General features: G+C 70.8%; 79 protein-coding genes and 2 pseudogenes (1 of these 81 running past the window's edge). 39 read left to right on the forward strand and 42 right to left on the reverse strand.

The genetic code is table 11. From position 1 onward, the window contains the following. Positions 1-109: 109 nt before the first annotated feature. From ABD331_RS17300 to ABD331_RS17325, 6 genes are all read left to right on the forward strand, one after another. Positions 110-1234, forward strand: a complete 1125-nt coding sequence (locus ABD331_RS17300; RefSeq protein ID WP_344475772.1) for a tyrosine-type recombinase/integrase — start codon at positions 110-112, stop codon at positions 1232-1234. Further along, positions 1231-3486: a tyrosine-type recombinase/integrase gene (locus ABD331_RS17305; RefSeq protein WP_344475774.1), complete on the forward strand. Its 2256-nt coding sequence runs from the start codon at positions 1231-1233 to the stop codon at positions 3484-3486. Before ABD331_RS17300 ends, ABD331_RS17305 begins: the two co-directional genes overlap by 4 nt. Further along, positions 3476-3916 (forward strand): DUF6262 family protein, encoded by a 441-nt coding sequence (locus ABD331_RS17310; RefSeq protein WP_344475777.1) that lies wholly within the window; start codon positions 3476-3478, stop codon positions 3914-3916. Before ABD331_RS17305 ends, ABD331_RS17310 begins: the two co-directional genes overlap by 11 nt. An 81-nt stretch (positions 3917-3997) precedes the next feature. Next, a complete protein-coding gene (locus ABD331_RS17315; protein WP_344475778.1) occupies positions 3998-4144 on the forward strand; it encodes a hypothetical protein in 147 nt (48 codons plus the stop codon). After that, on the forward strand, positions 4141-4494 hold the full coding sequence (locus ABD331_RS17320; protein WP_344475779.1) for a helix-turn-helix domain-containing protein: 354 nt from the start codon (positions 4141-4143) through the stop codon (positions 4492-4494). Before ABD331_RS17315 ends, ABD331_RS17320 begins: the two co-directional genes overlap by 4 nt. Positions 4495-4550: 56 nt before the next feature. Then, positions 4551-6575: a hypothetical protein gene (locus ABD331_RS17325; RefSeq protein ID WP_344475780.1), complete on the forward strand. Its 2025-nt coding sequence runs from the start codon at positions 4551-4553 to the stop codon at positions 6573-6575. A 564-nt stretch (positions 6576-7139) separates the two neighbouring features. On the opposite strand, the gene ABD331_RS17330 is transcribed toward ABD331_RS17325, so the two are convergent. Next, entirely contained in the window at positions 7140-8819 is a 1680-nt protein-coding gene (locus tag ABD331_RS17330) for a DUF4440 domain-containing protein (protein WP_344475782.1), read from the reverse strand. 111 nt (positions 8820-8930) lie between these two features. Here ABD331_RS17330 and ABD331_RS17335 point away from each other — a divergent pair, with 111 nt between their 5' ends. Then, positions 8931-16469, forward strand: a complete 7539-nt coding sequence (locus ABD331_RS17335; RefSeq protein WP_344475784.1) for a SpvB/TcaC N-terminal domain-containing protein — start codon at positions 8931-8933, stop codon at positions 16467-16469. Positions 16470-16472: 3 nt separating this feature from the next. After that, complete coding sequence (locus tag ABD331_RS17340; RefSeq protein ID WP_344475786.1) at positions 16473-26411, forward strand: Tc toxin subunit A-related protein; 9939 nt, start codon at positions 16473-16475, stop codon at positions 26409-26411. 629 nt (positions 26412-27040) lie between these two features. On the opposite strand, the gene ABD331_RS17345 is transcribed toward ABD331_RS17340, so the two are convergent. The 3 genes and pseudogenes from ABD331_RS17345 to ABD331_RS17355 form a co-directional block, all read right to left on the reverse strand. Further along, positions 27041-27772 (reverse strand): SLOG cluster 4 domain-containing protein, encoded by a 732-nt coding sequence (locus ABD331_RS17345; RefSeq protein WP_344475788.1) that lies wholly within the window; start codon positions 27770-27772, stop codon positions 27041-27043. Between the two features lie 192 nt (positions 27773-27964). Beyond that, positions 27965-28300, reverse strand: a pseudogene (locus ABD331_RS60930) (hypothetical protein); the annotation flags it as partial. A gap of 209 nt (positions 28301-28509) precedes the next feature. Next, a complete protein-coding gene (locus ABD331_RS17355) occupies positions 28510-28836 on the reverse strand; it encodes a hypothetical protein (protein ID WP_344476517.1) in 327 nt (108 codons plus the stop codon). Between ABD331_RS17355 and ABD331_RS17360 the strand changes: the two genes are divergently transcribed. The 6 genes and pseudogenes from ABD331_RS17360 (at position 28771) to hypE (ending at position 33712) form a co-directional block, all read left to right on the forward strand. Beyond that, positions 28771-29640, forward strand: coding sequence for a universal stress protein (locus ABD331_RS17360; RefSeq protein WP_344476491.1), 870 nt, complete (start codon positions 28771-28773; stop codon positions 29638-29640). The genes ABD331_RS17355 and ABD331_RS17360 overlap by 66 nt on opposite strands. Before the next feature lie 240 nt (positions 29641-29880). Continuing rightward, positions 29881-30039, forward strand: a pseudogene (locus ABD331_RS17365) (MmyB family transcriptional regulator); the annotation flags it as partial. Between the two features lie 374 nt (positions 30040-30413). After that, positions 30414-31259 carry a universal stress protein gene (locus ABD331_RS17370; protein ID WP_344475792.1) on the forward strand — a complete coding sequence of 282 codons (846 nt, stop codon included), beginning with the start codon at positions 30414-30416 and terminating at the stop codon, positions 31257-31259. A 101-nt stretch (positions 31260-31360) separates the two neighbouring features. Further along, the gene (locus ABD331_RS17375; RefSeq protein WP_344475794.1) at positions 31361-31594 is read left to right on the forward strand and encodes a HypC/HybG/HupF family hydrogenase formation chaperone; all 234 of its coding nucleotides are present in this window, start codon (positions 31361-31363) and stop codon (positions 31592-31594) included. Further along, on the forward strand, positions 31578-32666 hold the full coding sequence (gene hypD, locus ABD331_RS17380; RefSeq protein ID WP_344475795.1) for a hydrogenase formation protein HypD: 1089 nt from the start codon (positions 31578-31580) through the stop codon (positions 32664-32666). Before ABD331_RS17375 ends, hypD begins: the two co-directional genes overlap by 17 nt. Then, positions 32663-33712, forward strand: a complete 1050-nt coding sequence (gene hypE / locus ABD331_RS17385) for a hydrogenase expression/formation protein HypE (RefSeq protein WP_344475796.1) — start codon at positions 32663-32665, stop codon at positions 33710-33712. Before hypD ends, hypE begins: the two co-directional genes overlap by 4 nt. Here hypE and ABD331_RS17390 read toward each other — a convergent pair. From ABD331_RS17390 to ABD331_RS17420, 7 genes are all read right to left on the reverse strand, one after another. After that, positions 33669-34136, reverse strand: coding sequence for a hydrogenase maturation protease (locus ABD331_RS17390; protein WP_344475797.1), 468 nt, complete (start codon positions 34134-34136; stop codon positions 33669-33671). The genes hypE and ABD331_RS17390 overlap by 44 nt on opposite strands. Continuing rightward, positions 34129-35412, reverse strand: a complete 1284-nt coding sequence (locus ABD331_RS17395; protein WP_344475798.1) for a Ni/Fe hydrogenase subunit alpha — start codon at positions 35410-35412, stop codon at positions 34129-34131. Before ABD331_RS17395 ends, ABD331_RS17390 begins: the two co-directional genes overlap by 8 nt. Beyond that, positions 35402-36151, reverse strand: coding sequence for an NADH-quinone oxidoreductase subunit B family protein (locus ABD331_RS17400; protein WP_344475800.1), 750 nt, complete (start codon positions 36149-36151; stop codon positions 35402-35404). Before ABD331_RS17400 ends, ABD331_RS17395 begins: the two co-directional genes overlap by 11 nt. After that, positions 36148-36951: an FAD/NAD(P)-binding protein gene (locus ABD331_RS17405; protein WP_344475802.1), complete on the reverse strand. Its 804-nt coding sequence runs from the start codon at positions 36949-36951 to the stop codon at positions 36148-36150. Before ABD331_RS17405 ends, ABD331_RS17400 begins: the two co-directional genes overlap by 4 nt. Further along, the gene (locus ABD331_RS17410) at positions 36948-38018 is read right to left on the reverse strand and encodes a 4Fe-4S dicluster domain-containing protein (protein WP_344475804.1); all 1071 of its coding nucleotides are present in this window, start codon (positions 38016-38018) and stop codon (positions 36948-36950) included. Before ABD331_RS17410 ends, ABD331_RS17405 begins: the two co-directional genes overlap by 4 nt. Position 38019: 1 nt before the next feature. Further along, on the reverse strand, positions 38020-38706 hold the full coding sequence (locus ABD331_RS17415; protein ID WP_344475806.1) for a CBS domain-containing protein: 687 nt from the start codon (positions 38704-38706) through the stop codon (positions 38020-38022). 116 nt (positions 38707-38822) lie between these two features. Further along, positions 38823-39596 carry a TetR/AcrR family transcriptional regulator gene (locus ABD331_RS17420; protein ID WP_344475808.1) on the reverse strand — a complete coding sequence of 258 codons (774 nt, stop codon included), beginning with the start codon at positions 39594-39596 and terminating at the stop codon, positions 38823-38825. A gap of 32 nt (positions 39597-39628) precedes the next feature. Here ABD331_RS17420 and ABD331_RS17425 point away from each other — a divergent pair, with 32 nt between their 5' ends. The 7 genes from ABD331_RS17425 to ABD331_RS17455 all read left to right on the forward strand — a co-directional run bounded on the left by ABD331_RS17425 (position 39629) and on the right by ABD331_RS17455 (position 57447). After that, positions 39629-40357 carry a CPBP family glutamic-type intramembrane protease gene (locus ABD331_RS17425; protein ID WP_344475810.1) on the forward strand — a complete coding sequence of 243 codons (729 nt, stop codon included), beginning with the start codon at positions 39629-39631 and terminating at the stop codon, positions 40355-40357. Positions 40358-40391: 34 nt separating this feature from the next. Further along, on the forward strand, positions 40392-40871 hold the full coding sequence (locus tag ABD331_RS17430) for a hypothetical protein (RefSeq protein ID WP_344475812.1): 480 nt from the start codon (positions 40392-40394) through the stop codon (positions 40869-40871). A gap of 137 nt (positions 40872-41008) precedes the next feature. Then, entirely contained in the window at positions 41009-42652 is a 1644-nt protein-coding gene (locus ABD331_RS17435; RefSeq protein ID WP_344475814.1) for an acyl-CoA dehydrogenase family protein, read from the forward strand. Continuing rightward, positions 42649-50583 (forward strand): SDR family NAD(P)-dependent oxidoreductase, encoded by a 7935-nt coding sequence (locus tag ABD331_RS17440; RefSeq protein WP_344475816.1) that lies wholly within the window; start codon positions 42649-42651, stop codon positions 50581-50583. Before ABD331_RS17435 ends, ABD331_RS17440 begins: the two co-directional genes overlap by 4 nt. A gap of 1 nt (position 50584) precedes the next feature. After that, a complete protein-coding gene (locus ABD331_RS17445) occupies positions 50585-56029 on the forward strand; it encodes an ATP-binding protein (protein WP_344475818.1) in 5445 nt (1814 codons plus the stop codon). Beyond that, positions 56026-56736 (forward strand): 4'-phosphopantetheinyl transferase family protein, encoded by a 711-nt coding sequence (locus ABD331_RS17450; protein ID WP_344475820.1) that lies wholly within the window; start codon positions 56026-56028, stop codon positions 56734-56736. The genes ABD331_RS17445 and ABD331_RS17450 overlap by 4 nt, the downstream gene beginning before the upstream one ends. A gap of 60 nt (positions 56737-56796) precedes the next feature. After that, a complete protein-coding gene (locus ABD331_RS17455; protein WP_344475823.1) occupies positions 56797-57447 on the forward strand; it encodes a hypothetical protein in 651 nt (216 codons plus the stop codon). Positions 57448-57504: 57 nt separating this feature from the next. Here the strand turns inward: ABD331_RS17455 and ABD331_RS17460 are convergent, their stop codons facing one another. From ABD331_RS17460 to ABD331_RS17475, 4 genes are read right to left on the reverse strand one after another with little or no spacing between them, the layout of a single operon-like run. Further along, positions 57505-59124: an NAD(P)-binding protein gene (locus tag ABD331_RS17460; RefSeq protein WP_344475825.1), complete on the reverse strand. Its 1620-nt coding sequence runs from the start codon at positions 59122-59124 to the stop codon at positions 57505-57507. A 2-nt stretch (positions 59125-59126) separates the two neighbouring features. Then, positions 59127-60104 carry a thiamine pyrophosphate-dependent enzyme gene (locus tag ABD331_RS17465; protein WP_344475826.1) on the reverse strand — a complete coding sequence of 326 codons (978 nt, stop codon included), beginning with the start codon at positions 60102-60104 and terminating at the stop codon, positions 59127-59129. A gap of 2 nt (positions 60105-60106) precedes the next feature. Beyond that, the gene (locus ABD331_RS17470; protein ID WP_344475828.1) at positions 60107-61333 is read right to left on the reverse strand and encodes a transketolase C-terminal domain-containing protein; all 1227 of its coding nucleotides are present in this window, start codon (positions 61331-61333) and stop codon (positions 60107-60109) included. Continuing rightward, positions 61326-61868, reverse strand: coding sequence for a 2-oxoacid:acceptor oxidoreductase family protein (locus ABD331_RS17475; RefSeq protein ID WP_344475831.1), 543 nt, complete (start codon positions 61866-61868; stop codon positions 61326-61328). The genes ABD331_RS17470 and ABD331_RS17475 overlap by 8 nt, the downstream gene beginning before the upstream one ends. Positions 61869-62003: 135 nt before the next feature. Between ABD331_RS17475 and ABD331_RS17480 the strand changes: the two genes are divergently transcribed. From ABD331_RS17480 to ABD331_RS17490, 3 genes are read left to right on the forward strand one after another with little or no spacing between them, the layout of a single operon-like run. Further along, on the forward strand, positions 62004-63116 hold the full coding sequence (locus ABD331_RS17480; protein WP_344475834.1) for an NAD(P) transhydrogenase subunit alpha: 1113 nt from the start codon (positions 62004-62006) through the stop codon (positions 63114-63116). After that, entirely contained in the window at positions 63113-63409 is a 297-nt protein-coding gene (locus ABD331_RS17485; RefSeq protein ID WP_344475838.1) for an NAD(P) transhydrogenase subunit alpha part 2, read from the forward strand. The genes ABD331_RS17480 and ABD331_RS17485 overlap by 4 nt, the downstream gene beginning before the upstream one ends. Then, on the forward strand, positions 63406-64791 hold the full coding sequence (locus ABD331_RS17490; protein WP_344475841.1) for an NAD(P)(+) transhydrogenase (Re/Si-specific) subunit beta: 1386 nt from the start codon (positions 63406-63408) through the stop codon (positions 64789-64791). The genes ABD331_RS17485 and ABD331_RS17490 overlap by 4 nt, the downstream gene beginning before the upstream one ends. A 59-nt stretch (positions 64792-64850) precedes the next feature. Here the strand turns inward: ABD331_RS17490 and ABD331_RS17495 are convergent, their stop codons facing one another. From ABD331_RS17495 to ABD331_RS17525, 7 genes are all read right to left on the reverse strand, one after another. Beyond that, positions 64851-65201, reverse strand: coding sequence for a hypothetical protein (locus tag ABD331_RS17495; RefSeq protein WP_344475844.1), 351 nt, complete (start codon positions 65199-65201; stop codon positions 64851-64853). Between the two features lie 70 nt (positions 65202-65271). Beyond that, complete coding sequence (locus ABD331_RS17500) at positions 65272-66657, reverse strand: DUF4389 domain-containing protein (protein WP_344475847.1); 1386 nt, start codon at positions 66655-66657, stop codon at positions 65272-65274. Between the two features lie 106 nt (positions 66658-66763). Then, on the reverse strand, positions 66764-67759 hold the full coding sequence (locus ABD331_RS17505) for an NAD(P)H-dependent glycerol-3-phosphate dehydrogenase (RefSeq protein ID WP_344475850.1): 996 nt from the start codon (positions 67757-67759) through the stop codon (positions 66764-66766). Between the two features lie 180 nt (positions 67760-67939). Further along, entirely contained in the window at positions 67940-68623 is a 684-nt protein-coding gene (locus ABD331_RS17510; protein WP_344475853.1) for a CBS domain-containing protein, read from the reverse strand. Beyond that, positions 68620-69225 carry a CBS domain-containing protein gene (locus tag ABD331_RS17515; RefSeq protein ID WP_344475856.1) on the reverse strand — a complete coding sequence of 202 codons (606 nt, stop codon included), beginning with the start codon at positions 69223-69225 and terminating at the stop codon, positions 68620-68622. The genes ABD331_RS17510 and ABD331_RS17515 overlap by 4 nt, the downstream gene beginning before the upstream one ends. A 2-nt stretch (positions 69226-69227) precedes the next feature. Further along, complete coding sequence (locus ABD331_RS17520) at positions 69228-69935, reverse strand: CBS domain-containing protein (RefSeq protein ID WP_344475859.1); 708 nt, start codon at positions 69933-69935, stop codon at positions 69228-69230. Between the two features lie 60 nt (positions 69936-69995). Beyond that, positions 69996-72587, reverse strand: coding sequence for a bifunctional acetate--CoA ligase family protein/GNAT family N-acetyltransferase (locus ABD331_RS17525; protein ID WP_344475862.1), 2592 nt, complete (start codon positions 72585-72587; stop codon positions 69996-69998). A 140-nt stretch (positions 72588-72727) separates the two neighbouring features. Here ABD331_RS17525 and ABD331_RS17530 point away from each other — a divergent pair, with 140 nt between their 5' ends. From ABD331_RS17530 to ABD331_RS17540, 3 genes are all read left to right on the forward strand, one after another. After that, positions 72728-73477, forward strand: coding sequence for a universal stress protein (locus tag ABD331_RS17530; RefSeq protein WP_344475865.1), 750 nt, complete (start codon positions 72728-72730; stop codon positions 73475-73477). Positions 73478-73599: 122 nt separating this feature from the next. After that, the gene (locus ABD331_RS17535) at positions 73600-76074 is read left to right on the forward strand and encodes a cation-translocating P-type ATPase (protein WP_344475867.1); all 2475 of its coding nucleotides are present in this window, start codon (positions 73600-73602) and stop codon (positions 76072-76074) included. A gap of 25 nt (positions 76075-76099) precedes the next feature. Further along, positions 76100-77077, forward strand: coding sequence for an Acg family FMN-binding oxidoreductase (locus ABD331_RS17540; RefSeq protein WP_344475869.1), 978 nt, complete (start codon positions 76100-76102; stop codon positions 77075-77077). Positions 77078-77105: 28 nt separating this feature from the next. Here the strand turns inward: ABD331_RS17540 and ABD331_RS17545 are convergent, their stop codons facing one another. From ABD331_RS17545 to ABD331_RS17570, 6 genes are all read right to left on the reverse strand, one after another. Continuing rightward, positions 77106-77309 (reverse strand): hypothetical protein, encoded by a 204-nt coding sequence (locus ABD331_RS17545; RefSeq protein ID WP_344475872.1) that lies wholly within the window; start codon positions 77307-77309, stop codon positions 77106-77108. An 817-nt stretch (positions 77310-78126) separates the two neighbouring features. Next, a complete protein-coding gene (locus tag ABD331_RS17550; protein WP_344475875.1) occupies positions 78127-78555 on the reverse strand; it encodes a hypothetical protein in 429 nt (142 codons plus the stop codon). 194 nt (positions 78556-78749) lie between these two features. Continuing rightward, positions 78750-80165, reverse strand: coding sequence for an RICIN domain-containing protein (locus tag ABD331_RS17555; protein WP_344475878.1), 1416 nt, complete (start codon positions 80163-80165; stop codon positions 78750-78752). Positions 80166-80198: 33 nt separating this feature from the next. Beyond that, entirely contained in the window at positions 80199-81020 is an 822-nt protein-coding gene (locus ABD331_RS17560; protein ID WP_344475881.1) for a carbohydrate ABC transporter permease, read from the reverse strand. Then, complete coding sequence (locus ABD331_RS17565) at positions 81020-81994, reverse strand: carbohydrate ABC transporter permease (protein WP_344475884.1); 975 nt, start codon at positions 81992-81994, stop codon at positions 81020-81022. The genes ABD331_RS17560 and ABD331_RS17565 overlap by 1 nt, the downstream gene beginning before the upstream one ends. Continuing rightward, positions 81991-83277: an ABC transporter substrate-binding protein gene (locus ABD331_RS17570; RefSeq protein ID WP_344475887.1), complete on the reverse strand. Its 1287-nt coding sequence runs from the start codon at positions 83275-83277 to the stop codon at positions 81991-81993. The genes ABD331_RS17565 and ABD331_RS17570 overlap by 4 nt, the downstream gene beginning before the upstream one ends. 231 nt (positions 83278-83508) lie before the next feature. On the opposite strand from ABD331_RS17570, the gene ABD331_RS17575 reads away from it, so the two are divergent. Next, complete coding sequence (locus ABD331_RS17575; RefSeq protein ID WP_344475890.1) at positions 83509-84543, forward strand: LacI family DNA-binding transcriptional regulator; 1035 nt, start codon at positions 83509-83511, stop codon at positions 84541-84543. Then, positions 84540-85559 (forward strand): hydroxyacid dehydrogenase, encoded by a 1020-nt coding sequence (locus ABD331_RS17580; protein WP_344475893.1) that lies wholly within the window; start codon positions 84540-84542, stop codon positions 85557-85559. Before ABD331_RS17575 ends, ABD331_RS17580 begins: the two co-directional genes overlap by 4 nt. A gap of 52 nt (positions 85560-85611) precedes the next feature. Here the strand turns inward: ABD331_RS17580 and ABD331_RS17585 are convergent, their stop codons facing one another. Further along, positions 85612-87036 (reverse strand): MFS transporter, encoded by a 1425-nt coding sequence (locus ABD331_RS17585; protein WP_344475895.1) that lies wholly within the window; start codon positions 87034-87036, stop codon positions 85612-85614. Positions 87037-87163: 127 nt separating this feature from the next. Between ABD331_RS17585 and ABD331_RS17590 the strand changes: the two genes are divergently transcribed. From ABD331_RS17590 to bla, 3 genes are all read left to right on the forward strand, one after another. After that, a complete protein-coding gene (locus tag ABD331_RS17590) occupies positions 87164-87619 on the forward strand; it encodes a MarR family winged helix-turn-helix transcriptional regulator (RefSeq protein WP_344475898.1) in 456 nt (151 codons plus the stop codon). A 29-nt stretch (positions 87620-87648) separates the two neighbouring features. Next, positions 87649-88050 (forward strand): hypothetical protein, encoded by a 402-nt coding sequence (locus tag ABD331_RS17595; protein WP_344475900.1) that lies wholly within the window; start codon positions 87649-87651, stop codon positions 88048-88050. Between the two features lie 150 nt (positions 88051-88200). Then, positions 88201-89121 carry a class A beta-lactamase gene (bla, locus tag ABD331_RS17600; RefSeq protein WP_344475902.1) on the forward strand — a complete coding sequence of 307 codons (921 nt, stop codon included), beginning with the start codon at positions 88201-88203 and terminating at the stop codon, positions 89119-89121. Here the strand turns inward: bla and ABD331_RS17605 are convergent. From ABD331_RS17605 to ABD331_RS17640, 8 genes are all read right to left on the reverse strand, one after another. Continuing rightward, entirely contained in the window at positions 89118-90071 is a 954-nt protein-coding gene (locus tag ABD331_RS17605) for a squalene cyclase (RefSeq protein ID WP_344475905.1), read from the reverse strand. The genes bla and ABD331_RS17605 overlap by 4 nt on opposite strands. 43 nt (positions 90072-90114) lie before the next feature. Beyond that, on the reverse strand, positions 90115-91842 hold the full coding sequence (locus ABD331_RS17610) for a bifunctional metallophosphatase/5'-nucleotidase (protein ID WP_344475908.1): 1728 nt from the start codon (positions 91840-91842) through the stop codon (positions 90115-90117). A gap of 52 nt (positions 91843-91894) precedes the next feature. After that, entirely contained in the window at positions 91895-92317 is a 423-nt protein-coding gene (locus tag ABD331_RS17615) for a MarR family winged helix-turn-helix transcriptional regulator (protein WP_344475910.1), read from the reverse strand. Then, complete coding sequence (locus tag ABD331_RS17620) at positions 92314-93795, reverse strand: MFS transporter (RefSeq protein ID WP_344475913.1); 1482 nt, start codon at positions 93793-93795, stop codon at positions 92314-92316. The genes ABD331_RS17615 and ABD331_RS17620 overlap by 4 nt, the downstream gene beginning before the upstream one ends. Before the next feature lie 80 nt (positions 93796-93875). After that, positions 93876-94949, reverse strand: coding sequence for a hypothetical protein (locus ABD331_RS17625; RefSeq protein WP_344475915.1), 1074 nt, complete (start codon positions 94947-94949; stop codon positions 93876-93878). A gap of 73 nt (positions 94950-95022) precedes the next feature. Beyond that, complete coding sequence (locus ABD331_RS17630) at positions 95023-95535, reverse strand: GerMN domain-containing protein (protein WP_344475918.1); 513 nt, start codon at positions 95533-95535, stop codon at positions 95023-95025. Beyond that, positions 95532-96977, reverse strand: coding sequence for an ATP-binding protein (locus ABD331_RS17635; RefSeq protein WP_344475921.1), 1446 nt, complete (start codon positions 96975-96977; stop codon positions 95532-95534). Before ABD331_RS17635 ends, ABD331_RS17630 begins: the two co-directional genes overlap by 4 nt. Beyond that, positions 96974-97648 carry a response regulator gene (locus tag ABD331_RS17640; RefSeq protein WP_344475924.1) on the reverse strand — a complete coding sequence of 225 codons (675 nt, stop codon included), beginning with the start codon at positions 97646-97648 and terminating at the stop codon, positions 96974-96976. Before ABD331_RS17640 ends, ABD331_RS17635 begins: the two co-directional genes overlap by 4 nt. 204 nt (positions 97649-97852) lie before the next feature. Here ABD331_RS17640 and vanY-N point away from each other — a divergent pair, with 204 nt between their 5' ends. From vanY-N to ABD331_RS17655, 3 genes are all read left to right on the forward strand, one after another. Further along, entirely contained in the window at positions 97853-98407 is a 555-nt protein-coding gene (gene vanY-N / locus ABD331_RS17645) for a D,D-peptidase/D,D-carboxypeptidase VanY-N (protein WP_344475927.1), read from the forward strand. Positions 98408-98491: 84 nt separating this feature from the next. Next, positions 98492-99364: an AraC family transcriptional regulator gene (locus ABD331_RS17650; protein WP_344475930.1), complete on the forward strand. Its 873-nt coding sequence runs from the start codon at positions 98492-98494 to the stop codon at positions 99362-99364. A gap of 16 nt (positions 99365-99380) precedes the next feature. Then, positions 99381-99716, forward strand: a complete 336-nt coding sequence (locus ABD331_RS17655; protein ID WP_344475933.1) for a hypothetical protein — start codon at positions 99381-99383, stop codon at positions 99714-99716. A 2-nt stretch (positions 99717-99718) separates the two neighbouring features. Here ABD331_RS17655 and ABD331_RS17660 read toward each other — a convergent pair whose 3' ends face one another. Together ABD331_RS17660 and ABD331_RS17665 are read right to left on the reverse strand one after the other, a co-directional pair. Beyond that, complete coding sequence (locus ABD331_RS17660) at positions 99719-100429, reverse strand: pentapeptide repeat-containing protein (protein ID WP_344475937.1); 711 nt, start codon at positions 100427-100429, stop codon at positions 99719-99721. Positions 100430-100500: 71 nt separating this feature from the next. Then, positions 100501-109248, reverse strand: a complete 8748-nt coding sequence (locus tag ABD331_RS17665; RefSeq protein ID WP_344475940.1) for a DNRLRE domain-containing protein — start codon at positions 109246-109248, stop codon at positions 100501-100503. Between the two features lie 1064 nt (positions 109249-110312). Between ABD331_RS17665 and ABD331_RS17670 the strand changes: the two genes are divergently transcribed. Next, positions 110313-110600 carry a hypothetical protein gene (locus ABD331_RS17670; RefSeq protein WP_344475943.1) on the forward strand — a complete coding sequence of 96 codons (288 nt, stop codon included), beginning with the start codon at positions 110313-110315 and terminating at the stop codon, positions 110598-110600. A gap of 122 nt (positions 110601-110722) precedes the next feature. Beyond that, the gene (locus tag ABD331_RS17675) at positions 110723-111520 is read left to right on the forward strand and encodes a hypothetical protein (protein WP_344475946.1); all 798 of its coding nucleotides are present in this window, start codon (positions 110723-110725) and stop codon (positions 111518-111520) included. A gap of 51 nt (positions 111521-111571) precedes the next feature. On the opposite strand, the gene ABD331_RS61275 is transcribed toward ABD331_RS17675, so the two are convergent. Further along, positions 111572-111709 (reverse strand): hypothetical protein, encoded by a 138-nt coding sequence (locus ABD331_RS61275; protein ID WP_486348507.1) that lies wholly within the window; start codon positions 111707-111709, stop codon positions 111572-111574. Positions 111710-111739: 30 nt separating this feature from the next. Further along, entirely contained in the window at positions 111740-112330 is a 591-nt protein-coding gene (locus ABD331_RS17680; RefSeq protein ID WP_344475948.1) for a TetR/AcrR family transcriptional regulator, read from the reverse strand. A 78-nt stretch (positions 112331-112408) separates the two neighbouring features. Here ABD331_RS17680 and ABD331_RS17685 point away from each other — a divergent pair, with 78 nt between their 5' ends. Next, a complete protein-coding gene (locus ABD331_RS17685) occupies positions 112409-113416 on the forward strand; it encodes a hypothetical protein (RefSeq protein ID WP_344475950.1) in 1008 nt (335 codons plus the stop codon). Positions 113417-113701: 285 nt separating this feature from the next. On the opposite strand, the gene ABD331_RS17690 is transcribed toward ABD331_RS17685, so the two are convergent. After that, entirely contained in the window at positions 113702-114331 is a 630-nt protein-coding gene (locus tag ABD331_RS17690) for a TetR/AcrR family transcriptional regulator (RefSeq protein WP_344475951.1), read from the reverse strand. Positions 114332-114418: 87 nt separating this feature from the next. Here ABD331_RS17690 and ABD331_RS17695 point away from each other — a divergent pair, with 87 nt between their 5' ends. Next, positions 114419-115343 carry the 5' portion of an aldo/keto reductase gene (locus ABD331_RS17695; RefSeq protein ID WP_344475952.1) on the forward strand. The gene runs 50 nt beyond the window's last position, so only the first 925 of its 975 coding nucleotides appear in the window; its start codon is at positions 114419-114421; its stop codon lies off the right edge, out of view.

Consider the following 115343-nt stretch of genomic DNA (forward strand, 5'->3'; position numbering starts at 1 on the left):
ACGATGATCACCGTCCGGGTCTGGACGGGGCGAACCGGGGAGATATCTGGCCGTACGCGGGGAACCTCGTGGCCGTCAGTGGGGCGCTAAATGGCCGCCTATGGGGAGTATGTCGCGGCCGCTGTCACTTGTTCAGCGCGTGCTGATGCCGGGCTCGTCGCTTGAGTCGTGGACGGTGCTGGGAGACGATGACGCCGTCCTGGAGCCGATGGAGCGCTACCTGGCCTATCTGACCGACATCGAGCGGTCGCCGAACACGATCAAGGCTTACGCTCACGATCTGAAGGACTGGTTCGTCTTCCTGGACCAACGGGGCCTGGACTGGCGGGAAGTCCGGCTAGAAGACTTGGGCGAGTTCGTGGCCTGGTTGCGGTTACCGCCGGCGGGCCGCGATGGCCGGCTGGCGTTGCTGCCCTCGGCCGATCATCACTGCGGGACGACTACGGTCAACCGCAAGCTGTCGGCGGTCAGTGGCTTCTGTGTCTTCCACGCCCGGCATGGCGTCGACCTGGGCGACCTCGTCACAGAGCTCCAGCCAGTACGCCATCGCCGCTCGGGATGGAAGCCGTTCCTCTACCACCTCAGCGGGAACGAACCGGAACGGCGCCGCACGATCAAGCTCAAGGCACCTCGGCACCGCCCCAAGCTCGTCACGGCTGTCCAGGTTCAGGCGATCCTGGACGCCTGTGATCGGCTCCGCGACCGCTTCTTGCTGTCGGTGTTGTGGGAGAGCGGCGTCAGGATCGGCGAGGCGTTGGGCCTGCGGCATGAGGATCTGGCGGTCGCTGAACGGGAACTGACTGTCGTTCGCCGGGTCAACGACAACCGGGCCCGGGCCAAGTCGCCGTCCTCACGAACGATCCCGGTCGGCGCGTCGTTGATGAGACTCTATGCCGACTACCTCCATGACGAGTACGGCGATCTCGACTCGGACTACGTGTTCGTCAGCCTCTGGGCCGGACAACACGGCCGACCGCTGACCTACGCCGCCGTTTACGACCTGGTGGTGCGGCTGCGCCGCCGGACCGGCATCGACTTCGACCCGCACTGGTATCGGCATGCTTACGCGACCAGATTGCTGCGCGGTGGCGCACCGATCGAGGTTGTCTCGACGTTGCTCGGGCACTCCTCGATCGCCACCACATCGGACGTGTATGGCCACCTCACTGCCGAAGACGCCCGCCGTGCTCTGGAAGCCGCTGGGTTCTTGACCGGCCAGGAGGTGCGCTGGTGAACAGCCGCCCCACTTCGGATCCGGCACCTGATCGCGGCGGATTGCTGGGCAAGCTCATGGCCGCAGTCCGGCCGGAGTTCCGGGTCGACGTCCTGGTTCCCGAACTCGGAACGCTGATCTTCAACACCACACCTTGCCTGGTCCGGGGGTGCGTCCACCAGCCCCGCACGCGGCAACTCTGTCGAGGCCACTACCGTCGCTGGCAGCAGGACGGCCGCCCGGACTTGGACACCTTCGTTGCAACGACGCCCCCAAGCCTGGTCGGCCGCAAAGATCTGACGGCCTGCGCCGTGGAGGGATGCCGCTACGGGGCCGCCCGGCAGGGCCTGTGCGTCCGGCACCATGGGTTCTGGGATCGGGCGGGGAAGCCGGACCTGGCCACCTGGCTAGCGAACCAGTCCGCAGTCAGACACGAGGAGCAGCCGGTCTGCCACCTCGCGTTCTGCACTCTATGGGCTCAGGGCAGCTCACCGTTCTGCCTCAACCACAAATCGCGCTGGTATGCAGCGGGTCAGCCCGACATCGAGGAGTTCACTGCCCAGTGTGAGTCCCGAGGCGACGACCGCTTCGACTTCCGGCCGCTCAACGACGCCCGCCAGGTGAAGCTGGAACTCCAGTACGCCGTGCAGTGCCGTCACGACGAACGCCAGATCAACACCGCGAGCTCGGTGGTGAACGTCGCTGTCCGGCTCGCCGCCCTCAGCGAGGCCACCTCGCTCCTGGATTGGCCGATCGAGCGATGGGCGGAGTTCTACGGTCACCGGGTCGCCAAGCACGATCAAAACGGGCAGCTCGCATTCCTGCGCTACGCCCACGAGCACGTTGAAGACCTCCAGGTCGGTGGTGGCTGGGAGACAGAGTTTCCGCGCGATGTCTGGCGGCTGCATCGACTCGGGATCGATGGCCGTGCCCGACTCCGTTTCGACCGCATCCCCCAACCCTGGCTTCGAAACCTAACCAAGCGGTTCGTGCGCTGGCGGTTGAGCATCGGCCGCAGCGTCAACCAGGCCGTCATCGACGTGCTCGCGCTGACCAGATTCGCCGGCTTTCTGGCCAGGCCCGAGGTCACCGCCACCCAACCCGCCGACCTCGGCCGACCCTTACTGGAGCGCTATCTCGCCGATCTCACGCTCGACACCCGGGCCGTTCATTCCCGCAACCGCGACATCGCCTCGCTCAACGCCTTCTTCTACGCCGTCCGGCGCCACGAGTGGGACCCTGCCCTCCCGGCCAACGCGATGTTTTATCCCGACGACTTCGCCAAGACCGAAAAGCGACTCCCTCGCGGGCTGGCCGAGCAGGTCATGGCCCAGGTCGAGCAACCCGCCAACCTTGATCGGTGGCGCGCCCCTGAAGGGCGGCTGCTCACCTTGATCCTGATGCGCTGCGGTCTGCGTGTCGGCGACGCAACCAAGATCGCGTTGGAGTGCGTCATCCGCGATGCCGACGGCGCCCCCTACCTGCGCTACTTCAACAACAAGATGAAACGAGAAGCGCTCGTCCCCATCGACGAGGAACTCGACCAGCAGATCGCCGAGCAACAGCGGCGAGTCCTGCAACGCTGGCCCGACGGCACCCGCTGGCTCTTCCCAGCACCCCGAAAGAACCCCGACGGAGCCCGCCAGCTGACCACCCACTCCTACCGAGGCCAGCTCAACGACTGGCTGCAACGCTGTGACGTCCGCGACGAGCACGGCCGGCCCGTGCATCTGACGCCACACCAATGGCGCCACACCTTCGCGACCCGCCTCATCAACCGCGATGTCCCCCAAGAGGTCGTCCAAGTCCTGCTCGACCATTCCTCCGGCGAGATGACCGCCCACTACGCCCGGCTGCACGACAGCACCGTCCGCCGTCACTGGGAAAAGGCCCGCAAGGTCAACGCCCGGGGCGAGAGCGTCACCCTCTCTCCAGATGGACCACTCGCCGAGGCCAGCTGGGCCAAACAACGCCTCGGTCGCGTCACCCAGGCGCTGCCCAACGGCTTCTGCGGGCTGCCTGTGCAGAAAACCTGCCCGCACGCCAACGCCTGCCTAACCTGCCCGATGTTCGTGACAACTCCCGAGTTCCTGCCCCAGCACCACCAACAACGACAGCAGGTACTGCAGATCATGTCGACCGCCGAGGCCCGCGGCCAACTCCGCCTCGTCGAGATGAACCAGCAGGTCCTGGGCAACCTCGACCGGATCATCACCGCCCTTGAAGAAGGCGACTCCAGCCAGAAACCGGAGGCAGCGGCCGATGCGAGCTGACAACACCCGCCACATCGTGGCCGCCGCTCAGCACCGCCACGAATACACCCGCGCCAAAGCCGTCCAGGCACTACGCGAGATTGAGAAGGCCGGCACCCCGGTGACCTTCGACGCCGTGGCCACCGCAGCAGGAGTCTCCCGCTCCTGGCTCTACACCCAACCAGACCTGCGAGCCGAGATCGAACAGCTCAGAGAGACCTCCCGGCGGACACCCGACACACCCCAGCCCAGCCGGCAACGAGCCTCCGATGCCTCTCTGCTCCGGCGTCTCGAGGCAGCCAACGAACGCAACCGGCAACTCACCGAAGAGAACCGCCGACTGCGCGACCAGCTCGCTCTGGCCCTCGGTGAACAACGCTCGGCCCGAGCTCGCGAACCCGACAAAACCACCAGCCGTCGTCTCGGCTCGACAACAATCGGCCCGTGCTGACCAGTCTCCGAAGCGCTGGCAGAGGCCGTGTTGAGAACAACGTCCACACCGCAGACGCCCAGGTCAGAGAGCGAGAACTTGATGAAGCTAAAGATAATCCAGCAGCAAGTGGGTCACCGTTTCGCCAGCACGACGGCGATCTACACCGGCGTCGGCGGTGACTTCATGAATACCGCACTGCGCCGGCACCTGGATGCAGGACTGGTCTCCAATGAGGAGGAACGATGACACCCAAGCTGGACTACGAGTGGAAGCTGCGGGAAATCATGGCGGCCCACGGCATGTTCAACACCACCGACCTGCGGCCGCTGCTGATCGAGCGGGGCATCACCTTGTCCGCCACCCAGATCTGGCGGCTGGTGACGGAGAAGCCCGAGCGGCTGAGCTTGAAGGTGCTGGTGGCGCTCATCGACATCCTCGGCTGCCCCATGGAGGACCTGATCACGCCTGTCGCCTCGCCATCGGCCAGCCGCCGCCGGGCTGCAGGCCAGACCTCCGCCGTCGGAGGGGAGCCCGGTGCCGGCCCGGAGAGCGGTGTGGGTGAGTTTCGTCCTAAGCGAGCCAGGATCACCGAGTGATGTCCGCCGCACGAGGTGCGCCGTCCCCCGATCCTGTTGATCCAGCTCATGCTGTGGTGGCGGTGGTGCAGAGGCTCGATCCCAGTACCGACCGCGCGCTACTGGTGGATCTGATCATTGGCCTCGTACCCGAGACGAAGTCGCGCCGTGCTTTGGCCAACAAACTCCAGAAGCGTCCCGGCCTGCTGACCGGGGCTGGCGCGCGCGGCACACCCATGGTCATCAGGCTCATCGACGCGCTGCTTTCGCACGGGGTGACCGGCGTCGTGGCTCCGCCCTGCCCGTTCTGCCATCGTGACGTCTCATTGTCCCGCGGCCACGAAGGGCTGCGATGCTGCAAGAGCTGCTGGGACCGGATACACGCCAAGCCCTGCGCCCGCTGCGGAACGATCACTCAGATGGCGCGTCGCACCCTCGAGGGCCAATCGCTCTGTGACGCCTGCGCCCGCACCGAGCCCGCTCTACTGGAGCCATGCGACACGTGCGGCCGGATGCGCCTTCCCTCCCGCCGCCGCGACGGACTGGTGATCTGCCACGCCTGCTGCGCACCGCCGCTGGCCACGTGTTCGGAGTGCGGAAAGGGCAAACCCTGCCACTTCGTCGACACCGCGGCGCCCCTCTGCAAGAACTGCTCCGCCAATCGGCGAGCGCAGCCCTGTTCGCGCTGCGGACAGCAACGCGTAGTCCACACCCGTACCTCCTCTGGCGAGGCTCTCTGCAAGACCTGCGGCAGCGTAGGACTCTGCGCCGGATGCGGCCGCGAACGGCCCATTCGAGCCCGCACCGAAGCAGGGGATATGTGTCAGACCTGCTACAAGAACGACCCTTTATCCCACCGGCAGTGCAACCGCTGCGGCGTGCTCGGGCCTCTACACCGTTTCGGGTTGTGTGCGATCTGCGCATGGCCCGATGTGATCACAAGACTTCTCGCCGGCCCCGGCGGACAGGTGCGAGCAGACCTCGAACCGGTCCGAGCCGCGCTGACCACGATCGATGCCAGGGCTGGCCTGAACTGGGTAGCTCGGGCCCGGACTCAGCAGATGCTTTCGGCACTGGCCTCCGGCAGCGGCCCGATCAGCCACGCTGTCCTGGACCAGTTGACCCCGTCAGCGGCCACTGCTCATTTGCGAACGATCCTGGTCGAACAGGCCGTCCTGCCTCCGCGCGATGAAGGTCTGGCCGGGCTGGAGCAGGCGGTCAAGCGTCGGATCTCTCGCGTCCACGACCCCGTCGACCGCAAGATCCTCCAAAGCTATGCCACCTGGCATCACCTACGGCGCCTTCGCGCCATCGCCAGCAGACGCCGGGTCACACAAGATCAGGTCGTTTACGCCTGCAACGCCCTCACCGCCGCAGCGGCGCTGCTGAACTGGCTCCACGAACGCAACCAGCACCTGGCCACCTGCACCCAAGACGACATCGACGAATGGCTGGGCATCGACGCCTTCTCCCGTTCACGCGGCTTCGTCGCTTGGGCCGTCAGCCGCGGCCACGCGAAAGACATTAAGATCCCACCGTTCAACAACACACCCGTGCGGCGGGTATTCAACGACCACGATCAACGCTGGGCGCTGGCCCGGCAGCTCCTCCACGACGACTCCATGGTCCTCGACGACCGGGTCGCGGGACTCCTTGTCCTGCTCTACGCGCAACGAGCCGCACGCATCACCCAACTCACCATCGATCACATCACCATCAACGACAACGCTGTCGAACTGACGCTCGGCCAGACACCGATCGTCGTTCCCGATGCCTTCGCCGACCTCTTGGAGGCCCTCGTCAACGACCGTCAAGTCAGCAACGCTTCCCGACCTGAGGAGAACACTTGGCTCTACCCAGCCGCCCGTCTGGGACAACCTCTCGCCTCGAGAACCTTGCTCCAACGACTACGCGCGATCGGCATCCAGCCCACCCTCGGCCGCAACACCGCACTCATGCAGATGGCCGCCGAGATGCCACCCGCCGTACTAAACAAGCTCCTGGGCATCAGCCTCGACCGCGCCACACGTTGGACTCAAGAGGCAGGCAGTAGCCGCTCCGGCTACGCAGCAGAAGTAGCCCGCCGCAGTCGGCAGGACTGACGAACCGTACGGGAACGGGCGTCAGCAGGGGGACGAGTTCTCTGGTCGGCCAGCTGTCGTTGGCCGCCGCCATGGGTATCTGGGGTGCCGAGAGGGCGTCAGGGATGCCGACCTGGCCCCTCCGGCGCGGTCCAGCGAAAAGGTATGAGCCGAGCTGTTCCGCGAGATGGGCAGGCGTTTCTGGTGGGTTTGGCTCGAACCAATCCTGACCTCGGCGACAAGTGTCTTCGCCCCGATCTGCCGACTCCACCGGGGACGCCCGCACGGCGCGCCCCGGGCCTGTGCTCGTGACTTGATAGCGCCTTTGTGTGTCAAGTAGCTGCCGCTGTGACGCGTTGTTGATCTTTTCGGATGCGTCGGTAGCCCTTCCGCTACAGCAGCCGAAGCCGAGCTCAAGGACAGCGCCTCATCACCACGCCGCGCTGTCTGGCCAGTCTCCTGCTCACCTACCCCATTGGCTGCGTGTGTCGCGCCTGACGAACGTGCCTGGTCTGACAACCCTCACGACCATGCCTCCGCCTTCTGGCTGGGCGTGGTGGCGCGTAGCCGTGCCCCGAGCACCGATCAGTCATCGCTACCGAGGACAGGCCGAAACCAGACGCACAGCACCGCGACCACAGCGGCACCGAGCCCGCCCAGGCTGGCGAGCGCGACGTACGTGGCCGAGGCCTGGTTGCCCGGGGTGAGGATAACCGCCATCAGCGCGAGTGCCAGGCCGAATCCCACGGTGGCGGGCGTGAACAACCCCCACCAGACCCGCTGCATGTTCTGGTAGAGGACCCAGACCGCGGAACTGGGCGGCCGGCTGACCAGTCGCCTTCCCCGTCGTAACCGCGGGCCCTGCCGGGGGCTCAACTCCGTCCAGAATCGTGGCGGCATGGTGAGGCGGTCATAGGCGTACAGGGTCGCCAGGTAGAGCACGAAGGAAGCTAGCAGGAGCCCGGCTGCGACCTGGGCGAGGAGCTGCTCGGCCGATTCCAGCGCCCCCCACCGGTTGGTGTCGGTCAGCAGGGCCAGCATCGCGCCGAGTATGAACGTGATGGCGGTGCCCAGCAATTTGGCAGTGTCCAGTTTCGATTTGATCTTCTCTTTGAGATCGGTCATCACCGCGTTGTCGGCGGGCGCTACGCTCCACAGCACCCTGGGTGGCCGGTAGAAGGGCCAGGCGCCGTACCGATCCGCGAAAACGAGGCAAATGACCTCGCCATGCGCGATCGGGACTCGCAACCGCCGCCATCGGCGGTGTCCGGGGCAGCCCGGGTCGCGCGCCATTGCGTCGGCCAGGCGGCTGAGTTGCGGTTGATGGCCGACGATCAGGACGGCGTTGCGTTCGGGGAAGGCTGGATTCATGGCCGCTTCCCGCACTCTTGCGGCCAGAGCGTGCTGGGAGTGCCCGGCCAGCCCCCGACTGGCGTGCAGGGATGGATCTTCCCAGGCCAGAAAGGAGTCCAGCTCATCGCCTGCGATCCGGTGGACTTTGCCCGGTGAGGAGGGGTGGGTGATCGCGGCGGTGACACTGCCCAGGGCGTTGCCGAGGATGGCCATCGTCGTGCGCGCTTCGGGCGAGGGGGCATACAGGGCTTCGGCGATGGTGATGCGGTCGTCCGGCTGCTCCGCCAGCGGCGGCTGCCAGAGCAGTTGCTCGCGGAGGACTTCGCCGACGATCTCACTCGGATGGGGAGAGTCGTCCCGGGCGGGATCGCTGCGCGTGAGGATGTGCTGGGAGTGCTGGCCGTGCCGGGCAAGCAGCACGAAGAAGGGGCGGCTGATCGTCCGTAGCTCCGTCACCTGCCAGAACAGGCAGCGCCACACGTCTTCTTCCTGAACCAGGAGGTGCGTGTTGCGGAATCGCCCGGCCGCCGCGCCGTCGGTGATCACGATGCTGTGGACGACACACCAGCCGGGAGCCTCCTGCACTTCGATCGCGTTGTCGTCCAAACGTCGTCGGACGGCCGGATCGGTGGGTGCGGAGATCCTGTCGAGCAGCTCTTCCCGGCTCTGGCTCAGACCGTTTGCCCGGACAATCCCGGCGAAATGCGGCGAAAGTAGTTCGGCGGCTGCTTCGCGATCACATAGGTTCTCGGCGGCGATCAGCGATCGCACCACTTTAACGAGCGCTTCCCGCTGACCTGGCTGGTTCTGCATAGGCCGATGCTCACTGACGGCCCTGGCGGCTGACAACATGATGTCCTTGGCCGACATCGGACGGATGCGGCCGTTGACGAAGGCGTGCCCGATCGTCATCTTCAGAAGCAGGACCCGAGGTTTCAAGATGAGCCATGGCTGCGAAGGAATTCGCGGACATGGAGAATTCCTCACGCCATGATGCGCGCGTCGGCGCTCGGAGGGCCGCTTATGGATAACAGCGACTTCCGGCCCACGCCGGACAGCATGGCGCAGACGCCGCCCGGCTCCGGCTTTCGCGCTCCGGCCATTAATTTACCTAAAGGCGGCGGAGCCATACGTGGCATCGGCGAGAAGTTCGCCGCCAACCCTGCTACTGGCACCGGCTCATTGTCCATCCCGGTCCCGGTCAGCCCGGGCCGTTCCGGGTTCACCCCCGCCCTAGCGCTGAGTTACGACTCCGGCCACGGCAACAGCGTGTTCGGATTGGGCTGGCGGCTCGAAGTGCCGGCCGTCACCCGTAAGACCGACCGGGGTGTCCCGCGTTACCGGAATGAGCCGGGCGACATCTTCCTCGCGCCGGGCGGCGAGGACCTCGTGCCCGTTCACGAACGCCGGGACGGACGCTGGCAGCCGCACGTCACGCACCGCACGGCTGGCGGCCACGAGTACGAGATCGTCCGGTACCGCCCGCGCGTGGAGGAGGCTTGCACGCGCACCGAGCGGTGGACTGATGTCGCGACCGGCGAGACACACTGGCGCACGATCACCCGGGACGGCATCACCGCCCTGTACGGCCGGACCGCAGACAGCCGCATCGCCGATCCTCGTGACCCGGGCCGCGTCTTCAGCTGGCTGGTTTGCGAGACATATGACGGCCGCGGGAACGCCACCAGCTACACGTACAAAGCCGAGGACGCCGTCGGGATCGACCGCCACGCACCGCACGAGCGGCATCGCACGGACCGCGACCGCTCAGCCAACCGCTACCTGAAACGCGTCCGCTACGCCAACCGTTCTCCGCTGCATCCTGGGCCCGCGCCGCTGGACGCCGACGCGGTCGACTGGCTCCTTGAGATCCTGCTGGACTACGGCGAGCACGACGAGCAACGGCCGACCGGGGCCGAGGAGCGCCCCTGGCGTTGTCGCGCCGACCCGTTCTCTAGCTATCGCTCCGGCTTCGAGATCCGCACCTACCGGCTCTGCCGGCGGGTGGTCATGCTGCACCACTTTGCTGACGAGAACGGACCCGACGGCCCAGTCCTGTCCCTCGACCTCGACCACCGGGCGGGGAACCCGGCTGCCGGCCTGACGATGCTCACCGCTGTCACGCATCGTGGCTACCGCGATGACCCCAAGGATGGCCTGGTCACCCGGTCACTCCCGCCGCTTGAGCTGGAGTACAGCACATCCCGGATCGACGACCGCGTCCGCACACTCGACGCAGCGAGCACGCAGAACCTGCCGGCCGGATTGGCCACCCCGGGGTCCCGTTGGGTGGATCTTGTCGGTGAGGGTCTGTCCGGCGTACTCAGCGAGCAGGCTGACGCCTGGTTCTACAAGGAGAACCTCGGCGGCGCACGGCTCGGCCCGCAGCGGCTCGTGCGGCGCCGCCCGCAAACGGCTGCGCTCACTAGCGGGCGGCAGGATCTGTTCGATCTCGACGGTAATGGCCTCCTCGATCTCGTCGAGCTCGGCGGAACCAACTCGGGGTTCAGCGAACGCACCGCCGATGGCGATTGGACGCCCTGGCGGCCCTTCGTCGGCCGGCCCGCCGTCGACTTCCGAGATCCCCGGGTTCGGCTCGTCGACCTCAGCGGCGACGGCCGGGCCGACGTGCTGATTCTCGGCGATGAGGCGTTCACCTGGTATCCGTCGCTCGGGAAACAGGGCTTTGGGGCACCGGGCCGGGCCACCCCGGTGCGATTTGCCGACAGCGCCGAGAGCCTGCATCTGGCCGACCTTAGCGGCGACGGGCTTGCCGACCTGGTCCGGGTGCGCAACGGTGAGGTCTGCTACTGGCCCTCGCTGGGCCACGGCAGGTTCGGCGCCCGGGTCGTCATGGACGCTGCGCCCTGGTTTGACGAGCCTGGCCAGTTCGATCCGCAGCGGGTGCGCCTCGCCGACGTCGATGGTTCCGGCCCGAGCGACCTCATCTACCTGCACCGCGACGGCATCCGGCTGTACACCAATCGGTCCGGGAACGGGTGGGCGCCGGCTCACGAGCTGCCCGTGCGTTTCCCCCGGATCGACTCGGCCGTCCAGGTCGCCGTGCTCGACCTGCTCGGTACCGGCACCGCCTGTCTAGTTTGGTCCTCCCCGCTGCCTGGCGACGCCGGGATCCCGCTGCGTTATGTGGACCTGATGCGCGACGGCAAGCCGCACCTGCTGACCGTGGTCCGCAACAACATCGGCGTGCGCACTACGGTGAGCTATGCCCCGTCGACGAAGTTCGCGCTCGCCGACAAGGCGGCAGGCCGGCCCTGGAGGACCCGGGCGCCGTTCCCGGTACACGTCGTCGAACACGTCGAGACCTGCGACCTGATCGCGCACAGCCGGTACACCACCCGGTATGCGTACCATGAGATCTTCTTCGACGGCGTAGAGCGGGAATCCGGCGGGTTCGCCCTGGTGGACCGGTGGGACACCGACGAGATCGGCGCCCTCGCCGCCGACGATGCCGACCAGCTCTGCCTGCCACCGGTACTCACCCGCAGCTGGTTCCACACTGGCGCACTCACTGACCCCGGTTGGCTCACCCACCAGTACGCGGATCGGTACCACGCGACCGAACCGCTGCCAGCCGACCCGCCTGTTACGGCCCGCATCGGCGACCGGCTCGAACCCGTCACGCTCACCGCAGACGAACAGCGGCAGGCCGCGCGGGCGTTGCGGGGGCGGCTGCTGCGCCAGGAGGTCTATGCCCAGGACGGCGGCCCGCTGCAGGGCCTTCCGTACAGCGTCACTACCCAACTGCACGCGGTGGAGCTGCGCCAGCCGGCCCGGGGCACCGATCCCGGCGACGAGGCGTGGCAGCCCGCCGTCTTCGCCGTCTATCGCGCGCACACCCGCGAGGAGCACCACGAACGCCTGCGTGTGCCGGATCCCCGGGTGCACGACGAAGTGGTACTTGAGGTCGATGAATACCTCAACGTGCGCCGTACAGTGGCGGTTGCGCACCCCCGCCGCCACCCGGATGACGATCCCGTACTCGCCGATGAGGACCGGGCCGCGCAGGCGCGTACCCGCGTCGTCCTCACCGAGTACCGATTCACGAACGCCGTCGACCGGCCCGACCACTACCGCACTCCGCTTGCGGCCGAAACCGTCACGTACGAGATCACAGGGCTGGCCTTAACCGCGGCGGGCACCAGCACCCAGGCCCTGCGCGCGGCGTTGGCCGGACCGCTCGCCGACGTCCCCCCGGGCGATCGAGAGGCCGTCCCGCCGGTGCCGGCGCGGCGGCTGGTGGAGCAGGAACGGTCCACTTTCCGCCGGGACGATCTAGGCGGGCCGCTGCCGTTCGGGAAGGTCGAGGCGCTCGCGCTGCCGTGGGAGAGCTACCGCCTCGCGTTCACCGCCGACCTACTCGATGACGTCTACGGCGGCCGGGTCGACGGATCGATACTCGCCGCCGCCGGGTACGTGTGTCACGACGACGCGTGGTGGGCACTGTCGGGCCGGGTGGAGTACGCCCCGGCAGAGGAAGACGACCCGGCGGCGTACGCAGCCGCCCACTTCTACCTGCCTCAACGGTTCCGCGACCCGTTCGGCGCGGTCACTACGCTGCAACATGACCGCTACGACCTGCTGGTCCTGGCCACCCGGGACGCGGTGGGCAACCTGGTCAGCGCCGGGGACCGCGACGGCGACGAGGTGGTCACAAACGGCAACGACTACAGGGTGCTCCAGCCGCGCCTGGTCTGCGACGCTAACGGCAACGTCACCGAGGTCGGGTACGACGCGCTCGGGCGGGTCACCGCCACCGTCGTAGGCGGCAAGGCCGGCGCGTTCACCGGCGACAACCTCGACAGGATCGCCCTCGACCCAGCTCCTGAGATCCTGGCGGCCTTCCTCGCCGAGCCCGCCGACGCGGCAGGGAACCCGTCGGCTGCCGCCCGCGAGCTCCTCGGCGACGCCACCTCACGGATCCTCTACGACCCGGACGCGTTTCACCGCTCGCCCCCGGACGCCCCGGTCACCGTAACCCTCAGCCGGGACCGGCACGTCGGGGACATACCACCCGGCGAGGTACCCACCGTCCAACAGGTCTTCACCTACTCCGACGGGTTCGCCCGCGACGTCCAGCACAAGGCGCTGGCCGAACCGGACGACGACGGGAACGCCCGCTGGGTGGGCTCCGGCTGGAGCGTTTTCAACAACAAAGGTCTGCCGGTCCGCCGCTTCGAGGCCTACTTCGCCGCCCGCCACCGGTTCGAGTGCTCCCGGACGGCTGGCGTCAGCACTGTGCTCTTCTACGACCCCCTCGGCCGCCCGGTGGCCACCCTGCACCCCGATGGCAGCTACGACAAACGCGTCTTCGACCCCTGGCGGCTCGTCGTCTGGGACCGCAACGACACCGTCACACTGGACCCCGAGACCGATCCGGACGTCGCCCCTTACACCGGGCGCTACCTCGCCGGGCTGCGAAAAGCCGGAACACCATGGCGTACGTGGCATGCCCGGCGCGCCGATGGCGAACTGGGCCCCGACGAAAGCCGTGCCGCCGAGCAGACCGCACTGCACGTCGAGACCCCGGTCCGCAGCTGGTCGGACCCCCTCGGCAGGACGTTCCTGACCGTGCTGCACAACCGCACACCGCGCCCAGACGGCCCAGTCGACGAATTGCAGTACACACGGCTCCTGCTCGACGTGCAGGGCCACACCCTCGAGGTGCGGGACCCGTTGCGGCGCCAGATCACCGTCCTTCAGTACGACCTGAGAGGGATGCTGATCGGCCGGGCCGGCATCGACTCCGGCGCCGGGGCCAGCCTGCCCGACGCGCTCGGCGCGCCCAGTCTGTCCTGGAACGCCCGCGGCTACCGGTTCCGCACCGAGTACGACCCGCTGCACCGGCCGCTCCGGTCATGGCTCACCGAGCCCGGCATCGGCGGCGAGCGGCTGCACCACCAAACTGAGTACGGCGAAGGCGCGCCGGACGCGGTCGCCCGCAACCTCCGCACCCAGATCTACCGCCAGTTCGACGCGGCAGGTGTGGTGATTCACGCCGAGTACGACACGCAGGGCAACCTCGCCCGGGCCGAGCGGCGCCTGACGGCCGGCGTGGACGAGATCCCCGACTGGTCGCGGGACGTGCCGCTGGACGACGAGAACCTGACCGGCACCACCTGGTACGACGCGCTCAACCGACCACGTGAGGTCACCACGCCGGACGGGAGCCGGGTCACGCCCGCCTACTCGGTCGCGGGCCTGCTGCACAGCCTCGGGACCCACCTACCGGACGCTCCGCAGGCTGCAGCCGGTTCGGTGGCGATCGTCACAGCGATGGCCTACAACGCGCGCGGGCAGCGCATCCGAGTCGAGCACGGTAACGGCACGACCACCAGCTACGAATACGACCCGGAAACGTTCCGGCTACGTCGCACGCTCACCATGCGCGGCCGCGACCGAATACAGGACCTGCGCCAGGTATACGACCCCGAGGGCAACGTGACCGCGTGCCGCGACGAGACACAGCAGCGGCTCTTCTTCCGCAACCGGGTCGTGGATCCCGGCGGGGAGTACGTCTACGACGCGCTCTACCGGCTCGTGCAGGCGACAGGCCGAGAACACCTCGGGCAGGTCGCAGCCGGGGCGCACCCGCACGACCGGCTGGCGATGGCCCGCTACACAGAGCACTACAGCTACGACGCGGTGGGCAATCTGACCAGGATGCGGCACGTCGGGGCCGATCCGGCGGCGCCGGGCTGGACCCGCGACTACCGCTACGACGAACCGAGCCTGCTCGAACCCGGCTGGCCCGGCAACCGGCTCGCGGCGACCGTCACTGGACCGCGCACCGAAACGTTCGAGCACGACGCGCAGGGCAACATCACCTCGATGCCGGGGATCCGGTTCCTGAGCTGGGATCCCGAGGACCGGCTGCGGCTCGCGTCCCGTGGACCCGATCCCAGTCCGGAGGCGGCCGTGATGGCGTACGACCCGGCCGGGACTCGGATCCGCAAGGCCGTCACCCACGGCGGACACGTGGTCCGGGAACGGGTCTACCTAGGACCGTTCGAGCGGTATCGGGAGTACAACACCGCGGGCGGCGTCACGCTGGAACGGACCACCCTGCACGTGCTGGACGACCAGCGCCGCGTGGCCATGGTGGATACCCGAACCTTGGGCCACGACCAGGGAAGCGCCCGGCGCGTGCGTCACCAGCTCACCGACCACCTCGGGTCGGCCACGGTCGAGCTCGACGAGCAGGCCCGTCTGATCAGCCACGAGGAGTACCACCCGTACGGGACGTCTGCCTACTACGCCGCAACGCCAGCGACTGAGGTACCCAAGCGGTACCGCTACACCGGGCGCGAACGCGACCTTGAGACCGGTCTGGAGTACCACGGCGCCCGCTACTACGCGCCCTGGCTCGGCCGATGGACGAGCACCGACCCGTCCGGCCCCGGTGACGCCCTCTCCCCGTACGTGTACGTGCGGGCGAACCCGCTACGCCTGGTGGACCCGGACGGCCGCCAAGGAAGTCCGCCACCGCAGCTGTTCGGCAACTGGCGCTACGGAAGCAAGGTGACCGGCCGAGCCTTGCTAGGCCACAACGTCCAGATCGACCATCCCATCCAGGTCGCGGCACGAATCGCCCAGCGAACACCACCCGGCGGTCCTAGCCTCTACTCTCGGGCGGTGTCGACGGGCGCCGGGGAACTCGGAGTACTTCTAGAGACTGGCAAGGGCCGATTCCACACGGTCCTCGGCGGGTTTCAAAAGCAGATTACCGCAGCGGTCAGGTCTGGTGCCCTCGCCAGCGAGTCCGACTTGGTCGCCGCCACGATGAATGCTTACGAACAGACCGCCCAGATCACCGGCACGACGTTCAACAAGCTGGCCAGGGACACGGCGATCCTGAGCAACCAGGCGGCTGTCCACCGGAAGCTGGCCGACACGGTGGCCGAGCTGCAGGCGCTCGGGCCGAGCACCGCGTCTCAAGCTTCCGCCGCAGTCGCCGGAGCGGAACAGACTGTCGCGGCTGCCGCGCCGGCCGCCACGACCGCTGTCAAGGCAGGGGCAGAAGTCGGGAGCAAGGCGGGTTTGCTCGCCAAGGCCGTGGGCGGTGCTGGCCGGTTGTTGACGGCGACCGCACCGGCACTCCGTGTCCTGGGCAAGGTCGCCGGGCCCTTGGCTCTCGCCGCCGGAATCCACGAGGCCGCGACCGCCACCAACACTGCCGAGAGGGCCAATGCGGCCGTCAACGTCACCTCCGGTGTGCTGGGGCTGTCGACCAATCCGGTTACCGGGATCGCGGCCGGGAGCATCGTGGCGGGCGGGTTCGTTGGGGGGAAGGTCGAGCAGGCTGTCACCGGATACACCGGGAGCCGCGCCGCCGGGGTGGGTGCGGGCACGTTGGCCGGTGCCGCTACTGGTGCCGCGATTGGGGCGGTCGTGGGTTCTATCGTGCCGGGTGTCGGCACGGCTATCGGAGCCGGTGTGGGAGCCGCCGCGGGCGCGATCGGCGGTTTCGTCAAGTCGTACTGGTCGTCGAATCAGGTGCCGTTGTTCGCGGGCATCCCGCGGATAGTGGGGGGTGGGTAGGCCATGGCGCTGATAGTGATGCGGCTGCATCCGGTCGAGCCGGTCCGGGGTGAAGACTTCACGTCCTTTCTAGACGGTCTGGTCATCGAGGCGTTCGACCTGAGCGTGCAGAACGGCCAGCTCGGCGTGTCGCTCGGCACGACGACGTACGTCGCGCCCGTGCCGCCCCCGCCGCCGCAGGAGCCCACGCCGTGGGTGCCGGCGCCGACGACTGGGATCGTCCAGCACTACAACCCGCCGACGGTCGTCTCGCCACCGACCCCGCAGGCGGTCGCCAGTGCGGTGATCGAGGTCATCCCGCCAGCGGGACATCCGGAGCACCGCACCAGCGACGTACGCCTGAAGATCACACGGGACGGCAAGGAGATCCTGCACGGCCAGCTGTATTTCAATGTCGACGTCGCGGCGGGCGGCATTCCGGCAAACCGCGCCGACCTGACCACGATCGCGACCACCAGCCTGTACCTTGGGCTGCCCGACCCGGGCCGCGAGATCGACCCGGCGGACGGCTACATCACCGTCGCCGCCGACGGTACACCGCCCCGCTACGATCAGCTGCGCGCCGCCGTCGGCCTCGTGCTCAGCAACGACCCGGGCGCAGGCAATCCCCCTCAACTGGCTGACCTCACCCCGCGGCAGGCGCGGCACATCGCGTACGAGATCGTCTGGAACCACAAATACCGGCCGCTGCCCGGACCGCAGAAACGCACGCTCGGCCAGATGTACACACTGCCCGAGCAGGACGACGACGGCGGCGATGCAGCCGCCCGCGGTCAGTTCGAGGGAAACCTCCAAGCCTACTACGCGACCGGCGACGCCGACGCGGAACGATTGGCAGGGTTCGTACTGGCCCTGTCGGCTGGCGAGTACGCGGCGCAGCTGAGCGCGGCGGCCGACCGGGCCGGCTTCCTCATCCCCGTCATGCCGCACGAGACCGACACCGAGTCCCGGTTTAAGTCAGTACGGGTCATCTTGACCGGATCGGAGCAACCGACCGTACCTCCCACCACCATCGCAACCCCGTTCACCGTGCCGGCCGCCTACTTCTACGCGCTGGGCGCGACGATCCCACCACAGATCGACAAGAACGAGCGGTACCAGCGGGCGGTGCTGGCCGAGGAGGACCACACCCGCCGAGCCCTAGCCACCGCGATCACCGCCGGGGTGCTGCTCGCCGACGCGGCCAGCAACGTCGTGATCGACGGGGTAAACCCAGCCCAGGCAGCCCGCCGGTTGCGCTCCCTCGGCGCCGTGCAGGGCGTCGCGCCGGTGTTCGCCCTGAACGGCCCGGAGGCCGACCGGGTGGCCGTCCGGGCCCTGGTGACGGCCTGGCTTGCGTACCCCGGGGACGACATCCTGACCTTCTGGCGGGACGCCCTTCCGCCGCCGCCGGCCCCGGTGACCGACCGGATTACCGGGCACCTGGAGCTCATCCTCCGCGCGCTGACCGACGGCCACCAGCCGCTGATCACCGCGATCGAGAACCTGCCGGCCCACCGGGTGCAGGACATCCACCAACTGACCACGCAGCAATGGCGGCAGTTGTTCGGGGATCCGATCGACACCTCGCTGCTGCCCCGGTTCACCCAGCCCGGCAGCCCGGCGGACCGAGTGGCGGCGTTCATCCGGCACGTGCAGAAGTTCTTCGCCGTCGGCGGCACCGGCGGCGACGCGGCCATCGCGCCCGCAGGCGCCCCGCCCCGCCTGCGCACCTCGTCGGCCGACCCGGTCGCTGAGTTCGCCCGGCAGTACCGCGTCGCCGCCGGCACCGAGTTCGTCTTCGGCGGCGCCTGGGACGCTGGCCGCGCCGACCAGGCGGTCGCGGCCGTGTTCCCTCCCGCCGACCGGCCGGCCGAACATGACTGGCTCGCCGAGGCCGTCCGGGTCATCGACGAACTGGTCCGATTGAGCGCCAGCGCCGGCATCCCAGCCGAGATGCGGCCGTCCGTCATGGAGGCGCTCTACACGCGCGGCATCACCGACCGCGACCAGGTCGGCCGACTCACCACCGACCAACTGAGGGAAGCGCTGGCCGGCACGGTGGCCTTCGAGTACGCAGACCCCATCCACGCCAACGGCACCGGCGCCCCGTCGGAGGGCGGCGAGCCGGCCGGCGGCTTCGTCCCGGTCAACCCGGACGGTTGCCTGGTCAACTGCATGCCGCCGGAGCACCTGTCGCCGCTCGGCCCGGTGGCGTACCTGCACGATCTGCTCCGGCTGACCAGTAGCTGGACCTGTGCGGGCCCGCCGGTCGGCGACGAATTGCCCACACTGGGTGAACTAGTCGCCAGGCGACGCGGGCCGGTCGGCGAGCTGCGGGCGACAGCCGCCAACCTGGATATCGCGCTGCCGGTGGCCGACCTGGTCGGCGAGTGCCTGGAAGCAGTCGCCGCCGACCCGGGGCACCCGGTCGGCGCTGTGTACGACACCGGCGAGATCGCCGGGCACCCCGGCCACGACCCGGAGACGCTGTTTGCCGCGGTCCCGGAGCACTCCACCCCGGCCACCCCGGTCGCGCAGCCCGCCGGCTACCTGGCGCTGGCCACCGACTTCTCCGCGCCTGGGCTGCCGTACACCCAGCCGCTGGACGTCAACCGGAGTTACCTGGCCCAACTGGGCAGCTGCCGGTACGACGTGATGCGCCGGTTCCGCCGCGACATCACTGAATTCGTGGTGGCGCCGGACGCCGAGCCGGCCGATTTCCAGCGGCACCTGTGGCGTTTCCCGGTACGCGTCGACATCGCCCGCGAGTACCTCGGGATCAGCGCTGACGAGCACCGGCTGTTGTTCGGCTCCGAGATCGGCGAGGAACCGGCCGAGGGCCGGCTGACGCTACGCGAGCTGTACGGCTTCCCGGCCGCCGGGGTGGGCCGTGAAGCCTGGACCGACGTGGTGGCGCGGTTGCCCGAGTTCCTGCGCCGCACCGGGCTTACCTACTGCGAGTTCGTCGAGCTGTGGCGCTCGGGCTTCGTGTCGTTCGGCCGAGTCGGCGACGACGCCGGGTTCCCCGACTGCGAACCGTGCCACCTCGACGACTTCCGTATCGACTTCGGTGACCGCGACGCGGCTGAGTCGCTGCTGCGGCTGACCGTGTTCATCCGGCTGTGGCGGCGGCAGCGGTCCGTACCTCGGGCCGGATACAGCTTCGCCCAATTGCGCGATATCTGTGAGGTGCTGGGGCTGTTCATTCAGGACGGGGGGGTCGCCCCCGGCTTCGTCCGGCAGCTCGCCGCGTTTCAGATGCTGCGGGATTCGTTCGGCATCGCTCTTACCGATCCAGCCGATCCGCCGATCGAGGGCGCTACCGGCGCGGACCGAACCCACCTGCTCGCCCTCTGGGCCGGACCGGGCGCCGCGAAGTGGCCGTGGGCGCTGGACGAACTACTCGACCAGGTTCAGGCGTACGCCCGGGTCACCCACCGCTGCCGGCCGCGGGAGGCGGAGTTCCGTAAGCTGCTCGCCGACAACCTGGACGCGCTGTCGGCAATGGCCGGCTTCGAGCCTGGCGGCTGGCACGAGCGGCCCACTCACACGCTGCGGTTCGCTGAACTCCTTGCAAAGATTTCCGCGGCCGACTTCGGCGTGGGTGAGCTGCTTTTCGTCTGCACCGCGGCGGAGCACCTGCGCGGCGACGACCCGTTCCCGCTCCAGCCCGTCAATGAGGCGCTCGGCTCACCGCTCGGTCTGCCCGATGACGACGCCGGGCACTCCCTGGCGGTACTACGTCGCACGCTGCTTGATGCGCGAGTCGCCGATGAGGACGTCGAGCACTGGACCTGGCGTCGGATCGCCCGGGCGATGCGCGATCGATTCGGGTACGCCCCGGCGGCTGGCACCGATCCGCTGCTCGACCTGGCCGTGCACTTCTTCCCGTCGGACGTACATGGGCACCACCACGTACCGGAGGAACGGCGGCAGTACCGGGTCGACCTGCCGGGCGCCGCCGAGGCGATGTGGAACACTCCGGACGGCCCGTTCCGCTACGACGAGGCCGCCGGGCAGCTCTATATCGAACTTCCGCTGACCGACGAGGCGGTGATCGCAAAACTCGGCCGTGTCCGGCAGCTCGACCCGGCGGAGAGGACGGCCGTCCGCGAGCTGTACTTCGCGCCGAGGGCCGCGCTGACCCCGTTCGCGTTCCTCTTCGCCGACCTCGCCGAAGCCGAGCGGCGGCTGATCCAGGAGCCCGACGAGCGCAAACGCTGGCGGTACTTCCGGCACCAGTTCGCGCTCTGTCACCGGCGTTCGGAACTGATCGCCGGACATCTCGCTGGGCACATCGCTGCGGTGACCGGCCGGGAGAGCGACGAGGGAGCCGATGTGGCCGCAGTGATCCTGCGCGCGCTGCACGGCGACGAGAACCACGCCGTGGGCGGGTGGGAGGACGACTTGGGGGCGGCACCCGCCGTCACCTGGCCGGTGCCGGGCGGTGGCGCGTTCGCAGCACTGCTGGCGCTCACCGGCACCGGCCTGCTCGGCGAGTTCGACGCCGGAAGCGGCCCGGTGTGGCGGGAACTGCGCGGCCCGACCGCGGCCTTTGGCGGCGTCGGCGACGCGGCGAACGTGGCCGTGCCCACCGTGTTGCCCGCCCTCGATCTGGCGGCCGAACAGCCAGGCGTCGTGCGCACCGTCAACGGGATGTTCTTCGCGCTGCCGGACGGCGAGGCTCTCGGTGGCGGACAGGGCTTCACGGTCACCTGGTCGGGCGTGCTGCTGGTCGACGAGGGCGGCGACTATGAGTTCCATGCTGGCGAGCCGCTGCCCGACGACGACCGTCCCCGATGGCGGGTGGTGCTGCGCCGCGGCCAGCGATACTGGGTGCTGCTGAGTCGGCACTGGCCGGATGAGAGCGCGCCGCCGCAGCACAGCGGCCCGGTGACGATGCGGCCGGGCGCCTACGACCTGACCATCGAGTTCGTCCAGCCCGCGCCCGCCGACCCGAACGCCGAGGACGTCCGTCCGGTGCGGGGCGGCTTCCGGCTGGAGTACGCGGGCGCAGACACCGGCGGCGAACGGGTCGTCATCCCTGGGAACCGGCTGTTCCGGCCGTACGCCGACGGGACTTTGGCGGACGGGATCGAAGGGCTCGACGGGACCGCGCTGGCGGCGCTCGCTGGCCGGTACACCGGGAGCCTGCGCGACATCCGCCGCACCTACCAGCGGGCCTTCCAGGCGGTTCTGATCGCGCACCGGTTCGGGCTGTCCGCCCGGCCGGTCGCCGACGACCGCCGTTCCGAGATCGAGTACCTTCTCGCGCATCCGGCGAATTTCACCGGCCGATCCTACCCACGGGACGGCGACGCCTACACCACCCACCGAGCGGACCTCGATTTCGACCTGCAGCCGGTGAACGACAACTATCACGCGCCGTCACCGGCCGCCGACCGGCGTGCCGCCCCAACGCCGCGTCGGCAGCAGGCTCTTTTCGACCGGTGGGAACGGATCTTCGACTACACGGCCGTACGCGCCGAGACCGCGGATGCACCGGAGCCGCCGCTGTGGCTGCTGTTCCACGAGAACGCCGAGCGTCATCCGGACGTGGCTGGGCCGCTGCGCCGGCACGTGGGCATGGACGCCCGGCACATGCCGCTCGTGCTGGCCTACGACCCGGGGATCGTCCTGACCGGAGATGACCTGCTGGACGAGCGTTGGGCGACCCGGGTGTGGCGGGCAGAACGCTGGCTTCGGGCCCTGGAACGTGTCTTCCCCGTAGCCGACATCGCCGCCGCCCGGCCCGACCTGTGGGCCGCGGACGACCCCGAGCCGGGCAACGTCAACCTGACCGAGCTGGTCCGCGACGGTTACTTCGAGCAAGGCGAGCCGCGCCGCTACGGCGAGGTCACCCGGCTCAACGACGGGCTTCGGAAACGGGCCCGGGCGGCGTTGCTGGCGTACCTATGCGGGATGGACCGAGTCGCGCTGCCCGGTGGCGGCAAGATCCGCAGCCCGAAGCAGCTCGGCGACCTACTGCTGATCGATGTTACGGACGGGGGCTGCCGCCGGACCGGCCGGATCGAGGACGCGATCAACGCGGTCCAGCTGTACGTCCGGCGCGCCCGGCTCGGGCTGGAACCAGACTTCCCGGTGTCGAACGGATTCGCTCTGCTCTGGGACCGCAACTACGCCGACTACGAGGTGTGGCGGGGCAGCCAGCAGCGCCGGCTGTACCGGGAGAACTGGGTTGACTGGTCGGAGCTGGCCAGGGCCCGGCGCAGCGAGGCGTTCGCCCTGCTCGAGGCTGAGCTGCGGCGCAGCACGCTGTCCGTACCGGTGGCCGGCGGGCTGGAGTACTGGCCCGCGCCGGCCCCACCGGAACACCCCGGGCAGCTGGTCCTGCAAGCCCGCGACCTGTCCCGGATCCAGGGCATCGATCCTGCCCACCACGGGTTCGGCCTGCTCGGGACGCCCGAGGCGGCTGGGCGGCCAGCCTGGCTGTCCAGCCTGACACAGCCAGCCGGCAAACCCGAACCCGAACCCGAACCCGACGGCGACGGCGACGGGCCGGTCATCGGGCTGCGGCGGCTCCGGATGGCGGCCAAGGGCGAGCGGCTGCCACTGTGGATCCAGGCAGCGGCCGGCCTGGGCACCACGTTCCTGCGGGTGGCGGCGGCCGGCGAACCACCCGCCGCCGCCCCCTTCGCACCGCACGGTGCCAGCTGCAAGGCACCGCACGCCGCGCCAGTCGACGAGTACTACTTCTGGTTAATCGGGTCCCGGGAGTACACCTCGCCAGCGACCGATGCCGGCACGCACGGCTCGGACCAGGACCCCGGCTGGCTGTGGCACGACCCGGCCGAGTTGCCGAGGTTGCTCGCCTGGGAGCCCCGCGCTGGGGTACGGCTGGCCTGGACGCGGGTGCACAACGGCGAGTTCGGCGAGCTGCGCACCAGCGCCGAAAGCGTGCCCCTCGAGGGTACGAATCCACAGCTCACCCTCGCCGGCCGCACCGATGACTCGCTGCGGTTCGAGGTCAGCGGCGCAGCGGTGCCGCCCGGCCACCGCGATCCCACGGCACCCGGCTTCCGGTACGACCTCGCCACCGATACGGCCGTGTCGCTGCCTACGGTGACCCCGGTCCCGGGCTTGACCGTGCTCGCAGAACCTGTCACCGACGCCGAGGCCACCATCACCGTCGAGAGCGCCGCTGGGTTCCCCCACACGCTGCCGTTCCCGCTGGTGATCGGCTTCGGCGAGGCGCAGCAGGAGACGGTGGTGGTGACCGCGATCGCCGAAGCGACGACGCTCACCGTGACCCGCGGCACGAACGGCAGTGCGGCGGCCGCGCACACCGCCGGGACGACCGTGCGATACACGTCGCCGTACCCGGGCGGGCTGCGTGCGTACCCGTACTTCGTCTACTTCGCACCAGGCGCTCCGGTGACCCCGCCTTCGCCGTACGCCGCGGCCATCACGGCTGCGGCGGCACTGCGGGCGCACTGCCAGCCCGAGGCGGCGCTGCGATGGTACGAGCTTGCCTTTGCGCCACTGGGCTCCGACTCGTCCTGGCTGCGCTGTGAGCTGGACGGGGAAGACCCGGAGGAGGAGGCGGAAGACGGCCGGTGCTGCCACGACAGCACCATGGCCAGCGACGACGACGTGCGGAACCGGGCGATCGTCCTACACTACGCCGAGACGCTGATCGAACTCGGCGACGACCGCGTGTCCCAGAACACCTCAGAGGCTCGGCTCGTCTACGACACCGTGGCCACCCTGCTGGGCCCGGCGCCGCGCACGGTCCTCGGCACCGGCGACGCGGAGGACCGCACTGTCGCCTCGTTCGAACCCCACCACGCCCCGCTGAACCCTCGACTGCTCGCGCTGTACGAGCACGTCGCCGACCGGCTCGCCCGGATCCACGACTGCCAGCCCAGCGACCTGCGCCCGGCCAATATGGACACCTGTCTGCCGCAGAGCCCCTACCGGTTCATTTTCCTGAACCAGAAGGCTACCGAGTTGGCCGGCGAGGTGCGGGCGATGGGCGCCGCCCTGCTCGCGGCGTTCGAGAAGGGCGATGCCGAGGTCCTTCAGGCGCTGCGCGGCGAGCACGAGTTGCACCTGCTCCAGCTCACCACCGAAGTGCGCCGACACCAGTGGCGGGAGGCGGACTGGCAGCTCCAGGCGCTGCGCAAGGCCAAAGAGATCACTCAGACCCGGTTCCGCCACCTCACCCTGCTGATCCAGAATGGGCTGAACAACCGGGAGGACGAGCACGTCGGGCTGATCAACACGGCCTTGGGCGAGCGGACTGCGGGCAATGTCTCCGAGGGCATCGCCCAGGTGATGAACGCAATCCCCGACATCTTCGCAGGGTTCCCGGTCACCCAGACGTGGATTCCGCTCGGCACCAAGCTCAGCGGCGTATTCATGGCCGTGGCCCGTATCGCCAACGTCCTCGCCGAGATCTCCACCACGACCGGCGGGCTGCGAGCGACCCAAGCAGGCTGGGAGCGCCGCGAGGAGGAGTGGCGCCATCAGGTGGAAACCCTCGGTCTCGAACTGGACCAGATCGAGTTGCAGATCCTCGCCGCGGAACGACGCCGGGATATCGCAGGCCACGAGCTGAACAACCACGAGCGCCAGGTGGCGAACTCACGAGAGGTGCAGCGCTTCCTACGTGACAAGTTCACCAGCCAGGAGCTGTACTTCTTCCTGCAGCAGGAGACCACCGCCATATACCGCCAGCTCCACGAGTTGGCGTTGCGGGTGGCCGGGCAGGCACAGCGGGCATTCAACTACGAATGCGGCCACACCAGAGCGACCTTCGTCCCGACGCAGGCGTGGGATAACCTCCGCGAGGGCCTGCTCGCCGGGGAGCGCCTGGTCCTCGGGATACGCCAGATGGAGCATGCCTACCTCGACGCCAACTACCGGGAGTACGAGCTGAGCAAGCACTTCTCGCTGCGGCTCGACTTCCCGATGGAGTTCCTACGCCTGCAAGCCACCGGGGTTTGCGAGATCGACATACCTGAGTGGATGTTCGATGCCGACCACCCCGGCCACTACCTGCGCCGGATTCGCAGTGTCAGCCTGACCATCCCATGCGTCGTCGGCCCCTACGCCGGAGTTAACTGCCGACTGACGCTGATCAGCAGCATGACCCGGGTCGCGCCGCACCTGACGGACCCGCCGCATGCCTGCTGCGCGGATGGCAGCCCTGGCAATGGCTACCCGCCTGGTCCTGGCGACCAGCGCTTCGTCATCCAGTACGGAGCGAGCGAGGCTATCGCCACCTCCACCGGCCAGAACGACAGCGGCCTGTTCGAGCTGAACTTCCGGGACGAACGGAAGCTACCGTTCGAGTTCGCAGGCGCGGTCAGCCGCTGGCGGCTCGAGCTGCCGCCGGAGAACAACCGCTTCGACCTCGGCACCGTCTCCGACGTGGTCATGCACCTCAACTACACAGCCCGCGAGGGCGGTGCCAGGCTGCGCCGGGCGGCCACCGAGATCGCCCAGCGCCATCTGCCCGGGGACGGGATCCGCTACTTCGACGTCCGTCAGGACCTGCCGGACGCGTGGTATCAGCTACAGTCCAACGAATGCCGGGCCGAACTCGCGATTCCACTCGGCCGGACGATGTTCCCGTATCTGGCCGGCTCAGACCCGGTGACTGTGTCCGGGATAGCGGTCTTTGTCGAAGTTGAGCAGGCTCCGCGCGCCCACTTCCTGGGCGAATTCGCGGCGCACCGGCGACACCCTAGCCGCCCCCAGCCGTTCAGCTGCGTCACCAGCACCGACTTCCCCGGCCTTTACTGGGGTGTACTCGTCTTCGACGAGCCGGTCGAGGTCGCCGGCGAATCGCAGGAGGCGGGTGTGCTGCGGTTCCCGGCCGGGCTAGGGAACATCAGCCGCGTGCTGATGTTCTGCCGCTACCATACTGGCCGTGCGTGGCCTGCCCACCGCGAGCATGTGCCGTCGTCACCCGGCATGCGTCCCGAGTGGTGACAGTACGGCGACCAGCGCACCCAACGCGGAAGCTTGGGGGCGCTGGTAGGTCGCGAGGCAACGCCGCAGCTCAGAATGTGTGTTGGTCGCCAGACCGCCACGGTAACGCCCGAGTGCGTGATCGGCGGGCTCGGGCTGGACGCCGCCGGGCGGCTCGGCCTGCAACTCGCCGAACCGGGATGCGTCGGCCGCGTACTGATGGGCTCCACAGACCGTGGGTCCACGCTGACCTGCCAGCCAAGCAGCCCCGCACCATCGGCGAGGGCCTGCAACTGAGTGAGGATCTGCTGCCACCCCAGCCCGCTGCCAGCGGGCTGCGGCGGGTGGCGAGCGCCTGGTAGACGGCTCGTTGTGCGGGCCGTGGCGGGGTTGTATGGACGACGGTTCCAGCCGGTCCGGCGAGGGTGACGACAGACGGGACAAATTCGCGGTTGATCCGGGCCCGCGCTGCTGCTCTGGTTGAACTATCGGCCACCGCCTCCAGTTGACCGATGGACAACGTGGGTCCAAGAGCCGCTAAAAGCCGCATTTGATCAGGAGCCCCGCGCCACGCCTCAGGAACTATGACTGGGCGCCCACACTAGCCGAAGCCGAGGAATCAACCTCAGTCGACCATAACGAGATCAAGGCTAGAGACGTTTGAGCCATTCATCGTATTTTTCTTTCACCTGTTCGTACCCCTTCAGCTCCGGAAATTCGCCCGTTCGTGGCAGTGTTTCCAACTCCACTAGCCACCGCGCTATGGCTTCACACGCCTCCAGACCAGCGGCGGGGACCAAACGGCTGTGCTCCGATAATAGAACATTATCTGGCCGCACGGTCGCTGCAATTAGGTGTCGCATCGGGCCACTCTCATTCCCCGTCCCAAGCCGATCAAGCACTGTCTTGACGAGATCAGATTTCCGGTTCTCCGTGAGAACATGCGCCTTGAACAGCTGATACAGAGGGAAGCATTCCTTCGTCCAATTGGTTCCGGCGAGAAGTACCGGCTTGCCGAGACACAGCGTACTCACTCCTTCTGAGATCGTCCCTTTTGCGCCTTTGAGTACGATGGCGGCATCGCAAAGGCTTGCCTCCAGGAAGTTCCGCTGGTGGTTCATGTGCGAGTAGACAACGCCGCCCTCGTCATGGCGCTTGAAGTCAGGATCGTTACCGTCCTTGAGCACACCGATCCAATGGCCGTCAATTGCCACACCCGTCAAGGCTGCGTCCTTCACCGTCTTCGGACACAGTTGCGTCTCCTTCATACCACCTGTGAGAATGACGAAGCCTCGAGCAGAAATCCTCTTGCCAGCGCACTGAGCCAAGTCGAGAACGTCTCGAGGGACATCTTTGCTGCCTCCGAACACGGCAACGATCATGGGTCGACGGCTTGCCTTAGTCACGGCGCACCTACTTCCGCGGACGCGTTAACTCGATTTTCTCTCTGCGGCGTTCGAACGCAAGGGCTGCAATCATCCTGTCCCGCTCGAAACACGGTTTCGCGCTCTGAGTTGGGGTTTTGCTGCGCGATCAGAGCGGCGACTGCGACCATCGCGAGATAGTGTTGTCGCTTATCTACCGCGTCTACCGGTTGGTGCGAGGTTTGTCCGGCCTGTTGACGGTGTTGATCCTGCGTTCCGCAGATGCGTAGCGAGAAATGGGATGTCGAGTTTGGCCAGGATGTCGCGCTGGGGCTTGGTCAGCTCGGCACGCTGGCGGAAGGTGCCGGTCGGGCCGGTGAAGGTGGCCACCGTGAGGAGGTCGAACTCGTCGCGGATGCGGCTCCAGGTGGCGCCGGTGGTGGTCTCGATGATGTGGATCAGCAGCAGCGCCAGCCAGCACAAGATGGCGTGCGCGCGGATGCGTTCCTCGAGCCGGTGATGTACCGGGCGCAGGTCGATGACCTTGTGGGTGCCGAATATCGTGTCCCCTCATGCTACCTGGGCGTATACATGTAGGAGGCCGCCGACTCGGTCTCGTCGGGAGACATGAATGTCCGCGTCGACCGGATCGGGTAGCGCCCGCAGCGGGCTGGCCTGCTTCAGAGCTCGATGCGGACGATGCGCATTGAAGTAGGTCTCGTACTCGGCAAGGATCTTACGCAGGTGGCGTTCGTTCATGATGAGGATCCGGTCGAGTCATCGAGCACGCCAGCAGGCGCGTCCGCGTGTTGGGCACCACCGCTTACCCGACCGCCGACTGGGTCATCCAGGCGATCAGGAATCTGGTGATGGATCTGGACGATGCGGGCTGCCGGGCGCGCTTTCTGGTGCGAGATCGAGATGGGAAGTTTCCCGCGCTCATGGACGAGATCCTCGCCGAAGCCGGCATCCAGACCGTGCTCACCGGCATCCGGATGCCACGGATGAACTTGATTATGGAGAGGTGGGTACAGTCGTGCCGTTCTGCTGGCCACCAGCCCGCAGAAACGCTGGCCGCTCACCTAGACATCGGCGTGTCCGTTGACACCAGTGACGCATGTCAGGAGCGGGGACGGGCGTTGAGCACTCACCCGGAGCTAACCATCGACCATAATCGACCCTCCATATCGGTTACCTCACTCACACAATGCGACATCACGTCGCACCTACAACCAACACCGCGCCCACCAGGCCCTGACCCAAGCAGCCCCGCTGCGGCCGACCACCGTGAAGGAGAGCTCCCGATCCTGCCTGTACGGCAGACCCGGAACGACGAGCGAGCCCGCTGCGTCGAGGTAGTCGATCTCCTCCCAGCCGGGGTTGAGGGTGCTCCTTGCCGTAGCTGCACATCTCAAGCCTTGACGCATCACGGACGCAGATTCAGCCATTGCGCGACTTCCATTACCTGGGGTTACCAGTACTCCGAGCACTCCGAAGCCGCCATGCAGTACGCCGTCGAACACGCCAGGGCCCACGGTGCGCGCCTGCACGTGCTCCACGCCTGGCAGACGCCGGTCTTCTCGCCGTACCTGGCCGCCTGGAACAGCGTCCTGGTGGACGTCTACCAGGACGAATCCCGGGCGGTCGCGGAGAGCGTGACACGATGGCACGAGAAGAACCCGGACGTCGACATCACCCACGAGACGCTGTCCGGACATCCGGTGGGCATCCTGGCCAGGGCCGGTGAGACGGCCGACCTCGTGGTCGTGGGCTCGCGCGGGCGAGGCGGCTTCGCCTCGGAGATCCTGGGCTCGGTCGGCCACGGCGTCCTGCATCACGTGACCTGCCCGGTCGCGGTGGTACGGCCCCGCAAGGAGAACGCCTGAGCGGCAAGGCGACGTCCGCACCGCGGGGTTGCCGTTCAGATCGCGGTGAACCCGCCCGCTACCATGGCGCCCGCGACGACTCGACGCGGCCGCATAATCCCGCGAAGGATTCACGCAGACGATCACTAAGGCTGCCGTCGCCAACCGCCAGGCGGCCGGCTACGACCCGGACAGTCCGCGGCTGGCTGAGCTCGTCCGCTCGCTCACCGATCAGAGCGCGGACTCTGCGCCCTCTGGAACGCTCACATCGTGCGCGGCAAGACCCAGGAGGCCAAGCGCTTCCTGCACCCCGACGTCGGCTCCCTCGCACTCACCTACCAGGCCTTCGACGTACGTGACGCCCCGGCCAAGCAGCTTGTCATCTACCACGCGGAGCCGGGCAGCGACCGGAGGCGCTGACGTCCCTCCGACCCGGCGTCTGATCCGGCGCGCGTGGCGCGCCCGTCAATACGGCAGCGCCCTTCCCGAAGGGGTGCGCAGGTCGATGCCCGGCCGAGGGCGAGCCGGCTTCGGACGCGACGTCACACGGATGGTGCGCATCTCCACTCGACTCCTCGGCTAGGTCGTCCTTGTCTTGTACGCCACCGTGCCGCACGACGGACGAGGCGGGCAGGGGAGGAGGACCTTCGCCGCACGCCCGAAAGCCCCGGATCGGGAGAGCCCTCAGTCTCCCGGTGCCGTCTCGCGGTCCTTGGACCTGCGGCTACCGGGACTTCCGGCCCTGCACGCCGCCTCGCGACTCCGGTCAGATGGTGGTGACGAAGGAGGACATCATGATCGTTGTTGGGGTCGACGGCTCCGTGCCGGCGCGTGCCGCCGTTGCGTGGGCCGCCAATGACGCCGTTCGCATGCATCAGCCTCTGCGGCTTGTGTACGCGGTGGACCGGCAGCCGTACCAGGTCGCGAAGTTCCCGGACGCCGATCGGCCCGACCGGCTGCGCCGTACCGGGCAGAAGGCGCTGAACGAGGCGGTGGCCCTGGTGCACGAGCGCCAGCCCAGCGTCGAGGTCACGACGCTGCTGGAGGAGGGGCCGCCCGTCCGGGTCCTGCGCGAGCAGGGCAAGGTGGCCGTCGAGGTGGTGGTCGGCAGCAGGGGGCTCGGCGGGATCGCCAGCGCCCTGCTGGGCTCGGTCAGTGACCATGTGGCCGGTCAGGCCGAGGTCCCCGTCGTGGTGGTCCAGGGCCGGCAGCGGCCCACCTACGGGCAGATCGTGGTGGGGGTGGACGACACGGCCGAGTGCCGGTCGGCGCTGGCCTACGCCTTCGAGCAGGCGGCGCTGCGGGGCAGCAGGCTGCGGGCGGTGCACGCCTGGCGGCGGCCCGTCCAGGCGTTCGGGACCGAGCTCCCGCACGAGATGGAGGAGGACCGGACCGCTCGTGAGCAGATGCTGCGGGCGCGTCTGGAGCCGTTCACGCGGCAGTACCCGGGCGTGAGCGTGATCGCCGACGTGCGGTACGCCGACGCGGTCGAAGCGCTCGCCCAGGCGTCGCAGGAAGCGGATCTGCTGGTCGTGGGCTCGCACGGGCGCGGGAGCGTGAGCTCGGCGCTGCTGGGCTCGGTCAGCAGGGGCGTTCTGCACCACGCGCACTGCGCGGTTGCCGTGGCCCGCGGGAGCTGAGACCGAGGACCTTCGGCCCCCGGCATGCGGGACGTTCGCCGCTGCCCGCACCGATGAGCGCGGCGCACGCTGAGCGGAGAGGCGAAGGAGGCGAGATCGTGATGTGTCTGGGCATACCGGGAAGAATCGTGGCTCGCGACGGCGAGACGGGGACCGTGGACTTCGACGGGCTGCGCCGCGAGGTGTGCCTGGCGTACACGCCGGAGGCCGGCGCGGGCGACTACGTGATCGTGCACGTCGGCTTCGCCATCTCCGTGCTGGACGAGGACGAGGCGCTGCGCACGCTCGCCGTGCTGCGCGCCATCCCGGGAGGACTGGATGAGATACCTCGATGAGTACCGCGACCCCGTCCTGGCCCGCCGCCTCGTACGGGAGATCCAGGCCGCCGCCACCCGGCCGTGGTCGATCATGGAGGTGTGCGGCGGGCAGACGCACACCATCGTCCGGCAGGGCATCGACGAGCTGATTCCGGTGCGCATGGTGCACGGGCCCGGCTGCCCGGTGTGCGTGACGCCGCTGGCCACCATCGACCGGGCGCTGGTCATCGCCGCCCGCCCCGAGGTCATCTTCACCTCCTTCGGCGACATGCTGCGCGTGCCGGGCTCCGGCGCGGACCTGCTGTCGGCCAAGGCGCGCGGCGCGGACGTGCGCGTGGTGTACTCGCCCCTGGACGCCGTGAAGCTGGCGGCGGCGAACCCGGACCGGCAGGTGGTGTTCTTCGCGGTCGGCTTCGAGACCACGGCACCGGCCAACGCGATGGCCGTGCTCCGCGCGGACGCGGAACGCCTCGGCAACTTCAGTGTCCTGGTCAGCCACGTCCTGGTGCCTCCCGCGATGGCCGCGATCATGGAGTCCGCCTCGGTGGACGCCTTCCTGGCGGCTGGGCACGTGTGCGCGGTGATGGGCTGGACCGAGTACGAGCCGCTGGCCGCCAAGTACCGGGTGCCGATCGTGGTCACCGGGTTCGAGCCGCTCGACCTGCTGGAAGGCATCCTCATGGCGGTCCGCCAGTTGGAGGAAAGCCGCTTCGAGGTGGAGAACCAGTACGCGCGGGCCGTGCGCCGCACCGGCAACACCTTCGCCCAGGACGCGGTGCGGCGGGTCTTCCGGGTGAGCGACCAGACGTGGCGGGGGATCGGGCAGATCCCGGCCAGCGGGCTGGTGCTGGCGCCGCAGTTCGCCTGCCATGACGCGACGCTGCGGTTCGGCGTCGGCGACGTCAGCGCGCGCGAACACCCCGCGTGCATCGCGGGCGAGATCCTGCGCGGCACGCGCACCCCGCTCGACTGCGCCGCCTACGGCACGCTCTGCACACCGCGCAGACCGCTGGGCGCGCCGATGGTGTCCGCCGAGGGCACCTGCGCCGCCTTCCACAACGCCGGCCGCATCCGACAGGAGACGCCATGACCACGCGCTTCGACCCCATCGCCGCCACCTGCCCCGCCCCGCTGGCCGAGAACGAACGGGTGCTGCTCGGCCACGGCTCCGGCGGGCAGCTCATGGCCGAACTGCTCGCCGACCTCACCCCCCGCCTCGGCGCCGGCACGCTGGAGGACGCCGCGATCGTCGCCACCGGCGCGCCGGAGATCGTGATGTCCACCGACGGGTTCGTCGTCACCCCCCGCTTCTTCCCCGGCGGCGACATCGGGTCGCTGGCCGTGCACGGCACGGTCAACGACCTGGCCATGATGGGCGCCGTACCGGTGGCCCTGACCTTGGCCTACATCGTGGAGGAGGGGCTGCCGCTGGACGAGCTGCGCCGGGTGACCACCTCCGTCGCCGAGGCCGCCCGCGCCTGCGACGTCCGCGTCGTGACCGGAGACACCAAGGTCGTCGGCAAGGGCGCGGCGGACGGCCTGTTCGTCACCACCACCGGGATCGGCGTGCGGCTGCCCGGCGCGCACGTCGCCGCCGCGAACGGCCGCCCCGGTGACGCCGTGCTGCTGTCCGGCCCGATCGGACTGCACGGGATCACCATCCTGAGCACCAGGGAGGGGCTCGGGTTCGAGACCTCGCTGGCCTCCGACAGCAGGCCGCTGCACCGCCTGACCGCCGCGATGATCACGGCGGGCACCTGCGGGGTGCACACGTTGCGCGATCCGACCAGGGGCGGGCTGGCCGGCGCGCTGAACGAGCTGGCCGCCGCCTCCGGCGTGGGCGTGGAACTGGACGAACCGGCCATCCCCGTCCCGGCCCAGGTCGCCGCCGCCTGCGACCTGCTGGGGCTGGACCCGCTGCACGTGGCCAACGAGGGCTGCCTGGTGGCGTTCGTCGACCCGGCCAGGGCCGGAACGGTGCTCGCCGCCATGCGGGCACGGCCGGAGGGCGCGGCGGCCACCCGCATCGGCACCCTGACCGCCCGCCATCCCGGACGGGTCACCATGCGCACCCTGGTGGGCTCGCACAGGGTCATCGACCTGCTGGTGGGGGAGCAGCTCCCGCGGATCTGCTGAGGCCGCGCGCGATGGTGCGGGCCAGGGCCGCCACCGCGGCCGACACCGGCTCCGACAGCCCCGCACCGAGGGCGAACGTAGCGCCTTCGACGGTGTAGACGACCAGCTCCCCGGGCATCCGGCCGAGAACACGCGCCAGCTCCACGGCATCGGCCAGAGACAGCGCATGGCTGCTCGCCCCGCCGTGCGGCAGGGAGGCAACACCGCGGAAACGGCGCACGACACCCGGAGGTTCGCCCGAGCACGCGGCGTCGATCACGACGGCCACCTCCGCTCCCGTCCACGCCTCCATGAGCTCGGCCGGATCACCGCCGTTCTCTACCACTGGCACGCCCAGCTCGCGCAGCAGACGGGCGGTCGCGAGCCCGGCGCCGTCGTCGCCGCGATAGTCGTTGCCGAGCCCGATGACGACGGTCCTACTCATGGCTGAGCGACAGGTCGAGGAAGTGCGCCGAGCAGGAGATGCACGGGTCGTGGTTGCGGATGGCCCGCTCGCACAGCTCGGTCAGCTCGGCGACGGGCAGGCCGAGCCGGGGTTCGACGAGGGCGCGCAGGTCGTCCTCGATGCGGGCCTGGTTCTGCGCCGTCGGAGGGACGATGTCGGCCTCGGCGATCAGGCCCTGCTCGTCGATGCGGTAGCGATGGTAGAGGGTGCCGCGCGGCGCCTCCGATGCGCCGTGTCCGACGCCCGGCCACGGGGCGACGGGCACCGCGGGCTCGTCCGGGGGCACGTACCGGTCGATGAGGCGCAGCGCCTCCTCGCACGCGTGCACGATCTCCACCGCGCGCACCACGATGCTGCGGAACGGGTTGCGGCACACCCGCCCGAGCCCGGCCTCGGCGGCGGCCCGCAGCGCCAGCGGCGACAGCTGCGGCGCGTTGAGGGCGTAACGGGCCAGCGGGCCGGTGAGGTAGCCGGGGCGGCCGTCCAGGCGGGCGTGCAACGCGGTGGAGTGCCGCACCTGCTCCTCCACCACGTGGCGCGGCCAGTCGCGGACGGGGAAGGCGGTGCCGTCGCTGACGGCGACGTCGCCGGACAGGATCGCGTACTCGGCGCGATGGCGCAGCGCCAGGAACCGGTAGTCGTGCTCCACGTCGGGGAAGTCGAAGCCGCTGACCCACTCGACGGTGTCCAGCGCCGCGCGAAGGGCCTGCCGGAGGCGTCCGGCGAGTGGCGTGAGGTCGGCGGGCGCCCGGTAGAAGCCGCCCAGCCGCACGTTGATCGGGTGGATGGCGCGCCCGCCGACGGCGGCGACCAGCTCGTTGCCCGCCTTCTTCAACGCCAGCCCGCGTTCGACCGCCGGGCGGTGGTCGGCGGCCATGGCCACGCCGCTGGGATAGCCGAGGAAGTCGGGGGCGTGCAGCAGGTAGATGTGCAGGGCGTGCGACTCGATCCACTCGCCGTAGTAGAGCAGCAGGCGCAGGTCGCGCAGCGGGCCCTCGACGGTGACGCCGCAGGCCGACTCCAGCGCCTGGCAGGCGCTCATCTGGTAGGCGACGGGGCAGATGCCGCAGATGCGGGCGGTGATGTCGGGCGGCTCGGTGCAGGCGCGGCCTCTCAGCAGCGCCTCGAAGAAGCGGGGCGGCTCGTAGATCTTGAGCTGCAGGTCGGTGATGCGGCCGTCGCGGGCCCGCACCAGCAGCGCGCCCTCGCCCTCCACTCGGGTCAGGCCGCCCACGCGGATCGTCTTATGCGTCACTGCTGCCTCCGAAGGAGGTGACGTTGAAGGTGCGGTAGACGCGCGCCAGCTCGTCGTCGTCCATGCCGGCGGCGCGCAGGCGAGCGTTGAGCGCTGCCGCGTTCGGGCTCTCCATCGGCCCGAAACAGCCGAAGCAACCGCGGTTGAACGCCGGGCAGAGCGCGCCGCAGCCGGCCTGCGTGACCGGGCCGAGGCACGGGGTGCCGTGCGCGACGAGCACACACGGGTTGCCGCGGGCCTTGCACTCGACGCAGACGCTGTGCGCGGGCACGACCGGGCGCCGCCCGGCCAGGAAGGCGCCGATGACCTCCAGGAGCTGGCGTTTGTCGATGGGGCAGCCGCGCAGCTCGAAGTCGACCGGCACGTGCGCGGAGATCGGGGTCGAGCGGTCGAGGGTCTGGATGTAGTCAGGGCGTGCGTAGACGACGGAGGCGAACTCGCGAACGCCGGCCAGGTTCCGCAGCGCCTGCACCCCGCCGGAGGTCGCGCAGGCCCCGATCGTCACCAGGTGCCTGGAGACGCGACGGACGTGCTTGATCCGCTCCAGGTCGTCCGGTGTGGTGATCGACCCCTCCACCAGGGACAGGTCGTAGGGGCCTGCGCCGCGGGCGCTGGAGGCCTCGAGGAAGTAGGCGAGGTCGACGTTCGCGGCGACGGACAGCAGCTCGTCCTCGCAGTCGAGCAGGGTGAGCTGGCACCCGTCGCAGGAGGCGAACTTCCACACGGCGAGCTTGTTCACAGCTGTTTCACCTCCAGCAGATCGCTCACCTTGTCGTAGGTGAGCACGGGGCCGTCGAGGCAGGTGAACAGGGGGCCGAGCTGGCAGTGGCCGCACCGGCCGAGACCGCACTTCATGTTGCGCTCCAGCGACAGCGCGATCCGCCCGGCGGGCACGCCGCGCCGCAGCAGCTCTTCGGCGGTGGCGCGCATCATGATCTCGGGGCCGCACACGAAGGCGTAGGTGCGGGCCGGCTCGAACACGATCCGGCCGACGAGCTTGGTGATCAGCCCGGTCGGGCCCTTCCACGTCCGGTCCGGATGGTCCACGGTCACCTGGACGTCGAAGTCGCGCCCCCAGCGGGCCAGCTCGCGTGGGTAGATGAGGGTCGAAGGGGTCCGGGTGCCGGCGATGAGGCTGATCCGGCCGTAGCGGGCGCCGTGCGCGGCCAGCTCGCGGATCACCGGCCGCAACGGGGCCAGCCCGAGCCCGCCCGCCGCGACCACCACGTCCAGCCCGTGCGCGTCCGGCAGTTCCCAGTGGGTGCCGAACGGGCCGCGCACGCCGACGACGCCGCCGCGCCGCACGCGGCACAGCGCCCGGCTCACCGCACCCACGGCGCGAATCGTCTGCACGTAGCCGCCCGAGCGGGCGTGCCCGCTGATCGAGACGGGGATCTCGCCGACGCCGGGGGCGTACAGCATGGTGAACTGGCCGGGAAGGAACGGCGGGCACGCCCCGTCCACCGGCTCCAAGGTGAGCGTGACGGTGTCGGCCCGGTCGGGCCGTCGCGAACGCACGCGGTACGGGGACGGGATCATCGCAGCCGCTCCAGCTCCTCGGTGATGTCGATGCCGGCCGGGCACCACGTGACGCACCGGCCGCAACCGACGCATCCGTAAGAGCCGAACTGGTCGACCCAGGTGGAGAACTTGTGGGTGAGCCACTGCCGATAGCGCGCCGTCCCTGACGAACGGACCGGCGCGCCGCCCAGCTCCGTGAAGTCCAGCGTGAAGCAGGAGTCCCACCGTTCGGCGCGTTCGGCCGTGCCGTCCGTCAGGTCGGTGCCGTCCTCGACGGTGACGCAGAAGCACGTCGGGCACACCATCGTGCAGTTGGCGCACGCCAGGCAGCGGGAGGCGATCTCGTTCCAGACAGGAGACTCACGCCGCTCGGCCAGCCGCTCCTTCACTCCGTCGAGGTCGACGCGGCGGCCCATCCGGGCGGCGGCGCTCTCACTGACCTCGCGGGCGGCCTCCCGGTCGGCGTCGCGGGCGGGCCTGGACGGCAGCGCGGCCAGCAACTCCGCACCGCGTTCGCTGCCCGGCTCAGCCAGGAACCGGTGCGGCCCGGTCAGCTCGGTCAGCGCCAGATCGAAGCCGGAGGTGGCGCGCGGGCCGGTGCCCATGGAGGCGCAGAAGCACGTCCCGCCCGGCACCGCGCAGTTGACGGCGATCAGGAACAGCGCCTCGCGGCGCTCGCGATAGGCCTCGTCCGGATACCGGCCGCCCAGGAACACCCGGTCCTGCACGGCCAGCGCCGCCAGATCGCAGGCCCGCACGCCCAGCAGCGCCACCTTCGGGGCCTCGATCGGAGCCTTCTCCGGCACACCGTCCCGCATCCGGAACAACGGGGAGCGAGGCGGATGCGTGTAGCGCTTGACCGCATCGGGGCTCGCGGCGAAACCGAAGACGAGCTCGCCATGCTCGTACAGGCGGTAGACACCCGGCCCCTGCTCATCGGCCCGGCCGGCGGGCAGGTCGGCGGCGGAGCCGAGCTCGGCGAAACGGATCACGCCGTCGCGGGCGACGGGCCCGACGACGGTGTACCCGCGTTCGCGCAGCGCGCGGATCAGCGGGTCCAGCGTATCCAGGAGGGCAGGCTCCATGTCATGCTCCGCCCCGCGCGGGCACGTGGTCATCCTGCCTCCACCTGAGCCGGTCCACGACGTCCACCACACCGTTGACGCGATGCGTCATGCGCACGGCGACGGCCGCCTCGGAACGGCGCTCGATCCACCCGGACAGCGTCACGACGCCCTGCCGCACGTCCACCCGCACGCCGTCGGTGTTCACCCACAGGGCGCGGCCGAGGATGTCGTCGCGTACGTCCGTGGCGATGGCCTCGTCGGAGCGGACGAACAGCTTGACCAGGTCGCGGCGGCTGACGACGCCCACCAGGCGGCCGTTGTAGTCGACGACCGCGAGCCGCCTGACGTCGTGGGCGTCCATGAGGCGGGCGGCCTCGACCGCGGACGCCTTGGCGGAGACGCTGACGGCGGGGCGGGTCATCAGCTCGGCGGCGATGTCGCCACCGGCCTTCCGCCTGCCGTCGGGGTGGCGCATGCGGGCGCGCAGCGGCGGCCGGTAGCCCTCGTGGTAGAACTGCTCGCGGTACTCCTCCTTGCGCAGCAGGTCGGCCTCCGACACCATGCCGAGCACGTGATTGTCGTCGTCGGTGACCGGCACGGCGCTGATGCCGCCGTTGATGAGCGTCTCGGCGATCTCCTTGAACGGGGTGGCGGCGGACACGGCGACGACCTTGTCGGTCATCACGTCCGCGACGGTCATGCGCATGACAGGCCTCCTTGTCGGCTACCTTCAGCACATCTCGCGGAGGTGGCGGCACTCAGAGGCGAAGGTCCCGAGCGGGACGGTCGTTCGTCAGACGGCGGTGACTCAGGGCGCCACGCTCAACCTCCGGCGCGGTGCCGGTCTGGCACCCGGGTGACGAGGGCGCGCAGGGATGCCACCCGATCGCCGTCCCACACGACGTCCGGGTCAGGCTCGAGGTAGGCGACGGCGATGCCCGCGGCGGCCAGCCCGATCAGCGACCAGTCGGCGGGCGCGCTCGCGCCGGTCGGGTTGGCGGGCACCCGGCGGGCCAGCAGATCCGGGTCGGACAGCGCCATCAGGACCAGACCTCGCATCGCCGCGGTGGCCAGGGTCGCGATCAGGGGGAACCCCGCGCCGGTGTCCGGTCGGGGCCGGTAGCCGAGCGCTGTCGCCACCCGCTCCCAGCCGGTCGCCACGCGGCCGACGAAGCGCTGCTCGGAGCGGGCCAGCGCGGCCTGGACGTCCTCGCGCAGGTCGCCGTCAGGCAGGCTGGAGAACGTGGCCTGCAGCGCCAGGTAGGTGCGCCATTCGGGGGAACCGTGCACGGCCTCGAAGTCGCTGACCGCGCTCACTCGCAACAGCTCGCTCACCACGTCGTGCCGTCCCTGCGGCGTGGTCAGGTCGCCTGTGCTTGCGGCCAGCACCGAGCCGAGCAGCCGGCGGGTGGCCGCCTCGTCCACGGCGGCCGCCGGGGCGGCGCCGTCGGCCAGCTCACGGAGCAGGTCGCTGAAGAACAGGTCCTTGTACGGCCAGCGGCGGTAGACGGCGGTGCGGGACACGCCGGCCTGCTGGATGACGTCCTCGAAGCTGATGTGGTCGAGGCCGACAGTCAGCCCTTCGTGGTTGACCATGGCGATGGCACGTCCTGGTCTTCCTCCTCACCGTGCCCTTCCTGGCGCTCGACGCCCTGGCAGAGGGGCAACTGGTCCCCGGCGTCCCCTTGGCCGGGCTGGCCGTCGTCTGCCCGGCCGCCGCCGCGGCGATCCTGGAGCACCGGCGGGGCGGTGGAGCGGCCGTGCGGGCGCTGCTGCGGCGCTCGTTCGACTTCCGCCGGGTTCCGGCCACGGCCTGGTACGTGCCCGTGCTCCTGCTGTATCCGGCCGTGGTGGTCGCGTCCTACTTCGTCCTGCGCCTGACGGGGAGCCACGTGCCCGAGCCGAGCTTCTCCTTGACGACGACGCTGCTGCTGGCCGCCGGCTTCTTCGCCGCGGCCCTGTGCGAGGAGCTCGGCTGGTCGGGCTACGCCACCCAGCCGCTGCTGCAACGATGGGGCGTCCTGCGGGCGGGGCTGGTCGTCGGAGCCGCGTGGGCAGTCTGGCACTGGGGGGCGCTGCTGCAGGTGGGCCGGTCGGTGCCGTGGATCGCGTGGTGGTCGCTCGGCACCGTCGCGATGCGGCTGATCATGGTCTGGCTCTTCGCCCACCTGGGCGGGAGCGTGTTCGCCATGGTGCTGTTCCACATGACGTCCAACCTCGCCTGGCAACTGTTCCCCGTCTCAGGATCGCACTTCAACGTTCCGCTGGTGGCGGTCATGACGGTCGTGGTGGCGGCCGCTCTGGTCGCGCCCTCTGCCGCTGCGATGAGGACGAACGACTCTGAACCCGGCGCCTGAGGGATCCCATGCTGGGGGCGAGGCGGTGAGGGCGATGGCGGATCGAACGGTCAGACGGTTACGCAGGCTCATCACGGAGTTGTCGAGGAGCGACGCCGACAAGCTGCTGGACGAGATCGTGCAGGTGGCGGCCGAGATCTGCGCCGTCGAGTACGCCGGGGTGATGGAGATCGACGCGGTCCAGGGCGTGGCGCGGCCGGTGCATGCGCGCACTCCAGAGGGCGATTCGCCGCAGGTGCTCGCCCGGCTGGCGACCGGCGGGATCCTTCCCGCCTCGGCGGCCCAGGAGCCCGTACGCACGTGGATCGGTGAATGGTGCGTGCTCAGCGCGCCGATGCCCGTGACGACGCGGAGCCAGGCCGTCATCTGGGTGGCGGGCAGGGCCTTCGACGAGCACGAGGAGGAGCTGCTGGTCAGGTTCGCCACCGCGGCCGCCCGGGCGCTGGAGGCGCATCGCGATGTGGAGACGGCGGTGCGGATGCTTCGCGGGGTGCACGCGTTCTCCAAGACCTGACCTGAAACCTTGGTTCGGGACGAAAGTCCCGCGCATGAGGGTCCTCCGCGTCTGCCCAGCCCGCGTCCGCCCGGCCTACGGTCCTGGAAAACCCCGATGACGGCCGCCCGGTGGCGGACTTCAGAAGGAGGCGAGCCATGACGGATGGACTCGACCTCGGAACCCTGGACCTCATGCTGGAGGCGCTCGGCGACTTCGTGGCCGCGGCGCTGCCCGAGGAACGGCTGCTCGAGCTGGACCGCGACGACGTCTGCCCGGAGGAGACCGTCAGGCAGATGTGCGGCGACGAGCTGGGCGTGCAGCTCGCCTTCGTGCCGGAGGAGTACGGCGGCATGGGCGGTGGCGCGTTCGACTCCTACCGCATCTGCGAGCGGCTGGCCCGGCTCGACCTGGGACTGGCCACCTCGGTGTTCGCCACGTTCCTCGGCAGCGACCCCATCTTGTTCGGCGGGACGGCGGAGCAGAAAGAGCGCTGGCTCGGCAGGATCGCCAAGGAGGGCATCCTGTTCGCCTACGGCGCCACCGAGCCGGAGGCGGGCAGCGACCTCGGCGCGCTGCGCACCACCGCCACCCCGGTCGAGGGCGGCTACCGGCTGAACGGCCGCAAACAGTGGATCAGCAACGGCTCCATCGCCGACGCCTGGAGCGTGCTGGCGCTCGCCCCGGGGGGTCCGTCCTGGTTCGTCGTGGAGCGCGGCGCCGAAGGTTTCTCCTCGGCCCCGCCGGAGGACAAGCACGGCATCCGCCTGTCGAACACGGCGGCGCTCTACCTCGACGACGTGTTCGTCCCGGCGGAGAACCTGGTCGGCCTGGCCGAGGGGCAGGGGTTGACGCAGGCGCAGAACGTGTTCGGCCACACCCGGCTCATGGTGGCGGCCTTCGGGCTCGGCGGCGGCTGGGAGGCGGCCGAGCGGGCGATCCGCTACTCGGTGGACCGCGTCCAGGCGGGCGCGTCCCTGTCCACCAAGCAGGGCTACACGCACAAGCTGATCGTGCCGCACGTCGTACGGCTGGAGGCCGCGCGCGCGTTCATCGAGGAGACCGCCACCCGCATCGACGCGGGCGAAGGGTCGCTCAACACCGAAGGCGCGATCGCCAAGTACCTGGCCAGCGAGGCGGGCAACGCCGCCGCCGAGGCCGCCATCCAGGCGCACGGCGGCTACGGCTACACCAAGCCGTACCTGGTGGAGAAGATCAAACGGGACGTGCGGATCACCACGATCTACGAGGGCACCTCGGAGATCCTGGAGATGACCATCGCCAGGGACCGCTGGCAGCAGCACCTCAAGACGCGCGGCGCGTACTACCGCGACGCCGCCGTGGCGCTGGCCGCGCTGTCCGCCCAGACCGGAGGCCACATCGCCGCGCTCGCGCTCGAAGGTCTCGCCACGATCATGGAGGCGTGCCGGGCTGCCAGGCTCACCCGCAGCCAGCACGTCCTGCTGCGGCTCGGAGAGCTCATCGCCTACGGCGAGGCCGCGGGCAGTCTGGCCCGGCGCGCCGCCGCCGCGCTCGACGGCACCCTCCAGGAGAAGGCCGAGCGCCGCTTCGAGCCCACCGCGCTCGCGGCCGTCAGCCGCGTCTTCGCCCGCGACGCCGCGATGAAAATCGCCGAAGAGGGCGCGCGGTGGGTGCTCGGCGCGCTCCCGGACGGCGAGGCGGCCGGGCTGGACGGGCTGCGCGCGGAGGAGACGCGGGCGGCCCAGCGCGGCCTGCTCGCCGACATGGACCTGCTCGCGGACGTCATCTACGGCCGCGCCGACCTTCAGGAACCGTCATGAACCCCATCACGCTCGAACCCGTCGCCATCGTCGGCCTGGGGGCGATCATGCCCGACGCTCCTGACGCCGCGGCCTTCTGGGAGAACCTCAAGGCAGGCCGGTACTCCATCTCCGACGTGCCTCCCGGCCGATGGGACCCCGCGCTCTACTACGACCCCGACCCCAAGGCGCCGGACAAGACGTACTCGCGCATCGGCGGCTGGGTGCGGGACTTCCCGTGGGACCCGATGGGCTGGCGGCTGGCCGTGCCCCCGGCCGTGGCCGCGCAGCTCGACGACGGCCAGAAGTGGGCGGTGAGCGCGGCCAGGGCCGCGCTCACCGATGCCGGCTGGCCGGGCTGGGCGGTCGATCCCGAGCGGGTCGCCGTGATCATCGGCAACGCCCTCGGCGGGGAGAAGCACTACCGCTCCAACACCCGCATCGAGCTGCCGGAGTTCGTGTGCCGGCTGGAGCACTCGCCCGCCTTCGCCGCGCTGCCCGCCGCCGTCCGCGAGAGCGTGCTGCGCGAAAGCGCCGGCTCCTTCCTGGACGGCTACCCGCCGATCACCGAGGACACCATGCCGGGCGAGCTGGCCAACATCATCGCCGGGCGGGTGGCCAACCTGTTCAACCTGCGCGGGCCCAACTTCACCACCGACGCCGCCTGCGCCTCGGGCCTGGCCGCCATGTCCGCGGCGGTACGGGGACTGCAGACCCGCGACTTCGACGCCGTGATCACCGGCGGCGTGGACGCCAACATGGGGGTGGCCGCGTTCGTCAAGTTCTGCAAGATCGGGGCGCTGTCGGCCACCGGCACCCGGCCCTTCGACGCGGGCGCCGACGGGTTCGTGATGGGGGAGGGCGCCGCGCTGTTCGTGCTCAAACGGCTCGCCGACGCCGAACGCGACGGCGACCGCGTCCACGCCGTCATCCGCGGCATCGCCGGGTCCAGCGACGGCAAGGGCAAGGGCATCACCGCGCCCAACCCGATCGGACAGCGCCTGGCCATCGAACGCGCCTGGGCGGGAGCCGGCCTGAGCCCCGCCGACGCGACGCTCGTCGAGGCCCACGGCACCTCCACCCGCGTCGGCGACGCCACCGAACTGGCCGCGCTGAGCGAGGTGTTCGAGAAGGCGGGCGCGCAGCCGGGGGCGATCGCGCTCGGGTCCGTGAAGTCCAACATCGGCCACCTCAAGGCCGCCGCGGGCGCGGCAGGCCTGTTCAAGACCGTGATGAGCCTGCACGAGCGGGTGCTGCCGCCCAGCCTGCACTTCGACGAGCCGAACCCGAACGTCGACTGGAACTCCGTCCCCTTCCAGGTCAACACCGGGCTGCGGGAGTGGGAGCGGCCCAGTGGCGGTGGCGTGCGCTGCGCAGGCGTGAGCGCGTTCGGCTTCGGCGGCACGAACTTCCACGTCGTCCTGGAAGAGCACATCCCGGGTCGGCACCGTTTCGCCGATGCCCCCAGAAGCTACGCCGTCTCCCGCACCACGGCGGCGACGTTCACCTCGCCCACGGTCACCTCGCCCACGTTCACCTCGCCCACGGTCACCTCGCCCACGGTCACCTCGCCCACGGTCACGGGACCGGCGGCCACCACCGGGACGACCGGCGCGAGACCGCCGCTGCGCGGTGCGGCCGTCGTCGGCGGCGCGAACGAGGCCGAGGTCATCGCCCGCCTGGAGCAGGTGCGCCCCGCCACCACCCCGTGCCCCCCGGACCCGGCGCTGGCCGGGGCCGCCATCCGCGTCGCCATCGACTACGCCGACCCCGCCGACCTGACCGCCAAGGCCGACAAGGCGATCACCGCCCTGCGCACCGGCAACCAGGCCATGTGGCGCATGCTGCGCGCCCAGGGCGTCTTCCTCGGCCGCGGCCCTGCCCCCAAGGTCGCCTTCCTCTACACCGGCCAGGGCTCCCAGTACGTCAACATGCTGCGCGACCTGCGCGAACGCGAACCCATCGTGGCCGCCACGTTCGACGAGGCCGACCGCGTGATGACGCCGCTGCTCGGCCGGCCGCTGAGCTCGTACGTCTTCACCGAGGACACCGAAGCCGCGCGACAGGCGCTGCTCCAGACCGAGATCACCCAGCCCGCCGTCCTGACCGTCGACGCCGCGCTCACCCGCCTGCTGGAAGCCTACGGCGTGCGCGCCGACCTGGTCATGGGACACAGCCTCGGCGAGTACGGCGCGCTCGTCGCCGCCGGCTCCCTGTCCTTCGCGGCCGCGCTGGAGGCGGTCAGCGCCAGAGGACATGAGATGTCTACGCTCCAGGTGCCCGACAGCGGCGCGATGGCCGCGGTCTTCGGCCCGCTGCCGGAGATCGAGCGGATCGTCGCCGAGTGCGACGGCTACGTCGTCGTCGCCAACATCAACAGCACCGCCCAGGCCGTGGTCGGCGGCGCCACCCAGGCCGTCGAGGCGGCCGTCGAGCGCTTCCGCGCGGCGGGCATGACCGCGGCGCGCATCCCCGTCAGCCACGCCTTCCACACCTCGATCGTCGCCCCGGCCGGCGAGCCGCTGAAGGCGGTCCTGCGCCGCCTGGACATCCGGCCGCCCGCCAAGCCGATCGTCGCGAACGTGACCGGCGCGTTCTATCCGGACGGCGCCGACGCCGAGACCATGCTGGACATCCTCGGCCGCCAGGTGGCCTCGCCGGTGCGGTTCGTGACCGGGCTGCGCACGCTGTACGAGGCGGGCGCCCGCGTCTTCGTCGAGGTCGGCCCGAAGAAGGCGCTGCACGGCTTCGCCGAGGACGTGCTCGGCTCCGTCCACGACGACGTGCTCGCGCTGTTCACCAACCACCCCAAGAACGGCGGCGTACCCGCCTTCAACCAGGCGCTGTGCGGCCTGTACGCCGCCGGCCTGGGCTTCCCCGCCGCCGCGCCCGCGCGGACGCCAAGCCTGCCGATCCCGCCGCACGCCCGCCCCGAGCACGCGTCCAGCGGGACGGCCACCGCCTTCACGAGCCCCACCGCGTCCGCGAGGCCTACCACTCCCACGAGGCCCACCATGACCCCAGAGACCACCTACACCCAGCTCGGCCGCCTCTTCGCGCAGACCCTCGAACAGGGCCTGGCCATCTACGGCGGCGCCCCGCCACAGAGCGCCCCCACCACTGATCCGGTCGTGGTGACGGGAGCCGCGCTCGGGCTGCCCGGCGTGGAGCGCGTCTTCGACGACGACAACCTGGCCCGCATCCTGTCCGGCCAGCAGTTCATCGACACCATCCCGCACCGCTTCCGCCGCGCCATGGTGGACCGCCACATCACCCGCCTGGTCAAGCGCGAGGCGGGCGACCCGACGTTCGAGACCATCGGCAGCGAGAGCGACGTCCTCAAGCTCGCCGGCCGCCACGCGCCCATCGACGTCGTCGCCGAGTTCGGCGTGGACGCCGACCGGGACGCCGCCCTCGACATCGCCACCAAACTCGCCATCGGAGCGGGTTTCGACGCGCTGCGCGATGCCGGGATCCCGCTGGTCATGCACTACAAGAGCACCACGCTGGGCACGAGGCTGCCCGACCGCTGGGGCCTGCCAGACGCGCTGCGCGACGACACCGGGGTCGTGTTCGCCTCCGCGTTCCCCGCCTACGACGCCTTCGCCGGCGAGCTCGAACGCTACTTCACCGACCGCGGGCGCAGGGAACAACTGCTCGCGCTGGAAGCCGTAAGGTCCAGGACGCGCGATGACGAGAGCGCGGCCCCCGAGATCGACCGCCGCATCGCCGACCTGCGCAGGCTTCTCGAGACCGAGCCGTACGTGTTCGACCGCCGCTTCCTGTTCCGCTGCCTGTCCATGGGGCACTCCCAGTTCGCCGAGATCATCGGCGCCCGCGGCCCCAACACCCAGGTGAACGCCGCCTGCGCCAGCACCACCCAGGCCATGTGCGTGGCCGAGGACTGGATCCGCACCGGACGCTGCCGCCGCGTCGTCATCATCTCGGCCGACGACGCCACCAGCGACACCATGCTGCCCTGGATCGGCTCCGGGTTCCTCGCCTCCGGCGCCGCCGCCACCGACGACGTCGTCGAGGACGCCGCCACGCCGTTCGACCGCCGTCGCCACGGCATGATCGTCGGCATGGGCGCCGCCGCCATCGTGGTCGAGTCCGCCGAGGCCGCCCGCGAGCGCGGCCTCCAGCCGATCTGCGAGGTGCTGGGCGCCGTCACGGCCAACAGCGCCTACCACGGCACCCGCCTGGACGTCGGACACATCTCCCAAGTCATGGAACAGGTCATCCGGCAGGCGGAGAGCCGCGGCGCCGACCGCCGCACGATCGCGCCCGAGACGGTGTTCGTCTCCCACGAGACCTACACCCCCGCCCGCGGCGGCAGCGCCGCGGCCGAGATCCACGCGCTCAGGCAGGCCTTCGGCCCTGCCGCCGACGCGGTCGTGATCGCCAACACCAAGGGCTTCACCGGCCACGCCATGGGCGCCGGCATCGAGGACGTCGTCGCGATCAAGGCCTTGGAGACCGGCATCGTCCCGCCCGTCCCCAACTACAAGGAACCCGACCCTGAACTCGGCCCGCTCAACCTCTCCACCGGCGGCGCCTACCCGGTGCGGTACGCGCTGCGCCTGGCCGCCGGCTTCGGCTCCCAGATCGCCATGACCCTGATGCGCTGGACCCCGATGCCGGACGGCAGGCACCGCGCCCCGAGTGAGCTCGGCCACGCCTACCGGGTCGTGGATCCCTCAGCCTGGCAGACCTGGCTGACCGCCGTCGCGGGCCGCGCCGACGCCGGCCTCGAGGTGGTCCAGCGACGCCTGCGGGTCACCGACGCGCCCGCGCCGGTGACCGCGCCCCTGCCCACGCCCGCCCCGATGGCACCGGCGCCCCTCACGGAGCCGGCCGCCCCCGTGCCTACCGCCTCCGTGCCTACCGCCTCCGAGCCGATCGTCCCCGAGCCGATCGTCCCCGAGCCGATCGCGGCCGCGCAGACGGACCCGGTCGCAGACAGCGTCGTCGCGATCGTGTCGGAGATGACCGGTTACCCGCCGGAGTTGCTGGAGCCGGATCTGGATCTGGAGGCGGATCTCGGCGTGGACACGGTGAAGCAGGCGGAGATCTTCGCGGCGGTGCGGGAGCGGTACGGGCTGGAGCGTGATCCGAACCTGCGGTTGCGCGACTTCCCGACCCTGAACCACGTCGTCGGCTGGATCCGCGACCGCCTTCCGCAAGAGGAGCCGACTCCATCAGCAGAAGCACCTGCGGATGAGGTACAGGCCGTCGTCGTCGCGATCGTGTCGGAGATGACCGGCTATCCGCCGGAGTTGCTGGAGCCGGATCTGGATCTGGAGGCGGATCTCGGCGTGGACACGGTGAAGCAGGCGGAGATCTTCGCGGCGGTGCGGGAGCGGTACGGGCTGGAGCGTGATCCGAACCTGCGGTTGCGCGACTTCCCGACCCTGAACCACGTCGTCGGCTGGATCGGCGACCGCCTCCCCGCCCCGGAGCAGAACCCCGCCGAACCCACGCCCCTGAGCACGCCCCAGCACCCCAGTGACTTCCCGCGCCGCGTCCCCGTGCCCGTGCTGCGCCCCGCGCTCGCCCGCTGCAAGCCGACCGGCGTCAGCCTGGGAGAGGGCACCAGGATCCTCATCGGCATGGACACCGGAGGCGTCGGCAAGGCGCTGGCCGGCCGGCTCGGCAAGCTGGGCTGCCAGGTCGTGACCATCGACCCCGCCGCTCCGGCCGACGAGCTGACGGCCCAGGCCCAAGCGCAGGGCAAGGTGGACGGCGTCTACTGGCTGCCCGCCCTCGACGCCGAGCAGCCTCTGGAGGAGATGGACCCGCCGGCCTGGCGCGAGGCGCTGCGCCGCCGGGTCAAGAGCCTCTACACCCTCATCCACCACCTCTACGAGCAGGCGCCGTTCCTCGTCACCGCCACCAGGCTCGGCGGCTACCACGGCTACGACGTCGCGGGCGCCCTGGCCCCGCTCGGCGGCGCGGTGACCGGCTTCGCCAAGGCCTACCACCGCGAACGGCCGGACACCCTCGTCAAGGCGGTCGACTTCGGCACCGGCAGGAAACCAGCCTCGTACGCCGACGCTCTCATCGAGGAGACCCTGAGCGACCCGGGCTGCGTCGAAGCCGGCCACGCCGGCGGCGAACGCTGGACGGTCGGCCTGACCGAACGTCCCTTCACCGACGGCGAAGGCGTGGAGCCGGGCCCGGACAGCGTCTTCCTCATCACCGGAGCGGCCGGTGGCATCGTCTCGGCCATCACCGCCGACCTGGCCACCGCCTCCGGCGGCGTGTTCCACCTGCTCGACCTGATCCCCGAGCCGGACCCGTCGGACGCGGACCTGATCCGCTACGCGAGCGACCGCGACGGGCTCAGATCGGATCTGGCCGACAGGCTCAAGCAGCGCGGCGAGCGCCCCACCCCGGTGCTCATCGAACGCGAGCTGGTCCGCCTCGAACGCCTGCACGCCGCCCTCGACGCCATCGAGGCCGTCAGGAAGGCGGGCGGTACGCCGTACTACCACCAGGTCGATCTCACCGACCCCGACGCGGTGCGGCGCGTCATGGACGACGTGCGCGGCGTCAGCGACCACGTGGACGTGCTGCTCCACGCCGCCGGGCTGGAGGTCAGCCGTTCCCTGGATGACAAACAACCTGTGGAGTTCGACCTGGTCTTCGACGTCAAGAGCGACGGCTGGTTCAACCTCATGCACGCCGCAGCGGACCTGCCGATCGCCACCACCGTGGTGTTCAGCTCCGTGGCCGGCCGCTTCGGCAACGCCGGCCAGGCCGACTACAGCGCGGCCAACGACCTGCTGTGCAAGCTCACCAGCGGCATGCGCCGCACCCGGCCGGGCACCCGCGCGATCGCGCTGGACTGGACGGCCTGGAGCGGCATCGGCATGGCGACCCGCGGCTCCATCCCCAAGATCATGGAGATGGCGGGCATCGAGATGTTGCCGCCGGAGGTGGGCGTGCCGTGGATCCGCCGCGAGCTGACCGCCTCGGCCGAGCGCGGCGAGGTGCTCGTCGCCGGAGCGCTCGGCGTGCTGGGCGCCGAGACCGACGAGAACGGCGGGCTCGCCGCCACCACCGCCGATCAGCCCGTGGCGGAGGCGATCGACGCCTACGGCGTGCACTCCGGCCTGGTCGTCCGTGCGACGCTCGACCCGAAGCGGGAACCGTTCCTCGACCACCACCGCATCGACGGCGTCGCCGTCCTGCCCGGCGTCATGGGCATCGAGGCGTTCGCCGAGGCCGCCCGGCTGGCCGCGCCCGCCTGGCAGGTCACCGCGGTCGAGGACGTCGACTTCCTCGCCCCCGTGAAGTTCTACCGCGACGAGCCGCGCACGCTCACCGTGACGGCCACCGTCACCCCGGACGGCGACGACCTGCTCGCCCGCTGCGCCCTGACGGCCGAGCGGCTCCTGCCGGGACAGGACACGCCGCAGCGCACCGTCCACTTCACCGGCAGCGTGCGCCTGTCGCACACGCCGCGAAAGAGCGCACAACGCGAGAGAGCCGGGGAGGCTGCGGCCACGATGGCGCCGCCCGAGGTGTACAAGCTGTTCTTCCACGGCCCCGCCTACCGCGTGGTGGCCGCCGCTTGGCAGCACGGCACGGGCGCGGCGGCCAGGATGGCGGACGACCTGCCGCAGGCGACGGACCGGCCCACGATCACGCCGCCGCGCCTGGTCGAGCTCTGCTTCCAGACGGCGGGCCTGGCGCAGGCAGCCCGCGACGGCGTGCTGGCACTGCCCGCGCACGTGGACCGCGTCCTGCTGTACGAGGGCGGACGTGGGGCCGCCAAGGACGCGCAGGCGCTCGCCGAACCGAGCGAGGGCCGCTACGACTGCGCGGTCCTCGACGGCGGCGGCGCCCTGCTCGTGGCCGTCGAAGGGTACCGGGGCACCCCGCTGCCCGGCGAGCTTCCCGAAGAGGTCAGGGAAACGCTGACCCCGCTGGGAGGAGAGGCCTGACATGCCCGGCATCGAGCGGCTCGCGATCGTCAACCGGGGCGAGCCGGCGACGCGGGTGCTGGACGCCGTCGCGGAGCTCAACCGCGACGGCGCCACCTCCCGCATGACCACGATCATCCTGCACCCGGACCAGGACCGCGACGCCTGGTACGCCCGCAGGGCCGACGAGACCGTCCCGATCGGCCCCGCCACGTATCTCGACCCGCGAGACGGCCACCGCAGGTCCGCCTACCTCGACGAGGAACGTGTCATCCGCGCCCTGAAGGACGCCCGCGCCGACGCCGTCTGGGTCGGCTGGGGCTTCCTGGCCGAGCACGCCTCGTTCGCCGAGCGCTGCGAGCGGGCGGGCATCACGTTCGTCGGCCCGAGCAGTACGACGATCCGCCTGCTGGGCGACAAGGTCGCCGCCAAGCAACTGGCGGAGAAGGCGGGCGTGCCGGTCGTGCCGTGGAGCGGCGGCCCCGTGACCAGCCCGGCGGACGCGCTGGAGCACGCCCACCGAATCGGGTTCCCGGTGGTCGTCAAGGCCGCGGCGGGCGGCGGCGGGCGCGGCATCAGGATGGCCCGCACGCCGGAGGAGATGGCCTCGGCGCTGGCCGCCGCCCGCGCCGAGGCGCAGGCCGCGTTCGGCGATCCCGCCGTGTTCGTCGAACGGTTCGTCCCGCGCGCCCGCCACATCGAGGTGCAGATCATCGCGGACGCGTACGGCACCGTCTGGGCCGTCGGCGTGCGCGACTGCAGCATCCAGCGGCGCAACCAGAAGGTCATCGAGGAGTCCGGCTCCACGGCGCTCACCCCGTCCGCCGCACGAGCCGTCCGCCACGCGGCGGTGCGGCTGGCCCGCGAGGCCGGGTACCGCAACGCCGGGACGGTCGAGTTCCTGCTCGGCCCGGACACCGGCGACCTTCTGTTCATGGAGGTCAACACCCGGCTTCAGGTCGAGCACCCGGTGACCGAGGAGACCACGGGAGCCGACCTGGTCAAGCTCCAGCTGCACCTGGCCAGGGGAGGCCGCCTCGAAGGCGACCCGCCGCCCGCCCGCGGGTACGCGGTCGAGGCCCGGCTGTGCGCCGAGGACCCCGCGCAGGGGTTCACGCCCGCGCCCGGCCGGATCACCGTGTGGCGGCCGCCGTCAGGTCCCGGGATCCGGGTGGACGCGGGCGTCGCCGAGGGGGACGTGATCGCGCCCGAGTTCGACTCGATGATCGCCAAGGTGGTGGCCAGGGGTGGCGACCGCAACGAGGCCATGGCCAGACTGCGGCGCGCGCTGGAGGCGACCCGCGTGGTCATCGAGGGCGGCACCACGAACCGGGCCTTCCTGCTGTCGCTGCTGTCCCGCGACGAGGTACGGCGGGGCACCGCCGACAACCGGTGGCTGGACCGGCTGACCGCAGCGGGCGGGCACCTGCCCGAGGCGGATCCGATCGCCGTGCTGCAGGCCGCCGTCGAGGCGTACGACGCCGACCATGAGGCAGAGCTGGCCGCCTTCCACGAGGCCGCCGGCCGGGGCCGTCCGCAAGCGCCGGAGCAGCCGGGGCAACGGGCCAGGCTGCGCTACCGCGGCCACCCGTACGACCTGCGCGTCCTGCGCACCGGCCCCGACCGGTACCGGGTCGAGACCGCAGACGGGCCGGCGGACGTGGACGTACGGCGGCTGAGCCGGCACGAGCGGCGGCTGTCGTGCGGCGGCGCCGGCTACCGCACACAGATCTCCACCCGAGGTCCCGCCTACCTGGTGGAGGTGGAGCGAGGCGGGGAGTGGGCCGCGCACGGCGTGCACCGCGACGACGGCGGCATCGTGCGAGCTCCGCACCCGGCCTTCGTGGTGTCCGTCCCCGTCACCCGCGGGGATCGGGTGGCCGAGGGCGACCCGCTGGTGGTGCTGGAGAGCATGAAGCTCGAATCCACGCTGGCCGCCCCGTACGCGGGCGAGGTCGCCTCGGTCGAGGTGACCGCCAACACGCAGGTCGTGGCCGGTCAGCCGCTGCTGCGCATCCGCGAGGCGGCGGACGCCGCGGAGCCGACGGGGACAGCCGTGTCCTTCACCGCGCTCACCAGCGCCCGCACCGCGGCGGCGGGGTGCGGGCCGAGGTACGCGGCCCTGTGCGGCTGCCTGCTCGGCTTCGACGTGGACCCGCCTCAGAGCGGCGGGCACGAGCCGGACGAAGCGCCCGACGACCCGGAGCTCCTGGCGTGCGAGGAGGCGTTCCTGGACCTGTTCGCCGACGTCTGCGGCCTGTACCGGCCCCTGCCCGAGCCGGAGGAGCCGGACAGCGCCAGCGCCCAGGAATACCTCCTGTCCTACCTGCAGTGGCTCGACCCCGGCAGAGCAGGGCTCCCGCCCGGCTTCCGCACCCGGCTGGAACGAGTCCTGGCCAGGTACGGCGTCCACGGGCTCGACCGCACACCACAGCTCGAAGAGGCCGTCGTCTGGCTGTTCCGCTCCTTCCGCCGGGCCCACGAGCTCGTGCCCGCCGTGGTGGCCGTGCTGGAACGGCGGCTGCGCCACCGCGACCTGCCCCCGCCCGGCAGGGAGCTGATGGACAGGCTCGCCATCGCCGCGCAGGTCCGGCACCCCGTGGTGGCCGAGCTGGCCAGAGACGTGCGCTTCCACTACTTCGACGAGCCGCAGCACGAGCGGGCACTGGCCGCCGTGTACGACGAGATGGACGCGCACCTCGACGCCCTGGCCGCCGGCCCCCGCAGGCCCGGCCGCGACGAGCTCATCGACCGGCTCGTGTGGTGCCCCCAGCCGATGCGCGGCCCGCTGCTGGCCCGCTGGCAGGCGTCCGGCACGGAGATGAGGAGCGCGGTCGTCGAGATCTACATCCGGCGCTTCTACCGCACCCGATCGCTGGAACATCTCACCTGCGACGGCAGGCTCGGCACGGCCGATTTCGAGCACGAGGGCGTCCCGTTCCACCTGGTCGTGGCCTACACCCCGCTGGCCGGCTGCTCCGAGGCGTGCGCGGACATCGCCGCGCACCTGAAGGGCGTGGACCCGGAGCGGCGGGTGATCGCCGAGCTGATGACCTGGCGGCCAGGGGAGCGCCCCGACGCCGACACCACCCAGGCCGAGGTCGCGAGCCTGCTCACAGGCCTTGATTTCGGTCGTACCCTGGAGCGGCTGTCCGTGACCGTCACCAGCGCACGCGGCGACGGCCCCGAGCACCACCGCACCCAGCACTTCGCCTACCGGCACACCCCTGGCGGCTTCGAAGAGGAGCCCCTCTACCGCAACCTGCACCCGATGATCGCCGAGCGCGCCGAGCTGTGGCGGCTGTCCAACTTCACCCTCGAACGCCTGCGCTCGGCCGAGGACGTCTACCTCTTCCGCGGCGTCGCCAAGGACAATCCGGCCGACGTGCGCCTGTTCGCCATCGGCGAGGTCCGCGACCTGACGCCCGTCCGCGACCGCGGCGGCCACGTCGTGTCACTGCCACGGCTGGAACGCATGGGCCTGCAGGCGCTGGCGGCCATGCGGGAGCACCTCGCCACCACACCACCGGAACGAAGGCCCCGCTCCAACCGCATCATCTTGTGCGTGCGCCCGCCGTTCGACGTGCCGAAAGCCGACTGGCCCGGCCTGGCCAGGCCGTTCGCGCCGCTGGCCGCCGGCGTCGGCCTGGACAAGCTGATCCTCCAGGTACGCCTGCCCGGCGGGCCCGCCGCCCTGCACGTCGAAGGGCTCGGCGAGGAACGCGTCGCGGTCCGCCAGGAGCCCTACGGCCACGAGCCGATCAGGCCGCTCACCGAATACCGGCGCAAGGTGCTGCGCGCCCGCCGCTTCGGCGCACCCTACCCGTACGAGATCGTCAGGATGCTGGCCCCGCCCGACGGCGCCCCCGGAGACTTCCCACCCGGCACGTTCACCGAGCACGACCTGGACGGCGACAGGCTCGTCCCGGTGGACCGGCCCGAAGGGCACAACACCGCCAACCTGGTCGTCGGCCTCATCACCAGCCGCACCGCCAAAGTGCCAGAAGGCATGACCAGGGTCGCCATCCTCGGCGACCCCACCCGCAGCCTCGGCGCGCTGGCCGAGCCCGAATGCCGGCGCGTCATCGCCGCACTCGACCTGGCCGAACGCATGCGGGTGCCGGTCGAGTGGTTCGCGCTGTCGTCCGGGGCCAGGATCGCGATGGACAGCGGCACCGAGAACATGGACTGGATCGCCGCCGTGCTGCGCCGCCTCATCGAGTTCACGCAAGGAGGCGGCGAGGTCAACGTCGTGGTCACCGGCGTGAACGTGGGCGCGCAGCCGTACTGGAACGCCGAGTCCACCATGCTCATGCACACCCGCGGCATCCTCGTCATGGTCGCCGGCAGCGCCATGGTGCTGACCGGCAAGCAGGCACTCGACTTCTCCGGCGGCGTCTCCGCCGACGACAACACCGGCATCGGCGGCTTCGAACGCATCATGGGGCCCAACGGCCAGGCCCAGTACGGGACGGCGAGCCTCGCCGAGGCCGGCCGCATCCTGCTGCGCCACTACGAGCACGCCTACGTCGTGCCCGGCGAGCGCTACCCGCGCAGGCGCGCCACCTGCGACCCGCCCGGCCGCGACGTGCGCGACTCGCCCCACGCGGGTCCCGGCTTCCGGACCGTCGGGGAGATCTTCTCCGGCGCGCACAACGCCGAGCGCAAGAAGCCGTTCGACATCCGCTCGGTCATGCGCGCCGTGTGCGACACCGACGCCGACGCCGGACCGCTGGAGCGGTGGGCCCGCTGGCGCGACGCCGAAACGGCCGTCGTCTGGGACGCGCACGTCGGCGGCATCCCCGCCTGCCTGATCGGGCTGGAGTCCGCACCGCAGCCCAGGCACGGCTTCGTGCCCGCCGACGGGCCGCCCGCCTGGACGGCCGGCACGCTGTTCCCGCAGTCGTCACGTAAGGTGGCCCGCGCGATCAACGCGGCCAGCGGGAACCGGCCCGTCGTGGTGCTGGCCAACCTGTCCGGCTTCGACGGCTCGCCGGAGTCGATGCGGCGCTGGCAGCTCGAGTACGGCGCCGAGATCGGGCGGGCGGTGACCAACTTCGCCGGGCCGATCGTGTTCGTGGTGATCTCCCGGTATCACGGCGGCGCGTTCGTCGTGTTCTCCAAACGGCTCAACCCGAACCTGGAGATCGCGGCCGTCGAAGGCTCCTACGCCTCTGTCATCGGCGGCGCCCCCGCCGCGGCCGTGGTGTTCGTCCGCGAGGTCCGCGCCCGCACCGAGCGCGACCCCCGCGTGACGGCCGCCAGGCAGTCCGGGCCGCGCTCGCGGCTCGTCGAGATCACCGAGGAGGTGCGGGCGGACAAGCTGCGCGCAGTGGCCGACGAGTTCGACCAGGTGCACAGCATCCAGCGGGCCCTGCAGGTCGGCTCGGTCGACCACGTCATCCCGGCCGCCCGGCTACGCCCCTACGTGATCGACGCGCTGGAAAGGGGGATGGCGGCGACATGAGATGGCTGGCACGCGGCGAGCAGCACCTGCCCGCCGGAGACGGCTGGCTGGCGCCCGAGGAAGCGCGGCGGGCGGCCGGCATGCGCTTCGCCAAACGGCGCACCGAGTTCCTGGTCGCCCGGTGGACGGCCAAGGAGGCCATGGGGCGGCTCTACCCGGCGCCCGCGTACGAGCTGGAGGTGCGCCACCATCCGAGTGGCGCACCCGAGGCCTATCGCGCAGGGAAACCGCTGCCGGTCGGCCTGTCACTGACCGACCGGGCCGGCTGGGCGGTCTGCCTGCTCGGCCTGGAACCCGGCGCCGTCGGCTGCGACCTGGAGCTGGTGGAGCCGCGCAGCGCCGCCTTCGTCGCCGACTACTTCACCCCCGCCGAGCGGGAGGTCATCGGCGCGGATCCACTGCGGGCCAACCTGCTGTGGTCGGCCAAGGAGAGCGCACTGAAGGTGCTGCGCACCGGATTGCGCAGGGACACCCGCTCGGTGGAGGTGACGCTCGGCTGCGGCGCGCCGTCGGACGGCTGGAACGGGCTGACCGTACGGGCTCAGGAGGGCAGGACGTTTCACGGCTGGTGGCGCAGGTACGGCGGCTTCCTGCTCACAGTGGCGGCCGACCGGCCGGTGCCGCCTCCGCGCGGGCTGGAGAACCCGTCCGCGCTGGCTCGCGCCGCCCCGTCGCACAGCTGGCTGGCCAGCCCTCTCGCCCGATAGACGTCGGCGAGAGCGAGCCGTAGGCTGCATATATAGACAGCCTACGCATAGGAGGCGGCGATGGCCCGCTCCGGTACCGCCCCGTGGCGTCATCTCCTCATCGGCCTGCACGTCATCACCTCCGTGGGATGGATGGCGTTCGCGCTCGCGCTGGTCGTGCTGCTGACCCACGCCACACGTACGGGAGACGCTCACGCGTACCGCATGGCCGACCTGCTCGACGACGACATCCTCCTGCACTTCGCCAACGCTTCGGCCTTCTCCGGCCTCATGCTCGCGGGCATGACCCGCTGGGGATACACGCGTCACTGGTGGGTCCTGCTGAAATTCGTCATGACGCTGTGCCAGCTCTACGCCGGGATCTTCATCCTCGGCACTCAACTGGACGGGCTCGCCGCGGGGAGCCAGAGATCCGCGACCGGCCTCACCGTCGCCACCGGCTTGATGGCGTCCGCACTGGCGTTCCAGGCCTGGCTGTCGGTCGCCAAACCGTGGAGACGAACCCCCTGGTCCAGGACCACGAGCGCCCCGCTGGAGGCGCCACGCTGGATGTTCGCCGCAGCGGTCGCGGTGCCCGTCATCGACTACCTGACGGCCACGTTCGTGTTCGGCCACCCCGCACCCCTCTTCACCGTGGTGACCGTGCTCGGCCATCCCCTCTGGCGGGCCATGCGCGCGACCGCCCGGCGTGGCACCCTGGCGCCCGGTTGACGGCGAGACCTTCCCGCCACGGCACCCTGCGCGGGACGGCGGCGCTCAGGTGATCGCTCAGGTGACCTCGGGCACCATCTCGATCGCGCCCGCCGGGCATTCGGCCACACACAGCCCGCAGCCCTTGCAGAAGTCCAGGTCGATCTCGTACCGCAGCCCAGGACCCAGCTTGAGCACGGCGTTGTCAGGGCAGACGCCGTAGCAGTTGTCGCACTCGAAGCAGTTGCCACACGACAGGCAACGGCGCGCCTCGAACAGCGCCGTCGACTCCTCCAGGCCGCCCTCCACCTCCTCGAAAGTGCTCGTCCTGCGGGCCAGGTCCAGCTTCGGGCGCACAGTCGCCGGCGCGTCGCTGTAGTACCAGGTGTTGAGCAGATCGAAGTCCGCCATGGGGTGCTTGGCAGCGGGCGCGTAGGCGCTGCCGCGCAGCCAGGCGTCGATATGGCGGGCCGCCTTCTTGCCGTGCCCGACGGCGACCGTCACCGTGCGTTCGGCGGGCACCATGTCGCCTCCCGCGAACACGCCGGGGCAGCCGGTCATCAGGTCCGGCCCGACCTTGACCACACCGCCCTCGACCTCGACGCCGGGCAGCCCGGCCAGCAGCGACAGATCCGCCTCCTGGCCCAGCGCCAGCACCACCGAGTCGGCGCGCAGCTCCTCGAACTCGCCGGTCGGCTGCGGGAAGCCGGTCTCGTCCAGGCGCATCTTCTCGATGGTGATGCTCTGGCCGCCGGCGTGCGCGATGGTGGACAGCCACCGCATCCGCACACCCTCCTCGACGGCCTCGGCGACCTCGCTGTCGTGCGCGGGCATGCGGTCGCGGGTGCGGCGGTAGACGACGAGCGCGTCGCTCGCGCCCAGCCGCCTGGCGGTTCTGGCGGCGTCCATGGCGGTGTTGCCGCCGCCGTAGACGACGACGCGGCGGCCCAGCAGCGGAGCGGAGGCGTCCTCCATGCCGCGCAGCACCGAGACGGCGTCGAGGACGCGGGCCGAGTCGCCGGCCGGGATGTAGGCGCGCTTGCCGATGTGCGCCCCGACGGCCAGGAAGGCGGCGTCGAAGCCGCGCATCGCCGCGGCCAGGTCGGTGACGGTGCGGCCCAGCTCCAGGGTGACGCCCATGTCCAGGATGCGCTGGATCTCGGCGTCCAGGACGTGGCGGGGCAGCCGGTAGCGGGGGATGCCGAAGCGCATCATGCCGCCCGGCTTCGTGCCGGAGTCCATGAGGGTGACCTGGTGACCGAGCCTGACCAGGTGATAGGCGGCCGACAGCCCGGCCGGGCCCGCGCCCACCACCAGCACCCGCCTGCCGGACGGCTCGGCCTGGATCGGCATCGTCCAGCCGTGCTTGATCGCCTTGTCGCCGAGGAAACGTTCGACCGAGTTGATGCCGACCGCCTCATCCAGCTTGCCGCGGTTGCACGCGGTCTCGCAGGGCCGGTAGCAGACCCGGCCCATGACGGCGGGGAACGGGTTGTCCTGCATGATCTGCCGCCAGGCCGCCTCGTAGGAGGGCTCCTCGGCCAGGCTGAGCCAGCGCTGGATGTTCTCCCCGGCGGGGCAGGCGTGGCTGCAGGGCGGCAGGCGGTCCACATAGACCGGGCGTTCGGTACGCCAGGCCCCGGTCTTGTTGGCCTGGCTGCTGCCGGCTCCCAGGGTGATGGCGAAGGGCTTGTCCATGATCAGTCCACCAATCCGAAACGGCGGATGTTGCGGTCCGCCGATGCCTGGATGCGGGCGATGACGTCGGCACGGGGCGGGTCGCCGAACAGGTGGGCGTAGCGGCCCTGCAACCTGAGGTAGTCGTTGACGGGGATCCGCCGCCTGATCTTCGTCACGCCGGTGACCTCGCCGCGTTCGGCCTCGAAGACCGGGAACAGGCCGGACTCGGTGGCCAGGCGGGCCACCCGGATCGTGTCGCAGGCCGCGGTGACCCAGCCGAGCGGGCACGGCACCAGAATGTGCAGGTAGCGGGCGCCGCGGACGTCCATCGCCCGGCGCACCTTGTACTCCAGGTCGCGCAGGTCGGCCACGGTCGCCGTGGCCACGTACGGGATCTCGTGCGCCATCGCGATGAGCGGCACGTTCTTGCCCTGGCCGAACTCCTGCCCGGGCAGGGGAGTGGTGGCGGTGCGCGCGGCCGGCGGGGTGGCGCCGGAGCGCTGCACGCCGGTGTTCATGTACGCCTGGTTGTCATAGCAGATGTAGAGCACGTCGTCGTCGCGCTCGAACATGCCCGACAAGCAGGCGAAGCCGATGTCCACCGTGCCGCCGTCGCCGCCCTGACCCACCACCCGCACGTCGGTACGGCCCTTCGCCTTCAACGCCGCCGCCACCCCCGTGGCCACGGCGGGGGCGTTGCCGAACAGGGAGTGGATCCACGACACCTGCCAGGCGGTCTCCGGGTAGGGGGTGGAGAACACCTCCAGGCAGCCGGTCGCGTTCACGGCGATCATCCGCCCGCCGGTCGCCTGGATGGCCGCGTCGATGGCGTACCGGGCGCCGAGCGCCTCGCCGCAGCCGCGGCAGGCCCGGTGACCGGAGGTCAGCGCGTTGCCGCGGTCGGGCGCGGCTTGGACGGCGCGCTGCTCGGGCGGCAGCAGCCGGTTGCCGACCGCGAAGCTGCCGACCTGATAGAACTTGGTGCGTTGCGCGGGCATGGTCAAGCACCTCCGGCAAGATCGCGCAGCATGTTCTCGGCGCTCGGCCCTGAGCGGCGCCGCTCCCGGCTCCTGGCCAGTTCCCTGGCGACGAGCTCACGATCCAGGTCGAGGAAACTGAGCGGTTCCGGCTCGTCCGTGGTGAGCAGGGCGTGCAGCGCCGCTTTGGTCACCGGCCGCCCGCCGAGCCCGGCCACGACCGTCCGCAATTCGGCGTCCGGCAGGGCGGTGCGCACGTCGGCAGAAACGATGCCGCCCACACCCGTGGAGAAGGCCCGCTCGACCACCACGACGTGCCGTTTCCCGCCGAGCAGAGCGCGCAGCGCGTCGAACGGGAACGGGCGGAAGGTCGTCAGCGTCGCGGCGCCCACGGCCGCGCCGGCCCCTCGCAGCTCGTCGATCACGTCCTTGACCGTGCCGAGCACGGAACCGAGCGCCAGCACCACCGTGTCCGCGTCCTCGGTCCGGTAGCCGCGCACCAGCCCGCCCGAGCGGCGCCCGAAGGCGCTCTCGAAGCCGGCGGCGATCGCCGGGATCCGCTCCAGCGCCGCCAGATGCCGGGCATGCGCGAGATAGCGCACCTCGGTGAACGCCTCGGGCCCGACCATCGCGCCGATGGAGACGGGATCGTCCGGATCGAGCAGCTGGCGCGGCTCGTACGCGGGCAGGAACGCGTCCACCTGCTCCTGCGAGGGCAGATCGACCCGCTCGAAGGCGTGCGTCAGCACGAACCCGTCCATGCACACCATCACCGGCAGCGACAGCTCCTCGGCCAGCGCGTACGCCTGCACGTGCAGGTCCACGGCCTCCTGGTTGGTCTCGGCGTAGAGCTGGATCCAGCCGGAGTCACGCTGCGACATCGAGTCGCTGTGGTCGTTCCAGATGTTGATGGGCGCGCCGATCGCCCGGTTGGCCACCGTCATCACGATCGGCAGGCCGAGCCCCGAGGCGTTGTACAGCGCCTCGGCCATGTAGAGCAGCCCCTGGCTGGCGGTCGCGGTGTAGGTGCGCGCCCCGGCCGCCGACGCGCCGATGCACGCCGACAGGGCGGCGAACTCCGACTCGACGTTGACGTACTCGCACGAGCCCAGCCGCCCGGCCCGGGTGATCCGGCTGAGCGCCTCGACGATGTGCGTCTGCGGCGAGATCGGGTAGGCGCAGATCACCTCCGGCCGGCACAGCGCCACCGTCTCGGCGACCGCCTGAGAGCCTTCCATCTGCCTAAGCACGAGCGGCCTCCTTCAACCAGGCGTGCGCCTCGGCCGCGGCGGCCGCGTTGGCCTCGGCCACCGGGCGCGGGAACAGAGTGCGGATCGCGGCCTGCACCGACTCCAGCGACAACACTCCGGTCAGCGCGCAGAACGCGCCGAGCAGCGCCGCGTTGGGGACCGGTTTGCCGATGTGCCGCAGCGCGATCTCCGAGGCCGGGACGGCGACGCCTGCGACGCCCAGCTCCGCCGCCGGCCGGGTGCTGTTGATCAGTACCTGGCCGTGCGGGCGGAGCCCGGCCAGCACGTCGATCCGCGACAGCAGGGTCGCGTCCTGGACGATGACCGTGTCCGGCGCGGTGATCGGCTCGCGCACGCGGATCGGCCTGTCGGAGATCCGGCAGAACGACACCACCGGCGCGCCCGTCCGCTCCGAACCGAAGGTGGGGAAGGCCTGGGCGTGCCTGCCCTCCAGGAACGCGGCCACCGACAGCAGCTCGGCCGCGGTGACGACTCCCTGGCCGCCCCGGCCGTGAATGCGCGTCTGGTACTCCATGCCTCCGGTGTAGCCCGGCGGCGGGGCGACCTGGAGGGCCGAACGTCCCGCTCACGAGGACTTTCGGCCCTCATCGGGCCCCGACCTGCGGCAGGACCCTCGAAGGGAGGCAACCGCAGAGAAGAGGGATGGCTCATGCTCAGCATCGGGATCGTCAAGGAGAGCGCCTCGGGTGAGCGCAGGGTCGCGATCACTCCCGACCTGGTGCCGCGGTTGCGCGCCGCGGGGCTGACCGTGCTGGTCCAGGACGGGGCGGGCGCCGCCGCCCGGTTCCCCGACAGCGCCTACGGCCAGGCAGGCGCGCAGCTCGTCGCCGACGTGTACGCCGGCGCTGACATCCTGGCCTGCGTCGGCCGCCCGCCTGCGGACCGGCTGCGCGCCGGGCAACTCGTCATCGGACTCCTGCACCCCGACCCCGCCTACCGCGAGGAGCTCGCCGCCAGGCGCGTGATCGCCGTCGACCTGGACCGGGTGCCGCGCACGCTCAGCGCCGCGCAGACGATGGACGCCCGCACATCCCAGGAGAACGTGGCCGGCTACCGGGCCGCGATCCTGGCCGCCTGCACCTACGAGCGCTTCTTCCCGATGCTCGTCACCGCCGCGGGCACCGCGCGCCCCGCCCAGGTGCTGGTGCTCGGCGCCGGGGTCGCCGGGTTGTCGGCGATCGGCACGGCCCGCCGCCTCGGCGCCGTCGTCACCGGCTACGACATCCGGCCCGAGGCCAGAGCCGAGATCGCCTCGCTCGGCGCGAACGTCCTGAACCTGGACGGCGAGGGCACGGGCGAGGGCACGGGTGAGGGCACGGGCGAGGGCACGGGTGAGGGCACGGGCGAGGGCGGCTATGCGCGGGCACTCGCCGAGGGCGAGCAGCAGGCCGAACGGGACGAACTGGCCCGGCACGTCGCCCGCCACGACGTCGTCATCACCACCGCCCTCGTGCCGGGCCGCCGCCCGCCGCTGCTGGTGAGCGAGGTCGCCGTCAAGGAGATGCGGCCAGGATCGGTGATCATCGACCTCGCCGGCGGCAACGTCGAGATCACCAGGCCGGGGGAGACGTTCGTCACCGAGAACGGCGTCACCGTGATCGGCGCGACGAACCTGCCCGCCACGATGCCCGCGGCCGCCTCCGCCGCCTACGCCCACAACGTGTGCGCGTTCCTCGGCCACGTGTTGCGCGACGGCGAGCTGGCGATCGACCTCGCCGACGAGATCCAGCAGGCCGTGGTCGTCACCGGAGGTGCGGCATGAGCACGCAGCTGTTCGCCGATCTGAGCGTGTTCGTGCTGAGCCTGCTGCTCGGCTTCGAGGTCATCGGGCGCGTGCCGACGACCCTGCACACGCCGCTGATGTCGGCGGCCAACGCGGTGCACGGCATCGTGCTCGCCGGCGCGCTGCTGATCGCGCTGACGGCGGACGACACCCTCGGCTACGCGCTGGTGTTCGTGACCGCCACGTTCGCCGCCATGAACGTCGTCGGCGGCTACGTGGTCACCGACCGGATGCTGGAAATGTTCCGGCCGCAAGGGAGTGAGCCGAAATGAGCGCCTTCGACCTCGTGATCCGGTTCGTCTACCTCGCCGTGGCCGCCTGCTTCGTCCTCGGCCTGCACCTGATGAACTCGCCGGTCACCGCCCGCCGCGGCAACCTCCTGTCGGCCGCGGCGATGACGGCCGCGCTGCTGGCCACCGCGGTCGTGCTGGTCCACTCCTCGTCCGTACGGCCCTGGTCCTGGGCGGCGCTCGCCGCTGGAACGGCGCTCGGTGCGGGCACCGGACTGCTCCTGGCCCGCCGGGTGCGGATGACGGCCATGCCGCAGCTCGTCAGCCTGTTCAACGCGGCCGGCGGCGGCGCCGCGGCGCTCATCGGCGTGCACGACTTCACCCGGCACGGCGCGTCCCTGCCGGTCGTGCTGAACGTGCTGATCGGCGCCGTGACGTTCTCCGGCTCCCTGATCGCCGCAGGCAAGCTGCAAGGCGTGGTGCCGGGCCGGCCGATCCTCTTCCCCGGCGCCCGCGCGCTGACCGGAGCGCTCGCCGTCGCCATGGCCGCGGCCTCGGCCCTGTTGCTGACCGGGAACGGCGGATTCGCGGCGTTCGCCGTGCTGGCCGTGGCCGCCCTGGCCTTCGGGGTCAGCATGGTCGCCCCGATCGGCGGCGCCGACATGCCGGTGGTCATCTCGCTGCTCAACGCGTTCACCGGCACGGCCGTGGCCATGGCCGGCTTCGCCCTCGGCAACGCTGTCCTCATCACGGCGGGCGCCCTCGTCGGCGCGTCCGGCACCATCTTGACCAAGCTCATGGCCGACGCCATGAACAGGTCGCTGACCGCCATCATCGCCGGCGGATTCGGCACCGGCGACGCACCGGCAGAAGGCCCCTCCGGGCAGGGACGCGTCCGGTCGCTGTCGGCCGACGACGCCGCCATCCAGCTCGCCTACGCCACCAAGGTCGTCGTCATCCCCGGATACGGGCTGGCCGCCGCGCAGGCACAGCACCAGCTCCACGAGCTGGCCCAGCTCCTCGGGCAGCGCGGCGTCCAGGTCTCCTACGCCGTGCACCCGGTGGCCGGCCGCATGCCGGGACACATGAACGTGCTGCTGGCCGAGGCCGGCGTGCCGTACGAACAGCTCGCCGACATGGACGACGCCAACGCCGCCATGCCGCAGACCGACGTCGCCCTCGTCGTCGGCGCCAACGACGTCGTCAACCCGGCCGCCCGCCGCGCGGGCACGGCCGTGTCGGGGATGCCCATCATCGACGCCGACCGCGCCAAGAGCGTCATCGTCATCAAGCGCTCGATGGGGCACGGCTACGCGGGCATCGACAACGAGCTGTACACCGATCCCAGGACCGGGATGTACTTCGCCGACGCCAAGCAGGCGCTCAGCGAGATCACCGCGGCCGTCAAGGTGCTCGTCGGCTGACAGCCGATTACTGCGCGGCATCAGCCCGGTCCTGTCCGGAGCCACGAGCCGCCGGCCCGTCACCTGCTCGGCGGCCGCATGACCAGGTAGGTGGGTGTCACGACGAGGAAGTAGCCGGCGCCTGCCGCGAGCAGGCCCAGCATGGGACCCAGTAGCGTCGTTCCGCTCAGGAGCAGTGCCGTCCCGACGAGCAGGGCGGCCCAGACGGCAAGTGATCCGATCAGGTAGAACCGCACACCATCGTGGCCCGGCAGCGCGAGACCGATGAAGCTGCCCACCGCGAGCAGTGGGATCATCGAACCGAACACGTCCGGATGCCCGCGCAGGATGAGACCGGCGCCGGTCCACACGCCGACCCAGGCCAGAGCCGATCCGACCTGGTGAACCCGTTGTGGTGACATAGCGATCACGTCCAGTCGCTCGTGGGCAAGCGCCTGCCCGTCTGCGGTCAGGAGGGCAGGCGCCTGCCTGACAGGAGGTTCAAGGTGTGGGTGCAGGCTGCGCGGGTTCGGAAGCGGGCTCGACGGCCAGGCGGATCCCGGCCAGGACGAGCCCGGTCCCGGCGAACAGCAGGACCACCGTAGCGATCACGAGTCCCCAGGTCAGCCGGTCCAGCCAAGGCAGCGTGGCGGCCAAGGTGATGTCGGTCGTCACGCCGGGTGAGCCGTCGGCGTTCATGATGACGGCAGCCCAGTCACCCGGCTGGATGTCCCACGTCAGCGATCCCGATCCGCTGGCTGCCCAGAAGGTCTCGGCGGTGGGAGGCGAGGCAGGGGCCGTGCCGGGATGGTGGTCGTAGCCGGCCTCGCCGGGAGGGAAGGCCAGGTGGGTGATGCGCTCGTGGGCGACGCCGCCGAGGTAGGCGGTGACGTCGTCCTGGCGGGCGATGCCGATGAACAGCGGCGTGCCGGTGGTCTCGATGCGGACGCGGCCGACGCTCTCGCGCAGGAACCGCACGCCTTGCCCGGCCACGGCGATCTGCTCGGTGGTCAGGGCGTAGGCAGAGGTGGACACGCGCCCGGCCGTGGTGCTGATGAACCCGGCGCTGTCACGCGTCCCGTTCAGCAGGGCCGTTCCCGTGGCGGTGGCCGCGGTGGCGATCCCGGCGAAGGCGAGCAGCGCGCCCAGGGTGATGGCCACGACCGAGCCGGCGCCGTGCCGCACCGGGGAGCTGGCCGGGTGCGCGTCCATGCGCGGCAGCTCGTGACCGCCCTGCTCCAGCCGGAACGGCGGGTAGGCGTCGGTCATCAGGGCGGCGTACGCGGCCACCCTGAGCGACCACCGGTTCATGCCGATCACCAGGTCGTACAGTCCCTGCGGGTAGCGGCCGGTGAACAGCAGGAACAGGGCCGCGATGAGGACCAGCAGCCCGATCAGCCCGCCCCAGTCGAGCGTGTAGAGCACGCCGCCGCTGTCGTCGGGCAGGTCGCCGCGCCAGGAGATGACGCTGCCGCTGGTGAACAGGCCCACGATGAGGTAGTGCGGGATGGCCAGCAGCCACCACTTGATCAGCACCAGCCCTCGGGAGAGGCGTTCGGGGTAGTCGATCTCCAGCGTGGCCGGGTAGTCCGGGGCCGGTCCGAGCGTGAACGGCGGGTACCGGTCGGTGGCCAGGGCGCCGTAGGTGTAGTAGGCCACCCGCCAGGTCCAGCGCAGCACGCCGACGTTGAAGTCGAACAGCGTGCGCGGGTACCGGCCGGTGAACAGGATCGCGAAGAACGCGATGACGGTGAGGACCGCGAAGGCGATCCACAGCAGGCTCAGCACGATGTAGTGGGGTATCGCCAGGAGCCACTTGACGATCCAGAGGCCCCGGTTGAGCGGCTCCTCGAGCCGGGCCTCCACCCGTACGGGATAAGCGGTCATTCTTCAAGCGCAGCACCGCCGGGCAGGGTTGCCTGCGGGCGAAGGTCCCGACCTCACGCGCCGTTGGACACGGGCCGTTCACCAGGGGCCGTTCACCAGGGGCCGTTCACCAGGGGCCGGACTCGGTGCCGGCGGGGGAGTGGCGCAGTCCCGCGTACGCGTCCCGCGCGGTGATCTCGCCGGTGAGCACCCGGTGAATGGTGCGGCAGATCGGCAGCTCCAGCCCGTGCCGATCGCCCAGCCGCACCGCCACCGGCGTGGTGCGCACCCCCTCCGCCGTCGTGATCATCTCGGCGAGCACGTCGTCGAGCTTGCGGCCCCTGCCGAGCTGCTCGCCGACGTGCCGGTTGCGGCTGTACGGGCTCAGGCAGGTGGCGACGAGATCCCCCAGCCCAGTCAGGCCGGCGAACGTGGCCGCCTGACCGCCCATGGCCTGGCCGAGCTGGGCGAGCTCGGCCAGGCCCCGGGTGATGACCGCGGCCCTGGTGTTGTCGCCCACGCCCAGCCCTTCGGCCATGCCCGCCGCGATCGCCACGACGTTCTTCAACGCGCCGCCGAGCTCGCAGCCGATCACGTCGCCGTTGGTGTAGACGCGCAGCAGCCCGCGCTGGAGGATCTCCTGCAGCAAGGTGGCGACGGTCTCGTCGCCGGTGGCGATGACGGTGGCCGCGGCCTTGCCCGCGAGGATCTCCTTGGCCAGGTTCGGCCCGGTCAGCGCCGCCGCGGGATGGCCGGGCAGCACCTGCTCGACGATCTGGGTCATGCGCAGGGCGGTCTCGTCCTCCAGGCCCTTGGCCAGGCTGACGACGGGGATCCAGGGCGGGACGTGGTCACATGCCCGTTCGAGCACGCCCCGGAAGGCATGCGAGGGCACCCCCATGATCAGGACCTGGGCCGTGGCTGCGGCCACCACGAGGTCGTCGGTCGCTGTGAGCGCCGGGGGCAGGGCGAACCCGGGCAGGTACACCTGATTGCGGTGTCTGAGGTTGATCTCTTCGGCGACGCCGGGATCGCGGGACCACACGAGCGTCTCATGCCGCTTGCAGACCAGGGCGGCCACCGTCGTGCCCCATGAGCCGGCGCCGAGAACGGAAACTCTCATCCTTCCATCCCGGCTCGCCCGCTCACCGCCGCCCAGTGCCGATGGTCCCCGGCCGGGAGGCATTTCGTCCTTCGCGAGCGTCCGGAGGACATGCCGGAAGGCACGCTGTCGCGGCGTTCAGACCCACGACGGCGTGCCTTCCCCGTGGCTTGAGTCCGAGGCAGGACGGCCCACTCGACGTCATGCGCCGCCCCACATGGGCAGGTCGGCGATGTCGTCGTGCTTCCAGGAAAGATCGTCGTGCACGGCCACGACGCCGTCGATGTTCTCGGCCAGGCGGATGGCGGTGACGGCCTGGCTGTGCTCGGCGTACGTTCCGCTCAGCGTGACGACGGCGTCGGACACGACCACCGCGGCGCGGCCGTGCAGGGCCTCGCGCACCTCCTGCTCGATGTCCTTGTCGGGCCGCAGGAAGGCCTTGATCAGGTCACGGCGGCTGACGATGCCGGCCAGGCGGCCATCGGCGTCGACCACGGGCAGGCGCTTGACCCCGAAGCGGTCCATCAGCCGGGCGGCCGACACGATCGGCGTGTCCGCGGTGATGACATGAGCCGGGCTGGTCATCAGCGCGCCGGCCGTCTCGCCGAGGGACTTGCGGAAGCCGCTGCCCTCGCTGCCGGCGGTGTGGCGGACGCGGGCGCGCAGCGGCGGCCGGTAGTCGTCGCCGTAGTAACGCTCCTTGAACTCCTCCTTGGCCAGCAGATCGGCCTCGGACACGACACCGAGCACGCGGTTGTCGTCGTCCAGTACGGGCACGCCGCTGACGCCCCTGCTGATGAGCAGCTCGGCAACGGTGTGGAAGGACGCCTTCTCGTTGACGGCGGCCACATCGGTGGTCATCACGTTCTCGACGAAGCTGGTCATGGTCCTCTCCTGAGATGCTTGACCCGGACGATGCCGGGCACGGTACGGGCGAGCACGTCGGCGATGTGGTCGGCGTGCCGGTGAGGCGGCCCGCTCAGCTCGGCGACACCGTCGCGCACGGTGACCTCCCAGCTCGGGCCGAACGGGTACTGCTCGCGCAGGGCGGCCATGACCGCCTGGCGCAGCTCGTCGTCGGGACGGGCCAGCATCGCCATCAGGTCGCGGCGGCTGACCATGCCGGCGATCTGCTCGCCGTGCAGCACGGGCAGGCTCTTGATCCGCTTGCCGACCATGAGGTCGATGGCGGTGGTGACGTCGGTGGTCTCGGTGACGGTGACGGCCTCGCGGGTCATCACCTCCATGACCCTTCTGGGCGGCGGCTCGTGCGCCGCCTGAGGGGGAAGGACGGTGGCGCGCGGGTCCGGCTCGAACTCCCCGCGCAGCAGGTCCAGCTCGCTGACCACGCCGACGAGGCGGCCCGAGTCGTCCACGACGGGAGCGGCGGTGATGTTGTTGGCGTACAGGGTCCGGATGGCCCGCCGCACCGGGTCGGTGCGGCGGACCGTGATGGCCGGGCTGCTCATGACCTCGCGCACCAGCATGACTAGCGCGCCTCCCACCTGGAGTCGTCCTGCTTCCAGGTGAGCTTGCCGACGACGTCCACCACGCCGTTGACCCGGCCGGCCATGCGCACGGCGATGGCCGCCTCGGAGCGGTGCTCCATCCAGCCTGTCAGCGTCACGATGCCCTGGCGCACGTCCACCCGCACGCCGTCGGTGTTCACCCACAGGCTTCTGTCGAGGACGTCCTCGCGCACCACGCGGGCGATCTCCTCGTCGGAGCGCAGGAACAGCTTGACCAGGTCACGGCGGCTGACGATGCCCACCAGGCGGCCGTCGTAGTCGACGACAGCGAGCCGCTTGACATCGCGCTCGTCCATGAGACGCGCGGCCTCGACCACAGACGAGGCGGCCGTGACGGTGACGGCGGGACTGGTCATCAGCTCGCTCGCCGTGTCGCCCTCGGCCTTGTCCCGCCCCTTGGGGTGGCGCAGCCGGGCGCGCAGCGGCGGCCGGTAGCCCTCGTGGTAGAACTGCTCGCGGAACTCCTCCTTGCGCAGCAGGTCGGCCTCCGACACCATGCCGAGCACGTGGTTGTCGTCGTCGACGACGGGGACGGCGCTGATGCCGCCGTTGATGAGCGTCTCGGCGATCTCCTTGAACGGGGTGGCGGCGGACACGGTGACGACCTTCTCCGTCATCACGTCCGCGACGGTCATGCGCATGACGGCCTCCTTCTCGGTTACTTTCATCACACCTCGCTCACGTGGCGGCGCTCAGAGGCGAAGGTCCCTGACGGGGACGGTCGTTGGTCAGCGCAGGTGCCGCAGGAGCGGCGAGGGCGGCGGCTGGCAGGGCGCGATCCTGATCCGGGCGTCCACCGTGAGCGCGCCGCCGGGGCCGGCGATGACCGGGTTCAGGTCGAGCTCGGCCACCTGGGGCAGGTCGTCGAGCAGTCGGCCGACGCGGGTGATCTGGCCGGCGAGAGCCTCGGCGTCGACGGGTGGCGAACCCCGGTAGCCGTGCAGGAGCGGAGCGCAGCGCAGCTCTTCGATCATGCCGGCCGCGTCGGTGACCGGAGGGACGCGGAAGGCGCGGTCGGCCAGCAGGTCGGCCATCACCCCGCCCATGCCCACCATGACCAGCGGCCCGAAAGAGGGGTAACTGACGCCGCCGACGATCATCTCGACGCCGCCCGGCACCATGCGCTGGACGATCGCGCCGGTCATCTCGCCGCCGATGCGGGACGACATCTCCTGGTATGCCTGCCGTACCTGCTCCTCGGTGCGCAGATCGAGCCGGACACCGCCCACGTCGCTCTTGTGCACCGGGCCGACGGCCTTGAGCACGACCGGCAGGCCGGCCCGCCGGGCCGCCTCGGCCGCGGAGTCCGGGCCGTTCACCTCCAGCGACTCGACCAGGGACACGCCGTAGCAGCTCAGCAGCCGGGCGGTGGTCTCGGGGGAGAGCCAGCGGCCTTCCGGCCGCTCCGCCAGCTCCGCTTCGATGATCTGCCGTGCCGCCCCGGCATCCGCCTGAACGGGCACCTCGGCGGACTTGGCGAGGGCGCGGCGCCATCCGGCGTAACGCACGACGCGGGCCAGGGCGGCGACAGCCTGCTCGGGGAAGGCGTAGGCGGGCACCCGGCCGTCGATCAGGCCGTCGTGGCCGATGAGGCAGGCCAGCACGGTCTTGTCCGCTGTCTTGGCCGCCGTGGCGATGGCGTGGCGGGTCTGCTCCAGGCCGGAGCCGAACGGCGGCGTGTAGACGACCAGGACCACGTCCACCTCGGGAGAGGCAGCGACCGATCGGACGGCGGAGCCGATCTCGTCCGCGGTGGCGTCGGCGGTCAGGTCCACCGGGTTGCCCAGCGCGGCGGCAGCCCGCGCCTCCAGCAGGCCGGGCGGCAGCTCGGGAACGGTGAGGCCGTGACGTTCGCAGGCGTCGGCCGCCATCGCCTGCGGGCCGCCCGAGTTGCCCACGATGGCGACCCGCCCTCCTTCCGGCAGCGGCTGGCCGGCCAGCAGCTTGGCGGTGTCGATCAGCTCGTTGACGCTGTCGAGCCGGATCACCCCCGCCGCGCGGGTCAGCGCGTCCACCGCGACGTCGGGGGTGGCCGCCGCGGCGGTGTGCGAGCGCACGGCCCGGCCCCCGGCGCCGCTGCGGCCGCTCTTGACCAGCAGCACCGGCTTGCTCTGCCCGACCCGGCGGGCGATGCGGGCGAACTTGCGCGGGTTGCCGAACGACTCCAGATACAGCGCGATCACGTCCGTGGCAGGGTCGTCCTGCCAGTACTCGAGCAGGTCGTTGCCGCTCACGTCCGCCTTGTTGCCGACGGACACGAACGACGACACCTCCAGCCGCTCCAGCAGCGCCGCCCCGACCGCCCCCGACTGCGACATCAGCGCCACCCGCCCCTGCACCGGGCGGTGTGGCAGGAAGCTGGCATTCAGCCGGGCCGTGGTGTTGACCACGCCCAGGCAGTTCGGGCCGACCAGCCGCATTCCCGCCGACCGGCAGATCCGCAGCAGCTCACCCTCCGCCTCCCGCTTCCCGGCCTCGGCGAATCCCGACGTCAGCACCACGAGCCCGGCGACCCCGGCCGCCGCGCAGTCCCTGGCCACCTCCAGCACGTGCCGGGCCGGCACGGCCACCACGGCCAGATCCACGCCGCCGGGCACCCTGGCGTGGCAGGCCAGCCCGGCCACCTCGGCAGCGTGGGGATTGACGGGGTGGATCGGCCCGTCGAAGCCGCCGTCGAGCAGATTACGCAGCACCTTGTGGCCCACCGCCCGCTCGTTGCGGCTCGCGCCGATCACGGCCACCGAACGTGGGGTCAGCACTCTGGCCAGCGACGCCCGCGCCGCCTCGTGATCGCGCGCCTCGATGCCCTCACGGAGCCGGGCCGTGGGCCGGGCGGCGATGTCGAGGTGCAGCAGGCCGCCCTCGTAGCGGCGCGCCACGTCCAGGCCGAGGTCGTGCAGCACCCGGATCATCGGCTGGTTCTCGGCCAGCACGTCGGCGACCAGCGTGCGCACCCCGTGCTCGGCCGCGTCCAGCGCGACGTGTTCCAGCAGCAGCGTGCCCAGCCCATGGCCGTGCACGGCGTCGTCGATGAGGATGGCCAGGTCGGCCTTGCCGTCGTCCATGGGGATGTACTCCGCGACGGCGACCAGCCGGCCCCGCAGGCCGGCCACCAGAGCGTGCCCGCGGTAGACGTCCGAGGTGATGCGGTCCATGTAGGAGTGAGCGGTGCTCCGGCCGCCGGTGAAGAAACGCAGGTAAGCCGAGCGTTCCGACGAGCGCTCCACCAGCTCGTGCAGGGCCGCCCGGTCATCGGGGCGCAGCCGGCGCACGTGGGCGATGCCGCCGTCGCGCAGCAGGACGTCGTAACCCTCGGACATGGTGCGTCTCCCGTTCCTCAATGGGTTCATTCACCTCCCGAGGCTCCCCGCATGCCCATATGGCAGGCAGAGCCGGATGACCCCGGCACGAAGGCCGAAAGTCCCTGCCAGGTGCACCGATACCCGGCAAGGCTGGTGGCATGACCACCGGGACGCCGCATCGGCCCCCGGCCGGATGGGAGGCCACGGCCATGAACCCGATCGTGCTCGGCTACGACGGCTCCGATTTCTCCGTACAGGCGCTGGACTGGGCACTGGACGAGGCCGAGCTGAGGAAGCTGCCCCTGACCCTCGCCCACGCCTGGCAGTGGCCGTACGGCAAGGCGGAGGAGGACGCCAAGGCCCACCTGCGCAAGGCGGCCGAGCACGTGCTGTGGCACGGCGCCGACTGCGCCCGCCACACCAGCTCCGGCGTGGACGTCTCGACCGACCTGCACGAGGGCCCCGCCGCGGAACGCCTCGTCGAGCTCTCCCATGACGCCGCGCTCGTCGTGGTCGGATCGAGAGGGCTCAGCACACTGTCCAGAGCGGTGATGGGCTCGGTGGCGAGACACGTCGCCGCCCACGCATACTGCCCCGTGATCGTCGTGCGGGGGCCCGGACCGCTGCCCGCCGCCACGAACCCCGGCCCGATCGTCGTGATCGATCGCGAAGCCGACAGCTCGGTGCTGGAATTCGCGTTCGAGGAGGCGATCCTACGCCGGCTGCCTCTCGCCCACTCGACGGACCTCGCCGCGTGGGTGGCACGCCATCCAGGCGTGCGGGTCCAACGCGCCACAGGCCACGAAGCCGCGACGCTCATGATCGTCAGCCGCAAGCGTGCCGCACGCGCAGGCATCGCCGGATCCCTCCTGCAGCACGCTCCTTGCCCGGTGGCGGTCGTGGGCTGAAGGTGACCACGGACCTCGCGCACGGCTCCGTGCCCGCCCGCCACCGATGAAAGCCGAACGGCCCGCACCCCGATGCCAAAGGTCCCTGCCCGGCCGCACAGGATGCGCTCACAGTGAGGGTCATGACCACGGTGTCCCAGCTCAGGCGAGGACTCACCGCCGCCGAGGCGGCGTCGCGGCTCACCCGGGACGGGCCGAACACCTTGCCGTCCGCCCGCCGCACCCCCGCGGTCGTGCTGCTGCTGCGCCAGCTGGCGCACTTCTTCGCGCTGCTGCTGTGGGGCGCGTCCGTGCTCGCGCTGCTGGCCGGGATGCCGCAGCTCGCCGCCGCGATCGTCATCGTCGTACTGCTGAACGGCGCCTTCGCCTTCGCCCAGGAATACCGCGCCGACCAGGCCTCCCAGCGGCTGCGCGAGCTCATCCCGGCCGGCGTGGTCGTGCGCCGCGACGGCAGGCGGGTCTCGATCGAGGCCGCCGGTCTGGTCGCAGGGGACGTGGTCCTCCTGGAGGCGGGCGACCGGATCTCCGCAGACCTCGAACTCGCCCAGGTGCACGCGCTGGGCATCAACGAGTCGATGCTCACCGGGGAGAGCCGCCTGGCGCACCCCGCCGCCGGCGAGCGCGCCTTGGCGGGCACGTTCGTGGTGGAGGGCGAAGCCGAGGCCGTCGTGATCGCCACCGGCGGCCGCACCCGGCTGGCCGGCATCGCCCGGCTCACCCAGGAGGCGTCCCGGCCGCCCAGCCCGTTGTCCGTGCAGCTCGGCAAGGTGGTCAGGATCGTCGCCGGGATCGCGCTGGCGGTGGGCGCCGCGTTCTTCGGGCTGGCGCAGCTGCTCGGAATGCAGCCGGGGGCGAGTTTCCTGTTCGCGCTCGGCGTCACCGTGGCACTGGTCCCCGAAGGGCTGCTGCCGACCGTCACGCTGTCGCTGGCGCGGGCCGCGCAGCGCATGGCGTCCAGGAACGCCCTGGTCCGCCACCTGGAGGCGGTCGAGACGCTCGGCTCGGCCACGTTCATCTGCACCGACAAGACCGGCACGCTCACCCGCAACGAGATGACGGTGGCCGACCTGTGGGCGCCCGCCTCCACCCCCGCGGACGTGCTGCGCTCGGCCGTCCTCAGCTCGACCGGCCGGATGAGCGGCGGCAAGCCGGTCGGCGACCCGATGGAGGTGGCCCTGCACGCCGAAGCGCTGCGCCTGGACGCGGACCTGACCGGTGAGATCACCGCGAGGTTCCCGTTCGATCCGGTACGGCGGCGCGCCTCCGTCATGGCCGACGGGCGGCTGCATCTCAAGGGCGCCCCGGACGCCGTGCTGCCCCTCTGCCGCGCCGTGCCCGGCGTGGAGGAGGCCCTGGCCAGGATGAGCGACCGGGGCCTGCGGGTGCTGGCGGTCGCCCGCGGCGACACCGCCGAGGAACGGGACCTGCGCTTCCTCGGCCTGGTGGGGCTGTACGACCCGCCCCGCGACGACGTGGCCGAGGCGATCTGGAAGTGCCGGATCGCCGGCATCAAGCTGGCCATGATCACCGGCGACCACCCGCGCACCGCCCGCGCCATCGCCGCCGAGGTCGGCCTGCTCGGCGAGCAGGAGCTCATCGTCACCGGCGCCGACCTGCCCGCCGACGACGCCGCCCTGGGCGAGCTCCTGGACCACGACGGTGTCGTGGTCGCCCGCGTCACCCCCGAGGACAAGCTACGCATCGCCCGCGCCCTGCGCGCACGCGGCCACGTCGTCGCCATGACCGGGGACGGCGTCAACGACGGCCCGGCCCTGCGCGAAGCCGACATCGGCATCGCCATGGGCGCCTCCGGCACCGACGTCGCCCGCGAGGCCGCCGACCTCGTCCTGCTCGACGACCACTTCGCCACCATCGTCTCCGCGATCGAGCTCGGCCGCGCCACCTACGCCAACGTGCGCCGCTTCCTCACCTACCACCTGACCGACAACGTGGCCGAGCTGACCCCGTTCGCCGTCTGGGCGCTGTCCGGCGGCACGATCCCGCTCGCGCTCAGCGTGCTGCAAGTGCTGGCCCTGGACATCGGCACCGACCTGCTGCCCGCCCTCGCCCTGGGCGCCGAACCCGCCAACCCGCGAACCATGCACGGCCCGGCCCGCACCGGCAACCTCATCGACCGCCGCGTGCTGGTACGCGTGTTCGGCGTGCTCGGCCCGGCGCAGGCCCTGGCGGAGATGGGCGCGTTCGCCGGAGTGCTGCTGCTGGGCGGCTGGCAGATCGGGACCGAACCCAGCCCGGCCCTGCTCGCCGCCGCCTCGGGCACCGCGTTCGCCGCCGTCGTGCTCGGCCAGTTCGCCAACGCCTTCGCCTGCCGCAGCGAGTCCCGCTGGATCGGCAGGATCCGCTGGAACACCAACCGCCTGCTGCTCGGGGCGATCGCCGTCGAAGCGATCCTGCTCCTGCTCTTCCTCGGCCTGCCTGCCGTGGCGGACCTGCTCGGCGGATCCTTCCCGCCGGCGGCCGGGTGGCTGCTGGCAGCTCTGGCCATCCCCGTCATGATCGTGGCCGATGCGGCGTACAAGGGTTGGCAAGCCAGGGGGCGGCGTGCTTCACCGGACGCCTCCCGTGTGATGCGCTGAACCCACCGTCCTCTGGAGGCAGACCATGAGCACCCGCTCCCCGAAGCAGGCACTGGACGCGGCGGTGGAGGCCGGCCGCTGGTCACCGTCCGTGCACAACACCCAGCCCTGGACCTTCGCCGTCTCCGGGGAGGAGATCAGCCTGCGGGCCGACACCGCCAGAAGGCTGCGGGCCGCCGACGCCGCCGGCCGGGAACTGCTGATCAGCTGCGGCGCCGCCCTGTTCACGATGCGCGTCGCGATGCGCTGCGAAGGGTACGAACCTGCCGTCCGGATCCTGCCCGACCCCGACCGGCCGGCCCTGCTGGCCACGATCAGGCCGGGGGAGGAGACACAGGCCGACGAGCCCACCTGGGTGCTCGGCGGCGAGATCGAGCGCCGCCGCACCCATCGGGCAGGCTTCGCCGACGTGCCGGTGCCCGAGCAACTCATCGACTCGCTGGTCAGCGCGGCCGCGGCCGAGGGCGCCAGGCTCACGCCGATCCGCTCCGCCGAGGCGGTGGGCGTGCTCGCCGCGCTCACCCAGGCCGCGCAGACCCTGCAGACACAGGACCAGCGGTTCAACCTCGACATCATCCGATGGGCGCGGCCGCCCGGCAGCACCCGCGCCGACGGGGTGCCCGCCGACGCCTACCCTCAGGAACCGGCACCGACCGAGCCGGACTTCCCGCAGCGGCACTACTCCTGGCGGCACGGCTGGGGCGCCCAGGGCACGCCTGCGGAAGCGGCGACCGGAGTGGTCGCCGTCCTGACCACCCGTTCCGACGGCCGCGAGGACTGGATCGCCGCCGGCCAGGCCCTGCAGCACGTCCTGCTGCACGCCTCCGCGCACGGGGTCAGCGCCGCCTTCCACACCCAGGCGCTGGAGATGGACCTGCTGCGGGAGTTCCTGCGGCAGGAGCTGTGCTCCGGCGAGTACCCGCAAATGATCATGCGGCTCGGCGTCACCTTCGACGACGACAAGGACGTCCCCCGCCGCCCGATTTCCGACGTCCTGGAGTGAGCGGCGACCGCTGAGCAGTCATTTCCGGCTACTCGCCGCATGCCATGAGCTCATGAACGCTCAACTGCCACGCCGGCCGGACCCGGCTGATCGCTTGCCAGGCACTACGAGCGTCGGTGGAGAAAGCGGCCAGCACCTCCGCGAGCGCGTCGAAGCCGCCCTCCCAGGCAGGCACATCAGTGCAATAGTCGAGGCGAACGCCGTCCAGGGAGGCGGCGAACACCTCGCCCACCGTCCAGCAGGAATAGCCAATAGGTCGCACACTCCACCCGTAAGCGGGCGGCTTCCGGCGAATCCCCATCGTCAGCAGCGGACAGCACCGCCACCAGGTCATGTGGCGGGGTGTCATCGATGGCGGTCTCGTGCAGGAGGGAGAGGAAAGCCGTGCCGGCGGCGGTTCCTCCTCCCTCAGCACGACCAGGTCCGCCTCGACACCATCCTCAAGTGCGGCAACGGCCCGGGCGATCGCAGCATCGAGGACGTGGGTTGCGGGCGTACGTGCTCAGTCAGGTGGCGACAAGATCTCCAGCTCGGGCTGGCGTACGTGTGCGGCTGAGAAATCAGCGGTCCGCGCCGCGTGCTTAGATGTCTGTCCGCATCCGGCCCGCTGGAAATGGCCGCCGGCACTTCACAACGCTGCCTGATTGGCGGACCGTCTGAAGAGAGAGGCTTCGCGGATCTGTGCCGACCTCCACGAGGAGGTGTCGGGTTTCCGTGCCCGCTCCCTGTCCGACCAGCAGTTCCCTACCTGTTCCTGGACGCCACCTGCTGCAAGCGGGGTCAACCGCCGCGTGGTCTCCCAGGACGTCATCACCTGGTCGGGGAACGCGACGAATGGCAGGTCGCCGACTGTTGCCACCCATCCGAAAACTCCATGGCCCTCGTCGCCCCGCCCAGCACCGACCCGCAGGGCGATGGAGCGCCGTGTGCGCCCCAAATCGCCTGCGTCCAGTGAGAAGTGAACGCGAAGGCCAGCGTGGTGCCGTTGACACAGCGACGGCCTCATCGGCGAGGACAGTTGCTGCCTGGCGCGGCACTTCACGCTGGGCTCACTCAAGGGTGAACGCCCGTCGATTTTCCAGGTGGGCCGGTGCGATGCCTGGCCCTTGTGCGGAGCAGGCTCGATGTCGTCCTTCAGCCACATGGCGTTCTGGCAGCGCCGCCCGTTGGAGGCGGGCCTTGCGGTGTTCGCGGAGGTTGATCACGCCGAGCCGTGCCCGCATCGCGGCGGTCAGGCTGCGGCCCTTGAGCGCCCTGTCGTAGACGGATTCCCGTCGCATTCCGAGGATCTTGGCGAGTTCCCCGAAGGAGTAGCCGCCCGGTTTGTCCTGGTTGATGGCGATGGCGATGTTCATGGCGTCCCGCAGGTGTTGCCGCAGGGGTTCGACGTGTACCAGGCCGGCCGGGTCGTCGGAAAGCCGTCGGGCGAGCGCGTCCACCATGCGGTGCAGCATCGCCACGTATTCTTCGGTCTCCACGACGCGGCGGCGGTGCCTGCCGGGGGAGGGGAGGGGCCACAGCTTGAACCTCCAAGCATAAATTCAGAGGGAAATAGGAAAGCGGGCAGGAAAGACATGGCCGCCGGGGGAGACCGTAGGGAGACCGGAAGTCATGGACAGGCCCGGTTCCCTGCGGAAAACCGGGCACCATCCGTCACCGAACGAATTCCCCGTCAGAGCTCTGACCTGCTGAACTGCTGATTCTCGCCGTTATTGCAGGAATACTGCTTGAACTGCACGTCATTCCCCGTCGCCGAACTCGGCAGATCGAGACACTTCCCCGAATGCCTGGCCACCACCCGCACATATCCCCCTCCCGCATCCTGCAACGTCCACTGCTGATTGGCCCCCGCCCCGCACCCGTACTGCTGCACAGCCGCCCCATCGGCAGTGCTGACGCCGTTCACGTCGAGGCACTTGCCGGAGTTCCGGGCCACGATCTGCACGTAACCGCCGCTGACCGACTGAATGCGCCACTGCTGGTTGGTGCCGCCATTGCAGTCGTACTGGATGACGGCCGCGAGATCGGCCGTGGAGCCGTTGCGCACGTCCACGCATTTGCCCGAGTGCCGCACGGTCAGCCGGTCGTACCCGGTGCCGGTGGTGGTGAGGGTTCCGGTGGCCGTGTCGAGGGTGAGGCGGCGGGCGTAGGTGAGGCTCATGGTGGTGTTGGTGGGGAACTGGACGGGGAGCCAGACGTAGCGGGAATCGTTGACCGGGCCGCCCCACGCGCCCGCCCACCGGTCGCCCAGGTAGAGGTAGGAGGTGCCGGAGGTGCCCTGGACGGGGAGGACGAACGCGGGCTGGGAGCCGTAGGTGAGGGTGTCGCCGGCGTTCTGCCAGGCGCTCCACGTGCCGGTGATGCTGGTGGCGGTGGCGTACTTGGCCTGGTTGGGCTGCCAGCCGGTGGCGCCCGAGGTGAGCATGAAGTAGACGCCGTTGCGTTTGAACAGGGCGGGCGCTTCGCGGTGGTCGCCGTCCCACCTGCGCACCAGGGCGGCCACGTCGGTGAAGTCCGGGGTCAGGCGGTAGACGTGCAGGTCGTAGTTCTCGTCGGCGGCCGAGATCATGTAGCCGGTGCCGTCGGTGTCCACGTACGCGGTGATGTCGCGGGACATGTGTCCGAGCGGGCGGAAACTGCGCAAGTAGGTGTAGGCGCCGTCCACGGTGCTGGAGATGGCCACGGCCGCGCGCGCCTCGCCGTAGTCGCTGCCGTTCTCCTTGTGCATCCACATGACGAACTGGCCGGTGGCCGGGTTGTGGATCACCTTGGGGCGTTCGATGTTGGCGACCTGCAGTTCGGGGGCGCTGGACTGGGTGAGCACGTGGTTGCGGAACTCCCACGTGCGCAGGTCGGACGAGCGGTAGGCGGAGACGTAGCGGAAGGTGCCGTCGGGGTTGCGGTTCTCGCCGAACCAGTAGTAGAAGGAGCCGACCTTCACCACGCCGCCGCCGTGGGCGTGCAGGAGGTTGCCCGAGGTGTCGGTGAACTGGGCTCCGACCGCGACGGTGACGGGGGCCGCTCGGGCGGGGAGTGCAGGTAAGAGGGTCAGGACGAGGGCGGCGAGCAGGGGCAGGATGCGGGACATGAGGGTGCTCCGATCAGCCTGGGCCGAAGAGGGTCAGCCTTTGATGCCGGTGAGCAGGACGCCCCTGACGATCCACCGCTGCGCGATGAGGAACAGGGCGACCAGGGGCAGGATGGCCACGAGCGCACCGGCGAACAGCGCCGGCAGGTTGACCGCCTGCTGGTTGAGGTTGGTCGACAGCGCCACCTGCACCGTCCAGAACTCCGGGTCCTGGCCGATGACCAGCGGCCACAGGAACGCGTTCCAGTGCTCGATGAAGGACAGGATGCCGAGGGAGGCGAACAGGGCGCCGGAGTTGGGCAGCGCGAGCCGCCCGTACAGGCCGAGGTAGCCGAGGCCGTCCACCCGGCCCGCGTCCTCCAGTTCGCGCGGGAAGCGCAGGTAGAAGCCGCGGAACAGGAGCACGGCGAACGCGCTGAACAGGCCGGGGACGATCAGCCCCCACATGGTGTTGACGCCGCCGAGCGAGCCGACCACCACGAACGTCGGGATGAACGTGGCCGCGCCCGGCACCATCATGGTGGCGATGATGAAGAAGAACGCCGGTCTCGCGGCGGGCACGGGGATGCGGGCCAGCGCGTACCCGGCCATGGAGGCCAGCAGCGTCGACAGCGGCGCGGAGATCGCGGCGATCAGGAACGAGTTCCACAGCGCGTGCGCGAGCGGTACGGCCTCGTTGCCGAACGCGTCCGCGAAGCCCTGGAAGGTGACGGTCTCCGGCCACCAGTGCCAGTCGAGCGAGCCCAGCTCCCGCCTGGTCATCAGCGCGTTGCGGATGAGCAGGTAGAACGGCAGCAGGAACGGCACCGCGAAGACGATCACCGCCGCGTACGAGCCCAGATGCCGTTTCCTCATCAGCCCTCCTCCTCGTTCCTGCCGAACCCGGCGAAGCGGCCCTGCAGCAGCGTGAACACCACGATGAGCAGGGTCACCACGAACGCCCCCGCCGACCCGGCGCCGTAGTTCTGCTCGCCGAGCGCCGTCTGGAACAGGTGGATCAGCGGCGTGCGGCCGTCGGCGCGGGCCAGCCCCGACAGGTTGGAGACCAGGATGTTGTAGAACTCGTCGAACGCCTGGAACGCGTTGATGATCAGCAGCAGCACCACGGCCACGGACGTGTTGCGCAGCATCGGCCAGGTGATGTGCCGGAACAGCCTGCCCTCGGACTCGGCGCCGTCCACCCGGGCCGCCTCGTAGAGCTGGGCGGGCACCTGCTGGATGCCGGCCAGGAACAGGATCATGTAGAAGCCGGTCTGCAGCCACAGCCGCACCGTGACCAGCACGATCCAGTACAGCGGCGGGTCCACGGTCGCCACCCAGCCGATCGACTCCTGGTAGCCGAGCAGGTAGGCCAGGCTGTTGGCGACGCCCGACGGCGTGCCGCTGAACAGGCTCATCTTCCACACCAGCGCGCCCACCACGTACGAGACGGCCGCCGGGATGAAGAACGTGGTGCGGAACAGCGCCCGGCCCCGCCGCAGCCGGTTCACCAGCACGGCCAGGCCCAGCGACAGGGCGAACGTCACCGGCACGATGAACAGCGTGAACAGCAGGATCGTGACCAGCGACCGGGTGAAGGCCGGGTCGCTCAGCAGCCGCCGGTAGTTCTCCAGGCCGTTCCAGTCGCCGAGCGCGATGGTGCCGCGGGCGTCGTTGAAGCTGAGCAGCAGCCCCCAGCCGATGGCCACGTACTTGAACACGAACAGCCCCGCCACCATCGGCAGCGTGAGCAGGAGGAACGCGCGCCAGGCCGGCCAGCGCGCGGCCCGCCGTCCCGCGGCGGGGCGCCTGCCGGTGTCGGGACGGAGGGGCGCGGCCGTGGTCGTCATAGCACCGGCACCTTGTCCAGGATGTCCTGCGACCGCTTGGCCGCCGCCGCCAGCGTCTTGCCCGCGTCGGCGCCCTTGCCGACGATCGCCACGATGGCGTCCTCGTACGGCGCGCGGACCTCGGGCGTCCACAGCGCCGGCTGCTTGATGCCGCTGGCGGCCACCGCGTCCATGACGGTCTTGGCCGGCCCGGTGTTGAGCTTGTCGGCCTTGGCGGCGGCGCTGTTGCGGGGCGGGATGTGGAAGCCGTAGGCCAGGCTCCAGTCGGTCTGCGCGGCGGTGTTGTCCACCCACAGCCAGCGCACGTACTTCTTGGCGGCCTCCAGGTGGGCGCTCTTGCCGTTGACGACCTGCACCCAGCCGCCCATGTTGACCACGGCCTGCCCGCCCGGCCCGAACGGCGGCAGCGCGAAGGCGTCGAAGTCGTCGCCCAGCGCCTCGGTCAGGCCAGGCACGGCCCACAGGCCGCACCACTGCATGGCCGCCGCCCCGTTGATCAGCGCGCCGGGGTCCCACCAGTCGGTGGAGTAGCCCTGGAGGGTGGCCTTGGCCTCGTAGAGGTCCCTGAGCGCGGTCAGCACCTCGGCCACCTTCGGGTCGTCGTAGATGATCTCGCGCTCGTTCACCAGGAGGTTGCCGTTCGACCAGGCCCCCACCAGGCCGAGGTCGCCGATGCCGTCGTTGCCGACGAACAGGCCCTTCTGCTTGCCCTGCGTGAGCTTCCTGGCCGCCGCGGAGAACTCCGCGAAGCTGGTCGGGACGCTCACGCCGGCCTTCTGGAACAGCGACTTGCGGTAGAAGACCAGCATCGGGTCGATGATCATGGGCACCGCGTACACCTGGCCGCCCCACGTGTACGGCGCCAGCACCTTGGCGTTGAAGTCGGCCTTCTCCGCGCCGAGCACGTCGTCCAGCGGGGTGACCTGGCCGGCCTTGACCATGTTCGGGCTGACGTCGTTGACCTCGTAGACGTCGGGGCCTTCCGCGGTGAGCACGGCGGCCGTCCACTTGGTGGCGTAGTCGCCGGGGATCCAGGAGACCTTGACCGCGATGTCGGGGTTGGCCTTGGTGAAGTCGGCGGCGTACTTCATGGCCGCCTGCTGCGTGCCCTCCTCGCCGTACTCGTGGTACCAGTGCGTCAGGGTGATCCGGGCGCCGCTCCCGGCGGGCGCGGCCGTGCCCTTGGCCAGCGGGTCTCCGGTCGAGCACGCGGAGACGGCGGCGCCGGCGACGAAGAGCACGGAGCCTTTCAGAAGTCCGCGCCGGGTGAGTGGTCTGTCCATCGGGGCCACCTCTCGCTGGGGGGATGAGTCGGGGCCGATGTCAGGTAACCGGTTACTTCAGACGTCGTGAGCCGGACGCTAGACGCGGATCTCCGGTGCCGTCAATGCGCTGTTAACTCTTCGTTACAAACGTGCTGGGGGCGGGCTTGACGGGTCCGGACGGATCTCTTAGCGTCCAGGGCACTGCTCAAGTAACCGATTACCTGAACCGGCGCTCACCTGGGAGATCGCATGACCACACCCCGACGCGTCACCATCAGGGACGTGGCCAGGAAGGCCGGAGTCTCGGTCGCCACCGTCTCCCGCGTGCTGGGCGGCGAGTACCCGGTGCTGGCGGCCACCCGCAACAAGGTCATGCGTGCCGTGCGCGAGCTCGACTACGTCCCGAACGCGCACGCCCGGGCCCTGTCGGCGGCCCGCCCCGGCGCCATCGCGATCGTCGTCAACACCATCGCGGTGCCGTACTACGCGCTGATCGCCCAGGGGGTGGAGGACCAGGCCGCGCAGGAGGGCAGGCTGTCGCTGATCTGCACCACCGGCGGCGACAACGGCCGCGAGCTGTCCATCGTGCAGTTGCTGCGCGAGCAGCGCGCCGAGGCGGTCATCCTGGTCGGCAGCGTGATCGTGGACGAGGAGTACCGCAAGCGCATGACGGAGTACGCCCATGCGCTGGCCGCCGCCGGCTCCCGCCTCGTCCTGTGCGGCCGGCCGCCGCTGGGGGAGGGGGTGCCCGCCCTCGTGGTCGGCTTCGACAACACCGGCGGCGCGCGCGCCGTGACCGCCCACCTGCTCTCGGCCGGTCACCGCAGGATCCTCTACCTGGGCGTACGGCCGGGCCACACCACCTCCGACACCCGCGTGGCCGGGTACCGCGCGGCGCTGGCCGAGTACGGCGTGCCCGCCGACCCGTCCCTGGAGATCGAGGCGGAGTTCGACCGCGACGCCGGCTACGCCGCCATGAAGCGCCGCCTGGCCGCGGGGCCGCCCGGCTTCACCGCCGTCTTCGCCGGCAACGACCTCGTCGCCGCGGGAGCGATCCAGGCGCTGCACGAGCACGGGCTGCGGGTGCCCGCCGACCTGTCCATCGTCGGCTACGACGACGTGCCGCCCGCCCAGGACCTGCGCCTGACCACCGTGCACCTGCCGCACGACGAGCTGGGACGGGCCGCGGTCCGCCTCGCGCTCGGCCGGCTGACCACCAGCCCGCTGACGCTCGGCACCCATATCGTGGTCCGCGACTCGGTCAGGCCCCTCGGCCCCCGATGACCGCGCCCGCGACGCGGGTCAAGGCCCCGCTGATGGCGTTCGCCATGCGGCCGCCGCTGCTGCCCGAGCTGTTCCCGCTGGACCTGCGCCGCCGCCTGTCGCTGGTCGGCCGCGTGCACGAACGTGTCATCGACGCCTTCGACGGCCCGCTCGACGCCGAGATCCTGATCACCGGGTGGGGCTGCCCGCGCATCGACGCCGACGTCCTGGCCGCCGCGCCCCGGCTGCGGGCCGTCGTCCACGCGGCGGGCAGCGTCAAGGGGCACCTGACGGCGGCGGTGTTCGACCGGGGCATCGCCGTGTCGTCGGCGGCGCAGGCCAACGCCGTGCCGGTGGCCGAGTTCACGCTCGCCATGCTGGTGCTGGCGGCCAAGCAGGCGTTCGCCAGGGCGCGGGCGTACACGGCGGGCGCCTGGTCCGGCGACGCGCTGCCCGGCGTGGCCACCCCGGGGGAGAGCGGCGGGCTGGGCGGCGCGGCCGTCGGGGTGATCGGCGCGTCCCGGGTGGGCCGCCTCGTCATCGGCGGGCTGCGCTCGCACGGGGCGCGGGTGCTGCTCAGCGACCCCTACGTGACGGCTGAGGAGGCGGCGCGGCTGGGCGTCTCGATCGTGCCGCTGGACGAGCTGTGCCGCGCGGCCGAGCTGGTCACCGTGCACGCGCCCGAGCTGCCGCAGACGCGCGGGCTGCTGGACGGCAGGCGGCTGGCGCTGCTGCGCGACGGTGCCGTGGTGGTCAACACCGCGCGCGGCACGCTCATCGACACCGCCGCCCTGGTACGGGAGTGCTCCGGCGGGCGGATCTCGGCCGTGCTCGACGTCACCGATCCCGAGCCGCTGCCCGCCGGGCATCCGCTGCTCGGCCTGCCCAACGTGCTGGTGACCCCGCACATCAGCGGGGCCAGGGGCAGGGAGCTGCGCAGGCTGGGGGAGTTCGCCGTGGGGGAGGTGGAGCGGCTGGCCAGGGGACGGCCGCTGCGCGGCGCCGTCCGCGTGGCCGACCTCAACCGCATCGCCTGACCTCGGGAGTGGCACCTCCTGGGGCCGGTCGAGCAGCGCTTCGTCCTCACGGTCAGGACTTGACCGCCTCCGGCAGGGGCGCCCCGGCCTGCCCGTCGCGGTCGCGGCGGCCGGGCAGCGTCATGGTGACCGCCGCCGCCACCAGCGCCGCGCCGCAGCCGATGAGCAGGCCCGTGCGGAACCCGGCCTCGGACGGCAGCGGATGCCCGCCGAAGTCGATGGTGAGCTGGGACAGGACGACGCCGATCACGGCGGCGGACACGGTGGTGCCGATGGAGCGCATCAGCGTGTTGAAGCTGTTGGCCGCGCCCGTCTCCGACAGCGGCACGGCGCCCATGATGAGGGCGGGCATCGACCCGTACGCGAAGCCGACGCCGATCGCGATGACGCAGGTGATCACCAGCATGCCCCAGGTGGAGCCGAGCAGCACCAGCGACAGGCCGTACCCGAGCGCCATGACGAGGCTGCCGACGATGAGCGTGGTCTTGGGGCCGCGGGCGGCCGACAGGCGGGCGCCGATCGGCGAGATGATCATCATCATCAGGCCGGAGGGCGCCATCCACAGGCCGGCGGCCAGCATCGACTGGCCCAGGCCGTAGCCGGTGGCGGCCGGGAGCTGGAGGATCTGGATGACGATCAGCGACTGGGCGTACATGGAGAAGCCGACCACGATCGAGGCCACGTTCGTCAGCAGCACCTGAGGGCGGGCGGTGACCCGCAGGTCCACCAGCGGGTCGCGGACCCGCAGCTCCCACCAGCCCCACGCGGGCAGCAGCACCACCGCGGCGCCCAGCAGGCCGAGCGTGGTGCCGCTCGACCAGCCCCAGTCGGCGCCCTTGGAGACGCCGAGCAGCAGGCAGACCAGCGCCGCGCCGAGGCCGAGCGCGCCGACGAGGTCGATGCGCCCCTTCGCCTTGGCGGGCGTGGCCGGCACCAGCAGCCAGATCAGCAGGGACACCAGCAGGCTCAGCGCGGCCGAGCCCCAGAACAGCACCCGCCAGCTCGCGTACTCGGCGACCGCGGCCGACAGCGGCAGGCCGAGCGCGCCGCCGATCCCCATGGACGAGCTCATCAGCGCGATCGAGGGCCCCAGCCGGTGCGGCGGCAGCACGTCGCGCAGCGCGCTGATGCCCAGCGGGATCATGCCCATCCCCATGCCCTGCAGCCCCCGCCCGATGACCATCGGAGCCAGGGACCCGGCGAACGCGCAGACGACGCAGCCCACGACCAGCGGCACCGAGCAGACGAGCATCATCCGGCGCTTGCCGTACAGGTCGCCTAAGCGGCCCATCACCGGCGTCGTGACCGCCCCTGCCAGCAGCGTGACCGTGATCACCCAGGAGGCGTTCGACGCCGTGGTGCGCAGCAGGGCCGGCAGCACACCGATCAGCGGCACCACCAGGGTCTGCGACAGTGAGGCGACGATGCCGGCCACGGCCATCACGGTGACGATGCCCTGCGCGCGAGTGTCTTCCACGCGGATCCCCCTCGAAACTCTCGACGTCGGAAGCGGTGTGCACTCTACACATAGTGTGTTACATGCACATGGTGCGGGAATCGGCGGCCGATAGGCTGATCCGCATCGGATGGACAGAAGGACCGGCATGGACAAGCCCACGCACCTGATCGAGTACGAGACGATGCTGCTCGGCCAGCACCGCCACCTCGACCGCAGCGCGTACATCCTGCTCAGCCGCATCCGCATGGAGGGCATGATGTCCATCGGCCAGCTCAGCGAGGCCTTCCGCCTCGACGTGTCCACCCTCAACCGGCACACCTCCGCGCTGCTGCGCCAGGGCCTGGCCGAGCGCATCCCCGACCCGCAGGGCGGCATCGCCCGCAAGTTCCGCCTCACTGAGGAGGGCGAGCGTTACCTCGACGCCGAGCGGGCCAGGAACATCAACGGCCTGGACAAGGTGCTGGCCGGGTGGAGCGCCGACGACGTCGCCGCGTTCGCCGCCTACCTCAAGCGCTTCAACACCGACATCGAACGCCTCGGCGGCCGTCCCTGGCCCCGCCCGGACCGCGAGGCCCAGGAGGGCGGCGGGGCAGGCGTGTAGGACCTGGGGCTCCGGGTAGCCGTGAGCAGGTGAGTCACGAAGAGGAATTCGGCTTCGCCTTCGAGGAACGGTACCGTCCGCTGCTCGCCGTCCTCGGCATCCGCCCCTCGACCTGCCGGCTGACGCTGAGCGAGGAGGTGCTGCGGGTGCGGTTCGGGCCGTGGGTGGTGTTGTCACCGCGGCACAACGTGACCGGCGCGGAGCCGTCCGGGCCGTTCTCGCCGTTCAAGGCGATCGGGGTGCGCGTGTCGATGGCCGACGGCGGGCTGACGTTCGGCAGCAGCACCACGCAGGGGGTCTGCATCACGTTCCGGCGGTCGGTGTCCGGCAGCGAACCCCTCGGCGTGCTCCGCCATCCCGGCCTGACGGTGACGGTCGAGGACCCCGCCCGCCTGATCGGCCTGATCACCGCGCCCAGCCGCGCCGCCTGACGCGCCGCTGTCGCGCAGATCCTGTCTGCCCTGTGACCAGCGCTCATATGCGAACGGATATCGGCGCGAGGCCGATACCGCTATTAGACAGACCATGATCGCATCTGCTTGGCTCCTGAGCTCCGGACGAACCAGCGAAGGACTGAGCAGATGCGACACCTGTGCGCCGCGACCGCCCTGGCGATCTCCCTCGTGGGCGGCGGCAGCCTGACCACCGGCACCGCCTCGGCCTCGGCAGTGGCGGTGCCGGTGGCCGTCGCCGCCGAGGCGGCGGTCAAGAAGGAGCTGCGGGCGCTGGAGGTGGCCTTCAAGGGACGCATCGGCGCGTACGCCATCGACACCGCCACCGGCAAGACCCTGACCTACCGGGCCGGCGAGCGGTTCCCCATGTTGTCCACGTTCAAGGCGCCCCTGTGCGCCGCCGTCCTGCACCAGGCCCGCACCCGGCAGCCGGGCCTGATGAGCAGGCGCGTCACGTGGACGGCCGCCGACATGAAGCCCAACTCGCCCGTCACGGAGAAGCACGTCAAGGACGGCCTCACCGTCTCCGAGCTGTGCGTGGCGGCCGTGACCCAGAGCGACGGGACCGCGTCCAACCTGCTGATGAAGCTCATCGGCGGGCCCAAGGGGATGACCGCGTTCTTCCGCACGCTCAAGGACCCGGTCTCCCGCATGGACCGCTGGCACCCCGGGCTGAACGACTGGACGCCCAAGGACCAGCGCGACACCACCACCCCGGCCGCCATGGCCGCCGACCTGCGCGCCCTCGCCACGGGAACGGCCCTGCACGCCGAGGACCGTGACCAGCTCGTCGCCTGGCTGCTCGCGAGCAAGGTCGGCGCGGAACGCATCCCCGCCGGGCTGCCCAAGACCTGGACGATCGCCCACAAGACCGGCACCAACTCCGACGGCTTCGGCGGCGGCAACGACATCGCCGTCATCTGGCCGCGCAAGGGCGGCGCCCCCGTCATCATGGCCGTCTACACCAACCGCACGCCCGGCCTGCCCACCGACAACCGGACCATCGCCAGGACCGCGACCGTCCTGGCCAAGGGCCTGGGCAAGCTCTAGGAGCCCCACCAGTCGAGCACCCGCGTGCCGTACAGGGTCAGCCACTTCGACGGCTCACCCTCCGGCACGTCCACCTCGAACCACACCTCCCCGGCCGGCGGGCGGCCCTGCAGCCAGGTGCCGTCCGGCTGCCGGGCGGCCCGGATCCGGTCGATCGCCGCGGCCATGCGCGGGTCCGGCGGCACGCCGTCGCCCAGCGCCGCCCGGCGGAAGTAGTCGGCGGCGTGGAGCACGCTGCACAGCCAGCGGAACGGGTAGACGAAGCGGTCCACCCACGGCGCCACCGGCTCGCCCGTGGACAGGCGGCGGAAGAGCCCGCGCCGCAGCAGGTACTCCTCGCCTGACCGCCGGGCGGCCCGGGTCGCCTCCGTGCCGCCGGTGGCCAGGTCGTAGGCGAGCAGGCCCTTGAGCGAGTTCAGCGTGGAGTGGAACGACGAGCGCGTCGAGCCCTCCACCCACTCGCAGTTCCAACCGCCGTCCGGCAGCCGGTGCGCCACGAACCACTCCACGATGCCGGTGATGTCCGCGCCCAGCCACAGGCCGTTCTCCACCGTCCAGGCGTTGATGCAGCAGTCGACCTCGCCGCCCCAGTACGGCAGGTCGTCGTACTCCCAGCGGCTGTTCTTCGCGAGCAGTTCGGCCGTGCCGCTCAGGGCGGCGGCGTCGAGGCCCCACTCGCGCAGCGTGTTGAGCGTCCACGTCGTCGCCGTCCAGGGCTGGCCGTCGGCGGTGGGGGAGAATTCGTGGCCGGCGGGGAAGTACGCGCCGCCCGCCCACTGGCCGTCCGGGTCCTGGAGGGCCAGCAGGCGGGCGCCGAAGCCCTCGGTCGCGATCCTGGCGCGCGTCGCCTCCCACACCTCGGGCGGCTCGTGCAGCAGGTCCCGTTCGACCTGCCAGCGCAGGGCCGGGTCGGAGTCGAGCAACCACGGGATCAGGGCGTCGGCCATCATGACGCGCAGTCTGGCACGGGAGGCGCGCCCACGGCCAGGCCGCTCAGGGGGCGCGGAAGGTGATGCGGTCGGCGGGCTCGGTCACCGGGTCGTCCGCCGGGCCGCGCACTTGCAGGTAGTCGGCCAGGGCCTCGGTGTCGGTGCCGTTGCTCACCCGGTTCTCGCCCTCCCGCATGACGGTGAAGTTGTCGCCGCCGGAGGCCACGTAGTCGTTGGCGGTCACCCGGTACGTCCTGCCGGGCTCCAGGGGCTCGCCGTCGAGCCTGATGCTGGAGGCGACGACCTGGTCACCGCCCGACTTGGTGGTGTCCACGGTGTAGGTGAAGCCCTCCGACACCTGGAGCACCATGTCCCGCGACTGGTTGATGAACTGCTGGCGCAGCAGCGTGACGATCTGCGCGCCGGTCAGGTCGAGGGTGGTCATGGGCGTGGAGAAGGGCTGCACGGCGAAGACGCGGGCGTAGGTGACCGCGCCGCCGTTCTCGTACACCAGGTCCGATCTGATCGCGCCGGGCGTGACGAACGCGACCCGCGCCCCCTGCGACTTGCCGGCGGCGAGCTGGGCGTCGGCGATGACCTTGCCGAGCGGCTTCTCCAGCGCCTCCGAGCCGCGTCCGCGCAGCTCCCCGGCGATGTAGCCGACCACCTTGTTCGCGACCGGCGCGATCAGCTTTCCCCAGCGGGCGATGAGCGCGGCCTGGCCGGGGTCCTCGGGCACGTCGCGGGTGACGATCACGTTGCGGGCGCGGATCCCGGACCGGACGAAGTCGCCCGTCTGGCGGTCGTAGGGCAGCGTGATGTCGGTGAACATCTTGGTGAACGAGGAGGTGCTGGTCACCAGGCGGCGCGCGCCGCCGGGGTCGGGGATGGTGCACACGTGCGACTGGTTGGTGTGCCCGGCGACGATGAGGTCGATCTCCGGGTCGAGCCGCTCGGCCAGCCCGACGATAGGCCCCGACAGGCCCGAGCCTGGGCCGCCGGCGTCGCAGTCGTAGTCGTAGATCTGGCTGGCCGCCTTGCCGCCCTGGTGCAGCAGCAGCACGATCGCCTCGACGCCCTCGCGGCGCAGCTCGGGGACGTACTTGCGCGCGGTGCTGACCTCGTCCAGGAAGCGCAGGCCCGCGGCGGACGCCGGCTCCAGGTCGGCGGGCGTCTCCTTCAGCGTCATGCCGAGGAAGCCGATCTTGACGCCGGGGGCGGCGGTCCGCACCACGTACGGCGGGAAGATCGGCTTGCCGGTGGCCGTCTCGATGACGTTGGCGGCCAGGTAGGGGAAGGACGCGCCGCGGAACGGGCGTCCGGCCTGGGCGCAGCCGTCCTGCGGGTGGCAGCCGCCCTCCTGCATGCGCTTCAGCTCCATCAGGCCCTCGTCGAACTCGTGGTTGCCCACGGTCGAGACCCGCAGCCCCATCAGGCCGAGCGACTCGATGGTCGGCTCGTCGTGGTAGGCCGCCGACAGCAGCGGGCTGGCCCCGATGTTGTCGCCCGCCGAGACGGTGAGGCTGTGCTGCTTCCGCGCCCGCTTGAGGTGGGTGGCCAGGTACGCCGCCCCGCCCGCCGGCACCTCCACCGGCTTGCCGCCCGCGCCCCGGGTGGTCACCATGCCGGTGCCGCCGGCGGGCGGCTCCAGGTTGCCGTGGAAGTCGTTGATCGCCAAGAGCTGGATCGGCACGGGAGGCTCGGCCGCCCGCGCCACCGCGGAGGGGAGCAGCACCGCCGTGACGGCGGCGACGGCGGCCACGACCCTGCGCCGCCCTGTCGGAATCTTCATGCGCGACAAGGTAACGCAGAGAGTAACTCTTTGTATACACAGAGTAATGAGCTCAGGTCAGCAGCCTGGCCATGATGCGGTCGAGGTCGGCTAGGTCGCCGGGGTCGAGCGCGAGCAGCGAGCGCGGCGGGCGGGCCAGGATGCGCTCGGCCTCCTCGGCGACGGCCGTCCCCGCAGGGGTGAGGGTGACGATCTTGCTGCGGCGGTCGTCGGGGGAGACGCTCCGGGTGACGTAGCCGCGCTGCTCCAGGTCGTCCACCATCAGGGTGGTGTACGGCTTGTCGGTGGACAGCTCGGCGGTCAGGTCCCGCATCGTCATCGGCCCCGCCAGCAGCCGGCGCAGCGCCTTGACCCGGAAGAAGCTGATGCCGAGCGTCTCGGCGACCTCCTTGCGGCGGTCCTCCTGGCGCAGGACGAGGTCGTACATGGCGGCCCAGACGCGGGCCACCGCCTCCTGGTCCGGGGGGTCGATCATGAGGTGTCCGCCGTTCTGTCGGAAGCCTGCGCGAGCCGTTCGGCGGTACGGGCGGCGCTGTGGCGGGCCCAGCCGGTCGTGGTCAGGATACCGAGCAGCACGATCGCCAGGCCGCATCCCGCGATCACCCACCAGGCGACGTGGCTGGCCGCCGGGAACCCGGTGGCGAACGGCCCCACGACGGCCGAGGTGACCAGCGCGCCGAGGACCGCCACGCCCAGCGACTGGCCGATCTGCCGGCTGGTGGAGGCGACGGCCGCGGCCACCCCCGCCTGGGCGCGCGGCATGCCGGAGACGGCGGTGTTGGTGATCGGCGCGTTCACCATGCCGAAGCCCAGCCCGAACAGCACGTACGCGGCCATGAGCTGCCAGATCGGCGTGTCCGCCGACAGCCCCGTCATGATCAGGCCGCTGCCCGTCATGGTGACCCCGGCCAGGAGCAGCGGCACGCGGGGGCCGGCGTTGCCGACGATCCGGCCGGACAGGGGAGCGCACACCACGGTCAGCGCCGCCATGGGCAGCGTGTAGAGGCCGGCGTGCAGGGCGGACAGGCCCAGCACGTCCTGGAGGTAGAGGGTGTTGAGGAACAGGAAGCCGCCCAGCGCGGCGAACGCGCACACGGCGATGACGGTGGCGCCCGCGAACGGCACGCTGCGGAAGAAGCGCAGGTCGATCAGGGGTTCGGCGCGGCGCAGCTCGTACGGTGCCAGGAAGGCCAGCGCCAGCGCCGCCACGGCGAAGCAGCCCAGCGTGCGCGGCGAGCCCCAGCCGGCCGCCGGCGCCTCGATGAAGGCGTACGTCAGGGTGGCCAGCAGCACGATGACCAGCAGCTGCCCGACCGGATCCGCGCGGCGCGGGCGCGGTGAGCGCGACTCGGGGACGAACAGCGCGCACAGCACGAACGCGGCCACCCCCACCGGGATGTTGATCCAGAAGATCGACTGCCAGCCGACGGAGCCGACGAGCGTGCCGCCGATCAGCGGGCCGAGCGCCATGCTGACGCCGACCACGCCGCCCCACACCCCGATGGCCCGTGCGCGCTCGCGGGGCTCGGTGAAGGTGTTCGTGATGATCGACATGGCGACCGGGTTGAGCATCGAGCCGCCGATCGCCTGCAGCGCCCGCGCCGCGATCAGCCAGCTCAGGCTGGGCGCGAGTGAGCACATGAGCGAGCCGAGCGTGAACAGCGTCAGGCCCGTCTGGAACGTGCGGCGGCGGCCCACCCGGTCGCCGGTCGAGCCGGCCAGCATGAGCAGGCTCGCCAGGACGACCGTGTAGGCGTCGATGATCCACTGCAGGCCGGAGACGGAGGCGTGGAGGTCGCGGCGGATGGCGGGCAGCGCGATGTTCACGATCGTGTTGTCCAGGCCGACGATGAACAGGCTCATGCAGCAGATGGCCAGGACGAGCATCCGCCGGCGGGGGCTCAGGGCCGGGGCGGTCGCGGCCGGAGCGGTCGCCGAGCTGGTTATAGGCATATAACGATTATATTCGCACAACTAATGATTTGTGCCGCCTCGCCAGGGTCGCCGGATGAGTGACGCCCGTCCGGAACTGATCACGGCCCCGGCCCCAGCCAGGCGTCCAGCCGGGACAGCAGCTCCGCCGTGGGCACCCTGCCCGCGGTGCGCCCCGCGTGGACGGCCCGGCAGGGGGCGCGCCAGACGCGCACCTCGACCACGGCGCCGGTGATGTCGCCCACCCACACCACGTCGAGGTCCGCCGGCAGCCTGATCCCGTCCATCCCGCAGCCGGTCCTGCCCGGGCCCGGTGGGGTGGCCGGGCTGTCGGTCCCGGGGCGTACCACCGTCGAGGCGTTGATCAGCGACCGTACGGAGGCGAGGCCGGCGGGCACGGCGACCTGCGCGCGCAGCCGCAGCACACCGTCGTCGGCGCGATAGCGGCAGGCGATCGCCGCCGACAGCGGGCTGGGCAGGAGCTCGCCGAACGCGGGGCCCCGGTTGACCGCGACGTCGTCACGCGGCCACCCCTGCGGTCGGTGCAGATCGACCTTCGCGGCGGGCAGCCCGGCCGCGCAGCCGGGAGGCACCACGGGCTTCGGCCGCGCCTGCAGTTGCGTCAGGTAGAAGCCGAGGAAGGCGTTGACCGGATTGCCGAACCGCGTCCGGCCCGCGTACCGGGCGGTGCCGCAGTTGCGGTCCACCAGCACGACGGCGGGTGGGCGGCGGCCCGCGTAGTGCACGACGTAGGACAGGCTCGTGCCGAAGCCGACGGCGGTGCAGATCTCGCCGAGGTGGAGATCGTCCCCCAGGACGCGTCCCTTCGCGGCCTCGCTCCGGCGCAGCCCGGCCTCCAGCACGTCGCGCGTGGGCAGCGCGTTCAGCTCGGCGACCATGGCGTCGACCTGGGTGGTGAGCTTCCTGACCCGCACCGGGCCCTGCGGCGGCGGGGCCCGGTAGGGGAGGGGGATCTCGCACATCGTCACCGAGACGGCCCCATCGGCGGGCACCAGGTCTCCGGGCCGGTCGCCGCCCTCCCACGCGCCGGCGGCCGAGGCGGGACAGCCGTCGGCGGCCAGGCGCGGGCCGAGACTGTGCAGGGGGAAGGCGGCGGGGGCCGCCAGCAGTAACGCGAGCACTCCGGTGATGACGCGGCCGACGCGCAGCAGCATGGCACGAATGTACGCGGTGACCGGCCCGCGCGGCAGGCCGGTCGGGCCGGCGAGGCTCCTGCCGCAGCCGGGATCAGCCTCCCTGGCCCCAGGCAGGCTCCTGCGGGGGGCCGATCGTTCCCGTGCGCTCCGGGCACTCCTGAGGATCGACCTCCTCCCCATGACCCACCACGGTGATCCGGGCCCGCTCCTCCGGCACCGCGGCGGCCAGCGTGCACACGATCTGCTCGACCGCCAGGGGAGACAGCTCACCGCCCGGCGTGGCCGGGTTCACCATCAGGTGGCCGCCGGAAGCGTCGCTGACCGAGAAGGGCGCGGCGTCGGCGGGCACCTCGGTGGTGAACCCCTGCGACCGTTCCCTGGCGGTGGGCCCCTCTGCCAGCAGGGTGAGCGCGTTCGCCTGGGTCGCCCGGCGATCGGCCCGCGTCACCGCGCTGAGCCGGTCGTCCTTGACCAGGAAGATGGTGACCCTCGCGCTCGGGGCGACGAGTCCGCTGGGCGGGTCGCCGCCGGGGATGACGCCGGTGGGCCGCACGCCGCAGCCCGCCAGGGCCACCAGCGCCACCAGCGTGAGAGCGATCCTCATGCGGGTTCTCCGTCCGGTTCGGGCGCCAGGCGCGGCAGGCGCAGCGTGAACACCGCGCCCCCGTCTGGGGCGGCGTTGGCGACGGTGAGGTCGCCCCCGTGCAGCAGCGCGTTCTCCCGGGCGATGGCGAGGCCCAGCCCGCTGCCCTCCGACCTGGCCCGGGCCGCGCTGGCTTTGTAGAACCGGTCGAACACGTGCGGCAGCACCGCCTCGTCCAGCCCTGGCCCGTGGTCGCGGACCTCCAGGGTGATCCAGCCGGGCTCGGCGCGCAGCCGTACCGACACGGGGGGCTCGCCGTGCCGCAGGGCGTTGCCGACGAGGTTCGCCAGGACGACGTCCACGCGGCGCGGGTCCAGCCGCGCCGTGACGCCGGCCGGCAGGTCGGTGTCCACCTTGTCGGACCAGCCCCGGACGCGCAGCGTCGCGCGCACCAGCTCGCCCACGTCGATCTCGTTCAGCGCGAGGACGGCGACGCCTGAGTCGAACCTGCTGATCTCGATGAGGTCGTTCACCAGCCCCGTCAGGTTGAGCGTCTCCTGGCTGACGAGCTTGGCGGCGCGCCCCGCGGGCTCCGGCAGCCGGACCGCCTCCTCGTCCAGGACGTCGGCGACGGCGGTGAGCGCGGCCAGCGGGGTGCGCAGCTCGTGGGAGACGTCCGCCACGAACCGGCGGGCGTCGGCCTCCATCCCGCGCAACTGCTCGACGTGCCGTTCCAGCTCCGCGGCGGTGTCGTTGAACGTGTGCGCCACGTCGGCCAGCTCGTCGGAGCCGCGCACCTCGATCCTGGTGCGCAGCTCGCCCTGGCCCAGCAGGCGGGCCGCCCGGCCCAGCTCGCGCACCGGGCGCAGCACGCCCCGGGTGGCCAGCCAGGCCAGGGCGACCGCGAACGCCAGGGCGGCCCCGCCGGCGAGCCAGGCGGCCGTGGCCAGCTCGTCGATGCTCTCCTGCTCGGGCTGCAGGCTGCGGACGACGTACACCTCGATGCCGGACGTGCGCGTCGCGCGGCCCGGCTCGTCGATCAGCATCGGCGCGCCGATGACGAGGAAGGGGCGGTCCTGCCACAGGACGCGCTGCCACCCGATGTCGCCGCCGGCCACCAGGTCCCGCAGCCCGCGGGGGATCAGCTCGACGTCGAGGCCGGAGGGGGAGCGCGCCTGCCCGTAGAGGGCGACCGTGGCGATGTTGCCGTCCTTGACGACGTCGGCGATCCGGCCGAGCTCGGCCGGGCCCGGCTCGAGGTCCCGCAGCGGGTAGAGCGTCTCCAGGCGGTCGGTCATCGCGTACGCCGCGGCGTCCTGCGTCCGCTCCAGGATGGCGGTGCGGGCCTGCACGTAGATCCCGCCGGCCACCGCGGCGGCGGTGACGACGCACAGCAGGGCGAACGCGGCCATCAGCCGGGCGCGCAGCCCCAGGCCGGGACGGGGTGTCAGCGGGCGGCTCACACCGGCCCGAACCGGTACCCGAACCCGCGTACCGTCTGCACGTAGACGGGCGCGGCCGAGTCGTCCTCGATCTTGGCGCGCAGCCGCTGCACGCACGCGTCCACCAGCCGCGAGTCGCCGAAGTAGCCGTGCTCCCACACCGACTCCAGCAACTGCTGGCGGCTGTGCACGCGGCCCGGCGTGCCGGACAGCTCCAGCAGCAGGCGCAGCTCGGTCGGGGCGAGGTTGACGGGCTCGCCGCGCAGGGACACCACCAGCCCGGCCCGGTCGACGGTCAGGTCGCCGTGCCGCTCCAGCTCCGCCTGGTCCCTGCCGATCCGCCTGAGCACCGCGCGGATGCGCGCGTCCAGCACCCTGGGCTGCACCGGCTTGACGACGTAGTCGTCGGCGCCCGCCTCCAGCCCGGCCACCACGTCCATGTCGTCGCCGCGCGCGGTCAACATGATGATCGGCACCTCTCCGGCGGCGCGGATGCGGCGGCAGACCTCGAACCCGTCGATGCCGGGCAGCATCAGGTCGAGCACGACGACGTCGGGCAGGTCGGCGCGCAGCCGTTCCAGCCCCTGCTCGCCGGACTCCACCGCGCGCACCGAGTGCCCGTGCCGGGGCAGGGCCAGCTCCAGCCCCTCCCGGACGGCCGGATCGTCCTCGATCAACAACACTCGTGACACGCTGCCAAGCTTCACACGACGCTCCGTAACTCGCCCCCGCCGGTCGGACCCCATCCACTGTCGACCGGCTGTGTCCTCGCCTCGTCATCGCCATGTCATGGTTGTGTCACGGTCACGCCGACAGCGGCAGGACAGCGGCAGCCGTCGATGAACGGTGACACGCGGCGGACGACGCACGCACATTCGCCGCCAATCGTATTCGGCATGAACGAACCACGCACCCTGCCGCCTCGGCCCCGGGACCACCTGTTCGCCGCGGTCACGCTGGTGCTCGCCGTGCTGCTGCTGCCCGCGGCGTTCGTCCGCCGTCCCGGCCGCGCCCGCGAGCTGGCCTGCCAGTGGGCCTTACGGCTCCGCTTCCCCGCCGAGGACCTCACCGGGCTCACCGACGGCGCCCTGGCGGCGTTCACCGCGGCCCGCACCGAGGCGCTGTGGCGGCACGGCCAGCTCATCGGCCTCACCTCGGGCTACCGCGACCCCGTCGTCCAGCAGCGGATGTTCGACGAGCAGGTGCGCCGCTGCGGCTCCCCGGCCCTGGCCCGCATGCTCGTCCTGCCGCCGGCGGAGTCCCCGCACGTCAGAGGCGTCGCGCTGGACGTGCGCCCGCACGAGGGCGCGCGCTGGCTGGAGGAGCACGGCGCCCGCTACGACCTGTACCGCATCTACGACAACGAGTGGTGGCACTTCGAGCACCGGCCGGGCAGCGGCGGCACGCCGCCGCCGCGATGGCCCAACCCGGCGTGGCGCGCTCCGGCCTGACCGGATCGGGCATGGATTGTCGGGTACGGCAGCATGGTCCGTCTCTACGGTGATGAGGCAAGAAAGAAACGGAAGGGCGACAGCGTGCTGGACGGGCTCAACGCGGCCTTGGAGTACATCGAGCGCAACCTCGGCCGTCAGATCGAGGGCGCCGAGCTGGCGCGGATCGCGGTCACGTCGGAGTACCACTTCCGGCGGCTGTTCTCCGCGCTGGCCGGCATGCCGCTCTCGGAGTACGTCCGCCGCCGGCGGCTCACCGTCGCGGGCGCCGAGGTCGTCGGCGGCTCCGAGCCGCTGCTGGACATCGCGATCCGGCACGGCTACGCCTCCGGCGAGGCGTTCGCGCGGGCGTTCCGCGCCGTGCACGGGGTGGGCCCTGGCGAGGCCAGGCGCACCGGCGCGGCGCTGCGCTCCCAGCCACGCATGTCCTTCCGCCTCATTGTCGAAGGGAACAGCACCATGCGATATCGGATCGTGGAAAAGCAGGCGTTCACCCTGGCGGGGCGCAAGGCGCGCGTGCAGTTGGTGCACGAGGGGATGAACCCCGCCATCGTGGCGTTCGTCCGCGGCGTCGGTCAGGAGGCGCTCGACCGCATCGAGCGGCTGTCGGACCAGGAGCCGCGCGGCATCGTCAACGTGAGCGACAACCTGCCGGGCACCCGCGAGGAGGGGGTGGAGCTCGACTACTGGGTGGGTGCGGTGACGGGCGGGCAGGCGCCCGGTGACCTGGACACTCTGGCCGTCCCCGCGGGGGCGTGGGCGGTGTTCGAAAGTTCGGGGCCGTTCCCGCAGGCGTTGCAGCACCTGTGGCGGGACGTCTACACGCAGTGGTTCCCGGCCAACCCGTACCGCAGCAGGCCCGGGCCTGAGATGTCGGTGACGCGGTTGTCGGAGGACGGGAGCCAGGCGGACGCGGAGCTGTGGATTCCCGTGGAGCGGGTGACGGGGTCCGGCTGATCCCTACAATCCAGGCATGTTCGAGATGCCGCTGTTCACTCCAGTGGAGATCCAGGCCAAGGCCCACGACCTCATCGAGGCGGGCCGGTTCGACGAGGCGGTCCAGGTCCTGCGAGAGGAGGCGCAGGTCACCGGCCAGGAGGCGCTGGACGCGGCCCGCACCCTGAGCCGGGGCGAGCTGCTGCCGGACTTCCCAGGCCGATGGCCGGAGGACCTGACGGGGCCGGTCGCCGAGTTCCTGGCCGGGGGGCAGCGGAAGGCGGCCGTCTTCCTGGTCCGCGACCGCAAGCGCCTCGGCCCCGCCGAGGCCGAGGCGTTCGTCGACGCGCTGACCCCCGGCGAGGCCGGGTAGCGCTACGACCGCCGGAGGACCGCCAGCAGCCTTCCGGCGGCCTCCGGCGACAGGCCGTCGGTCACGAACGCCGCGTCCATGAACAGATCCCGCTGACCTCCCTGAAGGTCGAACTCCAGGGTGTCGATCGTGGACAGCGCCTCCTCCCGCTCACCGGCGTCCGCCCACGTCTCGATCTCCCGCACCGCCGCCTTCAGGACGGCTGCCGCGTCACGCACGACGAGGTAGTCGTCCCCTTCGGGGAGCCGTTGCCGGCCGAGGTCGATCCCGCCGCGGAAGTCGACGTCCCGCAGGCGCGCCGCGCTGAAGTCGTTGCCCTCGTACCTGTTGACCGTGCGGCCCAGCTCGGCGTCGCGCGCCCACGGGTCGGCGGAGAAGGTCACCGACTCCAGGGTGCCGGAGAAGACGCAGTCCACGAACTCGGCGTCCATGAAGGTGAGGTGCGACAGCCGCACGTCCAGGAACGAGCAGGAGACGAAGGTGGCGCGGCCGGGGTCGAGGCCGTCGCCCTTGAGTGTGCTGCCGTCGAAGACGCAGCCGGTGAAGACGCTCGGCCGTTTGCCTGCGCCGAGGCAGCCCTTCGTGGCGTGAATGCCGCGGAAATCGCAGTCGGTGAGCTGGCTGCCGTTCGCGATGGAAATGGCCGAGAAACGCTTTCCGGAATAGTCGGCGCCGTTCTGCCGGGCGGCGTTCAGATTCAATTCGCTTTTCACGGCTGCTCCTCTGCGGCGGGGCCAAAGGATACGCTCCCGGACGTTTCCGGGAGCGTATCCGGTGCCAATGGCTATCTTCTCAAGGAGGGCAAGGGGCCTATGCTGTACAGCACGTACGGCACCTTACTGTACACGTTGGTGGTGGTCCGGGCGAGGTGCCGGGCGTGGTCCTTGACCGTGGTGAATTCCACCCAGTTCATGAACCGCCGGTCGTAGAGGTCGACGCCCCAGCTCGATTTGTACACCCACCGGCCGGGTTCGGTGGCGTTGAGTTCACGCTCCAGCGCCCGGTGGAATGCCGTCCCGAAGTAACGCCGCGCCTGACCGAAGTCCTTCATCCGGATCAGCCGCTGATAATCCTTGAACTCCTTCCTGGTGAGATACCGCAGCATGTCCTGCGGGTTCTGGGCGAGCCGGAGTGCGGCGGCCTCGACCGCTTCGGCGGAGGCCAGGTAGCGCGCCCGGATTCCCGGGGGCAGGTTCTTGGCGAGTTCCTTACTGATCTTGACGCCGCAGGTCGCCGGTGTCGGGCGGGCGGCGTTGTGGGTCAGTACGGCGGCCGAGCCCGCCAGGACGTGGTAGGTGTGCAGATCGGCGACGGTCAGGTTGTGGACCCGCTGCTGCGCCGTCCGCTTCTTGACCGCCTTGATCTGGACGTACGTCCCTGAGGAGGTGCGCAGCCACATCCCCGGCTCGAGGTCCTCGGCCTGGACCCACTTCTTCAGGTCGCGGACCCAGAACGGATGGCTGTCCGTCGAGGTGACCTCGCCGGTCTTGTCCCTCTTGTCGCCGTCGGTGTCGACCTTGATGTCGACCAGTTCCTTCTCGCCCTCGCCCGTGATCACGTCGGTGACGGGCTTGGCCGCGGTCTTGCCGGTCTCGGGGTCGGCGGCCAGCACCTCGTCGCCCACCTCGACCTTCTCGATCGGCTTGGTGGTGCCGTCGGCCAGCTGGACCATCGTTCCCGGCACGAAGCTGTTGCCCGGCCCGCAGCCGACGCTGCCCACTCCGCGGAAGAGCCTGCCGAGGCCGAAGGCGACACCGCCGAGCGCGGCGCCGGTGACGGTCTCCAGGGCGAAGTCGCCGGCGTCGAAGGTCCTCGCCGGGTCCATGGCGACGTCCACGGTGTAGCTGGTCGCGGAGGCCGCCGCTCCGGAGGCCAGCGCCACCGCCAGCCCGCACGTCAGACCGCCGGTCTCGGGGCACAGCGCGCCCAGCGCGCCGACGCCCAGCCCGACCAGCAGCCCGGCGCCGAAGGACGCGAGCGCCCGCTTCCAGTCCATCGGCTCGGAGTAGTGCAGGTTCGCGATGGACAGGCCCGCCGCGAAACCGTAGCGGTTGCTCGTCGCCGGGTTGAGCCCGAGGCCCAGGTCGGCCCCGGCGTCCTGACGGGAGTTCGGGGTGAGGTACTGGTGACTGCCCGGCAGGTAGTTGCGCGACCCCATCTGGTAGGTGGAGGAGAGCTGGTCGAAGCGCCTGGCCCCGAACCAGTACGGGTTGTACGGCTCCTTGTACGGGTTGGCCGAGTCGGGGGTGTCCACCCCGCTGACCGACCCCGGCACCAGCGAGCCGAACACGCTGTAGCCGTAGGTGCCCCGCGTGTCGCCGGCGTCCGTGGTGAGGATCTCCACGTTGCCCTGCGGGTCGTAGCCGTAGACGCTGCGCTCGGCGGCCCCGCCACTGAGCTTCGCCATGGACAGCCGCTCGTCCCACGCCGAGTACTCGAAGGAGCGCGTGATCGAGCCGCCGACCTCCTCGTCCAGCACCTCACCCGACATGCCGAGGTAGGAGTAGGTGGTCTTCTTACCGTCGTCGCCGGTCATGGAGGACGTGCGGCCCAGCGGGTCGTAGGTGTAGTCGGTGGCCCGCTCGACCCCGTCCACCCCGACCTGCTCGGTGCGGGTGATCTGGTCGAAGGCGTTGTAGTAGTACAGGCCGGTCTGGGTCTGCTCCTCGCCGGAGGTCACCGAGAACAGGCGACCCGAGGGGTCGTAGTTGTACTCGGAGTAGCCCGCCAGGTCGCCGCTCCTGACGAGCCGGTTCCAGTCGTACTGGAAGTTCGTCGACTCGCCGGCGACGCTCTGGATGACGACGTTGGAGTTGGCGTCGTACTGGTACTCCTCGCTGCGCGCCTGGCCCAGGTACTCCACCTTGGTGACCCGGTTGCGCGGGTCGTAGGTGTACTGCTTCTCCACGTCGGGGAACAGGCACCTGAACTCGACGCACTGGACCTTGGTGTGGTCCTTGGCGACCCGCAGGTCGGCCTGGTACGTCAGGGTGTGCTCCGACTGGACGGCCCCGTCGGCCTTCTTCTCCACCGAGTGCCGCAGCAGCCCGTCGAGGTAGTACTCGTAGGTCGCGACGTTGCCGTTGGACTTGGTCTCGCTCTTGCGCTCGCCGCGCGGGGTGTAGGCGTACCGGGTCAGCCTGGGGCTGGGGTCGGTGGCGCTGCTGACGTTGCGCACGGTCTCCAGCAGGTCGCGCGCGTCGTAGGTGTAGTCGGCGATCGTCTTGTCGTGGGCGCGGCGGACCAGGCCGCCGATCTCGTTGTAGCCGTAGGTCGTGGTGTTCTTGAGCGCGCCGTCCAGGCTTTCGGTGACCTTCGCCATCTGGTTGAGGTCGTCGTACTCGAGGTCCCACTGGTCGATCGTGGCGTTCGACGAGCTGTCGGTGACCTGCTCGAGGTTGCCGTTCGGGTCGTACAGGTAGTCGAAGGACTTGACGCTCGGGTACGGCGGCATGGTCGAGCCGCCCTGGTCGGCGTGGTGCTTGAGCTTGCCGTCGGGGTGGTAGCCCCACTCCAGGGCCCGCTGCAGGGCGCCGTCAGCCGCGTTGACCTTGCGCTCGCTCTGCTGGCCCAGCTCGTTGTAGTCGTAGCTGACCGAGATGCCGAACGGGTCGATCGACTTCTTGATCCAGCCGTTGTCCCAGTACTCGGTCTTGCTGACGATCCGGCCCCGGTGGTCCTCGTTCGGGGTGTGGTCGGGGTCGGGCGGCGGCAGGGCCACCTCGGTCAGGCGCGACGCCGAGTCGTACTTGTACGTCACGCTCTGCGGCGTGCGGTACGGGTAGTCCGGCGCGCCCTGGTTGTCGTCCTTGTCGTACGGGTAGACCTGCTCGATCGCCCGGTTCAGCTTGTCGTAGCGGATCTCGGTGAGGAAGTCGTCCGGGTCGTCGGTGGTGGCGACGCCCCGCGGGTTGATCGTCCTGGTCTGGTTGCCGACCTGGTCGTAGACGAACCGGGTGGTCGTCTCCTTGACGTTCCCGTCCACCGTCTCGTGCGGCACCCGGGTCTCGACGACCTTGCCGCGGGCGTCGTACACCGTGGTGGAGACGCTGCCGTTCTGGTCGGTCGTGGTGGTCCGCAACCCGTCGCGGTCGTAGCCCGCGCGGGTGGTGTAGCCGCCCGCGTCGGTCTCCAGCGTCACCCGGCGGTTGCGGTCGTAGTCGAACTTGACCGTGTAGTCCAGCGGGTCGGGGGTGGCGTTCTTGCGCGGGTCGACGACCCAGGTGAGGTTGCCGACGCCGTCGTAGAGGTACCTGGTGGTGTAGCCCTTGGCGTCGGTGATGCCGGTGAGCTGGTAGATCTCGTCGAAGGTCTTGGTGGTGGTGAAGTCGCCGGCCGTGGCGGTCAGGTTGCCGTTCGGCTCGGTGACCGTCAGCCGGTTGCCGACCTTGTCGTAGGTGAACGAGGTCTTCCGCTCCGGCGCGGCGTCCTGGTCGTCCTTGGGTTCGAGGGTGAAGGTGAGCCGGTCGCCGGCGTCGAACTCGGACGTCGTGACGGCGCCGTTGGGCGCGGTGACCTTGGTGACGTTGTCGTTGGCGTCGTAGACGGGCGCCGGCGTGACGATGTTCTCGCCGCCGGCGCGGTCCTTGGGCACCGTGCTGGTCAGCGGGCGGCCGAACAGGTCGTACGTGCGCGTGCTCGCCGTCCCCAGCGGGTTCGTCACCGACAGGGTCAGGCCCCGCCGGTCGTAGCCGATCCGGGTGGAGTCGCCGTACGCGTCCGTGATGATCCGCGGCTGCCCTGTCGGGTCGTGGTCGGCGAACGTGGTGGGGTTGCCGTTCGCGTCGGTCGCGTGGATGACCTGCCCGAGGATGTCGTAGCCGTACCTGGTGGTGTAGTCGCCCGCGGTCTCCGTGGTGTTGCCGACCGGGTCGGTGACCGAGGCGAGGTTGCCCCACGGGTCGTAGGTGAAGGTGACCCGCCGCCCCTCGGGGCTGGTCTCGGCGGTCAGGTCGGCGATGTGCCCGTTCAAGCCCTTCTGGTAGGTGTACGTGGTCGCCGGCGTGCCGTTGAGGTTCGCCTCCGCGTCCCGGATCCACAGCCGGTCCCCGGTGAGCTGGTCGTAGGCCGAGGTGGTGACGGCGCCGTTGTTCTCCTCCTCGCGGATCACGTTGTGGTCGGCGTCCCAGCCCAGCTTGGTGACCTGGCTCTTGGCGTTCGTGATCTGGACGGGCCGCCCGAACTCGTCCAGGTGGTAGGCGGTGGCGTGGCTCTCCGCGTCGGTGACCGTCGTGTCGAGGGTCGAGCCCTGCGGCCCGTCGGGGTCCACGTACACGAACGACGTCGTGCCGCCGAGCCGGTCGGTCAGGGTCTGCGCCGACCAGTGGAACTTCGGGTCGTCGCCCTCGCGCGGGTAGTAGTAGGCCACGCCGGTGCCGTGGCCGCGCGGGTCCACGACCCTGACCAGCTTGGCGTTCTTGACGCCCTGCGTCATGTCGTAGTCGAAGCGGAACGACTTGGCGCCCGCGGTCCCGTCACCGTCCACCATCTTGGCCATCAGGCCCCAGCTGGTGTACATGAAGGTGATCTTGCGGCCCTCGATGTCGGTGAGGGACTTGACCCGGTCGATGATGTTGGGGTTGACCAGGTTGGCCCAGTAGACCTCCTCGCCCGCGTCGTTGATCCAGGTGTAGTTCTCGCCCTTCTTGTAGTACTCGACGGTCAGCGTCTGACGGCCGGCCGGATCGGTGACGTACTGCAGGAACTTGGTCGGCATGTTGTTCGACCGGCGCGCGGCGTAGGTGAACGACGCGGCGTTGACCAGGCCGTTGCCGTCCTGCGTCGAGGACATGTAGCCGTCGCAGTCGAAGAAGTACTGCGTGCGGTCCGGCGCGGTCATCACCCAGGCGCGCGACTCCTCGGTCTTGTTGTCGCACGTCACCAGCCGCTGCAGGTACAGGTGCACGCCCTTCGGGCTGATCCACTGCTGCGCGGCGTCGTCCCAGGTGAAGGTGTGTCCCGTGCCGTCCCCGTCGGTCATGGTCACCGTGGTCGGGGTCTTGTTCGGATGGAAGTCCAGCGGCGTGCCCAGCCGGACCGGCATGGAGGCGTGCAGCGACCAGCCGAAGCCCATCGAGCTGTTGGAGGTGTCCTTGGAGTTGTAGGACAGGTTGACGATGGTCGCGAAGTCGCCGCGTGAGGGGTGCGCCCACGGGCTGTAGGACCAGACGGCGTTGCCCGCGTACAGGTTGTTCTGCAGGAGGCCGCCCGCGCCGGTCTCGACGCCCGCGTACTCGTAGAACGACTCCACCCCGAGCTGGTCGGAGGTGGGCTTGTCCACCGCCACCGCCTGGGTCAGCGCCGGGATCGCGTCGCTGGCCGACAGCCACGCGTTGGTCGTCCTGTTGTACAGGTCCGACTGGAGCAGGAAGCTGCTGCGCTTGCTGCTGTCGTCGGCCGTCGCCGGCGCCTTGACCTGTGCCTGGACGGTGATCGCCTCGCCCGGGGCCAGGTCCTTGGGCAGCGCCGTCTTCACCTGGTTCGCGGCCGTGGTCACGTCGGTGCCGTCCGGCTGCGCCCAGCGGTACGACAGCACGTAGTCCGACGCCTTCCACGTCGCCGCGGTCGTGTTGGTGAGCGTCACCGGCGTGCTGGTCTGGCCGCCCTCGGCCATCCGCAGCGCCGTGTCGGGCGCGTAGTAGGTGTTCTCGGTGGTCTTCTCCAGGTACGTCACCCGGAGCTGGGGCGTTAGCTGCGGCTCCGCCGCCTCGTCCGACAGGAACAGGGTCCGCTCGGCCGGGGACGTCTCGTTCGCGAGCTTCAGCATCACGCCGTTGTTGGCGGAGGGCGTGGAGACCCAGCTCTGCGCGAGCGACGTGGCGCCGAAACTGCGCCGGTACGGGTCGTTGGTGAGCCCGCCGTAGCTGCCGGCGACCGTGCTCGCGTAGTCGCCGCCCGCCGTCGTCCACGCCTGGGAGGCGGTGGCCTTGTTCCAGGTGGCGCTCTTCTCCTCGAAGCCGGTGTTCATGCCGCGCAGCTCGTACGTGGCCGCGGCCGACCCGATCATCGTCACTTCCCACAGGTCCACCGACGCGTCCAGCACCCGGGCGGTCGAGGGGATGGCGGAGACGCCGGGGAACTTGAGCACGGCCCGGGTGGTGCCGTACGTGCCGGAGTTGTTGCCGACCATCAGCCACGGCGCGCCCGCCAGCACGTCCTGGTTGACGTCGGGCTGCTTGCTGGACAGCGTCGTGTCCGCCGTCCCGCCCTGGAAGACCTTGACGGTCCTGCCCGCCTTCGGCAGCGCGGCGATCTCCGTCGGCCCGGGCACGAGCTGCCCGTCCCTGGTCTTCACCGCGACCATGTAGTAGTAGACCTGGCCGAACGGGTCGGTCGAGTCGGCCGGGGTGGGCGTGGCCGTCGTGTCGGTGAACTGCGTGGCGCCCGCCGCCACCGGCGAGACCAGCGTGGCCGCCGACGGGGTGAACGTCTGGTAGACGCTGCGGTGCACCTGGTACTCCGCGAGGTCGTCCGACTCGGCGTCGGACGGGTCCCGGTAGGCGGGCCAGGACAGCTCCGCGCCGGCGGCGTGGATCGTGGCGGGCGGATCGACGGTGACGCCCTGGCGGCCGTACGTCAGCACCAGGCGCGGGTAGGTCGCGGTCTCGCCGCCGTAGGAGTACAGGCTGCCCTCGTAACGCACCCCGCCCTTGTCGAGGGTCTCGTCGGACGCCTTCAGCACGAAGCCGTGGTTCGCGCTGGCGCCGTCGAGCCACGACTGGACGATGTTGCGCACCGGGAACGAGTGCCACTGGCTGCCGTTGGCCGAGGCCGGCTTCACCTGCACCGCGTCCTTGGTCAGTCTGACCGCGTCGGCGATCACGCCGACGGAGGCGGACGCGGGGCCGTCGCCCAGCACGACCTTGCCGTTGGTGCCGGCGGTGAACGGGTGGGTGCCCAGCGTCTTCCACACGCCGTTCGTGGTGGAGGCCGCGTTCTGGTTCACCGCGTACGTCTTGCTGCCGCCGTTGTAGGTGACCGTGTACGGCGCCGCCGTGGCCCGGTCGGCCGCCTCCACGTAGTGCACGTCGACCCGGTAGTCGCCGTCCTCGGTCACGCGCGGCACCCACGTGTAGCGGTCACCCGCGATGGCGTCCTTGTTGTACAGGTAGTCGCCGCCGACCGCGTTGGCCGCCAGCGAGCTGGTGGAGACCGGCCACGAACCGGTCGCCGCCGTCTTGCCGGCGTCGCCGTCGTCCACGACCTCGGTGTTGCCGCCCAGCTCGCCGGTGAGGTTCTTGGCCGAGTTCCAGGTCGCGGTCGTCTCGTCCCAGGCGGCGGTCGCGCGGTGCGCCTCCAGGGCGACGTTGTTGCTCACCCCGGTGCTGGTCTGGATGTCCTGGTCGTAGTAGACCTGGAGCTGAGCCGAGTCGATCTTCGTGCCGGACGGCACCCCCGTCAGCGGGAACTTCAGCAGCGCCCGCGACACGCTCACCGACGACGTGCCCGTGGACAGGCGCCAGCTCCCGTCGAAGTTCGTGTCGGGGGAGTCGGAGACGATCATCGTGTCCTGCGAGACCGACGGCGTCGGCGAGATCTTGATCGTCGGGTCGATGACCACCGGGTACTGACGCGCCGGATCGGCCAGCCACGCCTGGTCCGCCGTCACGGTGATCCGCAGCAGCCCCGCCGCCGCGTCCCACACCATGGCCTGCTCGACCTTGTCGCTGTACGCCTTGCCGTACGGCGAGGAGGCGTCGTCACGGGCGTCCGTCATGTACGGCCGGGGGATCTCCATCACCGGCGTGCCGTCGAAGTCGGCGCGGTAGAACGCGATCGACCCGTCCGGCCGCTGCCAGGCCCGCAGCCCGTCGGGCTTCAGGGTGAAGGTGTAGGAGGGGGCCTGCCCGGGCGCGGCGTCCAGGACGATCTGCTCCTTGGCGCCCTCCGGCGTCACCTCGTACGCCAGCCGCGCCCCGCCGCTCTCGTAGGCGTAGGTGGCGGTGTCGTCCTTCACCTTCGGCTTGCCGGGCTTGACCCCGTCGGCGCCGAGCGTGAGCGCCACGTCGTCCAGCTCCACCCGCAGCAGCGAGGCGGGCTCGGCGCCGAAGAAGCTGCTGAAGACGTTGCGCTGGTTGCCGTACGCGAACCCCTTCCGGTCCGTGGGCGAGATCTCCGTCGAGATCGGCTGCCACTTACCGGACTTGTCACGATAGTTCAGCGGCGCCGCCGACACCTCGACCTGCTGCCGGCCGTCCTCCAGCACGAACGTCCGCTCGTGCTGGGAACGCTTGCCCGCCAGCTCCTTCACCCGCTTGACCGGCGGAATCCGCTGCGCGGCCGGCTCCACGTCGTTCCGGGGGACCGCGTTCACCCCGAGATCCCTGGCCTCCGGCGCCTGCTCGCCGCCGCCCCCGGTGAACCACTCCTGCAGGTCGTCCAGCCAGTCGCGTTCGCTGTCCGGCTTCCATCCGTTACGCGCGTCGCCCGGCGGCGGCGGGCTCGCTGCGGCCGCCCTGGCGGGGACCACGTTGCCGCTCAGGGCGAGGGTGAGCACCAGGAAGGCGCCCAGTAATCGACGGGATTTGCGCATGGTCGTGCCTGCCTCCTTGAAAAGGGCATGGTGGAATGGGGCCAGGGCATGCCGAAGGGCGCCGTGGCGTCAGCCGATGATCGTTGATGTGAGTTTTCGCCGGGCGCGAATCCGCTGGCTCCGGCGTGGTGAAAGTCATCCCCGGTTTGTCTATTTGCGGGGATCATGAACCTCGTCACGAACCCTTGTCAACCCTTGGTGAATTGGGGTCAGGGCGCTTTCCTTGATCGCCCGGGGTGTTCTGGGGCTGGGCTGGAGCTGGGGATGGTGAGAATTCGGCAAGGTCACGTGCACGGGGGGTGAGCGGGAGTGGTGAAGGTAACGATTTGAAAACGGTGGCTCGCGATCGGTCTTTTCCCTGGCAGTGGGGTGTTTCTTGGGAGGCTTATTTATTGCCAGCTTATTCCCGGCTGGCCGTGACCGTTTCGAGATCTACCGCGCTTCGCCTCTGGTGTGGAACGGTCTTTCCCCGTCCGCGTGCTCGCTGGGCCGTGCGGAGCGGGCCGGCGGTCAGAGTGATCATCCCGGCCTGCTCGAATGCGTCCATCCCGCATTCCTCGAAGACTCCACATGCCACGCCCGCGGGTCTTGCTCCCGGCGTGATCCGTCCCGTCCGGGAGAAGTTGGACGCCCGGAATTGGCCCGGCGATCGTGTACGAGAATTTACAGCGTCTCGCGTTAGTGAGCGCCTGATCAGAATTGCGCTCCGGCTCCTGCCTGACCAGTATCGAAGCCGTTTCGCGAACCATTATCCGCTGGCCAACTCCGAGCTGCCTTGCGGACCCCAGACCAGGAGGATATCGGCTGATCTGCACGGTCTTGCTTCCGGGCGCCGCGATACGATGAACGGCCCGTAACCACCGGACCTGCTGGCCGTCCATGTGCGAGATTCGGACGACTTCCTGCGGCGCGAAATGAGGAGCGGCATGATCGGGTCGTCGCAATCACGCCGCGGAGCGAGTCGCGAAGTTCAACGCAGACTGGTACACCGCGGCGACCGAGTTCGGGCTTTTCTCGGCGGAACATCAGTTCTTGGTCGCGCTTACTCCCGCCATTTGTGGGGCTTGGTCGAACTGCACGACACCTGGGACCTCGCAGGCGCTGGAGCGGCCTCTGGCGTCTTGGGATCGGGACACGGCCACCCAGGCTTCGCCATGTCGGCGACGGACAGCTCGGTCTTCGTCGCGGGAACGGTGTGGCAGGACAGCATCGGCGTCGCCGTCGTCCCGCAGCCTCATCGCTCACCGATGCTTCAAGAGCTGGCCCGTCGTAACCTCGCCGGCCGAAGAACGGCGGAGGAGCGCGAAGACCTGCTGAAGTGGCTCGCGCGTGCCGAAGCCGTCTCCTCCTGACACAGCCAAACCCCACCGACACCCCAGCGGAGACGCAGAACGGCACCTACCGGCTACGGGTGCCTGATGCGGTAGCGTCGCCCGCACCACATGATCACCTGCACCCGGCGAAAGGCCGCCTGATGTTCCGCCTCCTGGCCATGCTGGCAGCCGTGACACCGGCCGTCTCATCGGTGCTGATCCCCGGCGAGAGCTGCGGATACTTCGCCTACACGCCGCTGTCCGTGGAGTTACCCCAGCCGAGTGCGCCGGCGGCGATCGTGTGGACACTCGGCGGGTGGAGCGCAGATTACCTTCCGGTGGCGCTCGCGCTGCTCGCCCTATGGCTGCCGCGCCGGTTCGCGGTGCTCGGCGCGTCCGCGTCGGCCGCCGTGCTGGTGCTGGGCGCGCTGACCGTCGTGATTCCGTACACCACGCTCTGCGGGTCACAGCGCGGTGAGTGGCTGGTGCTGCTCTGCTACGCGGCCGCCCTGACCGCCTGCCTCCTGGACCGCGTGGACCATCGACCGCGCCGTCCGGCGAGGCGGGCGACCGCCGCCGCCTGGACAGCGGTCCTGTTCATCGCCGTTGGCCGCGACCTCGCCGCCACCATGCCCATCTCCTCCGCCGGGGACCTCGGCTGCTACGCGAGTCTGCAAGACACCTGGGCGCTGGTCCAGATGCACCTCCTCACCGCCGAAGCCACCGGCGTCTGGGTCGGCGTGGCCGCCGTCGGCGCCGTGCTCGCGCCCGGTCCGGCCGCACTGTCCGCCGCCCTCGTGCTCCTCGTCCCCGCCCTGTACGAGCCCGTCGCCCAGTTCGCCTCATCGGCGCCGCACAATTGCTCCGGCGGCTTGGAGCTGGTCAGCTGGTTCTACGTGGGCGCCGCGGCGCTGGGAGTGGCGGGCTCTCTCGCGCCTCGGAGCCGTACGGCTGCCTGACCGGTCTGTCGGATCGCCCACCGTGGCGGACGTGGTGCTCGCCAGCCGCGGTCACCACCCCGACAAGTACCTACGCTTGGTCCGCGAACCGCAGGTTCCCCCGTCGTCCTCGAACGGCAGGAACACCGATCCGGCCGCACGCCCGCTCGCCGGGACGATGCACAGGCAGGCGTCGTTGGGCTCCTCCACAGCACCACCGCACAACGGGCCGCGACAGCCTCAGCCCTGGGCTCCGGCGTCGATGCTGCCGACGGTGAGGTCGGTCAGCGCCGCGATGGCCTCGGCGGCGGTGACCCGCCCCCGGTTCAGCTCCGCGGCGATCGCCTCGGCCGCGCCCAGCGCGCCGACGCAGCGCAGCCGGAGGGCTTCCTGCGTGAGCCCGGAGTACGGCCGCAGGGCGGTGGCCATCAGGTCTGTGTAGCCGTCGAGCAGCTCGCGCTCGATCGCCTCCATCTCCTGGTTCCCCTTGAGCGCGGCGGAGACGGCGATCCACTCCGGCATGTCGGTGGCGCAGGCGAAGTAGGCGGCGCTCAGGACGCGGGCGATCTCGCGGGGGACGGCCGGGGCGTCACGCAGGGCCTCCTCCGAGGCGGCTCGGTGCCGCTCGTCGAGCCGCCGGTAGAGCGCGATCAGCAGGCCGGGGCGGGTGCCGAAGTGGTCGTAGACGATCGGCCTGCTCACTCCGGCGGCCTCCGCCAGGCTGAGCAGCGTGAGGCCGTCGGTGCCGTGGGCGCGCACGATCGCCATGGCGGTGTCGAGCAGTTGCTCCCGCCTGGCCGGCCTGGACAGGCGAGTCGATCCCGTGGTCATCGTCCTCCCTTGCGTTGCCTCCCAGCCTAAGCTACAAAATGTAAATTACAGAATGTAGGTTAGCGAGAGGACATCACCGTGGAGCACTCCGTACTGATCATGGGCGGATCCGGCCAGGCGGGCGCGGCGACCGCAGCCCTCCTGCGCCGGTGGTACCCGGAGCTGCCGCTGACGATCGCGGGCCGCGATCTCGGCCGCGCCCGGCGGGTCGCCGACGAACTCGGCGGCGCGACAGCCGTGACCATCGATCTGCGGCGAGGGGACCTCGGCTTCAAGGGGACCGACGGCTACTCGGCGGTCGTGGCAACGGTGTGGGACAGCCACCTGAACGGACTGCGTTACGCACAGGACCGCGGCCTGCCGTACGTCAGCATCTCCAGCGGCCTGGTCGACATCGGCCCCGAGGTCGTCGCCGCCGGCCTGCGAGCCGGCGCGGCGCCGATCCTGCTGGCCAGCCACTGGTACGCGGGGCTCCTCGTCCTCGCGGTGCTCGGCCTCGCCAGGGAGTTCGACCGGCTCGACACCATCGAGGTCGGCGGCGTCCTGGACGAACAGGACAGCGGCGGGCCCGCGGCCACTGCGGACCTGGCACGCCTGCTGGCCGCCACCTCGGCGGGGCACGTCCGCCGCGACGGCGTCTTCGACTGGGTCAGCGGCCCCGACGCGCAGGTGGAGCTCACCAGCGTCGACGGCGTCGTGCTGCCCGGCCAGATCGTCCCCCTGCTCGACGTGCCGAGCCTGGCTGTCGCGACGGGCGCGCCCAACGTCCGCTTCGCGTTCGCCATCGGTGAATCGGCGGGCAGGCGGCGCGGCGGGCCCGCGTCCACGGAGGTCAAGATCGACCTTGAAGGCGTGGATCGCACGGGCGCACCACTCAGGATGAGCCGCTACCTCCTCCACCCGGAGGGGCAGCGCCCCCTGACGGCGCTCGGCGTCGCCCTCGGCGTCGAGCGCCTGCTGGGCCTGCGCGGCGACCCTGTGCCGCCCGGTCTCCACACCCCTGAGGCGTTGATCGACCCCGGCTACGCGGCCGCGCGGTTGGCGGAGATCGGCGCCACCCTTACCGCCGCGCACGGCGATCACTGACGAGGACGGCGACCGCGGCCCGACCGCCCCGACCGGGCTCGCGGGTACGGACGTCACCTGACGCGCGTAGCGAAGACGACAGTGAGACCTGCTCTCGAGCTGGGTGCCGTCACTTTGATAGGTGTCGAAATATCGGCGCTCGCGTCATCGAAGTCGGCAGCACCCGGTCGAAGATCGCGCCCCCTTGAGGGAGGGCCATGACTCTGCGCGGAGGCTTCAGGGAGCCGGACGCCGTGCGCTCGCCAGGCGCACGCCCGCTGCCCCAGCGAGTCGTCGCCGGTTTCGTCAGCGGGCGTTACGCAGGCGCAGGACATGCCCGGTGATGTGGTCACGGGCCGCGGTGACAGCGCGAAGCGCGTGATCGTCGATGCCTCGTGGCGGGCGGGTGCCCTTGAAGAGCAGCGTGGCGTAGCCGTGCGTGGCGGACAGGTGCACGTAGACGAAATCGGCGGTGTCGGCCCAGGAGGTGTCGGCGGGCAGCACGTCCGCGGCCAGGCGCATGAGGGCGGCCGTGAGGTGGCGGCTCTGCTCCTGGATGGTCGGACGGTGCGGCTCGGCGAAGTCGTAGGAGTAGACGAGGTCGAGGCCGGCGCGGTGCTCCAGGACGAAGCGCGTGTAGGCGCCCGCGGTGGCAGCGAGCCGGTCCACGGGATCGGGCCCCGCTCGCTCGGCCGCCTCGACGAGAACGTCGGCGATGTCGCTGATGATGGCGGCCGCGCAGGCGGCCAGCAGTGCTTCCCGATCGGGGAAGTGACGATACGGCGCGGCCGATGACACGCCGAGGCGGGCGGCGACCTTCGCCACGGAGAAACCGGTGACGCCCGATTCGGCCAGGAGCGCGCGCCCCTCGCGGATCAGCTCGGGACGCAGGTCACCGTGGTGGTAGCCGCGTTTTGGCGGCGTGTGGCTGCTCACGGGGAACGATTCTGCCTCCCTTTCAATGTTAGGGTGCTCTTACATAATGTTAGAGCAGTCTTACATCTGCGGGAATGAGGACGCATCATGGAGCAACGGACCCTCGGACGGCAGGGGCTGGCGGCGTCGGCGCTGGGATACGGCGCGATGGGCATCTCCCTGGCCTACGGGCCGTCGGATGAGAACGGGGGGATCGCGACGATCCGCCGGGCCCACGAGCTGGGCGTCACGTTCTTCGACACGGCCGAGCTGTACGGGCAGGGCGAGAACGAGCGGATCGTCGGCGCCGCGCTCGCCCCGGTACGCGACGAGGTCGTCATCGCGACCAAGTTCGGCTTCGACTTCACCGGCACCAGACAGGGCGGTGTCGACAGCCGTCCCGAGCACATCCGCGAGGTCGTCGACAACAGCCTGCGCCACCTCGGCGTCGACGTCATCGACGTGCTCTACCAGCACCGCGTCGACCCGAACGTACCCATCGAGGAGGTGGCCGGGGCGGTCAAGGAGTTCATCGACGCCGGCAAGGTCCGCTACTTCGGGCTGAGCGAGGCGGGGGCGAACACCATCCGTCGCGCGCACGCTGTACAACCCGTCTCGGTCCTGCAAACCGAATACTCCCTGTTCGAGCGGGACACCGAGATCCTCTTCCCCGTCCTGCGCGAGCTGGGGATCGGGTTCGTCGCCTACTCGCCGCTCGGCCGGGGTTTCCTCACCGGGCAGGCCAAGCCCGGCGCCGAGTACGACCCCACCGACATGCGCACCTGGGACGCCCGCTTCCAGCCCGGCAACTACGAGAAGAATCTGGAGGCCACCCAGCGGCTCGCCGACCTGGCTGCGACCAAGGACGCCACCGTTGCCCAGCTCGCCCTGGCCTGGCTCCTGACCCTGGGCGACGACATCGTTCCCATCCCCGGCACCCGCAGCATCCAGCGGCTGGAGGAGAACGTGGCCGCCGCCGACCTCACCCTCGATGACACCGACCTGAAGCGCATCGCCGAGATCCTCCCGACCG

The sequence above is a fragment of the Nonomuraea monospora genome, from assembly GCF_039531895.1.
Lineage (GTDB): Bacteria > Actinomycetota > Actinomycetes > Streptosporangiales > Streptosporangiaceae > Nonomuraea > Nonomuraea monospora.

What these genes read in the sequence shown, in the direction of transcription:
- ABD331_RS17390 (WP_344475797.1), bottom strand. Translation starts at nt 34,136, where the DNA reads ATGAGTAGGACCGTCGTCATCGGGCTCGGCAACGACTATCGCGGCGAC.
- ABD331_RS17655 (WP_344475933.1), top strand. Translation starts at nt 99,381, where the DNA reads ATGTTCGAGATGCCGCTGTTCACTCCAGTGGAGATCCAGGCCAAGGCC.
- ABD331_RS17530 (WP_344475865.1), top strand. Translation starts at nt 72,728, where the DNA reads ATGACCACCGGGACGCCGCATCGGCCCCCGGCCGGATGGGAGGCCACG.
- ABD331_RS17500 (WP_344475847.1), bottom strand. Translation starts at nt 66,657, where the DNA reads ATGACCGCTTATCCCGTACGGGTGGAGGCCCGGCTCGAGGAGCCGCTC.
- ABD331_RS17535 (WP_344475867.1), top strand. Translation starts at nt 73,600, where the DNA reads ATGACCACGGTGTCCCAGCTCAGGCGAGGACTCACCGCCGCCGAGGCG.
- ABD331_RS17415 (WP_344475806.1), bottom strand. Translation starts at nt 38,706, where the DNA reads ATGCGCATGACCGTCGCGGACGTGATGACCGACAAGGTCGTCGCCGTG.
- ABD331_RS17520 (WP_344475859.1), bottom strand. Translation starts at nt 69,935, where the DNA reads ATGAAAGTAACCGAGAAGGAGGCCGTCATGCGCATGACCGTCGCGGAC.
- ABD331_RS17345 (WP_344475788.1), bottom strand. Translation starts at nt 27,772, where the DNA reads ATGATCGTTGCCGTGTTCGGAGGCAGCAAAGATGTCCCTCGAGACGTT.
- ABD331_RS17360 (WP_344476491.1), top strand. Translation starts at nt 28,771, where the DNA reads ATGGAGAGGTGGGTACAGTCGTGCCGTTCTGCTGGCCACCAGCCCGCA.
- ABD331_RS17620 (WP_344475913.1), bottom strand. Translation starts at nt 93,795, where the DNA reads ATGCCTATAACCAGCTCGGCGACCGCTCCGGCCGCGACCGCCCCGGCC.
- ABD331_RS17430 (WP_344475812.1), top strand. Translation starts at nt 40,392, where the DNA reads ATGGCGGATCGAACGGTCAGACGGTTACGCAGGCTCATCACGGAGTTG.
- ABD331_RS17435 (WP_344475814.1), top strand. Translation starts at nt 41,009, where the DNA reads ATGACGGATGGACTCGACCTCGGAACCCTGGACCTCATGCTGGAGGCG.
- ABD331_RS17405 (WP_344475802.1), bottom strand. Translation starts at nt 36,951, where the DNA reads ATGATCCCGTCCCCGTACCGCGTGCGTTCGCGACGGCCCGACCGGGCC.
- ABD331_RS17330 (WP_344475782.1), bottom strand. Translation starts at nt 8,819, where the DNA reads ATGACGATCGGGCACGCCTTCGTCAACGGCCGCATCCGTCCGATGTCG.
- ABD331_RS17560 (WP_344475881.1), bottom strand. Translation starts at nt 81,020, where the DNA reads ATGAGGAAACGGCATCTGGGCTCGTACGCGGCGGTGATCGTCTTCGCG.
- bla (WP_344475902.1), top strand. Translation starts at nt 88,201, where the DNA reads ATGCGACACCTGTGCGCCGCGACCGCCCTGGCGATCTCCCTCGTGGGC.
- ABD331_RS17580 (WP_344475893.1), top strand. Translation starts at nt 84,540, where the DNA reads ATGACCGCGCCCGCGACGCGGGTCAAGGCCCCGCTGATGGCGTTCGCC.
- ABD331_RS17675 (WP_344475946.1), top strand. Translation starts at nt 110,723, where the DNA reads ATGTTCCGCCTCCTGGCCATGCTGGCAGCCGTGACACCGGCCGTCTCA.
- ABD331_RS17340 (WP_344475786.1), top strand. Translation starts at nt 16,473, where the DNA reads ATGGCGCTGATAGTGATGCGGCTGCATCCGGTCGAGCCGGTCCGGGGT.
- ABD331_RS17450 (WP_344475820.1), top strand. Translation starts at nt 56,026, where the DNA reads ATGAGATGGCTGGCACGCGGCGAGCAGCACCTGCCCGCCGGAGACGGC.
- vanY-N (WP_344475927.1), top strand. Translation starts at nt 97,853, where the DNA reads ATGAACGAACCACGCACCCTGCCGCCTCGGCCCCGGGACCACCTGTTC.
- ABD331_RS17475 (WP_344475831.1), bottom strand. Translation starts at nt 61,868, where the DNA reads ATGGAGTACCAGACGCGCATTCACGGCCGGGGCGGCCAGGGAGTCGTC.
- ABD331_RS17570 (WP_344475887.1), bottom strand. Translation starts at nt 83,277, where the DNA reads ATGGACAGACCACTCACCCGGCGCGGACTTCTGAAAGGCTCCGTGCTC.
- ABD331_RS17310 (WP_344475777.1), top strand. Translation starts at nt 3,476, where the DNA reads ATGCGAGCTGACAACACCCGCCACATCGTGGCCGCCGCTCAGCACCGC.
- ABD331_RS17485 (WP_344475838.1), top strand. Translation starts at nt 63,113, where the DNA reads ATGAGCACGCAGCTGTTCGCCGATCTGAGCGTGTTCGTGCTGAGCCTG.
- ABD331_RS17490 (WP_344475841.1), top strand. Translation starts at nt 63,406, where the DNA reads ATGAGCGCCTTCGACCTCGTGATCCGGTTCGTCTACCTCGCCGTGGCC.
- ABD331_RS17315 (WP_344475778.1), top strand. Translation starts at nt 3,998, where the DNA reads ATGAAGCTAAAGATAATCCAGCAGCAAGTGGGTCACCGTTTCGCCAGC.
- ABD331_RS17320 (WP_344475779.1), top strand. Translation starts at nt 4,141, where the DNA reads ATGACACCCAAGCTGGACTACGAGTGGAAGCTGCGGGAAATCATGGCG.
- ABD331_RS17665 (WP_344475940.1), bottom strand. Translation starts at nt 109,248, where the DNA reads ATGCGCAAATCCCGTCGATTACTGGGCGCCTTCCTGGTGCTCACCCTC.
- ABD331_RS17460 (WP_344475825.1), bottom strand. Translation starts at nt 59,124, where the DNA reads ATGGACAAGCCCTTCGCCATCACCCTGGGAGCCGGCAGCAGCCAGGCC.
- ABD331_RS17525 (WP_344475862.1), bottom strand. Translation starts at nt 72,587, where the DNA reads ATGTCCGAGGGTTACGACGTCCTGCTGCGCGACGGCGGCATCGCCCAC.
- ABD331_RS17420 (WP_344475808.1), bottom strand. Translation starts at nt 39,596, where the DNA reads ATGGTCAACCACGAAGGGCTGACTGTCGGCCTCGACCACATCAGCTTC.
- ABD331_RS17335 (WP_344475784.1), top strand. Translation starts at nt 8,931, where the DNA reads ATGGATAACAGCGACTTCCGGCCCACGCCGGACAGCATGGCGCAGACG.
- ABD331_RS17375 (WP_344475794.1), top strand. Translation starts at nt 31,361, where the DNA reads ATGTGTCTGGGCATACCGGGAAGAATCGTGGCTCGCGACGGCGAGACG.
- ABD331_RS17300 (WP_344475772.1), top strand. Translation starts at nt 110, where the DNA reads ATGTCGCGGCCGCTGTCACTTGTTCAGCGCGTGCTGATGCCGGGCTCG.
- ABD331_RS17575 (WP_344475890.1), top strand. Translation starts at nt 83,509, where the DNA reads ATGACCACACCCCGACGCGTCACCATCAGGGACGTGGCCAGGAAGGCC.
- ABD331_RS17410 (WP_344475804.1), bottom strand. Translation starts at nt 38,018, where the DNA reads ATGGAGCCTGCCCTCCTGGATACGCTGGACCCGCTGATCCGCGCGCTG.
- ABD331_RS17615 (WP_344475910.1), bottom strand. Translation starts at nt 92,317, where the DNA reads ATGATCGACCCCCCGGACCAGGAGGCGGTGGCCCGCGTCTGGGCCGCC.
- hypD (WP_344475795.1), top strand. Translation starts at nt 31,578, where the DNA reads ATGAGATACCTCGATGAGTACCGCGACCCCGTCCTGGCCCGCCGCCTC.
- ABD331_RS17370 (WP_344475792.1), top strand. Translation starts at nt 30,414, where the DNA reads ATGATCGTTGTTGGGGTCGACGGCTCCGTGCCGGCGCGTGCCGCCGTT.
- ABD331_RS17445 (WP_344475818.1), top strand. Translation starts at nt 50,585, where the DNA reads ATGCCCGGCATCGAGCGGCTCGCGATCGTCAACCGGGGCGAGCCGGCG.
- ABD331_RS17565 (WP_344475884.1), bottom strand. Translation starts at nt 81,994, where the DNA reads ATGACGACCACGGCCGCGCCCCTCCGTCCCGACACCGGCAGGCGCCCC.
- ABD331_RS17510 (WP_344475853.1), bottom strand. Translation starts at nt 68,623, where the DNA reads ATGACCAGCTTCGTCGAGAACGTGATGACCACCGATGTGGCCGCCGTC.
- ABD331_RS17440 (WP_344475816.1), top strand. Translation starts at nt 42,649, where the DNA reads ATGAACCCCATCACGCTCGAACCCGTCGCCATCGTCGGCCTGGGGGCG.
- ABD331_RS17455 (WP_344475823.1), top strand. Translation starts at nt 56,797, where the DNA reads ATGGCCCGCTCCGGTACCGCCCCGTGGCGTCATCTCCTCATCGGCCTG.
- ABD331_RS17605 (WP_344475905.1), bottom strand. Translation starts at nt 90,071, where the DNA reads ATGATGGCCGACGCCCTGATCCCGTGGTTGCTCGACTCCGACCCGGCC.
- ABD331_RS17465 (WP_344475826.1), bottom strand. Translation starts at nt 60,104, where the DNA reads ATGCCCGCGCAACGCACCAAGTTCTATCAGGTCGGCAGCTTCGCGGTC.
- ABD331_RS17590 (WP_344475898.1), top strand. Translation starts at nt 87,164, where the DNA reads ATGGACAAGCCCACGCACCTGATCGAGTACGAGACGATGCTGCTCGGC.
- ABD331_RS17680 (WP_344475948.1), bottom strand. Translation starts at nt 112,330, where the DNA reads ATGACCACGGGATCGACTCGCCTGTCCAGGCCGGCCAGGCGGGAGCAA.
- ABD331_RS17610 (WP_344475908.1), bottom strand. Translation starts at nt 91,842, where the DNA reads ATGAAGATTCCGACAGGGCGGCGCAGGGTCGTGGCCGCCGTCGCCGCC.
- ABD331_RS17625 (WP_344475915.1), bottom strand. Translation starts at nt 94,949, where the DNA reads ATGCTGCTGCGCGTCGGCCGCGTCATCACCGGAGTGCTCGCGTTACTG.
- hypE (WP_344475796.1), top strand. Translation starts at nt 32,663, where the DNA reads ATGACCACGCGCTTCGACCCCATCGCCGCCACCTGCCCCGCCCCGCTG.
- ABD331_RS17515 (WP_344475856.1), bottom strand. Translation starts at nt 69,225, where the DNA reads ATGCTGGTGCGCGAGGTCATGAGCAGCCCGGCCATCACGGTCCGCCGC.
- ABD331_RS17505 (WP_344475850.1), bottom strand. Translation starts at nt 67,759, where the DNA reads ATGAGAGTTTCCGTTCTCGGCGCCGGCTCATGGGGCACGACGGTGGCC.
- ABD331_RS17480 (WP_344475834.1), top strand. Translation starts at nt 62,004, where the DNA reads ATGCTCAGCATCGGGATCGTCAAGGAGAGCGCCTCGGGTGAGCGCAGG.
- ABD331_RS17555 (WP_344475878.1), bottom strand. Translation starts at nt 80,165, where the DNA reads ATGTCCCGCATCCTGCCCCTGCTCGCCGCCCTCGTCCTGACCCTCTTA.
- ABD331_RS17630 (WP_344475918.1), bottom strand. Translation starts at nt 95,535, where the DNA reads ATGAGGATCGCTCTCACGCTGGTGGCGCTGGTGGCCCTGGCGGGCTGC.
- ABD331_RS17540 (WP_344475869.1), top strand. Translation starts at nt 76,100, where the DNA reads ATGAGCACCCGCTCCCCGAAGCAGGCACTGGACGCGGCGGTGGAGGCC.